Source organism: Arthrobacter sp. 05L428 (assembly GCF_056397665.1).
In genome coordinates this window covers 279,075-390,642 of sequence record NZ_JBFTNW010000002.1, presented here as the reverse complement: position 1 = coordinate 390,642, position 111,568 = coordinate 279,075, and the positions used below count along the sequence as shown (strand labels likewise).

The window sequence follows — 111,568 nt, the reverse complement described above, 5'->3', positions numbered from 1 at the left end:
GTCCAGCCGAGGTAGCGCCGGATCAGCTCGGCGCGGACTTCATCGTCACTGAGCGTGCTCGGCGGCAGCCCCCAGGGCTCGTAGGCGTAGCGCTGCTGGTCCAGCCGGCCATTGGCGGGGACCCGGCGGATCCGCCCGTCCGCTTGCAGGATGCCCAGCGCCGTGGGCAGCGTGGTGGTGACGCCCTTTTTCTTGCCCTCCTCGCCGAGGTTGCGGACCGAATCGCCGAGTTCATCCTTGAGCTGCCGCGGGTCCAGCGGCACCCCGGCCTCGGCAAGGGCGTGCAGCACTTGCTCCTCAAGCAGGGCAATTTCGCCGCGGTCCACGCCGAGCCGGCCGACGACCTTGAAGCCGGCCTCGGCGGCGTCCCGTCCCAGCCGCAGCGCCCAGGCGAAGTCTTCCGCGCCCAGCACGTAGGTGCAGCCGCGCGCCGTCGGGAGTTCCAGGATCCGGTGCGCCAGGACGTCCCGGTCCACTTGAGAGCGCCGGATGCCGGCCCGGGCGAAGAGCGTGAGGTACGGGTTGGCCCCGCCAACGGACCGTGCCCAGCCGGCCCGGGCGAACACCTGTTCCGCAGTGCACCCCGCCAGCGAGCCGTCCAGGCCCTGCCGGTGCCACGACCAGGCGCGGAGCCGCTCGGGCGTGAGGCTTTCCGCGGGCGGCAGTTGCACGGTCGTGGGCTCGGTAGTCATGGGGTCATTCTCCACCCGCTTGGCCCAACTAGCTCGCAATAGTTGTCGTTATGAGCCCTCAAAACGACAACTAGCGCGGGTTAGTTAGGTGGGCCGGCCGCGGCCAGGACGGCCAGCACGGCCCGCGCCGTGGCGTCCCAGCCGGGAAGGTGCTCCCGTGCGGCCCGGGCGGCGGCCCGCCATTCGGCGCGGAGGGCCGGTTCGGTGAGCCAGCGGCGCAGCAGGGCTGCCAGCGGTGCCGGATCTTCGCCAAGTGCGACGGCGGCGCCGGGCAGGGCCGGCGCTGCCACTGCGGGAGTGCCTGCTGCTCCGGGAGTGCCGGCCGCGAGCGCCTCCACGGCGCCGGTTCCCTCCCGGACGATCACCGGCACGCCGCGGGCCAGGGATTCGGTGACCACCAGCCCATAGGTCTCGGCCCGGGAAATGAGCAGGCTGAGGTCAGCGGCCTCCCATTCGGCGGCCAGGTCGGCTCCGCGCAGCTCGCCGGGTAGCCGGACGCGGTCCGTCAGGCCGAGGCGCTCCGATTCCTGCCGGAGCAGGGCGGCGTAGGCGGGATCCGCGGTGTCCGAACCGGCAAGGGATGCTGTCCAGGCCAGGTCCATGAGCTCCGAGAGGGCGCGCAGCAGCAGCAACTGGTCCTTGTTGGGCAGCAGCGCGGCCAGTGCGAGGAGGTGGGGCGGCTCGGAACCGGCCGCGGACGGTGCCGGCTCGGCGCCGGGGAGCGCGACGCTGATTCGGGCCAAGCCGTCCAGGCCGTGCCGTTCCTGCAGGCCCGCCGCGGCGGAGGTGCTGGTGCAGATAACGCCGGCCGCGGCCTGCAGCGCGCGGTGTTCCAGTTCCGGATGCGTCCCCAGCGGCATGTGCAGCAGGATCCAGGCCGGCGCCCCGGCAGCCGCCGCGGCTTCGAGCTCGTCCGGCGCCCCGCAGGCCACCAGACCGTCCACGAGTGTGACATGGCCGGCGTCGGACTCGGCAAGCAGGCGGCCGAACCGCTGCCGGTCCGCTGGGCTGCCGACCGGCCAGTCGCCGTCGACCTCGCAGGACACCGCCGCCACGCCGAGGTCTGCGAGGGCGCGGAGCAGTGCGGCGTTGTAGGCGTTGCCGCCGGAGTTGTGGCGCACGTTGCCGGGCACCAGGAGGCGGAGGCCGGGGGCATCCACGGGGCTGCTAGCCGGCGTCGAACTCGAGCGAGTGGCTGGCCCAGGCGTCGGGAGTTTCGCGCAGGGTGACCTCGATGCCGGCAAGGGCCTTCCCGTCCTGGCCGCCGCGGATCTGGCCGGCCACGGCGTCGGCGATGTACTGGGCCAGGGCTTCGGTGGTGCTGAGTTTGTCGGTGAAGTCCGGGTGCTCGTCGAGGTTCTTGTAGTTCAGGCCCGCCAGGACGGCGTCCAGCACGTCGCCGGCCTCGCCGATGTCCAGCACGATCGCATCGTCGTTCAGCGTCCGACGGCGGAAAGTCACTTCCGTAACAAAGGTGGCCCCGTGCAGGCCCTGGGCGGGGCCGAAGGCAGGGCGCGGCAGGCTGTGGGCGATCATGAAATTGCGACGTACGGTCAGGCTGAACACGGATTACCTCGTGGTTTCTGTTGCGGGGGCGGGGTATTCGATGACGTGGCAGAGCGCGTCCAGGCTGCCGTCGGAGACGCGCTGGACGACGTCGGGCAGCTCGCTGAAGTCGGACGTGCCGGTGAGGAAGGTGTCGAAGACTGGGTCGGCCAGAAGCGAGACGGCGAGCTGGAGCCGGTCGGCGGTGGTGCGCCGGTGGCGGCGGGCGCGGGCCACCACGCCCACCTGGCTGGCGCGGATGGAGAGCCGCCGGGCGTGGAAGTCCTCCCCCAGCGGCAGGGTGACCAGGCGGTCCGCGTACCAGGACATCTCGATGATCTCGCCCTCGTCGCCCACCAGCTGCAGGGCGCGTTGCAGTCCGGCCTGCGAGGCGGAGCAGTGGATCACGATGTCGCAGTCCGGCAGTGCGTCGTCGGGGTGGCAGAAGTCGACGCCGAGGGTGTCGGCGAAGGCGCGCTTAGCGGGGTCGACGTCGATCAACTGCAGCCGGCCCAGCGGGAAGGACCCGAGGAGCTTGGCGACCATTCCGCCGACCAGTCCGGCGCCGATCACGGCCACGCGGTCGCCGAGACGGGGACCGGCCTCCCAGAGGGCGTTGACCGCGGTTTCCACGGTGCCGGTGAGGACGGCGCGGCGGGCGGGAACGTCGTCCGGGACCTGGGTGAGCGAGTCGACCGGGACGATGTAGCGGTCCTGGTGCGGGTAGAGGCAGAAGACCGTCTTGCCCTGCCACTCGGCCGGGCCCTCCTCGACGACGCCTACGGAAAGGTAGCCGAACTTCACCGGCGACGGGAAGCTGCCTTCCTGATGCGGTGCGGCCATTTCCTCGGCGATGCATTCCGGCACGCGGGCGTTGTGCACCACCATCTCGGTGCCCTTGCTGATGCCGGAGTAGAGCGAGCGCACGAGCGCTTCGCCGGGTCCGGGTGCCGGCAATTGCTCGCGCCGGAGTTCGCCCTGCTCCGGGCCGACGGTCCAATATGCGGTTGCGGTGGTTGTTGCCTGGTTGACCTTGTTCGAGTTGCTCATCTTGCTTACGAATCTAGTGCCGAGGAGGGACAGGGGGAAGCTTCGGGGCCGCGGGCGGGGCGCGGCGGGGCGTTTTGCGAGGCCGTCTGGGCGCCGTTTTGGGGTTGGGCGCCTTGCTCCGGTAGCCTAGTCAGGTTGGTGACGTGTCCGAGCGGCCGAAGGTGCAACACTCGAAATGTTGTTTGGTGTAAAAGCCAACGTGGGTTCAAATCCCACCGTCACCGCCACGTAGCGAGGCCCCTGCTTCCCCTTACTTACAAGGGAAGCAGGGGCCTTTTGCTTTCCCGCAACTGGCTCATTGGCAATGATTAGGCCAAAACTTGATTCCGCAGGCCCGGGCCGCACGCCGACTTTGCGCTTCAGCTCCGCCTCAAAAGCCGATCTCCGGGCCGCCGTCCCTTCGTCGATACCCGGGCCGCAGGTCCTGGGAAAGGACCCTTGACCCTATTGCGGCGTCGGTGACGGGGGGACACTCAAATCCGGGAATGCTCCGATCTCTGCCGCGTGCTCATCGCAGTTCATTCCCAGTTGCGGAAAAGGGGACTGCCCAATGAAGGTTTGGCGACCGATCGTCGTAGCCCTACTGGTCATTGTCGGCTTCAGCGCTCCGGCACCGAGCTGGGCCGCGGCACAACCGGATGTGATCCAGAAAGTCATCAACCCCATGCCGCCGGCACCATTTGCATCCCAGATGTCATCTGCCGAGCGTTCCGAGATCCTGCATCTGTACTATCACGGGCCAAGAGTGCGACTTACCTTCGACGACTGCGCCACCCAGGTTCGTCTCACCGGACTCCTGAACTGGCTGCGTCACTATAACGTCCAAGCCATATTCTTCTTCACCGGCCAATGCATGCTCGCCCACCCGACCTATCGCACGCAGATATCCAGGGCCGGTCAACTGCTGGGCAATCACAGCTTTGACCACCGCGACTACTCACGCATGACCGCCAACCAGATCTATACCGAGGTCCACCGGTACGGCAGCGTCATACCCACCACGTCACCCAAGCTCTGTCGGCCACCTTATGGTGCCGGCGCGTTCAGCCTCAGGGTTTACAACGCCCTGGCCCGCGCAGGATGCCGCCCCGCCTATTGGACCGTTGACACGCGCGATTGGGACGGCTCATCAGCCGGCACCATCATCCGCCGCGTGCAATTCGGCGACCGCACCACCCCGCGGGTTCGCGCGGGCGGCGTCATCCTGATGCACGGAACCGGACCCCATACGCTCCAGGCCCTGACCGGCGTTCGCAACGCCCTCATCTACTGGAGACTCGCCACGTTCCATATCCACTAGAGGGCCGCCCGGCAGGCTCTCAATATTGCCTGCGACTTTCCGGCGAAGCTCGCGGCCGAGCAGCGCCAACACCAGGATCAGCCGCGGCGTACTTGCTCGGTGTGGCAGGTGCGTGGATCTGCCCACGGCTGAAGTAGACGTGAGGCTTGTTAAGTTTCCGGGCAGCAAGACGCCCCGGGCAGGATTGCTCGGGATCCGCCTCTACGTGCGCGACCTACCGCGGATGAAGTGGAAGATCAGGACCACGACGGCGATCACCAGAAGCAGGTGAATGAACCCGCCGCCAATGTTCCCGATCAAGCCCAGAAGCCAGAGAACAGCAATAATGATGGCTATCCAAAGCAACATCAGAATCTCCCTTGAATTGATTGCGGATGAAATGCTGATTCTGCGCTCATCTTCGTACCTCCCGCGGCCCAAGGCAAGGGATAACCTCACCCCCGCAGTAGGGCCTTTCCTCGCACCGCGAATCCGCCGCAAAGTTCGCCGTAGACGCCGGCCTAGACCATCCAGAAGCGATCATTTGGGGTGCCGCTCATGACACGAATCGTGCGGTTCGACCACGTTGGCGTCACCGTTCCGGACCTCGACAAACGTGACTGACGGAGGCACCGGCGTCGAGTTGTCCAGCCTCGTCCGGCCAGACCCGTCCCGGGGGCCGCCCCCTGCCATGGCAAACGACTGGAAGATCCTGCCACGTAGGCTTAGGAGTCACGAACACCTCCCGCCTCCCCCGCGCACATCCGCTGTGCCCCTGCTCCCGAATGAAGGAAGCCCTTGTGAAGAAGTTCCTCCCGCTTTCCGTGATGCTGGGCGCTGCCTGCCTGTCCGTCTCGGGATGTTCGACCGCCGCCCCTGCTCCGAGCCCGACCGCCCCGGCCGCGAGCGCCACCTCATCCGCCGCAGCCGCGGCTCCGACCACGGGCTGGGAGCTGAACCCCAAGGGCGGAGCCGAACGGATCAAAGCGGCAGGCCTGGCGGTCCTCAACGAGGAGGGCGCAGCCGAGCACTTCCACGCCCATCTGGACGTTTTCGTGGACGGCAAGCCTGTTCCTGTCCCGGCGGACATCGGCTTCAGCTTCACCGCGGCCGGCCAACCCAACGGCATCTCGGCGCTGCACACACATGACGAGACCGGCATCATCCACATTGAGGCGCCGGTCGCCGGGGCTACCTACACGCTTGGCCAGCTCTTGACCGAATGGGGTGTCCTGGACGGCACCGGCAAGCCCGGGACCGCGCATTCAGCCATCTCGGATTGGTCCGTCGCTGTGAACGGCGCCAAGCAGGCGGGGCCGGCCCAAGCTGTCGTCCTGAAAGCCCACGATGAAGTCGTCCTGTTCCACGGGACGGCCCCGGAGCCGATGCCCGCAACGTTTAAGTTCCCGACCGGCCTCTAAGCCGGTCCCGCTGGCAGGCATCTGGCTACTGCCAACCCGGGATCGGGCGCCAGCGAATCAGCCCCCGAGGACGGGGTGTAGATGCTCACTCTCAATGGCGACGCGGGCCTGGACGGCCGCCGCCTTGAGGGACTCAGTCACGGACGCGCCCTGCAGGCTCGCGCCCAGGAACCCGGCCATGAACGCATCGCCGGCACCGTTGGTGTCCACCACATCCGCGGGAACAGCAGCGACCTCATGCCGCGTCCCGTCCGCTTCCAGCGCTACCGCACCCGCTGCCCCGCGGGTGCACACAGCCAGACGAGGGCCCCGGGCGAGGCAGGAGCGCATCAGCTCCCAGGGATCGTCGGTCCGGTCGTCGTTCATAAAGACGGTATCGGCCGCCCGCAGGAATGGCTGATGGAACGCGGACGATCCGTCGAAGTCATGAAGGTCCACCCACAGCGGTGTTTGCCGGACCTCGTCGCGCTCGAGCAACAACAAGCCAAGTTCGCTCAGGTCAATCACGGCAACTTCGGCTGCAGCCACTATTGCCGCGGCAGCGTCGAGGTCGTCGTCCGCCGGCGGGGAGGGCACCGAAACGTAGAGCGATACCCGGCCGCCGCCGTCGGTCATGAGGTTGACGTGACGCTCGGTGCGGTCCGACGCAATCGCTTCGATGGTGACGCCGGCCGTGGCGAGGGCGTCGCGCACCCGGCCGCCGGCCTCGTCCGCGCCCAAGGGCGAACACAGGCGCACCTGGACGCCGAGATCCGCCAGGTGCAAGGCTTTGCCCGCCGAGGTGCCTCCCACCGTGTGCCAGGCGCGGCGGGCGAACTGCATGTGCGGAACAGGGTCCGGGAGGTGGTCGAGGAGGATGAGGTGGTTCCACGAGGCGGGGCCACAGACAGCGACCAGCGGAGAAGCGGGCATGTCCTCAGCCTATCCGGCCGGCCTTCACTGTCACCCAGGACCGGGACCGCGTGCGGGATCCCTGCCCAATGGCACTGCCGGCCCGGGTGCGGCGCTGTCAGGATGAGGAATCACAACACCGCCCGGCATCGGGCCTGGCATTCGGAAGGAAGGCATATGGCCGGAAACGAGAGCTACAGGATCGTGGTTGGCGTGGACGGTTCCGAGCAGTCCCGGGCGGCAATGGACTGGGCTGTTGAGGAAGCCAAGGCTCGCGGCGGTGAAGTGCTGGCCCTCACGGCCTGGCACTTCCCTTATGTCACCGACGCCCTCGGCCAGGCCTGGGACTACGAGGTGTTCCAGACCGACGCCCAGTCAATTCTCGATGAGGAACTTGCCCGGGTCCGGGACCGGGGCGTTCAGATCAACGGACGCATTGTGCAGGGCAGCGCCGCCGCGGTGCTCGTGGACGCGTCGCGGGACGCCGACGTCGTTGCCGTTGGCTCACGCGGCCACGGCGGATTCACGGGGTTGTTGCTTGGTTCCGTGTCCACCCAGGCGGTCCATCATGCCCACTGCCCCGTTCTGGTCTTCCGCGAGTCCACAACGGACCAGCCCGACCCAGGGGCGGACAACGCGCACTAGGTCACGCCAGCCGCTGCTCCTAGCCCGCGGGGCTGACAACGTCCTCCAGCACCGACCGGTCGAAGAAGCGGATCTCGCCGGTTTCCGGAAAGAACACGGGAACCACAGAAGTACTCGGGTCCTTCGAGGTCTCGTAGATTTCGGGCGCGCCCCCGTGCCTGCGCGCAATGGTGCCGACCAGGTCCGTACCGCGGACCCTGACGGTCCGGTATTTGTAGCTCATGCGGCCTCCTTTGGGGATGTGGGTCACAGCCTACTCCCCGCAGTCCGGCCGGCACCCCGGCGGCGGGCGCATGCGTCATGGAAGACCGCGCAGCCCCCGCTGGTGCACAATGCGTTCATGACCAATGACGCTCCCCGCCCGGTCTACTTCCTTTCGGACAGTACGGGCATCACCGCGGAAACGCTCGGCAACACCCTGCTGACGCAGTTCCCCGCAAACGAATATGACCGCATCACGGTCCCCTTCATCACCACCGTCGACCAGGCGCGCGCCGTCGTCAGGGTCATCGACAACCTCGCGGCCACGGGCCAGCAGCCGATCGTCTTCTCCACCGCCGTCGGCAGCGACATCCGGCAGACGCTGGGCACCTGCAAGGGGATCATCGTGGATCTGATCGGGACCCACGTCGGGCAGTTGGAGCAGGCCTTGGGGACGCAAGCCAGCGGGGAACCCGGCCGGGCCCACGGCCTGGGCAACGCAGCCCGCTACCAGTCCCGGATGGCCGCCGTCGAATACGCCATGGAGCACGACGACGGGCAGAGCCTGCGCGCGCTTGAGAAGGCGCAGGTCATCCTGGTGGCCCCGTCCCGCTGCGGTAAGACGCCCACCACCATGTACCTGGCGCTGCAGCACGGCATCTTCGCCGCGAACTTCCCGCTGGTGGACGAGGACTTTGAACGCGAGGGACTCCCCAAGCCGCTGCGGCCGTTCGTTTCCAAGTGTTTCGGCCTCACCACCAACCCCCTGCGCCTGAGCCAGGTCCGCACCGAACGCCGCCGCGGCTCGCCCTACGCGTCACTGCGGCAGTGCGGCTTCGAACTGCGCAGCGCCGAACGGCTGTACGTGTCCCACGGGATCCCTTACCTCAATTCGGCCAGCGTGTCCGTGGAGGAAATGGCGGCCACTATCCTCCAGAAGATGAACCTCAAGCACTGAGGCCACGCTTCACAACTGTTGCGTGGACCACATCGTGTGGAATCACCGGCGCCGACCTGTCACTGTGGACAGGACTTGCGCCCATCAAACGGCGGCCGCCCACGCAGGCGGCATTAAGGCATCATCTGCAAAGGAGCAGCAACCATGACGACGGACATCCTGTGGTTCTCAGAACTCGGACTCAAGGACCTGGACAGGGTAGGCGGCAAGAACGCCTCCCTCGGCGAGATGGTGCAGAACCTCACCTCTGCCGGCGTCCAGGTTCCTGACGGCTTCGCCACGACAGCGGACGCCTACCGCAGCTTCCTGGCCGACTCCGGACTGGACCAGAAGATTGCCGATCGGCTGGTGGGCCTGGATACCGACGACGTGACGGCCCTGGCCGCAGCGGGCCAGGAGATCCGCACCCTGATGCGCGAGACGCCCTTCCTGCCGCACTTCGAAGCGCAGATCCGCGATTCCTACCAGAAACTGGTGGACAAGCACGGCGGCTCCGAGGACCTCTCGTGGGCTGTCCGCTCCAGCGCGACGGCCGAGGACCTTCCTGACGCCTCCTTCGCCGGGCAGCAGGAAACCTTCCTGAACGTTCGCGGCATCGAGAACATCCTGGCCGCCATCAAGGACGTTTTCGCCTCCCTCTACAACGACCGGGCCATCGCCTACCGCGTGCACCACAAGTTCGAGCACGCCGAGGTGGCACTCTCCGCAGGCGTCCAGCGCATGGTCCGCTCCGACGTCGGCGCATCCGGCGTCATGTTCACCATGGACACCGAATCCGGCTTCAAGGACGCCGTCTTCGTCACCTCCTCCTACGGCCTCGGCGAGGCCGTAGTCCAGGGCGCCGTCAACCCGGACGAGTTCTACGTCTACAAGCCCGCCCTGGCGGCAGGCCGGCCGGCCATCCTCAAGCGCGGACTCGGCGAAAAAGCGCTCCAGATGACGTACACCAGCAACCGCGAAATCGGCCACACCATCGACTTCGTCCCGGTCGAGGCGTCCCTGCGGAACCGCTTCAGCCTGACCGACGACGACGTCGAGCAGCTCGCCCGGCACGCCGTCGCCATCGAAAACCATTACGGACGCCCGATGGACATCGAATGGGGCAAGGACGGGCTCGACGGCGGCCTGTACATCCTGCAGGCGCGCCCGGAAACCGTGCAGTCCCGCAGGGCCTCCGGCAGCCTGAGCCGCTTCCGCCTGAACGACTCCGGCCGGGTTCTGGTGGAGGGCCGCGCCATCGGCCAGCGGATCGGCGCCGGCAGCGTCCGGATCCTCACCGCGATCGACCAGATGGCCGCGTTCAAGACCGGCGACGTCCTGGTCGCGGACATGACCGACCCGGACTGGGAACCGATCATGAAGCGCGCCTCCGCGATCGTGACCAACCGTGGCGGACGCACCTGCCACGCGGCCATCATCGCCCGGGAGCTGGGGATTCCCGCCGTCGTCGGCACCGGGGACGCCACCGACGTCCTCTCCGACGGCCTCGACGTGACGGTCTCCTGCGCCGACGGCGAGACCGGCCTGATCTACGAAGGGATCCTGGACTTCAGCGTCGAGGAAACCGAAATCACCCAGCTGCCCGAGGCGCCGGTGAAGGTCATGATGAACGTCGGCACCCCCGAACAGGCCTTTACGTTCGCCCAGCTCCCCAACCACGGCGTGGGCTTGGCCCGGCTGGAATTCATCATCAACCGGCAGATCGGCATCCACCCGAAGGCGCTGCTGAACATGGACGATCAGCCCGCGGACGTGCTCGCCGAGATCCGGGAGCGCATTGCCGCCTATGACAGTCCGCGCGATTACTACATCAAGCGCCTGGCCGAGGGCGTGGCAACCATCGCCGCGGCCTTCGCGCCGGAGTCGGTGATTGTGCGGATGTCCGACTTCAAGTCCAACGAGTACGCCAACCTGCTCGGCGGGCCCGCTTACGAGCCGCACGAAGAGAACCCGATGATCGGCTTCCGTGGCGCTTCGCGGTACCTGGAACCATCCTTCCGGGACTGCTTCGACCTGGAGTGCGAGGCCCTGTCCTTCGTGCGGAACGAGATGGGCCTGACCAACGTCAAGCTGATGATCCCGTTCGTGCGCACCTTGGACGAAGCCGGCGGCGTCATCGACCTGCTCGCGGAAAACGGGCTGCGCCGCGGCGAAAACGGCCTCGAGGTCATCATGATGTGCGAACTTCCGTCCAACGCGCTGCTCGCAGACGAGTTCCTGGACTACTTCGACGGCTTCTCCATCGGCTCCAATGACATGACGCAGCTGACGCTGGGCCTGGACCGGGATTCCTCGATCGTCGCCGGCAGCTTCGACGAGCGCAACCCTGCCGTCAAGAAGCTCCTGAGCATGGCCATCAAGGCGTGCAAGGCGCGCGAAAAATACGTGGGCATCTGCGGGCAGGGCCCGAGCGACCACCCGGACTTCGCCGAATGGCTGGTCGAGGAAGGCATCGACTCCGTGTCGCTGAACCCCGACACCGTGGTGGAAACCTGGATCCGCCTCGCCGGGGCCGCAGAAGCGTCGGCAGCCGCCGTCGGCAACTGAGTCCCGCCGCACCCGCCGGAAGTCATGACAACGACACCCCGGTCCCCGGACCGGGGTGTCCGCTTCGTAGCAGACAGTCCTTTTTCGTAGCCCTGTAGAAATCGCCGCTAGAATCAAGGGACAACCCGCTGCCGACAGGACGCCCGCGGGAGCAACCATGACCGCCGCCGGTGAAGGGAGTGTTCCATGCGCACCGCCGCCAGAGCACCCTTCCACGCATTGCGCTCGGCCATCGTCGCCACGACGATCGTGACGCTCGCCGCCGCAGCGCACGTTGTCGCCGGAGGCCAGCTTCCCGCCCCCGCCATCCTGTTCGCTTTCCTGGCCCTCACCGGACTGGTTTCCACCACGGCCACCAGGCTGAAGCTCAACCTGCCCGCGATGACCGGCCTGCTCGGCGCGGGGCAGGTGGTGCTGCATGAGGCTTTCGCCGCGTTCAGCACGCCGGCCGGCTGGACAGGGTCAGGGCCAGCGTCCGGCACCGTAATCGGCGGAATTGCCGCGCCGGCGCACCACGCGGGCCTGGCCACGATTCCGGTCCCGGCGGACCACCTCCGGCTCCACGAGCTGGACTCCGCCTTGGCCCTGTCCATGCTCGCCGGCCACGCCCTGGCAACCGTTGCCTGCGCCCTGATCCTGGCCAAGGGCGAGGATGCGCTCTGGTCCCTCGCGGCGTGGCTCCGCCCGCTCGTCCAGCTCCCGGTGGCGGTCTTGCCGCAGCCGGCCCTCACGCGCGTGCTGCCGCGCCGGTCCGTCGGCGCCGTCCCGCTGCCGTGGCGCAACCTCCGGCGCGATTGCCGCCGCGGGCCGCCCGCCGTCGTCGTCTTTTCCTCCTAACTTTCCTTCCGGCTGCGGCCGTTCCTGCCCCGCAAAGTCTCCGTGCCCCCGGCACGGCGGGCAGCTGCCCCGCGCCTCCCCCGTTTCCGCGCGCCGCATTGAGTGCCGCACTGAGTGCCGCGCGCACGCCTGAAAGGCACCTGTTTTGACCACCACACAGCGACACACCGCCCTCCGCCGCACCCTCTCCGGCACCGCAACCGCCGGAGCCACCGCCGCTCTGATGCTCGCCGGCATCAGCGGCGCCTCGGCCCACGTCGGCGTCTCCCCGGACAAGACCACGGCTAACTCCTATGCCCTGCTGACCTTCGCCATCCCGCACGGCTGCGCGGAATCCGCCACCACCAAGGTGGCCATCACCCTGCCGCCGGAGCTCGACGACGCCCAGCCCACCGTGAACCCCAACTGGACGGCGGCCAAGGTCACCGAAAAGCTGGCGGCGCCGAAGAAGCTGGCCGACGGCTCCTCGATCACCAAGCGCACCAGCCAGATCGTCTACACCGCCAAGGCGCCGCTGAGCCCGGAGCTCCGCGACGCGCTGGTGCTGTCGGTGAAGCTGCCGGATGCTGCCGGAAAGACCCTCTATTTCCCGACCCTGCAGAGCTGCGAAGTCGGCCGGGTGGACTGGTCGCAGGTCCCGGCACCGGGCCAGGACGCCCATGCGCTGAAGTCCCCGGCGCCGTCGCTGACGGTGACGGCGCCGGCAGCCGTCATGGAGCCGGACGGGCATGGCGCACACGGCGCCGAGCTGGCGGGGTCCTCCCCCGCGGCCCGCACGTCCGCGACAAACGACGACGGCGGCCAGGCCAGAAGCTGGGCGGGCCTCGTCGCCGGCGTCGGTGGCCTGGTCCTGGGCGGCATCGCCCTGCTCCGCAGCCGCAAGCCAGCACCCGCGAAGTAACGCACCCCCGGTTGATGCCCGGAAATCACAATCCGGGCATCAATCCGGGCCCTTCGTCGTGGCGTCGTTGACTAAGGCAACCGTGGAACATCAAAGTTGTGCCATGAGGCCTCAGCAGATGAAGAACAAACTGGTAATTACTTCCGTGACGGCGGCCGCCGCGGTTGCGCTGCTGCTCAGCGGCTGCGGCCAAAGCCAGCCCCAAAGCCAGTCCCAGGGCGCCACGACCGCCTCGTCGCCGTCGGCCTCCGCCAGCGAGACGGCTTCCGCCAGCCCTGCCACGACGGCGTCCGGCGGAACTGCTACGGCATCGCCCGCAACTGCCACCACATCCACCGCGACCGGTCCTGCCCTCTGCAAGGCCGCCAACCTCAAGGGGTCCCTCGACGCCCGGGGCGGGGGCGCGGCCGGAAGCGTCTATATGCAGCTGATCCTGAAGAACTCCGGCGCTGAGCCGTGCCTGTTGAAGGGCTTCGCCGGAGTATCGCTCACCGCCGGCGCCAGCGGCGCCCCCATCGGTGCCGCGGCGACACGCGACGACTCGGCGCCCGTTGCCGACGTGCTGCTCGCCCCGGGCAAGTCCGGAAAAGCCACCCTGCGCTACACGCAGGCCGGCAACTACCCCAGCTGCACCCACACCCCGGCTGCCGGCTTCCGGGTGTACCCGCCGGAAGACACGGCGTCGCTGTTCATCGCCGCACCCAAGGACGCCTGCCGCGAGTCGGCGATCAAGCTCCTGACCGTCTCGGCCTTCACCGCGATGTAGCGTCCGCCCCAGGGCACCGCCGGACCCCATCAACGGACCCCACCGCCAAATCGCGCCGCAAAATAGTGTCGGTGCCTTAAGGCATGATGGAGGAATGAAGGGGCAGGAGCTCGCCGGCGGCACACTTGCGGCCGAGGCCATGGACCGGTTCAGCCGGCCGACCCGGGAGTGGTTCCTGGGCGCTTTCTCCGCGCCCACGCCGGCGCAGAACGGCGCCTGGAATGCCATTTCCTCAGGAGCGCACGCCCTGGTGGTGGCGCCGACCGGCTCCGGCAAGACCCTCGCGGCGTTCCTCTGGGCACTGGACCGGTTGCTGGTCTCCGCACCGCCGGCCCCCGAGGAACTTCCCGGACTGCCCGGGCTGGATGCCGCGGCCACCAAGGGGCGGCGGAAGGCTCCGAAGCGGAAAACCCGTGTGCTGTATATCTCCCCGCTCAAGGCGCTGGGCGTCGACGTCGAACGCAACCTGCGCGCGCCGCTGATCGGCATCACCCAGACCGCCAAGCGCCTCGGCCTGCCCGCGCCGCTGATCACGGTTGGGGTCCGCTCCGGGGACACGACGGCGGCGGACCGACGCTCGCTGCTCAGCCACCCGCCGGACATCCTGATCACCACCCCCGAGTCCCTCTTCCTGATGCTCACCTCCAAGGCGCGCGAGACCCTTGACGAGGTGGACACCATCATCGTGGATGAGGTCCACGCCGTGGCCGGCACCAAGCGCGGCGCGCACCTGGCCGTCTCGCTGGAACGCCTCGACGCGCTGCTGCCCAAACCGGCCCAGCGGATCGGGCTCTCCGCGACGGTGGAACCGAAGGAACTCGTGGCGCAGTTCCTGGCGGGCTCCGCACCGGTCGAGATCGTCGCGCCGCCGTCCAAGAAGACCTGGGACCTGACCGTCTCCGTCCCGGTCGAGGACATGTCCGATCTCCAGGGCGCCGCCGGGGCCTTCGACTCGGGGCCGGCGTCCGGGCTGCAGCCGCACGCGTCGATCTGGCCGCACGTCGAGGAGAAGATCGTGGACCTGGTGCTGGCCAACCAGTCCACCATCGTGTTCGCGAACTCCCGCCGGCTCGCGGAACGGCTCACCGCCCGGCTCAACGAGATCTACGCCGAGCGCCAGCTGATGGCCGAAGGCGGCGGCTGGGACGAGGCAGCCGGCGGTGCGGCGGGGCCGGACGGTTCGCTGCCCGCCTCGACCGCGACGCCGGCGCACATGATGGCCCAGGCCGGCAGCACCGCGGGCGCCGACCCGGTCCTGGCCCGGGCACACCACGGGTCCGTGTCGAAGGACCAGCGCGCCATGATTGAAGACGACCTGAAATCCGGCCGGCTGCGCTGCGTCGTGGCCACCTCCTCGCTGGAACTCGGCATCGACATGGGCGCGGTGGACCTCGTGGTGCAGGTCGAGTCGCCGCCCTCGGTGGCCAGCGGGCTGCAGCGGGTGGGCCGGGCCGGCCACCAGGTCGGCGAGATCTCCCAGGGAGTGCTCTTGCCCAAGCACCGGGCGGACCTTGTCCACACGGCCATCACCGTGGAACGCATGCTGGACGGCAAGATCGAACGGCTCTACGTCCCGGCCAACCCGCTGGACATTCTCGCCCAGCAGACCGTTGCCGCGACCGCGCTCGGCGCGATCGACGTCGAGGAGTGGTTCGCCACCGTCCGCCGCTCCGCACCTTTCGCCTCGCTCCCGCGCTCCGCGTTCGAGGCCACGCTGGACCTGCTGGCCGGACGCTATCCGTCCGACGAATTCGCCGAACTGCGGCCCAGGATTGTCTGGGACCGCAACGCCGGCACCATCGAAGGACGCCCCGGCTCGCAGCGGCTGGCCGTGACCTCCGGCGGCACCATCCCGGACCGCGGCATGTTCGGGGTGTACATCATCGGCACGGAGGTGGAGGGCACCGGCTCCCCCGGCGGCACCGGCGACGGCAAGGCCGCGGGCCAGGCATCCACGGCCAAGGGCGGCCGCCGGGTGGGTGAACTCGATGAAGAGATGGTCTACGAATCCCGCGTCGGCGACATCTTTGCCCTCGGCGCCACCAGTTGGAAGATCGAAGACATCACGCACGACCGCGTCCTTGTCTCCCCCGCCTTCGGCCAGCCGGGCAAGTTGCCGTTCTGGCGGGGCGACTCGCTCGGCCGGCCGGTGGACCTGGGCCGGGCCCTCGGCGCGTTCATGCGCGAACTTTCGGCGTCCGACGTCGGCCCGGCCACCGAGCGCTGCAAGGCCACCGGCCTGGACGACTTCGCCGCCAACAACCTGATCCAGTACCTCGCCGAGCAGAAGCTCGCCACCGAGGTGGTCCCCAGCGACACGACCCTCGTGGTCGAGCGCTTCCACGACGAGCTCGGCGACTGGCGGGTGGTGCTGCACAGCCCCTTCGGCATGCCGGTGCACGCGCCGTGGGCCCTCGCCGTGGGCCAGCGGCTGCAACAGCGCTACGGGATGGACGGCTCCGCGATGGCCGCCGACGACGGCATCGTGCTGCGGGTGCCGATGATGGAGGACGAACCGCCTGGCGCCGAACTGTTCCTCTTCGAGCCCGAGGAGCTGGAACAGATTGTCACCGCAGAGGTCGGCGGCAGCGCTCTGTTTGCCTCCCGTTTCCGGGAGTGCGCCGCCCGCGCCCTGTTGCTGCCCCGGCAGACCCCCGGAAAGCGGCAGCCGCTCTGGCAGCAGCGGCAACGCTCGGCCCAGCTGCTGGACGTCGCCCGGAAGTACCCGACCTTCCCGATCGTGCTCGAAACCGTGCGCGAATGCCTGCAGGACGTCTACGACCTTCCGGCCCTGAAGGACATTGCCGCCTCGATCGAGCGGCGCGAACTGCGGATCCTGCAGACCACCACGCAGCAGCCCTCGCCGTTCGCGAAGTCCCTGCTCTTTGGCTACGTGGCGCAGTTCCTCTACGAGGGCGATTCGCCGCTGGCCGAGCGCCGGGCCGCCGCCCTGGCGCTGGATTCCACCCTGCTCAACGAACTGCTGGGCCGGGTGGAGCTGCGCGAACTGCTCGACGCGAAGGTCATCGAGGCCACCGAGCTTGAACTCCAGCGCCTCGCGCCGGACCGCCGAATGCGCGGGCTGGAGGGCGTGGCCGACCTGCTCCGGCTGCTGGGCCCGCTCACCCCCGACGAAGTCGCCGCCCGGCTGGAGGCCGAGATCCAGCCCGCCGCAACCAAGGCCGCGTCCGGAACGGAGCTTGCCGACGCTGCAGCAGGAGAGGGCGCCGTCGACGGCGTGCCCGATGCGGGGCCGGAGCCCGCCAAAATCGCGGCCGGCAGCCCCGAGGCCGCGGCGCACCTGGCCGCGCTACAGCGGGCCAACCGTGCGATCAAGGTCAACATCGGCGGCGCCGAGCGGTTCGCCGCTGTCGAGGACGCCGCCAGACTACGCGATGCCCTCGGTGTTCCATTGCCGATGGGCGTGCCGCTGGCGTTCATCGAACCCGTCGCGGACCCGTTGGGCGACCTCGTTTCGCGGTACGCCCGGACTCACGGGCCCTTTACCGCCGCCGAGGCCGCCGCCCGGCTGGGACTCGGCGTCGCCGTCGTCGGCACGGCGCTCAAGCGGCTGGCCGCGGATGGGCGCGCCGTCGAGGGCGAGTTCCGGCCCCACGTCACGGCACCGGAAAGCGGGTCAGCCGGGGAGCCGGCGGACGCGCCTGCCCCGGCTGCCCCGCCGGCTCCGGCGACCGTTATGCCTTCGGCAAGCGCCAGCGAATGGTGCGACGCCGAGGTGCTCCGCAAGCTCCGCCGCCGCTCCCTGGCCGCGCTGCGCGCCGAGGTCGAGCCCGTGGATATGTCCGCCTACGGGCGGTTCCTCCCGGCCTGGCAAAACGTACGGACACCCGGCACCCGGGGGCAGTCGGCGCTGCGCGGGCTGGACGGCATCATCACCGCCATCGACCAGCTCTCCGGCGTGCCGATTCCGGCTTCCGCCTGGGAACCGCTGGTCCTGGCCAGCCGCGTCTCCAACTACCAGCCGGCCATGCTCGACGAGCTCATGGCCGCCGGCGAGGTCCTCTGGTCCGGAGCCGGCTCACTGCCCGGCAACGACGGCTGGGTAAGCCTGCACCTGGCCGATTCCGCCGAATTGACCCTGAACCCGGCCCTGGACTTCGAACCCGGCGACGCGCAGCAGCGGCTCCTGGACCACCTGCGGAACAACGGCGGCGGTTACTTCTTCCGGCAGCTAACCGACATTGCCGGCGGGATGGATTCGGTACTCAGCGACCAGGACGTCGTGTCCGCACTCTGGGATTTGGCCTGGGCGGGCCGGATCACCGGCGATACGTTCGCTCCGGTCCGGGCGCTGATCGCGGGCGGGCACACCGCGCACCGGCAGGTCGGGCGCGCCCCGCGGGCCCGTGCGCCCAGGCTCAGCCGGCTGGGACGCGCCCACGGGACCGGCCTGCTCGGATCGCCGGGCCTTACCGGCGGCCGTTACGGCTCCGTCAGCGGCGCCGCCCCGACGCCTCCCCTGGCTGCGGGGCGCTGGTCCGCGCTCCCGGCCCCCGAACTCGACGCCACCATCCACGCCCGCGCCACCGCCGAACTCCTGCTCGACCGGTACGGCGTAGTCACCCGCGGATCGGTCATGGCGGAGAACATCCTGGGCGGCTTCGGCCTGATGTACAAGGTGCTGGCCCGGCTCGAGGAAGCCGGGCGCTGCCGCCGCGGCTACTTCATTGAGCACCTCGGCGCAGCCCAGTTCGCCGTGCCGGCCACCGTGGACCGGCTGCGCTCCTACGTCGAGGACGCCCAGCTGAACAAGGCCGAGCCGGTCGCCCTGGCACTCGCCGCCACGGACCCCGCGAACCCTTACGGGGCCGCGCTGCCGTGGCCGGCCGTGAATGAGGAGGCAGGCACCGGCCACCGGCCGGGCCGGAAGGCAGGTGCCCTGGTGGTGCTGGTCGACGGAGCCCTGGTCCTCTACGTCGAACGCGGCGGGAAGACCCTGCTGGCGTTCAGCACCGACGCCGAAGTCCTGGCCGCCGCCGGCGCAGCCCTCGTGGGTGTCGTGACCCGGGGCGCCGTCGACAAGCTCATCATGGAAAAGGTCAACGGCCACGGCATCCTGGACACCCCCGTTGCCGCCGCCCTGGCCCAAGCCGGCGCCTACTCCACCCCGAAGGGACTGAGGATCCGTGCCTGAGGGCGATTCCGTTTTCCGCGCTGCGGCGCAGCTGCACGCCGCGCTGGCCGGCAAGGAGTTGTTGGCGTCCGATTTCCGGGTGCCGCGCTTCGCCACGCTGAAGCTGGGCGGCTGGACCGTCCAGGAGGTCGTCCCCCGCGGCAAGCACCTGCTGATGCGCGTGACGGGACCGGCCCCGAAGGACCGGCTCACTATCCACTCACACTTGAAGATGGAGGGGAACTGGCAGGTCTATCCCCCCGGCGGGCGCTGGCGCAAGCCCGGTTTCACCGCCCGCTGTGTGCTCCGCACGGCGTCGGCGGACGCCGTCGGATTTTCGCTCGGGCTGCTGGAGGTCATCCCGACGGCGGAGGAGGCCAGCGTCGTGGGCCACCTCGGACCGGATCTGCTCGGCCCGGACTGGGACATGGCGGAAGCCGAACGCCGCCTGCTCGCGGCACCCGAGGTGCCGATCGGCGTCGCGCTCCTGGACCAGCGCAACCTGGCCGGCATCGGCAACATCTACCGCTGCGAGGCGTGTTTCCTGTCCGGCGTCCACCCGGCGTCGCCGGTCGCGGCGGTCCCGGACCTGGCGGCGATGATCACCGACGCGAAGGTCCTGCTGACAGCCAACCTCGGCCCGGGCCGCCGCGTCACGGTGCTCAACGCTCGCGGCGTCCCGGTCGGCCGGACGGCAGGGCGGCCGGGCTACTGGGTGTACCGGCGGGAGCACCAGCCCTGCCTCAAATGCGGCACCCCCATCCGGCGCGGCGTCCTGGCCAAGGCCACCGGCACCGAGGAACGGGACATCTACTTCTGCCCCACCTGCCAGCCCCTGCTCGGAGCCTGACGCGGCCGGCCGGGTGCGCGGCCGCCAGGCTCCGTCCGTGGACCTAGGTGGCCGGTGTCGAAGCCCCGGCCACGGCCGCTTCCGCTTCCGGCTGGTCGTCCGCCGCGGGCAGGACCTCTCCGGCGGACTTCAGCTCGGCGGACTTCAGCTCCGGGACGGTGAAGCGCGGCAGCAGGAGCTGGACCAGGGGCCCGATGGCCAGCGCGTAGAGCACTGTCCCCACGCCCACCGAGCCGCCCAGCAGCCAACCGGCGCCCAGCACCACCACCTCGATACCGGTCCGCGCGCCCCGCACCGGCCAGCCGGTGCGCCGTGCAAGTCCGGTCATCAGGCCGTCCCGCGCTCCGGGCCCCAGGCGGGCACCGATGTACAGGGCGGAGGCCACGCCGTTGAGCAGCACGGCCCCGATCAGGAGCGCGACCTGGCCACCCAGGTGCGAGAACTTGGGGATCAGCGCCAGCCCGAGGTCGGCGAAGACCCCCACCAGCACGGCGTTGCTGACGGTGCCGACCCCGGGCCACTGCCGGAGCGGGATCCAGAGCAGCAGGACCAGGAAACTGACGATGATTACCACGGTGCCAAGACTCAGCCCGGTCCTGCCGGCGAGTCCCTGGTGGAAGACGTCCCACGGCGCCGTGCCCAGGCTGGCGCGGATGACCATGGCGAGCGAAACGCCGTACAGGGCTAGGCCGATCAGGAGCTGGAGGAGTCTGCGCGTCATCATGGCCACCATCCTGCCGGAAAACTGGCCTTGTAATCCATAGCCAGTTTGGAATACTGGCTTTATGTCCGGCTCCCTGAATCCGAGTTCCCTCACCCGCCTGCTGGGTAAGTGGAACGTCGGCGCCTCGCCCGCCTACCGCGAGCTGGCCGACGTGGTCCGCCTGCTCATCCTCGACGGCCGGATCCCGCTCGATGTGGCACTGCCCAGCGAGCGGTCGCTGGCAGCCATCCTCGGCATCAGCCGCACCACGGTGACTGCCGCCTACGCCCTGCTGCGCGAGCAGGGCTTCCTCAGCAGCGGCCAGGGCAGCCGGAGCCGGAGCTGCATCCCGAGCCACGGCCCGGCCCATCCCGGCGGGAACGACGGCGGCCTGCGGCTCAGCGGCGCCCCCGGGCTGGCGGTTCCCGACGGGATCCTCGACCTGGCCTACGCCTCGCTGCCAGCCAGCGGCGAAGTGGTGCACCGGGCGTTTGCCGCCGCACTGACGGAGCTGCCGGCGCTGCTGCCCGGCTTCGGGTACGACGCGCTCGGCGTGGGTCCGCTCCGGGAGGCGATTGCGGCCCGCTACACGGCGGCCGGGGTGCCCACCACCGCCGGGCAGATCCTGGTCACCTCCGGCGCGCAGCACGCCCTGAACATCGTGCTCCGGACCCTCGCCGGGCGGTCCGGGAAGGTGCTCGTGGAACATCCGAGCTACCCGAATGCCCTCGACGCGATCCGGGCCGCGGGCTGCCGCCCGGTGACGGTGGCCATGCCCGCGGCCCACGGCGGCGGCGCCCACACGGAGCACGCCCGCGCCGGGGGCCAGGCAGGCTGGGACCTGGAGGCGATGGAATCGGCGCTGCTGCAGCAGCGCCCGTCGATGGCCTACGTGGTGCCGGACTTCCACAACCCCACCGGCCGGCTCATGCCCGACGCCCAGCGGCGCCGCCTGGTAGCGGCCGCCGCGGCGTCAGGCACCGTGCTGGTGGCAGACGAGACGCTGCGGGAGCTGAACCTCGACGGCGCCAGCTCCACTCCGATGGCCGCGTTCGGGCCGGCGGTGGTGTCCCTGGGATCGCTCAGCAAGTCGCACTGGGCGGGGCTGCGCACCGGCTGGATCCGCGCCAGCGAGCCCCTGATCCAGCGCTTCGCCGCGGCGCGGACCACACTGGACCTGGGCGGTCCAGTGGTGGAGCAGCTCGCCGCGGCGCACCTGGTCAATGACCTGGCCGAGCCCCTGCCCGCCCGGCTCGCCGCGCTGCGCGGAAACCGGGATTGCCTGCTGGACCTGATCCGCGGGCATCTTCCGGACTGGGAGCCGGAGCGGCCCGTTGGCGGATTGTCGGTCTGGTGCCGTCTTCCCGCGCCCGTCAGTACCGCCCTGGCGGTGCTCGCCCCGGACTTCGGCATCCGCCTCGCGGCGGGACCCAGGTTCGGCGTCGGCGGCGCCTTCGAGTACTACCTGCGGCTGCCGTTCACCCTGCCGCCGGAGCAGCTCGAGTCAGCGGTGCTGGCCCTGCGCGCGGCCCAGGACCGGCTGGACCGCTCCCCGCAGCTGCGCCGGAACCTCCCCGCCCAGCCCGCCGCGGCCATCGCCTGACCCGGCCCCCGGCCCGTTTCGACGGTTCCCTGCCGATCCGGCGCTTGGAAACATCGAGCGGGCACGGAACCGTCGAAACGGCGAGTGGGGCTTGGTTGCGAAGACCTAGGCATAGACCTTCGCCAGGAATCCGGCCCAGGCGTCCGACGTCGCCCCGGTGTCCCCGCTGCCGCTGAAGTCGTGCACGGTCATGCCCACCGGCGCCCCGAAGTTGTTGCGGCCGAAGAAGCGGTACATCGCGTCGGCGGTCCGCAGGCCGAGGAAGTTTTCGTTGGCAAAGTCCACTTCGCCGGCCAGGTGCCCGACGCCGTCGACGTCCAGCTCCACCCCGTCGCCGGGGGCCGACCCGGCGACGCCGAGGGCCTTCTTGAGCCGGTCGAAGCCGTCCGGGACCTGGGACGCGGCCGGCGCCTGGATGTCCGTGAAGACGACGGGCCGGCCGTTGAAGTGCTGCAGGTACTGGCCCAGGGTGTGGAGGTAGAAGGCCGTGTGCTTGCTGGCGCCGTCGTACTGCTCGTCCCAGTTGTCTGCAAAAATGCCGCTGTGGACGTAGTGGAGCCGCGCCCGGCCGCTGTCTAGCGGTTCCAGCACGTGCTCCAGCTGGTTGAACCAGCCGTCCGGGCCGTCCATCCGGGTGACCAGATGCGAGGGGTACTCGTCCACGGTCCGCACCGCGGGCCACTGGTCCGTGGGAAACATCCAGGCGGGGGTGTCCTTCGTGACGGCCTCCCACACCTGTTCGGGCGTGCCGGGCAGTTCGGTGTCGTAAACGATCTCGAATTCGCGCTTGTCAGTCATTGTCCTGCTCCTTGGCTTGGCCGGTTGTGTCTTTCGGGGTTGCGTGGGTTGTTGTGCGTGCCGTCGCCTTCAGCGAGGGATGGAGTGCGACGACGAGCCGGTGCCTGCGTCCGGCCGGCCGGGCTGCCGGGGACTCTGGCGAGCCGTCCGCCGGGACGCCGCTGCCGCCGTCGTGATACTTGTCCACGAGCCGGGTCACCGCGACGCCGAGCTCTTCGGCGAAGGCCGCCCGGTCGGCCGCGGACCGGAAAGTGACCTCGCCGTCGATCGCGAAGGTGGCGAGTTTTTGCCTGGCCGCGGTGGCCCCGGCGATCAGCTGGCCCATTTCCTGGACCATGCGGGCCGCGAGCGCCAGCAGCCAGAACGCAGAGAAGCGGTCCGAGAACCGGTGCGGGTCCGGGGCCACGGAGGCAAGCGCCGCCGGCGAAATCAGGTACGACGCCGCCGTCGCCCGCAGGATGCGTTCGGTGACGTTGCCGCGCCTGCGCTCCTCGATGAGTTCGACCAGCCCATGCCGCTCGAGGGCTTTCAGGTGGTAATTCACTTTCTGCCGCGGCAGGCCCACCTTCGCGGCCAGCTGTGTTGCCGATCCTGGCTCGGCCAGCTCGCGCAGGATGCGGGTCCGGATCGGATCCAAGGATGCCTCCGCCGCGGCCGGGTCTTCGATCACTTCGATGTCCAACATGCTCCAAGTCTCGTTGCCGACAGTTTTATTTGTCAAGAACTTTTTTGTCGTCGGCCCCGTCTCGACGGTTCCCTGCCGATTCGGTGCTTGGAAACGTCGAGCGGGCACGGAACCGTCGAAAGGGCGGACGGGGCTTAGGTGGTAACGGAGCGGGGCGGCCGGGGCGGGCAAAGTAGAATGGACCGGTGATGCAATCCCCCCTGCCCGTGCGTGACGGCGTGAACGCGACCCGCCTGCGGCTGCCGGACGAGGGGCCGTGGGACACCGCCATGGATTACATGATGCACCGCTGGGGGCACATCGACCCGCAGGGCATCGAGGACCGTTTCGACGCCGGCGAGATCGTGGGCGAGGCCGGCGTACCGCTGGACCGCACCACCCCGCTGCAGCGCCACACCTTCATCTGGTACTACCGTTCGCTGCCGCCCGAGACCCGCATCCCGGTGGAACTGAACATCCTGCACCAGGACGAGCACCTCCTGGTCGTGGACAAGCCGCACTTCCTGCCCACCACCCCGGGCGGCACCTACATCCAGGAGTCGGCCCTGGTGCGCCTGCGGAACCAGCTGCGGCTGCCGGACCTGATCCCGATGCACCGACTGGACCGCATGACGGCCGGCATCCTGCTGCTCTCCACCAACCCCGAGACCCGCGGGAAATACCAGGTGCTCTTCGAGAAGCGCCAGGTTCAGAAGGAATACGAGTGCGTGTCCGCCGCGGAGCCCGCCCCGGGGCACCCCGCCGTCGACTTCCCGGTAGTCGTGCGCAACAGGATGACCAAGTCCCGCAGCTACCTGCTCGCCGAGGTCATCGAGGGCGTGCCCAACGCCGAGACCCGGATCGAGCGGTTGCGCACCTTTGACGCACCCGACGCCGCCGCCCCGCGCCGTGCGCTCTACCGGCTGGAGCCGCACTCGGGGAAGACGCACCAACTCCGCGTGCACATGGCGTCGCTGGGACTCGGGATTGTGAACGACGCGTTCTATCCCGAGCTGCTGGACAAGGCGCCGGACGACTACGCCAAACCGCTTCAGCTCCTGGCCCGCGGCATCCGCTTCGTGGACCCCATCTCGGGCAGCCCGGTGGAGTACCGCAGCCGGCTCGAACTTTCCGAAGCCCGCTAGCGCCAACCACTGATCCCCGCCGGATATGCGGTAACTTGTGCCCATGGACCTGGCCAATGCGGACACCTGGGGAGCCGCGATCTATTTCTGGATCATCCCCGTGGTCCTCGGCGACGCCATCTTCCCGCCGGTCCCCTCCGAGATGGTGGTCATCACCGCCGGAGCCCTGTCTGCCGACGGCCGGGCCAACGTTTTCCTGGTGGCAATTCTCGCCGCCCTGGCCTCCTGGCTGGGGGACATCATGGTCTTCCAGCTCTTCAAGCGCCGCCTCAGCCACGTGCTGGACCGGTGGAGCTGGGGCCGCAGGTTCCACAGCGGCGTGCACCTGGCCATCGCTCGGGCCGGACGATCGTCGACCTACGGGGCCATCATCGGCATCCGCTTCATCCCGGGCGGCCGACTTGCCACCACGGCCGCGGCGGGGATCGCCAACGTGTCCACCCGCGGTTTCAGTTTCTGCGCGGCGCTGGGCGGCAGCCTGTGGGCGGTCTGGTCGGTGGGCCTGGGGTACATCACAGGTTCGGCCACCAAGCTGCCGTTCTGGGCGAGCTCGCTGATCGGAGTGGGCCTTGGGCTGGTGATCGGCGCCGTCGTCGGGGTGGTCGTCACCCGCCGCCGCGGCAACCGCTCCCCCGTGGTGCAACCCGGCTCCCCCGAGGCGGACCCCGACGCGGAGCTGGACTTCTAGACCGGCACTTCCGCTCCCGCCACGGTCCGCGCTGCTGGGTCCGCGCTGCTGGGCCCCGCGCGGCTACACCGGCGCCCAGCGTCCCCTGTTGCGCCGCAGCACGGTCAGGTTCCCGGTCACCGCAACGCGTTCGACGGCGTCGCGCATCATGGCGGCCGACTCCAGCGCCTGGCTGTTCTCCGCGGCGTAGGCCGTGGCGTCCACCAGGAAGCGGAGGTTCAGCTGCGGGACCCCGCCGGCGAGTTCCAGCTGGTTGGCCTCCACGTGGTGCCGCGTTCCCAGCGCCTCCACGGCAGCCGCCATCACGGCTTCCGGCGGGGTGCCCGGCTTGAGTCCGGTGATCTTGAGTCTGGTCTGGAACGACGGCATGGAACAACCCTAGCCGGACGCGCCCCGGAGCCGGGGCGCGGACTACCCGGTGTTGCGCAGGCCCGCCGCGACGCCGTTGACGGTGATCAGCATGGCCCGCTGGAGGCGTTCGTCGATCTCGGCGTTGGGCATGCCCTCCCCTGCCGCGGCCTCGGCGCGGACGCGGCGCAGCAGCTCCACCTGCAGGTAACTGATCGGGTCCAGATACTGGTCCCGGATCTCGAGCGAGCGCTTGAGCGTGGGCTGCGCGTCGAGCAGCAGGTCCTCCCCCGTCAGGTTCTGGATCTCGGCCACGGTCAGCTCGTATTCGGCGCGGATGGCGTGGAACAGGTGGTGCAGCTCGGCCGGCACCAGGGTCGAAACGTAGTAGCCGGCAATGTCCATGTCCGTCTTGGCGAGCGTCATTTCGACGTTGGAGAGCACCGAGCGGAAGAAGTGCCAGCCGTCCATCATCTCCACGAGCTGGGCCGAGTTGCCTGCCTCGCGCGCAGCCTTAAGTCCGGAGCCGACGCCGAACCAGCCCGGCACGATCTGCCGCGACTGGGTCCAGCCGAATACCCACGGAATGGCCCGCAGCCCCTCGAGGCCCGCACCGGAATCGGGGCGCTTGGACGGGCGGGAGCCGATGTTCAGCGAGCCCAGCTGCTCCACCGGGGTGGAGGCCATGAAGTAGGCCGGCAGGTCCGGATCGTCGATCAGGGTCCGGTAGCGGGCGAATGCCGCATCGGAGATGGTCTCCATGACGTGGCCGTAACGCTCGCGCTGGTCCTCCGAGGTGCGCGGGGTGCGGTGCAGCGCCGATCCCTGCAGCACCGCGGCGAGGGAGAGCTCCAGGTTCTCGCGCGCGAGCTCGGGCAGCGAGTACTTGTCCGAGATGACCTCGCCCTGCTCGGTGAACTTGATCTCGCCTTCGAGCACGCCGTTGGGCTGGGCCATGATCGCGTCGTAGGTCGGGCCGCCGCCGCGGCCCACCGAGCCGCCGCGGCCATGGAAGAGCCGCACCCGGACGCCGTGCTTGGCCGCGACGTCGCGCAGCTTGCGCTGTGTCTTGTGGATTTCCCACTGGCTCGTCATCACGCCGGATTCCTTATTGGAGTCCGAGTAGCCGAGCATAATTTCCTGCACGTCGCCGCGCAGCCGGACCAGCTCGCGGTAGGACGCATCCGAGAGCAGCGCGTCCACGATCTCGGCCGAGGCGCGCAGCTCCTCGACGGTTTCCAGCAGCGGGGCGAAGCCGATCTTGGCATAGGGCGCCTCGCCGAAAAGGTTCACCAGCCCGGCCTCGCGGGCCAGCACGGCCGCGGCCAGGACGTCATCCGCGCCGCGGGTCATGGAAATGATGTACGTCTCGATCACGTCCGGGCCGTAGGTGCGCAGGGCGCGGCGGATCTCACGGAAGACGTCGTACGTGCCGTCCGCGACGCCGTCGAGCCTAATCGGGTGGCCGGAGAGCGGGCGGCGGGAGGCAAGCTCGGAGCCGAGCACTTCGAGCCGTTCGGCGCGGCTCAGTTCGGCGTAGCGCACGCCGGGGCCGCCGAGGCGGTCCATCAGCTGCCCGACGGCGTCGTGGTGGTGGTCGGCGTGTTCGCGGATGTCCAGCGTCGCGAGGTGCAGCCCGAAGGAGGCGATCGCGCGCCGGACGCGGGCCAGCGCACCGTCGGCGGCGAGGCCGGCGTGGTGGTTCCGCAGCGAGACCTCGAGCAGGCCCAGTTCGGCCAGGAGCTCGGCGGTGGCGGCGTAGTCGCGGCCGGGCTCGTGGGCCGAGCCGGCGGCGACCCGGCGGCCGGTGTTGAGCAGCTTGGCTTTGATGCAGGTGAGCTTGAGCCGGTACGGTTCCTGCGCGTTGAGCTCCAGGACGCGGCGGTCCAGTCCGGGCAGGTTCCCCAGGTCGACGTCGATCGAGTCCAGCAGCGCCTGGTCCGCCCCCGCCAGCGCGGTCGAGTTGGACAGGATGGAGATGAGCCCGTCGATCAGGCCGATGCTGATCCGGACGGCGTGCTGGTTCTGGATCTGCAGGATTTCGCGGGTGACGCCGGCGGTGACGTTGGGGTTGCCGTCCCGGTCACCGCCGATCCAGGAGCCGAAGCGGATCGGCGCCTTCGTGACGGGCAGGGTGACGCCGTGCTCGCCGAGGAGTTCGGACAGGTCCGAGAGCATCTCCGGCATGGCGTCGCCGAGGATCCCGGTGAGGTAGTAGATCGCGTTCCGGGCCTCATCCACAGGGGTGGGCCGGACCTGGCGGAGCTCGTCGGTCTGCCACATCTGGTCGATCACCTCGGCCAGCTGGCGGTCCTGGCGGCGGCGGGCCGAGGTGCCCTCCCGGGTGGATTCGGCCAGCACGTCGGAAAGCCGGCGGATCTTATCCAGCACCGAACGGCGAGAGGCTTCGGTGGGGTGCGCGGTGAAGATGGGCCGGACGTCGAGTTCATCCACGACATCCTGCAGCACGGCGGATCCGGCCTGTTCGGCGATTTCCTCGACGGCCTTGGCCAGCCAGCCGTCCTTTTCCTGCCGGCTCCGCAACCCGCGGACCCGGTGGACCTGCTCGGCGGCGTTGGCCAGGTGGAAGTAGAACGCGAAGGCCCGGACCAGGTCGGTTGCCTGCTCAAGCGGCAGCGACCCGAGCAGTTCGCGGACCTGGGCGACGACGTCGTACGAGCTCCACGGCCCGGTGGCATCGGCGCCGCCCCGGGCGGCCTCTTTCGATTCCTTGGTCAGCAGCCGCACCTGCTCGACGAGGTCGAGGAGCTCGGGGCCGTGCTGGCGGACCAGGGATTCGCCGAGGAGGGTGGACACCCGGCGGACGTCGGCGCGCAGTTCGGAGGCGAGGTCCGTACCGGAAGTCAATGCAGTGTCAGCCATGGAAACAATCTTTCGAGGGTTCGACTTGGCTCGTACACTGCGCTGGATACTGTGAGCCGGGTTACTTGTACCCATGGGATGTTACCCGGCTCACGCTCACGCGGGGAATCCGTCTCAGATAGTGTCGGGACCCTTGACGACGGCCGCTGCACCCAACTAACTCGCAGTTGTTGCCGTTTTCAGCGCTCAAAACGGCAACAACTGCGAGCCAGTTCGGCTGGACCCGGCGGGGCCCGGCGGTCTTAGCGGGCGATCTTGAAGTTGAAGTCCGCGTTTCCGAAGGCACCCCAGAGCCGCAGCCAGATCGGCAGGAGCATTTCCGTGCCGCGGGCCGTCGTGATGTCGCCCAGGTCGATGATGTCGCGGTGGCCCAGGTCCGCCAGCAGCCCCGCCACCACCGTCTTGGCGTCCGCGTCGTTGCCGGAGACGAACACCGAGTGGTCACCGCCGGCCACGCTGGCCGGGTCAACCATGATCCCGGCGTTCATCGTGTTGAGCGTCTTGACTACCCGCGCGTCCGGGAAGGCGCGCTGGATCTGCTCGCCGAGGCTGTCGGTGTTCACCGGGTTCAGCGACGGCGGGAAGCCCTGGGAGAAGTCGAGCGGGTTGGCGATGTCGACGATGACCTTGCCGGCCAGGTTGGCGGCGCCGGCGGCGGCCAGCGCATCGAGGGAACCGGTGCCGTTGGTGGCGTTGACAACGATCTCGCTGCCGGCGGCGGCCTCGGCGAAGGTGGTCAGGGAAATTTCGCCGTGCTCCGCGTACCACTGGGCAAACGGGATGCCGCCCATCGGTCCCGCCTCGGTCCGGGCCAGCGTGGCCTGCGGATCGCGGGTTCCGATGACGACGTCGTGGCCGAGCTTTGCCAGGGCGCCTGCGACGGCGGGGCCGACCGTGCCGGTGCCGAATACTGCAATTTTCATGGGGACCTCATTCGGTAGGACATTTTCGGATCATTGAGGGTAGACAAGTCCGTCTACCGCTGGGCGAGACGCTACCAGACAGAACTGTCTACGGCAAGCGTCCCGTCGGCGCACTGTGACCTGGGAGCGGCCTCGGCTGGCTCCGCCGGCCGCCCCGTCAGACGGCCCCGGACCGCGCCCGGACAGACTGGTCTGTGTACCATGAAGTTATGACGCCGACAGCAGCCACCGCACCAACCGCCGTCGGGCCGCGCAGTGTCCGGACGCCGGCAGGGCAGGCCAAGGACAAGATCCTGGCGACGGCCTTCCGGCTCTTCTACGCGCAGGGACTCCGGGCGGCCGGCATCGACACGATCATCGCCGAATCCGGCGTCGCGAAGGCCACCTTCTACAAGTACTTCCCGGCCAAGGATGACCTGATCCTGGCCTATCTGGAACAGGTTGACGGGGTCTGGACCGGGCAGCTGCACGCCGCCGCCGAAGCCGCCGGGCCGGACGCCGCGGATCAACTCGTGGGCCTGTTCGACGCGCTCTCCACCGCCTGCCGTCGGGACGGCTACCGCGGCTGCGCCTTCATCAACGCCGCGGCCGAGTCGGCCTCCGGCACCCGGGTGCATGAACGGACGGTCGCCCACAAACAGCACATCCTGGCGTGGATTCGGGACCTGGCGGAGCAGGCCGGCGCCCAGGATCCGGACGGACTGGCCCGCAGCCTGACCCTCGTCCTCGACGGCGGCCTGGCCAGCGGTGTGCTCGACGCCGACCCCGCCGCTGCCGCCGCCGCCCGCACCACCGCGGCCCAACTGGTTACGGCCGCCCTGACCAACCCGCCCACCCCCAACTGACAGACAGTTGTTGCCGTTTTGAGCCCTCAGAACGACAACAACTGCGAGCTAGTTGGGCTGATACCCGCAGAGGTGCCCTTTGACCGCCGCCCCGTCCCCCACTGACGCACAACTCGCCCGCTGGCAGCGCTTCCGCAAGAACCGCAACGAGGCCCTCGCCAGTCACTACGGCTGGCTCACCCTGACCTCCTTCCAGTGGCTGCCGGAGAGCCCGGCCGCCGTCGAACTCGTCCCCGGCCTCTGGTCCACGGACGGCACGACGGCGTTCCTTACCGCAGCCGCGGGCGACGGGCTGACCCTGGTGGAGACCGGCGAGCCCGTGGACGGGACCATCAGCGCGGCGCTTAGCAATGAAGAGTCGCTGCTGTGGGTCCAGTTCTGCGGAACGGACGGCCGGCAGGTCAGGGTGGAGCTCGCCATGCGGGCCAACAGATACGCGCTGCGCACCCGGGATTCGAAGTCGCCGGTGTTCACCGGGTTCGACGGCGTACCCACCTTTGATTACCGGCCGGACCTGGTCATCGAGGCGCGGTTTACGCCCTATCCCGAGCCGGTGGACGTGCCCATCGGGACCGCCAACCCGCTGGTGGACGGCGTGCACCGTTCCGTCGGCGAGCTCGTGTTCCGGCTCCCCGGCCAGGAGCATGAATGCCACCTGCAGGCCGAGGAGGAGAAACTCGGCGCCCTCACCGTCACGTTCCACGATGAGACCAATGGAGACACGACGGACGAATGGCGCAAGGTCTCCACGGCGCGGCCGCGGCCGGACAACACCGTGGTCCTGGACTTCAACCGGGCCATCAACTACCCCAGCGCCTTCACCCCGTACGGCACCTGCCCCATGCCGGTGAAGAACAACAGCCTGGACTACCGGATCGAAGCCGGCGAAAAGCAGCCCTTCGCCTAGCAGCAGGGCCCGGCTGGCTAGACGATCGCGGACACTCCGGTCACGGCGCGGCCCACGATCAGGGTGTTGATCTCGTACGAGCCCTCATAGGTATAGATCGCCTCGGCATCGGCGAAGATCTTCGCCATCCGGTAGTCGGTGACGATCCCGTTGCCGCCCAGCAGGGACCGGCCCATCGCCACGGTTTCCCGCATCCGGGCGCTCACATAGGACTTCGCCAGCGCCACCTGTGGCATGTCGGCCGCGCCCGCATCCTGCAGCTGGGCAATCCGGACCATCATGCCCATGCTGGCCACCGCGTTCCCGAGCATGGTCACCAGCTGCTGCTGGACCAGCTGGAACTTGGCCAGCGGCCGCCCGAACTGGCGGCGTTCGACGGCGTACTGCCGGGCGACGTCGAACGCGGCAAGCTGTTGCCCCACGCCCTGCCAGGCGACCATGATCCGCGAACCCCGCAGCAGCTCGTTGGTGTCCTCGAAACTGTTGATCCCCGCGAACCGGTCGGCCTCGGCCACCTGCACGTCGGTGAACACGATGTCGGCGTTCTGCACGGTCCGCAGCGCGATCTTGTTTTCGATCCGGCTCCGGCGCACGCCGGGCAGCGTGGCGTCGACAATGAAGCCGCGGATGCCGCCGTCGGCCTCGTCGCGGGCCCAGACCAGCATGTAGTCGCAGAACGTCCCGTTGCCGATCCAGCGCTTGGCACCGTTGAGCACCCAGTGGTCGCCGCTGTCCCCGCCGGACACGCGCCGCGCTGTGGTCTCCATCCCGCCGGCCACGTCGGAGCCGTGGTCCGGCTCGGTCAGTGCGAAGGCCCCGGTGGTGCGCAGGTCGGCCGCGTCCTTCAGCAGCCGGGCCTTCTGCTCCTCGGAACCAAAACCGTAGAGCGACTCCACGAACAGGTCATGGTGGACCAGGAAGAAGGTCGCCAGCGAGGTGTCCACCCGGGTCATCTCGGCGATGACCAGGCCGGCGAACAGGTTGCTGTAGCCGCGCTGGGCCGGTGCGCTGAGCTCCAGCGCCGCCAGCTTGGGCAGGATATGCGCCGGGAACTCGGCGTCGTTCCACCACTGGGTGGCGAACGACGCCACCTCGCGGGCCAGGAAGTCCCGGAGTTCGGCCAGTTTCGCCTGTTCGGCAGCGCTCAGCATCGACTCAAAGTCAAAGAAATCGGCAGTCGGCAGCCCGGACACTGCCGGGTCCGCGGCAGCTGAAGTGCCCACGTCGAGGGTCACTTCGGTCCCATCCGGATGGCGCCGTCGAGCCGGATGGTCTCACCGTTAAGCATGGCGTTGTCCACGATATGCGCGGCGAGGTTCGCGTATTCGGCGGGCCGGCCGAGCCGGGACGGGTGCGGCACCTGCGCACCCAGCGAGTCCTGCGCCTCCTGCGGCAGCCCGGCCATCATGGGGGTTTCGAAGATGCCGGGCGCGATCGTGACGACGCGGATCAGCGAGCGCGCCAGTTCGCGGGCGATCGGCAGCGTCATGGCGGCGACGGCGCCCTTGGAAGCCGAGTAGGCCGGCTGGCCGATCTGTCCGTCGAACGCAGCGACAGAGGCGGTGTTGATGATGACGCCGCGCTCCTCGCCGCCCAGCTCGGTTGCAACTGGCTCGGTGGCGGCCATCGCCGCGGCGGCCAGGCGGATGACGTTGAAGGTGCCGATGAGGTTGATCTGGATGACCCGGCTGAAGGTCTCCAGCGGCAGCACACCGTCCCGGCCCAGCACCTTGCCTGGAGTGGCGATGCCGGCGCAGTTCACCACGATCCGCAGCGGCCCAAGGGCGACAGCGGCGTCGACGGCGGCCTGCACCTGCTCCTCGCTGGTGACGTCCGCCGGGACAAAGACGGCACGGTTCGCCGGTACCGGCGCACCGCCGCCCGCAGCGCCGCCGTCGGCAGACGCATTGAGCTCGGCGGCTAAAGCGTCCCCGGCCGAGGCCGGCAGGTCCACCAGCACCACGGACGCGCCGGCATCGAACAGCCGCCGGGCCGTCGCGGCCCCCAGACCGGAAGCGCCGCCCGTGATCAGTGCGACAGTACCCAAGACGTCCATACATCCTCCTTGATGTGGAACCGCAACCCGGCCGTGAGCTGTGCGCAACCCACTGGCACCAGGGAACATTAGTTAGTTCAGGTTAACTGGAATGCAAACATTGCGCACCTCGGCCCTGAGATTCCGCGCCGGAGCCGCCGCCGCCACTAGGCTTGAACCATGACCGCAGCACCTGCCCATTCCCCCGCCCCGAACTGGTCTTTCCGCGCCGATGAGGCCGCGCGTTCGGTGACCCGGCTGTTCGGGCAGCGCCTCTTCTTCCTGCCCGGTACCCACATCGCCGCGATTTCCCGCCCCTCCGGCAGGCTCAAGAACCTGGCCCGGCCGTGGCACTACTGGTGGCAGGCGCACTATGTGGACTGCCTCGTGGACACCGGCCGCCGCGAACTCGGCGTCGAGGGCCACACCCCGGCCAAGTTCGACGGCGACAACCTGCCCAGCGCTGGCAAGCTGGCTTCCCGGCTGGTCACCGGCATCCGGCTGCGCAATTTCCTGACCGTCGTCAACAGCTACTACGACGACATGGCTTGGCTGGCCCTCGCCACCCTGCGGCTGGAGAAGCTCGCCGAAGACACCCGCAAGACCTCCGGCAGGCGCCGCAACGCCAAGGTCCTCAAGAGCCTCACCCTCCAGTTCGACTCGGCCTCGACCGACGACCTGGGCGGGGGCACGTTCTGGAGCAAGAAGCGCGACTTCAAAAACACCCCGGCCACGGCCCCGATCGCCTTGTACTACGCCCGGACCGGTCAGTCGGCCAAGGCACAGGCCCTGCTCGACTGGCTCGACGCCAAGCTCTACGACCCGGAACAGGGCCTGTACCGGGACGGCCTCCGGATCGCCCCCGGCGGGGAGCTGGTGCTGGAAAGCGCCATCTACACCTACAACCAGGGCCCGGTCCTGGGTGCGCTGCTGGAGCTGGGCGGTGAGGCGAACCTGGAACGGGCGGCCGCGCTGGTCGCCGCGGTGGGGCGCAGCCTCACGGTCCAGGCCCCGCTGCTGGGGCGCAAGGCCACGGTGCTCCGGTCCGAGGGAACCGGCGACGGCGGCCTCTTCACCGGTGTCCTCATCCGCTACTTGGCCCTTGCGGCCGTCGACGAACGGCTGTCCGCCGAGACCCGGGCCGAGGCGGCCCTGCTGGTGACGGATACCGCGGAGGCGTTCTGGGAGGGCCGCCGCCTGGTGGCGGCGCAGGAGCCGCTGGCACGCAACGGGGCACGGCTGGTCTTCTCGGCCCGCCCCGAGCTGCCGGCGCGCCGGAGCTACCCGGCGGGGTCCGCCGTCGAACTGTCCACACAGCTGCAGGCCTGGATGGTCATGGAAGCTGCGGCATCGATCGCCGGGAAGCTGCCCGCCGTCGGGAAGCCGTCCGCCGAGGAGTCCGGCGGAGAGTCCGCGGCCGAAAACGCTGGCGCTCCGGCCGTTGCCACCCCAGAGGCCGGCGCCACCCACGCGGGCGACGCCGCGCAGAGCGCCACAGCGGCCCAGGAAGCCTCCACAGGGAATTAGGTCACGCAATAGTTTCGTAATTGGTGTGATCCTCCTCACTTACGGCGCTCTCGGCTTGGTTGCTTAGGTTTGGCTAACCTACAGTTTTTCGTAGTGAGCATGCCCTAACTTCCCGCTCACGGAGGTTAGGCACCTACGACCTTTTCCTTGCAGAAAGTAGCCTCATGAAGATCCGCAATAATGCGCTGGCAGGCATCGCCCTCGCCGCCACCGCCGCCCTCAGCCTCGCAGCCTGTGGCTCCGGCGCATCGACCTCCGGCAGCACCACCGGAGCCGACGGCAAGCCGGCCGGCGAGATTACGGTCTACAACGCCCAGCACGAATCCCTGACCAAGGAATGGGTTGACGCCTTCACCGCGGAAACGGGCATCAAGGTCACCCTGCGCCAGGGCGACGACACCGAAATGTCCAACCAGATCATCCAGGAAGGCGCGGCCTCCCGCGCCGATGTGTTCCTCACCGAGAACTCCCCCGCCATGGCCCAGGTGGAAAACGCCGGGCTGTTCGCGGACGTGGACAAGGCCACCGTCGACCAGGTTCCGGCCGAGTTCCGGCCCTCGACGAACAAGTGGACCGGCATCGCCGCCCGCTCCACCGTGCTGGTCTATGACAAGGCCAAGCTGAGCCAGGACAAGCTGCCCAAGTCCATGCTGGACCTGGCCAAGCCCGAGTGGAAGGGCAAGTGGGCGGCATCGCCGTCCGGCGCCGACTTCCAGGCGATCGTCTCCGCCCTGCTCGAACTCAAGGGCGAGGCCGCCACTGAGGAATGGCTCAAGGGCATGAAGGAGAACTACAAGGCGTACAAGGGCAACAGCACTGCCATGAAGGCCGTCAACGCCGGCGAGGTGGACGCCGCCCTGATCTACCACTACTACTACTACGGCGACCAGGCCAAGACCGGCGAGAACTCCAAGAACGTCACGCCGCACTACTTCAAGAACCAGGACCCCGGCGCGTTCGTGTCCGTCTCCGGCGGCGGCGTGCTCAAGTCCTCGAAGAATGCGGCGGCCGCCCAGGCCTTCCTGAAGTTCATCACCGGCAAGAAGGGCCAGGAAGTGCTGCAAAAGGGCACCTCCTTTGAGTACGCCGTCGGCTCGGACGTCCCGTCCAACGACAAACTGGTTCCGCTCAAGGAACTGCAGGCACCCAAGGTCGATCCGGCCAAGCTGAACTCCGCCAAGGTCACCGACCTGATGACCAAGGCAGGACTGCTCTAAGCAGTGACAAAAACGCTAACGGCTCCCGGAACCACCGGAAGCACGACGACGGCGGGCAGGGGCAAACGCCCCCGCCCGCCTTTCGGCGTTTCCGTGGTAGCCATCCTGGCGGTCCTGATCGCCCTGTTTTCGCTGATCCCGCTCGGCTACGTGGCGGTCATGACAGTCGCCACCGGCTGGGACACCGCCGTCGGCCTGATCTTCCGCGCCCGGGTAGGCGAGCTCCTGCTCAACACCGTGCTGCTCACGCTGATCACCGTGCCGCTCTGCCTGATCCTGGGCGTGGGCGGCGCGTGGCTGGTGGAACGCACCAACCTCAAGGGACACAAGTGGTGGGCCGTGCTGCTCGCGGCGCCGCTCGCGGTTCCGGCCTTCGTCAACAGCTACGCCTGGGTCTCGGCCGTGCCATCGATGGGCGGGCTCTGGTCCGGCGTGCTGATCGCCACCCTGTCCTATTTCCCGCTGGTCTACATCCCCGCCGCCGCGACGCTCAGCCGCCTGGACCCCGCCATCGAGCAGTCCGCCGCCTCCCTGGGCCTTGGGGCGTGGCGCGCCTTCTTCCGTGTGGTGCTGCCGCAGCTGCGGATCGCGATGACCGGCGGCGCGCTGCTGGTCTCACTGCACCTGCTGGCCGAGTACGGCGCCTTCGCGATGATCCGTTTCGACACCTTCACCACCGCGATCATGGTCCAGTACCAGTCCACCTTCAACGGGACGGCCGGGAACATGCTGGCCAGCGTGCTGGTGTTCCTCTGCCTGATCCTGCTCCTCGTGGAGGTCCGCAGCCGCGGCACCGCCCGCTACGCCCGGGTGGGCTCCGGCGCCCAGGCCCGCGCACTGCGCCTGCCGCTGCACGCCTACCAGCTGCCCGCGCAGCTGTCCCTGCTGGCCCTGACCGCGCTGGCTTTCGGGCTTCCGCTGACGTTCGTGCTGCGCTGGATCTTCGCCGGCGGGCCGGACATCTGGGCCGCCGATGAGTTCCTGCCCGCGCTGCTGCAGACGCTCGGCTACGGCCTGGCCGGCGCCCTGGCCACCACCGTGGTCGCGTTCCCGATGGCGTACCTCGCCGTGCGGCATCCCGGCTGGTTCAGCAAGGCCCTGGAGCTCTCCAACTACGTCACCAGCTCCATGCCCGGGATCGTCGTCGGCCTGGCCTTCGTCACCGTGAGCATCCGGCTGGCACCGGACCTTTACCAGACCACGGCACTGCTGATCTCCGCCTACGTCCTGCTGTTCGTGCCCCGGGCGCTGGTGAACATCCGCTCCGGGCTTTCGCAGGCCCCCAAGGAGCTCGACGAAGCGGCCCAGGCCCTCGGCAAGCCTCCGCTGCTGGCCTTCCTCCGGGTTACCCTGCGGCTCACGGCTCCGGCCGCGGCCGGCGGCGCTGCCCTGGTGTTCCTTGGGATCGTGAACGAACTGACGGCCACCCTGCTGCTCTCCCCCAACGGGACGCGCACCCTGGCCACGGAGTTTTGGAGCAAGAGCAGCGAAATCGACTACGCCGGTGCCGCCCCCTACGCCCTGCTGATGATCCTGATCTCGGCGCCGATGACCTACCTTCTTTTCCAGCAGTCCAAGAAAGCAGCGGGACAGTGACCGAACAAAACCCCTCCCGACTTCCGGAACCCCGGATCGCACCCTCCGTGGCGCCCAGCACCAACAGCCACCTGGAAGTCGAGGCCGTCACCAAGAACTTCGGTTCCCAGGCCGTCCTCAAGGGCGTCAACCTTTCCGTCGCGAAGGGCGGCACGACGGCGATCGTGGGCCCCTCCGGCTCGGGCAAGACCACCTTGCTGCGGTTGATTGCCGGCTTTGAGCACCCCGACACCGGCAGCATCTCACTCGATGGCCGCAAGGTAGCCGGCGACGGCCTCTGGGTGCCCGCGCACAAGCGGCACGTCGGCTACGTGGCCCAGGACGGCGCCCTCTTCCCGCACCTGACCGTGGGCCAGAACATCTCCTTCGGACTGGACGCCGGCAAGCTCCCCGGCGGCCACCGCGGAGTCAAGGCCCGCGTCGCGGAGCTGCTCGAGATGGTCGCCCTGGACCCGGCCATGGCCAAGCGGCGGCCGCACCAGCTCTCCGGCGGTCAGCAGCAGCGCGTCGCGCTGGCCCGCGCCCTGGCCCGCGAGCCCGAACTGATGCTGCTGGACGAACCGTTCTCCGCGCTCGACGCCGGGCTGCGCGTCGCCACCCGCCGCGCCGTCGGCAAGGTGCTCCACGACGCCGGCGTGACCACCATCCTGGTCACCCACGACCAGGCCGAGGCGCTCTCCTTCGCGGACCAGGTCGCCGTGATGCGCGGCGGCAAGCTCGCCCAGATCGGCAACCCGTTTGTGGTCTACACCCGCCCGGCGGACCGGGCCACCGCGGAGTTCCTGGGCGACGCCGTGATCCTCGACGCCTGGATGGAGGGTTCCCTGGCCACCTGCTCGCTGGGCGGCATTCCGGTCCGCCGGCCGCCGGCACAGGGACGGGTGCAGCTCATGCTCCGGCCCGAGCAGATCCGGATCGCGGAGGACGGCCCCATCCGCGGCACCGTGGTGGACACGGACTACTTCGGCCCGGAGACCACGGTACGGCTCAAGCTGGCCGTTCCTCCGGTCCTGGCCGAGGGCGCCGTTGCCGACCACCGCTACCCCGGCGGCGGCGAGATCATCACCATCCGGCACTGGAACGCGTCGATCGCCCGGCCCGGCACCGAACTGTGCCTGAGGGTGGTGGGTGAGGCCGTGGCCTTCCCGATGGAGGACACCACGCAGGACTGAGCCCCGCCGGTCGGGCGACGTGCCCGCAGACGGGCGGACCTGCAGGCGGGCGGCACCGCGGGCGGGCCTAGGTCCGCCCCGGCCTTCCGGCATAGGCTGGGGCGCATGACTGTTCAGCCAGCACTCCACCGTCAGCACTGTTCCGTGGCCGCCCCCACCCAGTTGTGGCTCGACGCCGACGGCCGGCTGGCCGGCGATGTATCCGGCGAGAGCGCCGCAGGTACAGCCACCGCCACAGGCGCCGGCGACTGGTTCACCGGGCTCTTGCATGGCGACACCCGGATGCTGTGTCGGGCCGAGGTGACCGTCAACGGCTTCGCCCCGGAACCGGCCACGGTCGAGGCCTCCCCCGGCGGGGTGCTCCGGGTCCGCGGACTCGTGCGCGGCATCGAGGGCCCCACCGAGGATCCCGCCGTCGAACTTGTGCAGACCTGGACCGTCACGCCCGGCGCTGTCCGCGTCTCGCTGCGGCTGAGCACCTCGCTGGAGGCCCTGGACGCGGAGGTTGAGGTGCGGCTGGCTGCGGACTTTACCGACATGGCCGCCATCCGGCTCGGGCGCTACCGCGAACCCTTGCAGCCCGCGGCGGCGGATGATTCCTCGCTGCGCTGGAGCGAGGGCGGCAAGACCCTGACCGTTTCCGCGCCCGGCAGGGTGGCCCGCGGCGAACGGCTGATCTGGCGCGGGACCGCCGGCCGCGGCAGGCCGCTGGAAGCCGAGTGGCAGGCCGTGCTGGCCGACACCGAGGACATCGTGGTGGCCGCGCCGCCGCCCGCCCGCCGGGTCCGGACCGAGCCGGAGGGGGACCTCGGCCTGCTCCTGGACAATGCCCTCGACGAGCTCGACGGGCTCCGGCTGGCCACCCGGAAAGCCCCTGAGGCGCCGTTCCTCGCCGCCGGGGCGCCCTGGTACTTCACCCTGTTCGGCCGGGACTCGCTCTGGGCGGCCCGGCTGCTGCTGCCGTTCGACGCCGCCCTTGCCGCCGGGACCCTGCGCGCCCTTGCCGCTTACCAGGGCACCAAAACGGACCCTGCAGCGGCCGAGGAGCCGGGCAAGATCCTGCACGAACTGCGGGCCAAGGAACTGGTGCTGGAAAGCCAGGCCCTGCGGCTGCCCCCGGTGTACTTCGGCGCCGTGGACTCCACCCCGTTGTGGCTGTGCCTGCTCGGCGAGCTGGGCCGCGCCGGCACCGACGACGCCGCGGTCCGCGCCCTGCTGCCGAACGCCGCCCGCGCCGCGCAGTGGCTGCTGGCCGCCGGGATGGCCGGTGCAGACTCCGGCAACGGCGGGTTCCTCAGCTACCAGGACACCTCCGGCCACGGGCTGAGCAACCAAGGCTGGAAGGACTCCCGGGACGCCATGCAGTTCCGCGACGGCCGCCAGGCCGACGGCCCGATCGCACTCTCCGAGGTGCAGGGCTACGCCTACCAGGCAGCCGTGGGGACGGCAGAACTGTTCGACTCGTACGGCGAACCCGGGGCCCAGGAGCTGCGCGACTTCGGCGAGGCGCTGAAACACAACTTCCGCGAGCGCTTTTGGGTTCAGGACGACGGCGGCCGGTTCCCCGCCATGGCGCTCGACGGCCACGGCGAACCGCTGGACATCCCGGGCTCCAACATGGGCCACCTGCTGGGCACCGGGATCCTGGACGCCGCGGAGGCGCGGCTCGTGGCGGACCGGCTGCTCAGCCCGGAGCTGTTCTCCGGCTACGGCCTGCACACCCTGTCCCGGCGCGCGGCGGGATTCTGGCCCTTCAGCTACCACTGCGGCTCGGTCTGGAGCCACGACACCGCCATCGCGATCAGGGGCCTGCTCAGCGAGGGATTCACCGCCGAGGCACGGGTGCTGGCCGAGGGCCTGCTGAGCGCCGCGGGGTCGTTCGGGCACCGGCTCCCGGAGCTCTTCGCCGGCGTCACCGCGGCCGAGTCGGGGCGCGCGGTGCCGTATCCGGCCTCCTGCCACCCGCAGGCGTGGTCCTCAGCCTCCGCGGTGGTGCTCGCCCAGGCGCTCGGCGTAGCGTTCTAGGGCCTCTGCTCCGCCCGGGCCGGCAGACCCGGCTCGGCCTGAAGTGCCGGGTAGGCCGGAAGTGCCGGCGCGGCCGGCGCCTGGTCCGGGTCCGCCATCCGGGGGTCCGCCGTCCGGGCGCCGCGCAGGCCATCGACCAGGACCACGACGCCGGTGACGGCCACCGCCAGGCCCAGCGAGGCGACCACGTCCGTCAGCCAGTGGTAGCCGAGGTAGAGCCGGCTGAACGCGACCAGCAACGTGCCGAGGGCGGCCCCCGAGAAGGCCAGCACCGCCGTCGAACGCCGCGCCGTGCGGGCGCCGGCGCTGCCCAGCAGCAGGTACACCAGCACCAGCAGGAAGACGCCGGTACCAAAGGTGTGCCCGGAGGGGAAGGACAGGGCATCGTCGGGGCCCATCAGGAAGTCCGTAGCCGAGGGCCTGCCGCGCGCGACCTCGTGTTTGATCAGGGTGGACACGCCGAAGGCGGCCGCCATGGCTCCGAGGAGCAACGCCGGCCGCCAGATTTCGCGCTTCCAGACCGCCCAGCCGAGCGCGAGCAGGCCCCCGATGACCGTCATCCAGCTTGGCGAGGTGACCGTGCTGACGGCAGCCAGGATTCCTGTGGCGAGGGGCGACCGGTCCTCCACCAGGGCGTCATGGACTCCGCCGTCGAGCAACGCGAGCCCCGAGTCCGTCTGGACTGCGGCCAGCATGAGCCAGAACACGGCCTCGCCGGCCACCAACAGGCCTGCGGCGGCAAAGAACAGCGTGCGCTGCGAACGCTGGGTGGGGGCGGCGGCGCGCGAGGGCCCGCTTTGGGTGGTAGGCATTGGGCTATTTTCCCACCCCAGGCTGTCGGGCTCCCGGACGGTTACCGGGAAGTCGCTGAAGGTCCGGGATCCGGCCGCCGGCTTTGCGGGTACGGCGTTTCAAAGCGTGCGAGCATGTCCACGAAGCCGGCGATCTTCCGCTCCCGGGTGGCGGCCTGCTTGACCGAGTTGGTCCGGTAGATCAGCGCGAACCGGTTCACCGACGTCAGGACCTCAAACATCGCCTGCGCCCGGGGGTCCGCCGCGATCGCCGCGGCCAGGTCCTCCGGCACCTCGGCTGCGGCCTGGCCCGCATAGGCCGCCTCCCAGCGTCCGTCGGCCTTGGCGCTGTCGACGGCAGCGCGCCCGGCGGGGGCCATCCGGCCGGCCGCTTCGAGGCGCCCGACGCGCTCCACGTTCCGCGCCGACCAGACGCTTTTCGGCCCCCGCCGGGTCATCCGCTGGAAGGACGTCTCGGCATCCCGGCGCCTGCCCTGCCCGTCGATCCAGCCAAAGCACAGCGCCTCCTGCAGGGCGGCCTCGTAGTCCAGTTCGGTAACCGAGCCGCCCTTCTTGTGCAGTACCAGCCACACCCCGGGGCTCTCCGCGTGGTGCTGTTCCAGCCACGCGCGCCACTCGGCGGCGTCTTTCACCAGCAGTTCCCTTAGCTCAGCAGCCATGGCACCATTGTGCTCCCGGCCCCGAACCATCAGGGAGATACCAATGCTGCGTGTCCGCCCCATCCATTTCACCTCCCGGCTCGATCAGTGGGAGCGGCTGCTGACCGACCTGGGCATGGTAAAGACCGCCGACGAGCCCACCTGGCGGGAGTTCGACGCCGGCGCGGGACGCCTGGCACTGCACTTCGCCGAGGCGGGGTCCGCGGAGGACGGCACCACCTCCTTCGGCGTCGAGGTCGGCGACCTGGCGGAATTTGCCCGCCGGACCAACGAAGCCGGTGCCGCGACCGGTGCCGCCGGCGGCACCACGGCGGAGCTCATCGACGCCGACCACGGTTCCTCGTGCCGGGTCTCTTCGCCGGATGGGTTCAGCTTCCTGGCAGATCCCGCCGTGCGCGCGTCCGACGGCACCTGGTCCACGTCTGCGGAGGCGGAGCCGGGTCTCGCCGTCGTCGGCGTCTGGTTCGCGCAGGATCCGCGGGCGGCGACCCAGACCCTGCGCGACATCGGCGCCCGCCCCCGCCCGGTGCCGGGCGCACCCGGTGTCGGCTACGCCGACCCCGACATCGTCGAAACGGAGGCGTTCACGGCGAAAAACGGCGGCGTCCTGATGGTCGGCGCCGCTGCCGGAACCGCGGCGGGCGCCGGGAGCGCCGGGCTGGCCTTCGAATACGACGGCGACCTCGACGCTCTGCGCGAGCGGCTCGCCGAGGCGGGGCATGACGTTGCGGCGGTCGAGGAGGCCGCCCTGCCGCTGCTGCACGTGGGCAACCCCGATGCGGACGGCAGTGCCGCCCACCCCCACGCCCTGTGGATCGCCGCGGCCCCCGGGTCCGAATAGACAGGGTGACCACGCCCGGGGAACGCGGATGGGGTAGAACTTAACCATGAACGTTCGCACCCCCGACCCCAATCCCGGCTGGCTTTCCGACGAGGATCTCTTCGAGGCCCGCGGCCGGCTTCCCATGGTCTACGTCGAGGCCGTTCCGGTCCGGCTTGACCCGCTCGGGTTCGTGAACGAGGTCGGCACCCTGCTGCAGGCCGACGAGGACGGCACCATGATCCGGTCCCTGGTTTCCGGCCGGGTGCTGTACCGCGAGACCATCCGGGCGGCCCTGTTGCGCCACATGGAAAAGGACCTTGGCCCGCTCGCCTTCCCGCAACTGCCGATCAGCCCGGTCCCTTTCACGGTGGCCGAATACTTCCCGTCCCCGTCCCACACCGGCTTCACCGACGACCGGCAGCACGCCGTCGCCCTGGCCTACATCATCCCCGTCACCGGCGAATGCTCTCCGCGGCAGGACGCCCTGGAACTGACCTGGATGACCCCGGAGGAAGTGATGAGCTCGGACGTGCAGCTGGAGTTCAGCGGCGGCCGCGGCGCCCTGATCCGCCAGGCACTGGCGTTCGCGGGCGTCGGCCACTAGGGAGTCTGCCCGGAGCAGCTGGACCGCCCCCGGGACGACCGGGCCGCCCCGGCGTCCCCGACTTCGCGCGCCGGTCTTTGTAGACTGTTGAGCGGACCGAAAGAGAAGTTAAGGACTCCAGATGACCCACCCCACAGCCTCACTGAACTACAGCGAACGGCAGGCGGGATCTCTGCAGACCGGGGATCTGCTGCTCCTGCCCGACGCCACGCGCACCGCCGAAATCCAGCGTGTGGACGTCGACAACGACGATTTCGGTTCCCCCGCCATCGTCCGCGCCACCCTCACCGGGGGCGGAGTGCTGCGGATCGCCGCCGGCTCCGTGGTCCGGGTCCGGGACGCCCCGACCGAGGCCGCGGAGCTGTCCCCTGTGGACGACGCCGGCCGCCAGGACGACGATGCTCCGGAGACCGCCTCCGGCGAACCCGCCGCTCCCTCCGCGGACGACGCCGGCCCGGAACTGCAGGTGGTCCCGCCCCGTCCCGCGGAGGACGGCAGCCCGACGTCGCCGTCCGCCGTCGTCGTCCCGCCGCCGCCGGTGGTTCCGCCGGCCGTCAGTGGACCGAGCGAGGCGGACCTGGCCTTGATCCCGATCGCGGAGGGAACTCCGGAGTCCGTAGTGGAGGCCGCGGCCGAGGCGCACCCCGATGCGCTGGGCGTGTTGTTGCTTAGCGACCGGCTCACCAAGGGCATCAACACCAAGTCCGGCAGCTGCCTCAAGGACCTCAGCGATCTGGCGCATGAACTGTTCGTCGTGCTCAAGGACGCCGACAACGCCCTCGCCGTCGCGGACCTGCTCAACGTGTTGCCCTTCGACGGGAACCCGGGCCGCTGGGCGTCGGTGGAAGCGTCTCTGGCGCTGGCCAGCTACATTTGCCGCCAGCGCGGGGAAGACGAACGCGCGGCCGTCTATGAGAAGTTCCTGCGGGCGCCGGACGCCATGGAGACGGACCCGTTTAAGTCGCGGATAAACGCCAAGGTGCGCCAGCGCTCACTCAACGAGCCAAACCTGTACGACAAGGAAATCTTCCGCGCCATCGACAACGCCAACCCGGATGCGGAGCGGGAGTGGCGTTTGCTGCGGCTTGAGGCGCTCCTCTTCCTGCGCGCGCACGGCGGCTCGCAGACCATCGGAGGCCCGGAAATAGAACGCCGGATCAGCAACGAACTCGAGTCCGTCCGCGGCTGAGCGCGCCGGCGGAACGCGGCCCGCCCGGGACGCCGATCGGTGGGCGTTTGGCCCTACCCGGGCAGGGCCGGGCGGGGTAAATTCAGCCCCATGACGAACAATCTCAGCGTGGTGATCAACTCTGACGCGCCGCAGGTCTGGACGATGCTGCGCGAACCCGCGAAGGTGGCCCAGTGGCACGGCTGGGAGGCCGACGACCAGGCCGCCGAGATCAACGCGATCTACTTCAGCCCCAACGTGGTCGAGAGCGCGGACCACTCGTCGCTCGTCGTCGACGGCGGCGACATCTTCACCCTCAAACCGGTCCCCGCCGGCACGGAGGTCAGCGTGACGCGCGCGGCGATCGACCACAATTCGGAGTGGGCGGCCTGGGACGAGGACATCACCCAGGGCTGGCTGACCTTTTTGCACCAGCTCCGTTTCGCCCTCGAGCGCCACCCGCACGGCAACCGGCGGACGTTCTTCTTCTCGGTGCCCGGGACGGGTGGCTCCGCGATCGACAAGCTGGGCCTGGCCGATGTGCCCGCGCCGGGCGAGCCGTACTCGCTGACCCTGGCCACCGGGGAGGAGATTGCCGGGAAGGTCTGGTTCCGGAGCAACCACCAGGTGGGCCTGACCGTGCACGGGTACGCCGAACACGGCGACGGCCTCGTCATCGTGGCGGACCAGCCCGCCATCCCCGAGGTCCGGCCCGACGGCGGCTCCCTGGTGATCGTCTCCACCTACGAGCTCGGCGCCCACCAGATGGAGGCCATCCGCAACTACTGGGACAGCTGGCGCGCTGAGAACTACCCCACATCGGACCCGCTGCACTAAGGGTTCCGCGGTGTTAGCTGGCACACTTGAACGGTGCCAGCGAATCCTGAACCCGCCCCCTCCGCCCCGCTGCCTGCCCGGCAATCCGAGTTTTCCTTCCGGGTGGGCAAGCGCTTGAGCGAAACGTGTGCGCCGTCGGGCGCGCAGGTGGCGGCGAACGGCGGGGAATTCCTGGGCCGCACCGGCACCATCGCCACCCCGCACGGGGAGATCCAGACGCCGGCGTTCATCGCCGTCGGAACCAAGGCCACGGTGAAGTCCGTGCTGCCCGAGGCCGTCGCCGATCTCGGCGCGCAGGCCGTGCTGGCCAACGCCTACCACCTGTACCTGCAGCCCGGCGCGGACGTCCTGGACGAGGCCGGCGGGCTGGGCGCCTTCATGAACTGGCGCGGCCCCACGTTCACGGACTCGGGCGGCTTCCAGGTGATGAGCCTGGGGTCCGGGTTCAAGAAGGTCATCGACATGAAGTCGGTGGACCACTCCGGCCCGGACGACGCCGTCGCGCCCGGCAAGGAACGCCTGGCCCACGTGGACGAGGAGGGCGTCTGGTTCAAGAGCCACCTCAACGGCGACCGGCACCGGTTCAGCCCCGAGATCTCGATGAACGTCCAGCACCAGATCGGCGCGGACATCATGTTCGCCTTCGACGAGCTGACCACGCTGCAGAACTCCCGCGGCTACCAAGAGGAGTCCCTGGAGCGCACCCGCCGCTGGGCCGAACGCTGCATCACCGAGCACTTCCGGCTCACCTCCGAGCGTGCCGGGAAACCCTACCAGGCGCTGTTCGGCGTGATCCAGGGCGCCCAGTACGAGGACCTGCGCCGCAAGGCCTGCCGGGACCTCGGCGCCATGAACTTCGACGGCTTCGGCATCGGCGGGGCGCTGGAGAAGGAAAACCTGGGCACGATCGTGCGCTGGTGCAACGAGGAACTGCCGGAGAACAAGCCGCGGCACCTGCTGGGCATCTCCGAGCCCGACGACATTTTCACCGCGATCGAAAACGGCGCGGACACCTTCGACTGCGTCTCCCCCACCCGGGTGGCCCGCAACTCGGCGTTCTACCACCCCACCGGCCGGTACAACCTCTCCGGCGCCATGTACAAACGCGATTTTGGTCCGCTGCAGGAAGGCTGCGACTGCTACGCCTGCCTGAACTACTCGCGGGCCTATATCCATCACCTGTTCAAGGCCAAGGAGATGGTCTCGGCCACCCTGATCTCGATCCACAACGAGCGCTTCGTGGTGAAAATGGTCGACGACGCCCGCCTCGCCATCGAGGCCGGCACCTTCTTCGAATTCAAGGCCGAGACCCTGGGCCGGTATTACTCCTAGGCTCCCGCTCCGGCCGCGCCCCCGTCCCTCCTTCGGCCGTTTCGACGGTTCCCCGCGCGTTCGACGCGGGTAAACGTCGAACGCGCAGGGAACCGTCTAAATGGCGTCGGATAGGCTGGCCGGATGTTTATCGAGATTCCCGCCGCAGACGGTACAGCCGAGGCCCTGGTGGCCCGCCCCTCCACCGGTGAGGGCCCGTTCCCGGGCGTCATCCTGTACATGGACGCCTTCGGCCTGCGCCCCCGCATCCAGGACATGGCGCAGCGCATCGCCGACTGGGGCTACGTTGTCCTGGCCCCGAACGTCTTCTACCGCGAAGGAACGGTTGCCGAACTGGCCCCGGACCTGGACATGACCACGCCGGAGGGACGCGAGGCGGCAGGCGCAGCCGCCTTCCCGCGGGTCGGCCGCCTCACCACGGACAAAGCCCTGCCGGACATCGACGCGTGGCTGGCGGCCTTGGGCGGTCTGGATGGCGTCGCCCCCGGCCCGGTCGGCGTCACCGGCTACTGCATGGGCGCCCGGCTTGCTGTCCGCACCGCCACCGCACACCCGGACGCTGTGGCTGCCTGCGGCGGCTTCCACGGCGGCGGCCTGGCGACCGACGAGCCCGACAGCCCCCACCTGGGACTCGGCAACGCCCGTGCCCGGTTCGTCTTCGGCCACGCCGATCATGATCGGAGCATGGATACCGACGCCGTTGCCCGTCTCGGTGCGGCCTTGGACGCGGCGGGCCTGAAGGCTGCCAACGAGGTCTACGCGGGGGCACCCCACGGCTATTCGATGGCGGACACCTCTGCGTTCCACCCGGAGGCCACGGAACGGCATTTCCGCGAGCTTCGCGAGCTCCTCGACGGGACGCTCAAGGCCTGACGGACCGCCCGGCCTTCGCCGTTTCGATGGTCCTGGCCGTTTCGACGATCCGGGCCGATTCGATGGTTCCCTGCGTGCTCGATGTAACCAAGCAGCCTTAGCGCAGGGAACCGTCGAAACGGCGTTGTCCACATAACCCCACGGCGCTCTGGAGCGAGCCGGCCGGTTGGCCAAAGCTGGTCCCATGCCCACCAAACTTCCCGACGACGGGACCCTCTGGCGCACGGACCAGCTTTTGGCATCCGGACGAAATTCCCGGGCCATTGCCAGGCACGTCCGGGACGGAACCCTCGTCCGGCTGCGCCGTGGCTGCTACGCCCGCGGCGAGTGGTGGCGGGGCCTTGATGCCCCGGCCCGACGTCGGCAGCTGATTTCGGCGCATGCGCTCGGAACGCTGACGACGTCGGCGGGAGGCTTCGTGTACAGCCACATCTCAGGTGCCAGCCTCCATGAACTCCAGCTGTGGAGGGTCGATGACCGCGTGCACCTGACGCAGAACGGCTGCCCCTCGCGGATTTCGCACGGGCGCGACGTCGTCGCCCACACCAGGCGGGTGACAAGCCGCGAGATGTGCTTCGTGGACGGATTGCCGTGCACGTCCCTGGAACGCACGGTCGTGGATTGCTGCCTGATGTTCACCGTGCCGCAGGCTGTGATCCTGATTGATCATGCGGCCCGCCTGGGGGCGGATCTCGGCATGATCCGCGCCCAGTGTGGTGCCCTAGCCGGGCGTAACGGAGTGTTGGCGCTGCGCCGGGCCCTCGAGTTGGCCGATCCTCGCTCCGAATCAGCCGGAGAGAGCCTGACGAGGGAACTGCTGCACCGGATCGGGATTGCGCCGCCCGAGCTGCAGTACAGCGTTCTGACGCCGCTCGGGGAATACCGGCTGGACCTAGCCTGGCCCGAGCGCAAGGTTGCCCTCGAGTTCGACGGCAAGAGCAAGTACTTCGACTACCGGCCCACCGGAGAGGTCCTATTCGCGGAGCGGCAGCGCGAGAAGGCGCTGACGGAGCAGGGCTGGACGTTCCTCCGAATCGAGTGGAAGCACCTGTTCAACGAGGTGGAGTTCAAATACCGGGTCCTGCGGGCGCTGAACCGCGGCGCCGGGGCTGATTCCGCGCCGTTTAGACGGTCCGCTCCCGGCTAGACGCTTCTCAGCGTCGAGTGGGCTCGCGACCGTCGACACGGGGGATGTTGCGGGCGGAGCTAGACAGTCCCGTAGCTGGGTTCGCGCTTCTTCACCCAGCCAATGGCGAGCGTGGTCAGCGGCACGAAGGCGAACTCCACGAGCGTCTTGTAGAGGAATCCAACGAGGACGTAGTTCACGAACATCGCTGCGTCGGTAATTCCAATCACGGAGGCAGCGATGCTGCAGAAGATCAGCGTGTCCACGAACTCGCCGGCCACGGAGGACCCCATGATGCGGGCCCACAGGGACTTCTCCCCCGTCCGGGCCTTCATCCTTACCAGGATCCAGGAATTGATCGTCTGGCCGGCGAAAAAGGCCAGCAGGGAGGCGAGCACGATCTGCGGGACCGGGCCCAGGGCGCCTTCCAGCGCGGACTGCTTGGCGGCCCCATACTCGTCATCGAAGCCGGGCAGCGCGATGATGACCCAGTAGCAGAGGGACGCGAAAGCTGACAGTGCGAAGCTGGTGATGATCGCCTTGCGCGCCACCTTGAAGCCGTAGACCTCGCTGATGACATCGCCCAGGATGTAGGCCAGCGGGAAGAGGAAGAACCCGCCGTCGGTGATGATCGGGCCGATCGCCACGCCCTTGGAGGCGCCGATGTTGGACAGGATCAGCACCACGGCCATGACGGCCAGCATGATGCCGAAGTATGGGGAACCGATCGAGGCGAACTTCGGCGGGGCGGCAGCCGGAAAGGTCTTGGCGGAAGTCATGGGTGTTCCATTCGTAGTGGTTCGCTCGGCGGCCCGGTTCGCGTGAACGGGCGGGTCGGCCGGCTGTATTAGCACTGGAGGGCCCCGGCTGCACTCGCCCGGACCCGCCTCCATTCTCGCACCTGCCCGCCGCACCCCCGGCGGCCGCCCCCGCAGTCGCAGCGCCGACGTTAACGACGACGGCGGGCCGCCGGGTCCGGACCGAAGTCCAGAAGCCGGCAGCCCGCCGTCGTCCGCGGTGCGCCGTTTCGACGGTCCCTGCGGACAAGACGCTGCGTAGCGTCGAATCGGCAGGGAACCGTCGAAACGGCGCCAGGGTAGCGTTCGGAACCCTAGCGGCGCGAGGCGTCCACGAGATCCTTGCCGTCGTCCTCACGGGCAGCCGCGGGCTCCCAGGCGTGGCCCTGTTCGTGGTCCAGGTGCGTGGACTTCTTGTTCTTCAGCGCGAAGATGTAGACCAGCAGCGAGATGGCGATGGCCACTGTGACGTAGGTGAAGAACAGTTCTTCCTGGCCGGCCTTCTGCAGCGCCGCGCCGATCAGCGGGACGGTGCCGCCGAAGAGCGAGTTGGCGATCGCGTAGCCCAGCCCGACGCCGAGGGCGCGGATGGACGCGGGGAACAGCTCGGCCTTCACCAGGGCGTTGATGGACGTGTACCCGCCCACGATCAGCAGGCCGCCCATCATCAGCAGGAACGCCGTGAGCGGATCCTTGGTGCCGGCCAGGGCGGAAAGCAGCGGCCACGTGAAGAGGACGCCGGTGATGCCGAACCAGAGCAGGAGCGGCTTGCGGCCCACCTTGTCCGAGATGATGCCGTAGACCGGCTGGAGCAGCATGAAGATGAACAGCGCCCAGAAGTTGATCACCGAGGTGTCGGTCTTGGCGATGCCCGAGGTGTCATTCATGAACTTCAGGATGAAGTTCGTGTACGTGTAGAACGCCACCGTGCCGCCGAGCGTGATGCCGATGCAGATCATCAGCGGCTTCCAGTAGCTGGTGAACAGCAGCTTCATGGTGCCCGGCTGCGCCTGACCGGCCACCGCGGGGGCCTTTGCGGCCTCGATCTGTTCGGCCGAGACGGTCTCCTCCATGGAACGCCGGAGCCAGAGCACCACGAGGGCCGCGACGCCGCCGATCGCGAACGGGATCCGCCAGCCCCACTCGCCCAAGTCGCCCTTGGGCATAACGTTCTGCAGGATGACCAGGACCAGCAGGGCCAGCATCTGGCCGCCGATCAGCGTGACGTACTGGAAGCTGGAGAAGAAGCCGCGGCGCTTGGTGGTGGCGGCCTCGGACATGTAGGTGGCGCTGGTGCCGTACTCGCCGCCCACCGAGAAACCCTGGATCACGCGGATGAGGACCAGCAGGATCATTGCCCACAGGCCGATTTGCTGCTGGGTGGGGAGCACCGCAATAGCGAAGGAACCGGCGGACATCATCGTCACGCTCAGCGTCAGCGCGGCCTTGCGGCCCTTGCGGTCCGCGTAGCGGCCGAAGAACCAGGCGCCGATCGGGCGCATCAGGAACGACGTCGAGAAGACCGCCATCGCCTCGAGGCCGGCCTGGAGCTCGTCCTTGGAGTTGAAGAAGTGCGACTGGAAGTAAGCCGCGAAGACTGTGTAGACGTAGAGGTCGTACCACTCGACGAGGTTGCCGGCCGAGCCTTTGAGGATGTTGCCGACGGCTTTTCGGGTCTGGGCCGCTTCGGACAGTTGGGTGCTCATCAATGAACCTTCCTGGATCCGGCGTCGCAAGAGAGCAACACCGTCCGCCACCTTAGTTCCCGTGATCCAGAACACTCGGGTTTTGGTCATATTGGTCATACGCACAATGCGGCCCGTTTTCCCCGAGTGGCAGGATGGGTCCATGACTTCTTACGCCGTGGACAACGTGACCTCCGACGCCAGCGCCTACCCCGCCGTCGCCCTGACCATCGCCGGCTCCGAGGCCACCGGCGGCGCCGGCGCGCAGGCGGACCTGAAGACCTTCCAGGAACTCGGCGTCTTCGGCATCGCGAACCTGACCTGCATCGTGTCCTTCGACCCGAAAGACAACTGGAACCACCGCTTCGTCGCGGTGGACCAGCAGGTCATCGCCGACCAGCTGGAGGCGACGACGGCGGCGTACGGCGCCGCGTCCGGCGCGCCGTCCGTGCTGGACACGGTGAAGATCGGCATGCTGGGCAGCCCGGCGACGATTTCCACGGTGGCGTCGGCGCTGGCCGACTCTGCGTTCCGGAACGTGGTGCTGGACCCGGTGCTGATCTGCAAGGGCCAGGAGCCGGGCCACGCCCTGGACACCGACCAGGCGCTCAAGGCACAGATCCTGCCGCTGGCCACCTTCGTCACACCGAACCACTTTGAGGCCGAGTCGCTCTCCGGGCTGGAGATCACCGACGTCGACTCGCTCAAGGCCGCGGCCGTCCGCATCCACGAACTCAGCGGCGCCGCGGTGCTCGCCAAGGGCGGCGTGCGCCTGGCCGGGCCCGACGCCGTCGACGTCTACTACGACGGCGAGACGCTGGAGGTCCTCTCCGCCCCGAAGGTGGGCGAGGTCGCCGTTTCCGGCGCCGGCTGTTCGCTGGCCGCCGCCGTGACCGCGGAGCTTGCCAAGGGCGCGACGCCGCTGGAGGCCGCCCGCACGGCGAAAGACTTTGTCACTGCGGGGATCCGGAACCGGGTGGCCTCGGGCGCGCCGTTCGACGCACTCTGGCAGGGCGGCCCGCGCTAGCCGACGACGCTCCCTCAGGTCCGGCGGCTACCGAACAGCCGCTCCCTCACTGATTGAGGAGTCGGTCGATATTGACCGGCAGAATCTGAGCGAGCGCCTCATGATTGGCTGGGGTCGGACACCCGGCCCATGAACAGCGGCAGCCCGGTCTCGACGTGGACGATTTCGTAGACGAACGGCCGGTCAAAACGGATCGTGTGCGTGAAAGCGGCGCCGCTCACCGCCTCCGCGTTGACCTGGGACACGGCGGCGGCAATCGTGCCCTTTTCCGCCACGGTGATGTTGGCGGACTGGCCGGCCTGCGTGATCTTGAGGCCACGCTGGATTGAGTTGAAGTCCGTCTCGGTTTGGAGCGTCTCCCGCAGGCCGAGGCTGGCGAAGACCTCGCGCAACTCGAAAATGCTCTTCTGGTTCCACTGCGGGAGGGAAAGCTGGGTGGGCGACGGGGCGGCCGCGTCAAGGGCCCGCGCAGCCTCGGCAAGGTATGGCACCCCGGTGCCGGGAGCTCCGGAATCCGGCAGTACCAGGCGCATCACGAAGCCCTCGGCATAGGGAAGATCGACGGCCTGCCAGCCGTTTCCCTGGGCAAAGGGGAGATCCTGGACGCCGGACATGGTGGGTACCGATACCTGCCGGCCGGCCGCCGTCGTGAAGGGACGGTCTGCGGTGTCCGCCGGGTCGAAGGGCACCTTCCAGGCAGACGCGAAGTACACCGAGTTGAGCACGCTGAAGGTGTTGTATTTGCTGTACTCCGCAGGCGCTTTCTTGATCCGGCCTCCGGTGTTCTTGTTCACCCAGGCGTCGATTGCCGGCTTAGTGGTGTCCTCATCCTGAAAGTCCACCGGGTACACGCCGGTGCCGTAGTACCGGGCCAGGGAACGCAGGTACCCCTCTCCGGTGGGCACACCTTTGTCCACGAACAGGCCGTTGGCGGTGTGCAGGACCGGCCGGCGGGGCGGATTCTTCTCGTCCACCGAGCCGGGGTCGCCGTCGAAGGCTTCCAGGGAAGAGAGCAGCGAATCCAGGGCTTCGTCGCGGTGCTGGGCGGGGAGGCCCAGGACATTGTCCATCTCGGCGGCCGTTGCCCCGGTCGCACCTGTCCGCAGCATGGCCAGGGCAATCAGCAGGCTGCCCGGGGACGAGACCACGTTGCCGTTTCCGGCCTCCCCGCCGTCCGCGAGGAGTGCTGCGCCCAGTTTCCGCGCCGACGCCCGGAGCTGAGCCAACTCGGCCGGGTAGGCGGCGCGGTCCACCGAAACGCGTTCGACGCCGTCGGCCTTCAACAGCGCCGGCGGCGAGGCCGCACAGGCCGAGAGGACCAGCGCCATGACCGCCGCGGAAGCAATAATGCGTGCCGGAATCTTCTTTTTCATCGCGCCCCCAAGGCCTGTACCACCGCGTAAAACGGCGAGGATCCGCCTACGGCCAGTCAACCAGCGGGGGGCCGCCCCGCGCTAGCCCTTGGCCATTTCGACGGTTCCCCGCCCACTCGATGCGTCCCAGCGTCGAACCTGCACGGAACCGTCGAAACGGAGGCGGGCCACGGGTCCGCGAGGGCCCGTCAGCGCCGAGGGATGTTGCGCAGGTTGCTTCGGGCCATGCTCACGGCCTCGCCGGCTCCCCGGTTCAGCACCACCTTGGACATCGCCGTGGCGAAGCCCAGGATCTGCGCGCCCTTGATCTTCGGCGGGATCGAGAGTGCCTTGGGATCGGTGATCAGCTCCACGAGCGAGGGTCCGGGGTGCGCGAACGCCTCCCGGTAGGCGGCCTCGATCCGGGACGGATCCGTGACGCGGACGGCGTGGAACCCCAGGGCGCGGGCGACCTCCGCATAGTTGGCGTCCGGGACGTCGACGCCGAAATCGGGCAGCCCGTCCACCAGCATCTCCAGCTTGACCATGCCCAGGGTGGAATTGTTGAAGACCACCACGTTGACCGGAAGCCGGTGCGCCGCGACGGTGATCAGCTCCCCCAGCAACATCGAGAGCCCGCCGTCGCCGGAGACCGAAACCACCTGGCGTCCCGGGTATGCGAGCTGGGCCCCGATGGCGTGCGGCAGCGCGTTGGCCATGGAGCCGTGCAGGTACGAGCCGATCAGCCGCCGGGTGCCCAGAGGGTTGATGTACCGCGCGGTCCAGACATTGCACATGCCCGTGTCCGCCGTGAAGACCGCGTCCTCGGCCGCCACCTGGTCCAGCAGCGAGGCCGCGTACTCCGGGTGGATCGGCTCGGTCTTCTCGACCCTGCGGGTGTACGCCCCGACGGCCTTGTTCATCAGCCGGTCGTGCTTCTTGAGAATCGCGTCAAGGAAGCGGCGGCTCTTCTTCGGCTTCAGCAACGGCATCAGCGCAGTCAGGGTCGGAAGTACGTCGCCGTGCACGGCGACGTCGACGTCGGTCCGCCGGCCCAGGTTCTGCGCGGCCCGGTCCACCTGCGCCGTCCGGGTCCCGGGCAGGAACTGGTCGTAGGGGAAGTCGGTGCCGAGCAGGATCAGCAGGTCCGCGTCCTCGATCCCCTCGGCCGCGGCGCCGTAGCCGAGCAGCCCGGTCATGCCGATGTCGTAGGGGTTGTCGTACTGCATGAAGTCCTTGCCGCGCAGCGAGTGACCGATCGGCGCGGCGAGGAGTTCGGCGAGCGCGATCACCTCGTCGTGCGCGCCGTCGACGCCGGCCCCGGCGAAGATGGCGACCTTCCCGGCGTCGTTGATGGCATCCGCCAGTTCCCGCACGCTGGCGGGGTCCGGCACCATGGCGGCCGGCCGGAAGGCTGCTGGCGCCGGGGTTTCGGCGGTCGCCTCCAGCCCGGCAATGTCGCCAGGCAGGGTCACGACGGCGACGCCGCGGAGCGCGACGGCGTGCTGGATGGCGCTGTGCATCACCCGCGGCGCCTGCTCGGCCGTGCTGACGAGCTCGGAGTAGACCGAGCACTCGTTGAAGAGCCGGTCCGGGTGGGTTTCCTGAAAGAAGCTGCTGCCGATCTGTTTGCTCGGGATGTGCGAGGCGATGGCGAGCACCGGGGCGCCGGAGCGGTTGGCGTCGTACAGGCCGTTGATCAGGTGCAGGTTGCCCGGGCCGCAGGACCCCGCGCAGACCGCGAGCTTGCCGGTCAGCTGGGCTTCCGCCGCGGCGGCGAACGCCGCGGCTTCCTCGTGCCGGACGTGGATCCAGTCGATCCCGCCCTTCGCCGCTCCGCCGGTCTTCCGGACGGCGTCGACGATCGGATTGAGGCTGTCGCCAACAATCCCGTAAATCCGCTGCACGCCGGCAGCCTGGAGTTGTTCGACAAGCTGGGTGGCAAGTTCCTTGGCCATGGGTGCACGCTCCCGCGAGGTGGATCGATGAGCTGACACTGGCCAATATAGTCTGCGCGCCTGTCAGCCACGCCCAGAAAACGCTCCCACAGGTTCGGCAACCAAACCACCGAACGCTCCCCGAGCCCGACGGACCTGAGGGAGCGTGCCGGGTCCCGTCGAACTCAGTTCCCGGAGTGCGCCTGCAGGAAGGAGTAGACCTCGGTCTCGTCCACGCCCGGGAAGGCGCCGGGCGGCATCGCGGCAAGCAGGTGCGAGTGGGCGCGGGCCGAGGGCCAGGCGTTGCCGGCCCACTCGGAGGCGAGGGCGGCCGGCGGACGCTTGCAGCAGCTCTCGTCCGGGCAAGTCGACTTGGAGCGCTCCGTGGTGTCGCGGCCGCGGAACCACTTGACCTGCGCGTAGGGCACCCCCACCGAGAGCGAGAACTCCCCGTTGGCGGAACGCTCCGTCCGGGCCGTGCACCAGTAGGTCCCGGCCGGGGTGTCGGTGTACTGGTTGTAGGCGCTGAACTTGTCCGGCACGTCGAACACCACCCGGGAGGTCCAGTTCTTGCACGAGGGCTGGCCCTCGATGGCGCCGGTGTGGTCCTGCGGGAACGTCACGCCGTCGTTCTCGTATGCCTTGTAGATGATGCCGCTCTTGTGCGTCTTCTGGAAGTGCGTGCGCAGGTCCAGGTGCTGCGTGGCGAGGTTGGTGAAGCGGTGCGCCGCGGTCTCGTAGGACACGGCGAACGCGTCCCTAATGTCCTCCACCGCGATTTCCTTGGCCGCCTTGGCCTTCTGCAGGAACTCCACGGTGGCCTGCTCCGGCAGCAGCAGCGCGGCGGCGAAGTAGTTGGTGGCGACGCGCTGCATCAGGAAGTCGCCGTAGTTGGTGGGCGTCTGGTGGCCCAGCACGTAGTGGCCCAGGGCCTGCAGCAGCACCGAACGGGGGTCGTGGTCGCTCCGGGCGTTCTGCGTGAGGTAAATTCGGCGGTTCTTGAGGTCCGTCACCGAGCGGGTGGAATGCGGCAGGTCGCCCACATGGTGCAGGCTGAAGCCAAGGTGCCCCGCGATGTCGGCGATGACATGGTGGGACAGCGGGCCGGACGTGTGGCCCACCGACGCCAGCACCTTCTGCGCCTCCGCCTCGTATTCCGGGAAGTAATTGTTCCGCTCCCGCATCATGGCCCGCAGTTCACCGTTGGCGCGCCGGGCCTCTTCCGGCGTCGCGACCTGCTCGTTGAGGCGGCGTTCCAGCTCATGCTGCAGCCCCACCATGGACTCCAGCACGTCCATCGGCAGCCGTGAACTGATGCGGATCTTGGGCAGCTTCAGGGACTCGTAGATTGGGCTGCGCTGGTAACGCTCCAGCTCAATCTCCAGGGCCGCACGCCGGTTCGGCGGTTCCGCGCCGAGCAGCTCGTCGATGCTGACGCCAAGCGCAGCAGCAAGCTGCTGGAGCAGGCCGAGTTTGGGCTCACGCTTGCCGTTCTCGATCAGGCTCAGCTGGCTGGGGGCCGTTCCGACCGTGGCGCTGAGGTCATCGAGCGTGAGCCCGGCCGCCTTGCGCAGGTGCCGGACCCTTCGGCCCATGCTGATGACATCCACCTCTGGTTCGGCGGGGTGGGACGGCGGTACTGCCTGACGGTTCCAGCTGCTTGGATGCATTTCTTGAGAATACGGGAAGAAGTGCATTTCTTTCCATAGATTTCCCCTAGAAACCCCCTTGAAAGTAAAGAAAAGTAGATCTCACAGAAAGATTCACTACCTCGGAACAACCCGCCAGGACTTGCAGAGACGCAGACTGGCGGGCCGGGACCCATCAAGGAGACAAAGATGACTGCAGCATTTGAGCCCACCCAGCAGCCGGCCGGCCAGGACACAACAGAGCAGGCCGCCGCCCTGGAGCTCGAGTGGGCTGCCAACCCGCGCTGGGAAGGTGTCACTCGGGATTACTCGGCGTCCGACGTCGTCCGCCTCCGCGGCCGCGTCTCCGAAGAACACACGCTGGCCCGCCGCGGCTCCGAGAAGCTGTGGAAGCAGCTCACGGAGGAGCACAAGGAGGGCAAGTACACCAACGCCCTCGGCGCCCTGACCGGCAACCAGGCCGTGCAGCAGGTCAAGGCCGGCCTCCGCGCCATCTACCTCTCCGGCTGGCAGGTTGCCGCCGACGCCAACAATTCCGGCCACACCTACCCGGACCAGTCCCTGTACCCGGCCAACTCCGTTCCCACGGTGGTCCGCCGCATCAACAACGCCCTGCTCCGCGCTGACCAGATCGAGTTCTCCGAAGGCATCCAGACCGTCGAGGACTGGATGGTGCCGATCGTGGCCGACGCCGAAGCCGGCTTCGGCGGACCGCTGAACGCGTACGAACTGATGAAGTCGATGATCCAGGCCGGCGCTTCGGGCGTGCACTGGGAAGACCAGCTCGCCTCGGAGAAGAAGTGCGGCCACCTTGGCGGCAAGGTCCTGATCCCCACCCAGCAGCACGTCCGGACGCTGAACGCCGCCCGTCTCGCCGCCGACGTCGCCGGCACACCGTCGGTCGTCATCGCCCGCACCGACGCCGAGGCAGCCACCCTGATCACCTCCGACGTCGACGAGCGCGACCAGGAATTCATCACGGGCGAACGGACCGCCGAGGGCTTCTACAAGGTCCGCAACGGTATCGAACCCTGCATCGCCCGGGCCAAGGCCTACGCCCCGTACTCCGACCTCATCTGGATGGAAACCGGCACCCCGGACCTGGAGCTGGCCCGCAAGTTCGCTGAATCGGTCAAGGCCGATTTCCCGGACCAGATGCTTTCGTACAACTGCTCGCCGTCGTTCAACTGGCGCAAGCACCTCGACGACGCCACGATTGCGAAGTTCCAGCGTGAACTCGGCGCCATGGGCTTCACCTTCCAGTTCATCACCCTGGCCGGCTTCCACGCCCTGAACTACTCGATGTTCGACCTCGCCCACGGTTACGCCCGGGAAGGCATGAGCGCCTACGTCGAGCTGCAGGAAAAGGAATTCGCCTCCGAAGCCCGCGGCTACACCGCCACTAAGCACCAGCGCGAAGTCGGCACCGGCTACTTCGACGACATCGCCACCGCGCTCAACCCGAACGCATCCACTTTGGCCCTCGTGGGATCCACAGAAGAAGGCCAGTTCCACTAACTCACGACGGCGGCCTTGCATCCGGCCTTCGGTCCGGCATTGCTCTGCCTGCTATTCCCCGCGTCCGGGTCCGACCTCGCTGAGCGAGGACGGGCCCGGACACAGGGCCCCTTTTACGCAGGCTGCCGCAATCCCGGCACCTTTGGCCTCGCGCTTGAGTCACCATTCGCCGTCGACCTTGCTTCTTCTCTAAGGAGAGATTGAAATGAACAGCTTCACTGACAACTTCACTATCAACGGGGTTACGTTGACCGCACAGCCGATTTGCCGGCAGGGCGAGGTTCTGACTCCGGACGCGCTGGCTTTTGTTGCCAAGCTGCACCGGGCGACGGCGGAGCGCCGGCAGGAGCTGTTGCGGGCCCGGCAGGAACGCCGCCAGCAGATCAGCAAGGGGGAGGACCCGCGTTTCCTCCCCGAGACCGAGTCCATCCGCAACGACCCGGAATGGCGCGTCGCTCCCCCGGCACCGGGACTGACCGACCGCCGGGTCGAGATCACCGGCCCGGTGGACAAGAAGATGACCATCAACGCGCTGAACTCCGGCGCCAAGGTGTGGCTCGCTGACATGGAGGACTCCTCCACCCCGACGTGGCGCAACGTCATCCAGGGCCAGCTGAACCTCACCGACGCGCTGGAGCACCGGATCGACTTCACCTCCCCGGAAGGCAAGGAGTACAAGCTCCGCGCTGCCGAGGAACTGCCCACGATCGTGGTCCGGCCCCGCGGCTGGCACCTGCCGGAGAAGCACATGCTCATCGACGGCGCCCCGGTGGCCGGCGGCATTGTGGACTTCGGCCTGTACTTCTTCCACAACGCCCGCCGCCTGATCGCCCAGGGCAAGGGGCCGTACTTCTACCTGCCGAAGATCGAGAACCACCTCGAGGCGCGGCTGTGGAACGACATCTTCGTCCTGGCCCAGGACCTGCTGGGGATCCCGCAGGGCACCATCCGCGCCACGGTGCTGATCGAGACCATCACGGCCGCGTTCGAGATGGAGGAGATCCTCTACGAACTGCGCGAGCACGCCGCGGGCCTGAACGCCGGCCGCTGGGACTACATCTTCTCGCTGATCAAGAACTTCCGCACCCGCGGACCGCGCTTTGTCCTGCCGGACCGCGGCCAGGTCACCATGACGCAGCCGTTCATGCGGGCCTACACCGAACAACTGGTGCGGGCCTGCCACAAGCGCGGCGCCATGGCGATTGGCGGCATGGCCGCGGCCGTCCCCAACCGCAAGGACGAGGAAGCCAACGCCATCGCGTTCGAGAAGGTGCGCGCCGACAAGACCCGCGAGGCGGCCGACGGCTTCGACGGCTCCTGGGTGGCGCACCCGGACCTGGTGCCGGTGTGCCGCGAGGTGTTCGACGGCGTCCTCGGCGACCGTCCGAACCAGCTGGACCGCCTCCGCGAGGATGTCACGCCGGATGACCGCGCACTGATCGACATCTCCTCCACCACGGGGACGATCACCGAGCAGGGCGTGCGGAACAACATCGAGGTGGGCATCCGCTACATCGAGTCCTGGCTGCGCGGCAACGGCGCGGTGGCCATCCACAACCTGATGGAGGACGCCGCCACCGCGGAAATCTCCCGCTCGCAGCTGTGGCAGTGGATCTTCTCCCGCGCCATCACGGACGCGGGCGACGTTATCACCCGCGAGTGGGTGGAGGACATGCTGGATGAGGAGTTCGCCAAGCTGGAACGCTTCGAGGGCGACCGCTTCGCCGATGCCAGGGACATCTTCGAGGAGGTCACGCTCGGCAACGAGTTCCCCGCCTTCCTGACGTTGCCGGCCTACGACCGCTTCCTGCACGAAGCCCGCGACGGCGCCGACACCGCAGCCAACTGCGAGGACCTCGTGGCCGTCTAGCCGCCCGGCCCGGCGCGGGCGCCGCCTACGGCGTCCGCACCCGGGCCCCGCAAGAATTCCGTCCGCCGGGCTGCCACGCCCTTCGCAACAGGCACCCCGAAATCCGGGGCGGCAGCCCGGCAACGGAAGACCCTCCCCGTCCCCGACAACGGCGTCGAACGGACACTTGAGGCCCATGTTTTCCACAAAACATGGGCCTCACGTGTCCGTTCACGAGGGGGGCCCGCCGGGCTCAGTGAGGTCAGTGCGCCTTCGGGATGTGGCGCAGGGACAGCGCGCAGCCCAGGATGAACAGGGCCACCGAGCCCAGGATCATCAGCAGGGGCCCGGTCCACGAGCCCGAGATGCCGTGCACGAAGCCCAGCAGGGTGGGAGCCGCGGCGCCGAAACAGTAGCCGGAGCCCTGGACGACGGCGGACATCCGGCCCGCCGAGGCCTGGTCGCGGGCCAGCCGGATGATGGCGATGAAGATCAGGGTGATGCCGCCGCCCTGGGCCACGCCGCCGAAGGAGGACCAGAGCCACCACAGCTCGGGCGCCAGCAGGAGCCCCAGCGGCACCGTCAGCCACAGCGCCCCCAGGGTAAGTCCGACCGTCGTCGTGCTGGCAAAACGCGCCACGAACGGGACGCCTAGGCCGCCCGCGATCGCCAGGATTTGGAAGAGCGAGGATCCGGCGCCGGCCGCCGACGGCGCCAGCCCCAGTTCGTCGGCAAGGAGGCTGGGCAGCCAGGCGGTGACCCCATAGTAGGAAAACGCCTGGCCGGCGAATCCCGCGGTCAGCGCCACGGTGATCCAGCGCGACGCGGGCCGCCCCGCCGTTCGGGTCGGGTCCGCCCCCGGGATCGCTTCGGGCCGGAGCGAACTGCTGCCGGCGGCCAGCACCCACACCGCGCCGGCCGCAACCGCGAAGAGGGCGCACGCCGCGATGGCCGGACGCCAGCCGAGCAGTTCCGCCAACGGCGCCGTAATCATGGACGTGACGAAGGAGCCGATATTCAGCGCGGCGGTGTAGGTGCCCATGGCCGCTGCCTGCTTGGCCGGGCTGAAGTCGCGCCGGATGATCAGCGGGACCACAATGTTGCCGATCGTGATGGCGATGCCAAGAATCACGGTCCCCAGCATCACGAGGGCGCCCCCGCCCGCGGAGCGGACCACGACGCCGAGCAGCACGCCCAGCAGGGTCAGCGTGATCGCGAACTCCGGCCCCAGCTTCCGGCCCGTCAGCGATGCCAGCGGCGCGGCCAGCGCGAAGCAGAGCACCGGGATGCCCGTCAGGAAGCCGATTTCGACCGGCGAAAAGCCCAGATCGCGCTGCATGTTCCCCACCACCGGCGCGACCGCCACGAACGGCCCGCGCATGTTGAGGGCGATGAGTCCGATCGCGATCATCAGGAGCCCGCCGCGCGGGATCTTCGCCAGGGCACTCACCCGGCGGTCCGCGGACTGGCATCCGGGCAGAAATATGTTTTCATCAGTCCCATTGCTATCACGCGCGGCTGCGGCCCGCCCGGCACCCGCCGGAACATGACGGAGTCAGCTTCACGAAGGTCAAGCAGCGCGGTCCGCGGACTAGGGTTTTTCGCATGACGCACCTCATCCGGAAGGCAACGGCCGACGACGCCGGCCCGCTGGCCGAACTCGCCGCCATCACCTTTCCGCTCGCCTGCCCGCCGGAATCCCGGCCCGAGGACATCGCCGCGCACCTGGCCAACACGCTCAGCGAAGCCAATTTCCGCGACTACCTGGCCGATCCGGACGTCACCGTGCTCGTGCTCGACGCGGACGGGGCGCTCCGCGGCTACAGCCTGCTCCTGGACCGCGCCACGCAGGATCCGGACGTGGCTGCCGTCCTCGGGGCCGGGCCGAGCACGGAACTGAGCAAGTGCTACGTCCACCCGGAGCACCACGGCCTCGGCGCGGCGGCCGAACTGATGCAGGCCAGCATCGTCGCGGCGTCGGCCTCGGGCGCCCGCGGCCTCTGGCTCGGCGTGAACAGCCAGAACGCCCGTGCCATCAGGTTCTACGAGAAGTCCGGCTTCCGGAAGGTCGGCACCAAGTCGTTCAGGCTGGGGAGCACGGTGGAGCACGACTTCGTCATGGAACGCCCGCTCGCGCCCTGACGACGCCCCTCCGCCCCCCTCCGCGTCCCCTGACCGCGGGAACGGACTTTGGAAGCTGGCGGGCCGACGGGAATGAGCGCGGGCCCGGCGGGGTTGTCGCCAGCATGAAGATTGAGATCTGGTCCGACGTGGCCTGCCCCTGGTGCTATATCGGCAAGCGCCGTTTTGAGACCGCGCTCGCGGCGTTCCCGCACCGCGATGGCGTGGAGGTGCAATGGCGCAGCTTCCAGCTGGACCCGTCCCTGCCGGAGCACTACGACGGCACCGAACTGGACTACCTGAGCACCCGCAAAGGCATGGCCCCGGACCAGGTCGCCGGCATGTTCGAGCACGTGGCATCCCTGGCCAGCGCCGAGGGACTCGACTACCGCTTTGACGCCGTCGTGGTGGCCAACAGCTTCACGGCCCACCGGCTGATCCACCTCGCCGCCGCGCACGGTCAGCAGGATGCCGCCAAGGAACGGCTACTCAGCGACCACTTCGAGCACGGCCGCGACATCGGCAGCCGTGAATACCTCACCTCCTTGGGCCTCGACCTCGGGATCGACGCCGGCGAACTGGACGAGCTGTTCAGTTCGGACAAGTACGCCGACGACGTCCGGCAGGACTTCGCCGAGGCCCGGGCCCTGGGCATCAGCGGTGTGCCGTTCTTCGTCATCGACCGCAAATACGGCATCTCCGGGGCCCAGCCGGCGGAAACCTTCACCGCAGCCCTGGAGCAGGCGTGGCAGGAAAGCCACCCGCTCGTTATGGTCGACGCCGGCACGTCTGGTTCGGACGGCGTCGCATGCGGCCCGGACGGGTGCCCTGTCTGAGTCCCCGTCCGAGGCCTAGGCGGGCTGAGCCAGGCCTGCGGTGACCCCGAGCCGCGAGGCCGGGGCACAGCGGACGATCTCCAGCGCCTCGACGTCGAGCAGTTTCCGGGCGCCGGTCCGGGCGTCCAGGATCCAGAACAGCTCCATCAGCGGGATTGTCTGGGTGACCCGCCCCCGGTGGAACAACTTGCCGTTGTGCCACGCCTCGATCTCGTCCCCGGCGGCCAGTTCCCCGCACGTCCGGATCGCACCTTCCCTACCCATAGCCAGCTCCTCCCCAGCGGAGCCCCTCCGTCGGGGCTCCATTGGCACCAGCATGCACGGGTGAGGTTTCGGCGGCGTTTCCGGTGCATGTTTTTCTCGCGTCACGGACCGGTTTGGCTCCGGCTGCCGCCGAACGCCGCCGACGGGTGCGGGGCAGCTTCGGGGCGGCTTCGGTGGCCCCGAGCGCACGCACGCCGAAGCTTCGCCCCTTTTTACTGACAGATCGCGCTAAAGTGTCCGTATGCCCAGGATTTCGGCCGCGAGCAACGCCGCCCAACGAGCCGAGACCCAGCGCCGGATCCTGACCGCGTTCGGCGAACTGCTGTTCACGCACGGGCTGCCCGGCCTGACCATGACCGACGTCGCCCGGCACGCCCGGATCGGCCGCACCGCCGTGTACAACTACTACGCGGACATCGAAGAGCTGCTCATTGCCTACGCACTGGACGAGACGGAACGGTTCCTCGTCGAGCTGCGTGATTCCCTGGCCTCGCTGGAGAACCCCGTGGAGCGGCTGGCGCTCTACGTGCGGGCCCAGGTGGCGGACCTGAGCCGCCGCCACCTGCCGCCGGGCCCCGCCATGGGGGCTGTCCTGTCCCCTGCCTCCTTCGCCAAGCTGGCGGACCACGTCGGTGAACTCAGCCTCCTGCTGCAGGACATCCTGCGCGACGGCATGGCCCAGGGCTATCTCCCCGAAGCGGACATCACCCAGCTTGCCCAGCTCATCCACGGCACCCTCTCCTCCAGTGCGGCCCGCGGGGACGGGGCCGGCGCGGACCCGGAGGCGGAGGCGCGGATCGCCCGGACGGTGCGCTTCATCCAGCTGGGTGCCGGGGCCAGGTTCGACGACGCCGGCCGCCCCCTGCGCGTGAGCGCGTAGCCGAGCCCGCCCGCTTCCTCCTGGACGCCTTCCTCCCGGAGACTCAGGGCTTGGGGCTGGCCGGGACGATGGTCGGCACCACGGGCAGGCTGGGATCTTCGACTACCCGGCGGGTCTCCCGGGGGCAGCTGAGCTTGCCCGGCGTCTGGTCCACGAGCCCCGGCTTGGCCAGTTGTTTGAAGTCCCCGGTCAGGATGACGTCCACGCTGGCGTCGCTGCGGCCGTCCTGGACGTAGTCCGAGCCGGGCAGGTTGCGCTGGACGCTGAAGGCCGCGGACTGGCCGGCAGCCCCGGACACCACCAGTGCCACACCGCGGTAGCCGGACTCGGTGTTGCCGACCGCCCCCACCACGAACTTGCGCGCCGCAAACTCGTTGGCCACCGTCCGGGCCAAACCCGGGCGGCTGGTGGAGTTGTAGACGTTCAGTTTGATCTTCCCGGGCGGCGTGTAGTCGTACGTCGCGTCCGGGCACAGCGGCGCAGCAGCCTGGCTGCGCTCCGCCGTCGGGAGCTTGATCTGGCCGTTCATGATGGCCAAGGCCACCACAATGGCTGCGGCAAGCAGCCCGAGCAGGAGCAACAGGACCGCGCCGTGCAGGATGCGCCGCCGCTTCCGGACCCGGTTGTACAGCTCGTCCTGCTCCGCGAACGTGGCCCGCAGATCGGCGCCGGTGATGACGTGGTGCCCGTGCAGGACCGAGAGATCCTTCGGCTTCCTAGCCATTTATCACCAGCACGCGGGCGTGGATCGCGGTGCGCTGGTGCAGGGCGGTGCGGACGGCCCGGTGCAGGCCGTCCTCGAGATAGAGCACGCCGCGGAATTCCACCACATGCGGGAAGAGGTCCCCGAAGAAGGTTGAGTCCTCGGCCAGCAGCGCTTCCAGGTCCAGGGTGCGCTTGGTGGTCACGAGCTCGTCCAGCCGGACCGGGCGCGGCGGCAACGCCGCCCAGTCCTTGGGCGTATTGAAACCATGGTCAGGGTACGGGCGTCCCTCGCCCACAGCTTTGAAGATCACCATGCAAGCCTAAGGAAGATCACCGGTCAGGGGAATCAAAGTCGCCACGGCGCCGGAGGTTGTGGCCAAACAGTGACCATTTGTCATCGATACGTCCGGTGCTGTCACTGCCGGGCACAGAAAGGTCATTCCGGCTTTAGCCCGTCCGGAGCCCCGGCGTCACGAGTCCGCCGGCGGAGGCGAAGTTCCGGCCCGGCTGAGAGAATGGAGGCATGACTGTAACCGAGACCTCCGCCCTGGTGCCTTCGGCCCCGCCGCTGGCCCTGCTGCTCGACGTCGACGGTCCCGTGGCCAGTCCGCTCACCCGCACCGTCCAGCCGGGAATCATCGCGGACCTGCTGGCCCTCGCGGCCGCCGGGATTCCGGTCATTTTCAACACCGGCCGTTCGGATGCCTTCATCCGTGAGCAGGTTATGGGGCCGATGATCGCTGCCGGAATGCCGGAGGGGCTCACCATCCACGCCATTTGCGAGAAGGGCGCCGTCTGGTTCAGCTACACCGCCGCCGGGGCCGGCGCCGTGCACGTGGACCGGGAACTCGCCATCCCGCAGGCGTTCGGGGACGATGTGCGGCGGCTTGTCGCGGAGGATTACTCCGCCCACATGTTCTACGACGAGACCAAACGGGCCATGGTCTCCGTGGAACAGCACGTCGCCGTCGCCAACTCCGACTACCGCGAGGAACAGGCGCTGTTCGACGCCGACGCCATGGCCCTGATGGGCCGCCACGGCCTGGGGGTGGTGCGGCTGGACCACCACGCCCCGAACAGCGATGACCAGATCGACTACCGGGTCGACCCCACCATCATCTCCACCGACATCGAATCCGTCCGGCTGGGCAAGGACCTCGGCGCCAGCCGGGCTGTGGAGCTGCTGGCCGCCCAGGGCATCACCCCGCAGGCCTGGCGGACGGTGGGCGACTCGCGCACCGACTACGCCATGGCCGACTGGCTGCACCACAACGACCACCCGGTGAAGCACGTGGACGTCCGTCCCGCCGACGGCGTGCCGGTCAAGCCGTACGGAATCCTGACCGCGGCCGACTTGGGGCTCGGCGACGAGGTCATCCACGACGACGCCGGCGCGGCCTTCCTGCGTCACTGGCGCGCCGCCCTGGCCGGCTGAGCGCCCCGCACCGGGCCGTTTTTGCGCCCCGGGTTATTATGCAAGTAGAGATCCACGCACCTTCAACCACTCGGAGAATCGACATTACAGACGCATTGATCCAGGACGAGATTTACTACGGCAGCCAGGCGAGCGAAGACAACCACGCCCACGCGGAGATCACCTCGCCGGCCGCCGTCGCCAGACTCCGGACGCGCTCCGACGTGGTGCGCCGGCACGGCAGGTATGCGCTGATCAATGAAAACCGCACGCCGTACCAGGCCATGGTGGAAGACCTGCTGTTCGTGCGCTCCGTGCTTGCCGGGGCAAAGCTGGACTACCTGCTGGTCCGCGGCAACAACGACCGCCCCGTGATCGCCGTGGACTGGAAGAACCGTCGGGAACTCCGCGCCGCCCTCGTGGAGGCCTGCCGGGACGAACCGTTCTACTCGATGACCGTGGACGCCAAGAAGAAGTCCTCCGTGCTGGTGGCCGACGGTGAGCTTGCACTCAACCGCCAGGCCCGGATCTTCCGGCTGTACCGGCCCCGGGTGGAACCGGACGGCGGCCTCGAGTTCGGCGCCTCGGCCGGCGTCCAGCTGGAGCTCTGGAGCTTTGAGGGCGACCAGCTGATCCTGCCGATCGAAAACTCACTGACCCGGCGGACCCTGCTGGCCCAGGACGCCGTCCGCGGCACCGTCGAACGCTACGGCCACACCTGGCCCACCATCGAGAACATGTTCGCCGACCACGCCAGCGACATCAGCTTCGACGTCGATCTGGTGTTCTCCTGGGTGGACGGCAGCTCGCCCGAGTACATCGCCGCGCGCCGGGCGAGGATGGCCGGCGTCGTTGTGGGCGAGGGAGACGACCACGAGGCCCGCTTCCGCCAGATCAATGAGCTGAAGTATGCCCTGCGCTCGGTCTACATGTTCGCGCCGTGGATCCGGCGGATCTTCATCGCGACGGACTCCCCCGCCCCGGAGTGGCTCGCGGACCACCCGAGCGTGACGATCGTCCGCAGCGAGGAGTTCTTCGCCGACCCCTCCGTGCTGCCGACGCACAACTCGCAGGCGGTCGAGAGCCAGCTCCACCACATCGAGGGCCTCTCCGAGCACTTCCTGTATTCCAATGACGACATGTTCTTCGGCCGGGCAGTGCGGCCGGACATGTTCTTCACCCCGGGCGGGATCACCAAGTTCATTGAGGCGGAGACACGGATCGGGCTGGGAGACAACGACGCCGAGCGCAGCGGTTTCGAGAACGCGGCGCGGGTGAACCGCAAGCTGCTCTGGGACCGGTTCGGGCGGATCACCACCCGCCACCTGGAACACACCGCCGCGCCGCTCCGGCGCAGCGTCGTGGCGCAGATGGAACAGGAGTTCCCGGCCGAATTCGCGAAGACGGCGGCCAGCCGGTTCCGGGCCGCGGACAACATCTCCGTGACGAATTCGTTCTACCACTACTACGCGCTGCTGACCGGCCGGGCCGTGACCCAGACCGCGGCCAAGGTGCGGTACGTGGACACGACGGCCCGCGCCGGCCTGAACTACCTGCCGAAGCTGCTCTCGAAGCGCAACATGGATTTCTTCTGCCTCAACGACGGAAGTTTCCCGGAGGTGGCTGCCGAGGAGCGCGCCGAACTCGTGACGGACTTCCTGGAGAAGTACTTCCCGATCAAGGCGCCCTGGGAGAAGTAAAAGCGGGAACTAGCCGCGGGGAAGCTGCCGGCGAAAGCAGCTGCCGGCTAGTTCCGGGTGGTGATCCGGCGGTGGCCCGGGGTTTGTGCCGGATCCTCAAGCCTGGCCTGGCGCGGAATCCGGATCCCCGCGGCGGCAATGCGCCGCTGGGCCTCTTCGGCCGTGACGAATTCGCCCACCGCAGGCATCGTGTCGCCCACTTGCACCACCGAATGCACGATCGTGTGCTCGTAGACGTGGACCAGGTTGAACGACTGCCCGCTATCCCGGCCCCGGCTTCCGCCCACCGGGACGTTCAGGTCCTGGGTGTAACAGGTGGCGGACGCGACCGAGACGGGGATGCCGGCAAACGTGGCGGTCGTTGAATAGTGCAGGTGGCCGCCCAGGATGGTTCGCACGTCGGAGTTCCGCAGCACCCCGGCAAGCGCTGCCTGGCCGCGCAGTTCAACCAGTACGGCAAGATCCAGCACGGAGGGCACCGGCGGGTGGTGCAAGGCCAGGATGGTGCCGTCGGGTGCCGGGGTGGCAAGCTCGGCGGCGAGCCACTCCAGCTGCGCAGCGCTCAGTTCGCCGTGGTGGAACCCGGGGACGGAGGTGTCCAGCGTGATGACCCGGAGGCCGTTGATGAAGTAGCTGTGGTCCACAGGTGCGTCGTCGGCCGGCTGGTCCAGCAGCCTGGTCCGGAAGTTGGTCCGGTCGTCGTGATTGCCCATCGCCCAGATGACTTTGGCGCCCATGGCGCGGCAGGCAGGTTCCACGATGCCGCGCAGCTTGGAGTAGGCCTCCGCCTCGCCGCGGTCGGCCAGATCGCCGGTGAAGATCACGGCTTCGGGGCGCGCGCCGGAGGCACGGACTTGCTCGAAGAGTTGTCTGAGCCGGGAGTCTGCGTCCACCGCGCCGTGCAGGGGATCCGTACCGCCCAGCAAATGCGGATCGCTCAGGTGGAGTAGGAAATGACGTGGCCGGGGGTGCTCGGCCTCGATGAGCTCCATTGCAACCTTCCTGGTTGGGTGGCGGCAGATGCCTCCAGCGTCCCTCTCAGTTAGATCTATCCAACCAGACATTCGGCCGGCAATGTGCAAACTCCAGTAGGCATGTTTGAAAAAGGGTGTAAATCGAGTATTCCGGCGGACACATACCTGCTTACGTATATGCAGGCTGTGTCCGCCGGAAAGTGGATTACTCGGTTGCTTCGCGGCTAGCTCAGGTAGCCGTTCGGGTTGAGTACGTACTTCGTGGCGGCACCGGCGTCGAACTCGGCGTAGCCCTTCGGTGCGTCCTCGAGCGAAATCGCCTTGGCGTTGACGTTCTTCGCGATGTGGACCTTGTCGTGCAGGATCGCCATCATGAGCCCGCGGTTGTACTTCATCACGGGGCACTGCCCGGTGGTGAAGCTCAGCGACTTGGCCCAGCCGGTGCCCAGGCTCAGGGAAAGCGCACCCTTCTTGGCTGCCTCGTCAATGCCGCCCGGATCCCCCGTGACGTAGAGTCCGGGGATGCCGAGGGCCCCGCCGGCCGCCGTAAGTTCCATCAGCGAATTGAGCACCGTCGCCGGGGCCTCCTTGGCGTCGTGGCCGTGCCCCTTGGCTTCGAAGCCGACGGCGTCGACGCCGCAGTCGACCTCAGGGACTCCCAGGATCTGCTCGATCTGTTCGGCAGGTCCGCCTTGGGACAGGTCGACGGTCTCACAGCCGAAGCTGCGCGCCTGCTTGAGCCGGTCCTCGTTCATGTCACCGACAATCACGACGGCGGCGCCCAGCAGCTGCGCGCTCGTGGCCGCCGCGAGGCCCACGGGCCCGGCCCCGGCGATGTAGACGGTGGAGCCCACACCGACGCCTGCAGTGACGGCGCCGTGGAAGCCGGTCGGGAAGATGTCCGAGAGCATGGTCAGGTCCATGATCTTCTCCAGCGCCTGGTCCCGGTCGGGGAACTTCAGCAAGTTCCAGTCCGCGTACGGGACCAGTACGTAGTTGGCCTGGCCGCCGACCCAGCCGCCCATGTCCACGTATCCGTACGCGGCGCCCGGACGGGCGGGGTTGACGTTCAGGCAGATGCCGGTCTTGCGCTCCTTGCAGTTCCGGCAGCGGCCACAGGCGATGTTGAAGGGGACGGAACAGATGTCCCCCACCTTGATGAACTCGACGTCAGGGCCGACTTCCACGACTTCGCCAGTGATTTCGTGGCCCAGCACCAGGTCTGCCGGGGCGGTGGTGCGCCCGCGGACCATGTGCTGGTCCGAGCCGCAGATGTTCGTGGCAACGGTTTTAAGGATTACGCCATGGCGCACCGGGCGGCCCACGTTGGCGGGGTTGACCCCCGGGCCGTCTTTGAGTTCGAAGGTGGGGTAGTCAATGTCGATCAGTTCGACTTTTCCTGGCCCTTTGTAGGCAACGGCTTTGTTTCCTGTCATCACTTTCCTCCTGGTTTCACGGACCCCCAATGTTGAGTGCCCAGTTGTGATTCACGAAGCATTCTGATGCGCCCTCCACGGGGCTACGTCGGCTGCACGGCCGACGGGCAGACGTGTCTGCGCCGCAGGTATGCCCGGAATGTCGGAGGGTTTCGCCAGTCTAGGCCTGAAGCATGCTGAGGGATAGGGCCCCTTGTGCCCTTGCATTCCCCCGCCGCCCAAAGCTGGCTGGCAGGGACCAGCGGTGGTCCGACGGCGGCTCAGCCGAGCGCCTGCCGCACTGCCTCGATGACCTCGGCTGAGTCGGGCTCCACGGTGGGCGCAAAGCGGGCCACGATCTCGCCGTCGCGATTTACCAGGAACTTCTCGAAGTTCCACTTCACCAGGCCCGGCAGCAGGCCGTTCTTGAACTTGGTCAGCTGCGCATAGAGCGGATGCTGGTTCTTGCCGCGGACGTTGGCCTTGGTCGTCAGCGGGAACGTCACACCGAAATTGCGTTCGCAGAACTCGGCGATTTCCGCGTCGGCGCCCGGCTCCTGCCCGGCGAACTGGTTGCACGGGACGCCGAGGACGCTGAAGCCCTCTTCGCGGAACTTGTTGTGGAGCGCCTCCAAGCCTGCGTACTGGGGGGTGAAACCACACTGGGATGCCACGTTCACCACCAGCACCACCTGGCCGCGGAACCGGCCAAAGTCCGTTTCGGTGCCGTCGTTGAGGGTCAGCGGGATGGAGTGCAGGGATGTCATGGCTTGGTTTCCTCGCGGGCTTGGGGGCAGGAACAGTTCACGACGGTAATTCGCTGCCACGGCGCGTGGGTATGGGTACGGGCCGCGCCGGACTGCCGTGGCTACGGAGTTGGGGAGATCGCGGTTTCCAGGGCGCCCGTCGGCTCGGTGGAGACGGTCTCCGCTGGAACCGCCGGAGCGGTGGGGGCCGGAGCGGGCGGGGTCGGAGCGGGCGGGGTCGGGTCCGACGCCGGATCAGTCACCGCGGGTGTGGGGGTGGGGGTGGGGGCCGGGGGCTCGGCCGGTGCCGGCGCGGTCGTCGGCGGCGCGGTCGGCACCGCCGTCGGCGTGGTCGTCGCCGGAGCGGTCGGCGTCGGCGTGGTCGTCGGCGGAGCGGGCGGCGCCGGCGCGGCGGGCGGCGTCGATGTCGCTAGCGGCGAGCCGGTGGGGGTCGGTGACGGCTTCGCCGCGGCAGTGGCCGGAACCTCGGGTACGTGTGTCTCCTGAACCCCGCCGGTTACCGCATGGGTGTGATCTTCGGACACCGGAATGGCCCAGTCCGCGCCGGCGCTCCCCGCGCTGCCGGCACCCTGCTTGCCGGCAGCAGGCGCATAGCTGACCATCTGGATGTTGTCGAGACGGTCCACCTGCCGCGTGGGGAGGAACTTCCAGTCCAAGGGGTTGGTGTGCGAGCCGTTGAGGATCGTCTCGAAGTGCAGGTGGCAGCCCGTGGACGAGCCCGTCGTGCCCACCTTGGCGATGACTTCGTCCACTCCCACCGATTCGCCCTTCTTCACGGCGATGCCCTGAAGGTGGTTGTACGTGGTGATCAGGCCGTTGCCGTGGTCAATTTCCACCCGGTTGCCGCCGCCCCAGGGGTGCCATCCGACGGCCCGCACCACACCGGCGTCGGCCGAATACACCCGGGTGCCGCACGGGGCGGCAAAATCCTGGCCCCAGTGGAACTCGCCGGCGGTTCCGGTCAGCGGGCTGGTGCGCAGCCCGAACGGGGATGACTCCAGCAGTGTTTCGAGGGGCGCCATCAGGAAGCCCTTCGGCGGGCGCGAGAGGCCTGCCGACGCGACCCGGAGCTCGACCTTGCCGTCTTTGGACGTGGTCTGGACCGTGGTCCGGGCGAAGGAAATGAGGGCATGCCGGTCTGCGGTCAGCCTTGAGGTCTCCCGTGCCGCACCCCCGGGGTCAGCGGCGATCCCGGGAGCCAGCAAACCCGGGCCGGCGGAGCCGGTGGCCAGCGGCACCGCCGCATCCCGGGCTGACGGTCCCGCCGGTGCGGACGGCCCGAAAACCAGCACCGCAAGAGCCAGACCCGTGGCTGCCGCCAGAGAGCGCGCGACGACCTCCGAAGTTTTGGACTGCGCACTCGTTGAGTTTCCCCAGTGTTTTCCCACGATGTGACTCCCGCGATTTTTCCGCCAGGCCCCCATCCCAACGGGCCCACCCCCTTATGTGAACACACTCGACCGGGTCTGTGAACCTCCGCAATGTCTGGCTCCGCGCGAGGTTCGGGGCGGTTTCGGGCCACCGCGCGGCGGATTGGGTGGCGCCCCAGTAGCCCCGCAGGGAAAACAGGTACCGGCCCAGCACCGACCGGGTAAGAATAGGAGTATGCGCAATGTCCTCAGGGAGTGGCAGTCCGAGCTCAAACAGACGTTCACCGGAACCCGGGATGCGGTCCCGGAGTGGGTGGGGCGCCTGGCTGAGGGCGACGACGCCGGCTTCCACCTTCCGGGCTCCGCCGTCTGGGCGGTGCACGGGGGCATGCCGACGATTGTTGCCGGCATCCGCGCCCTCCTGATGCAGGCCTTGCACCCGGGGGCTTTGGCCGGGGTGCACGACCATTCCCGCTTCCGCGAAGACCCCCTGGGCCGGCTCGCCGGGACCATCCGCTGGATCTTCACCGTCTCCTACGGGTCCACGGGGGCCGCCCGCGCCGCGTCCGGCTGGGTGCTGCGGTTGCACGAGTCGGTGCACGGAGAATTCACCGACGGCCACGGCGTCGTGCGGCCCTACGCGGCGAACGATCCGGAGCTGCTCCGCTGGGTGCACATCGCTTTCACGGATGCCTTTCTGTCCGCGCACAATATCTGGGGCGGGCCGATTCCGGGCGGCCCGGACGCCTACGTCCGCGAGTGGGCGCAGGCGGGGACGCTGATGGGCGTGGAGGCGCCGCCGCTGAGCGAGGCTGATATGCGCCGGCAGCTTGACCGCTGGTACGACGACGGCGAACTGGCCTCGGGCGCCAAGGTTGCCGAAACCGTGGCCTTCATCCGCGATCCCCCGCTCCACCCCGCACTCAGGCCCGGGTACCGGGTGCTCTTTGCGGCAGCGGTGTCCAGCCTGGAGCCAAAATACCGGAAGATGCTGGGGCTTCGGACCGCAAGGATGGGCCCGATCCCGCTGCCGGTGAAACTGGCGACGAAAGTCACCCTAAGCGTCGTCCATCTCGCCCTGGGGCGGGTTGGCCCGAGCGAGCAGGCAGCACGCGAAAGGCTCCGCCGGCTGGGGTTCGCGGAGTAAGTGTGACTGGGCGGCGGACCCTCACTGCGGCGGGGCCCGCGTCTGCGGCGCGCTGGCTCAGGACGCAAAAAGGCCCCGGTCCGATGGACCGGGGCCAAACGCGGAGAATGGGGGATTTGAACCCCCGAGGGCGTTAACCCAACACGCGTTCCAGGCGTGCGCCATAGGCCGCTAGGCGAATTCTCCAGTAGCTTCTGAATCAAAAGCAGATACTAGACTACCTGAACTTCCCGGCTTCGCCCAATTGAGCCCTCCGCCCTGCGGCCACGGGACATGCCCCACGCTCCCATCGGACGTTGGACATAGTCGCCATATGCCCACGCCGCGGCCCGAAGAATGGGCATGTCCCGCCGCGAAACAGCAGGCCAACACCCGGATTCGGGGCACGCCCGATCGTCGGGTAAACTAATCGACGGCCCCTCATGTGGCGTCATCCTGTTGAACTCCCCCAGGACCGGAAGGTAGCAAGGGTAAATGGGCTCTGGCGGGTGCATGGGGGGTCTTTTATGTCTGTGCCGATTGGTAGGGTTTAGCTGTGACTGTTACTACCGCTCTTTACCGCAGATACCGCCCCGATTCGTTCGCGGACGTTATCGGGCAGGAACACGTCACCGACCCGCTGATGACGGCCCTGCGGAAGAACCGCGTCAACCACGCCTACCTCTTTTCCGGCCCACGCGGCTGCGGTAAAACCACCTCCGCCCGCATCCTTGCGCGTTGCCTGAACTGTGCCGAAGGCCCCACCGACACCCCCTGCGGCGTGTGCCCCAGCTGCATCGAACTGGCCCGCGGCGGCGCCGGTTCGCTCGACGTGATCGAGATCGACGCCGCGAGCCACGGCGGCGTCGACGACGCCCGTGACCTGCGCGAACGCGCCACCTACGCCCCGGTCCGCGACCGCTACAAGATCTTCATCATTGACGAAGCCCACATGGTCACCTCGGCCGGCTTCAACGCGCTGCTCAAGATCGTCGAAGAGCCGCCGGAACACATCAAGTTCATCTTCGCCACCACGGAGCCGGACAAGGTGATCGGCACCATCCGGTCCCGCACCCACCACTACCCCTTCCGGTTGGTCCCGCCGGAGCCGCTCATGGCATACCTGGAACTGCTGTGCCGGCAGGAGAACGTACCTGTGGCCCCGGGCGTACTCTCGCTCGTCATCCGCGCCGGCGGCGGCTCCGTGCGGGACTCGCTTTCCGTGCTGGACCAGCTCATGGCCGGCGCCGGCCCGAACGGCCTGGACTACGAACTGGCTGTGGCCCTGCTGGGCTACACGCATGCCTCCCTGCTGGACGACGTCGTCGAGGCTGTCGCCGCGTCCGACGCCGCTACCGTGTTCCGCGCCGTGGACCGCGTCATCCAGACCGGCCACGACCCCCGCCGCTTCGTCGAGGACCTGCTCGAGCGTTTCCGTGACCTGATCATCGTGCAGGCCATGCCGGAGAGCGCCCAATCGATCCTGCGGGGCATGCCCGCGGACCAGATCGCGCGGATGCAAAACCAGGCACACAACCTCGGCGCGGCCGAACTGTCCCGCGCTGCAGACGTGACCAACACGGCGCTCACCGAGATGACCGGTGCCACGTCCCCCCGGCTGCACCTCGAGCTGCTGTGCGCCCGCATCCTGCTGCCCAGCTCCGAGCAGACTGAACGCGGCATCGCCGCCCGGATCGACCGGGTGGAGCGGCGCCTGAATTACGCCGGGAACGACGTCGGGACGCCCGCCCCGGTATCGTCGCCGGCTGCCGCTCAGGCACCGGCACCGGCACCGGCCGCCGCCGCCCCGGCAGCGCCGCAGGCACCTCGGGCAACTCCGCCCGCCCCGCTCTCCAACCGGCCTGCCGAAACCTCGGGCCGGACCCCGGCTGCCGCCACCAGCGCGCCCTCGGCCAGCCCGGCCCCGGAGGCGCTGCCGCAGGAAGCGCAGCCGGAACGGCCAGCGCTCACGGCGCCGCGGGTCAGCACCAGCGACTGGCCGGTGGAGGAATCCGCGTCTCAGAACGGCGCCTCCCGCCCGGAGCAAGAACCGCCGGCACCGACCGAATCGGCCCAGACCGCCCCGTCCCCACCGGCGGCTCCGGCCCAACCGGCTCGGAATGAACCGGCCGAGCGCCCCGCGGCCGGCGCCGCTGCAGCGACGCCTGCCCCAGCCCTTGCACCCGCCCCCGCGGCGGTCTCCGGGTCCGGAGCCGACGTCGAGGTCTTGCGCCGTGCGTGGCCCGAGATCCTGCAGACCCTGACCAAGATCAAGCGCAGCACCTGGGCGCTCGTCGAACCCAATGCGCAGGTGGGGCACTTCGAGGATCAGGTCCTGACCCTTTCCTTCACGACATCCGGGCTCGCCGGCGCTTTCGGCCGGGCGGACCACGCCGAGAACCTGCGTCAGGCGATCCACAAGACAATCGGCATCGACTGCCAGATCACGGCCGTCGCCGGCGGCACCAACAGCTCAGCGAGCTCTGAGCCAAACCCAAAAGCGCCCGCTAGCCGGGAGGCTCCGGCCACGTCGGCGGATGTGGCATGGGGCCTTGCCCCCGCCGCGACCGGGGCTGCCCCGGAATCCCCGTCGACGGCCGGCAATGGGGTCGAAACCGGACCTGCCGCCGCCGCGGAAACGCCCGCGCCGCAGTCCGCACCTGCGACCTCACCGGAGCCTGCCCGACCGGCCCCGGTCGAGCAGGCGCCGGCAGCGACCGCCGCGCCCACAGGCCCGGCCCCTGCGCCGACCGACGGCCCCGCCTCCGAGCCCGGTGGTTCGTACTCGTACCCGGACGACGACTGGGGTCCCCCGCGGGACGAGGACGCCCCGCCACTGGATGAAGAGCCGCCGCTGGACTGGGATCCCTCAGCCCCGGAAGCCGCCCGGCCCGCGTCCCCAGCGGCGCCCGCACCGGCGCGCACCCCGGCCCGAGCCCGGTCCAGCAAGGAAGCCCCCGCTACGACCCGGTCATCTGCCCCGGCCGCCAAGGATGCCGCCGAGGACCCGTGGGCACGCGCCGTCGAGCAGTCCCCCGGGGTCTGGACCGTCGGCACGGAATTGAACGTGGGGCGGCACACCTCCACGGAGGCCGTGGCGGAGTCCGCGCAACGCACCCCCGAGCCGGAGCCGCCGCACTACGAGCCCGCGGCTGCCCAGATCCCGGAGCCGGTAGGCGCCTTTTCCGCCGGATCCGGATCCGGATTTGACGGCGCCACTGCCACCCGGGCACCTGCGGCCGGGCCCGCCCCTGCCGCCGCCGGGCCCACGGTCATCACCGCCGCGGCCTCCCCGGTCGCGGCCACGGCTCCGGTCGGCGCCCCTGCAGCCTCCGGACGGCAGAGCCTCTACCAGCGCCTGTCCAACAGCCCCGAGGCGGAAGCCGGTCGGGCCAAGGCACCGGCGCGCGCCGCCGTCGCCGCCACCAGCTACGTCCAGGACGTCCCAAGCGCCGACGACGAAACCATCGAGGAGTCGGGCGTCTTCGGCCGCGCCGCCGTCGAGCGTATTCTGGGCGGGAAGCTGCTGGAAGAGCGTTCCCTGGACGGAAGCCCGCTGGCGCCGCGCTTCTAGCCCTCCCGGCGGCCGCACCGGCCGCCACTCCCCCAAACGAACGAGGAAATTGTGTACGAAGGTGCAGTTCAGGAGCTGATCGACGAGCTCGGCCGCCTTCCCGGCGTCGGGCCCAAGTCCGCCCAGCGGCTTGCCTTCCACATCCTCGAAGCCGATCCGCAGGACATGAAGCGCCTGGTCGAGGCCATCACGTCGGTGAAGGAGCGGGTGAAGTTCTGCACGGTCTGCGGCAACGTCACCGAGCAGGAGCTGTGCAACATCTGCCGGGATCCGCGCCGCGACCCCTCCGTGATCTGCGTTGTGGAGGAGTCCAAGGACGTGCTGGCGGTGGAGCGCACCCGTTCCTTCCGCGGCCGCTATCACGTACTGGGCGGCGCCATTAACCCGATTGCCGGGATCGGCCCGGAACAGCTTCGGATCCGCGAGCTGCTCACCCGGCTCAACGACGGCGCCATCCAGGAAATCATCATCGCGACGGATCCCAACCTCGAGGGCGAAGCAACGGCCACCTACCTGGCCCGGATGCTCAAGTCGATCGGCATCGCCGTCACGCGGCTCGCGTCCGGCCTCCCGGTCGGCGGCGACCTCGAATATGCCGACGAAGTCACGCTGGGCCGCGCCTTCGAAGGCCGCCGCAACGCGCTGAGCTGACGGGCCCAGTGGCCCCCGACGGCGGCGCTCCCGCCCCAATCGGCACCGAGCGCCTGATCCTGCGTCCGTTGACCGCCGACGACGACGGCGCCGTCCTGCGGTTCCGCGGCAACCCGGATGCCGTGCGGTATCTCTCCCACGAAGCCCTCAGCCCGGACGCGAACAGCGCCCGGTCGCGGAAAGTGCAGGCCGCTGCGGCGGCTTCCACCGCAGAGTGGTTCAGTTTCGCCTGGGCCATCCAGCTCCGGGCCAGCGGGGAGGTCATTGGAGACGGCCGGACCTGGAACTCAGAGGCTCCCCCGCTGCCCGGCAGGATCCCTGCCCATGCCGCGAGCCTGGGGTACATCCTGCACCCGGATCACCACGGGCTGGGCCTCGGCAGGGAAGCCGCCGGCGCCCTCGTGGAATGGTTGTTCACCGCCCGTGGAAGCCGGACTGTCTTCGCCGGCGTCTACGAACCCAACCTCCCCTCGCGCAGACTGCTGGAAAGCCTGGGCTTCCGGCAGGACCGCTATTTCACCGCGGCCGAGGACACTGCGGGCAAGAAGCTTCCGTCCTGGCGCTACCGGCTCGACCGGCTCGACCGGCTCGACTGAACCAGTTACCGCGCGCAGGGGGGCCGGGGCAAACACGGCGGGCACGGCCGATGGACATGCCCAACGGCCCCTGCCGCGAATGGACATAGTGCCCATATGCCCATCCCCCGAACACAGGAGTGGACATGTCCAACGCCGCAAACGCACATGTCCATCCTCCGCGCACGGGAGTGGACATGTCCAAGGCCGCCGACGAACATGTCCACCCTCCGTGCCCACGAACGGGCATGTCCACGGCCGCAGCGGGACATGTCCTCTCCCCGGGACGGACGACGGGCATGTCCACCAAGAGCGGGCACCGGCAGCGGCCCGGTCCGTCTGGCGTTCGGTCACAATTCAACTCCGGGCCGCCGACGGCGATAAACTTGGTTCAGAAGTAGCTGTCGCGCCGTTCGGCTGCGCCGTTTAGTAGCTTCGCCCAGAACCCCGATGATCCAGTGAGGGTGCGCGCATGAGTTTGCCCACTACCGAAGTCCACCCCGGACCGCAGCCGCAGGAGCTGCCCGCGATTCCTGCCGCCACCAAACACCTCGTCGTGAAGAAGTTCGGCGGTTCCTCGGTGGCGGACGCGGAAGGTATCAAACGGGTCGCCCGGCGCGTGGTGGACGCCCACAACGCCGGCGATGAAGTCGTCGTCGTTGTTTCCGCCATGGGCGACACCACCGACGAACTCCTCGACCTGGCCGCCCAGGTGACCGACTCCGCCCCGGCCCGGGAAATGGACATGCTCCTCTCCGCCGGTGAGCGCATCTCCATGGCCCTGCTCGCGATGGCCATCAACAAATACGGCGCCTCCGCCCAGTCCTTCACGGGTTCCCAGGCCGGCATGATCACCGACGGCATCCACGGCAAGGCCCGGATCATTGACGTTGACCCGCACCGGATCCGCACGGCCCTGGACAAGGGGCACATCGCGATTGTCGCCGGCTTCCAAGGCATGAGCCGCACCACGAACGAGATCACCACGCTCGGCCGGGGCGGCTCGGACACCACGGCGGTGGCGCTGGCCGCGGCCCTCGACGCCGATGTCTGCGAGATCTTTACCGATGTCGACGGCATCTATACCGCGGACCCGCGCGTAGTCCCGTCCGCCAGGAAGATCGACCGAATCTCCAGCGAGGAAATGCTGGAACTCGCGGCCTCCGGCGCCAAGATCCTGCACCTGCGCTGCGTGGAATACGCGCGCCGCTTCGGGGTGCCGCTGCACGTCCGCTCCTCATTCAGCCAGAACGAAGGCACCTGGGTCCTGCCCAGCGCCGATGACAAGATCACGATTCAAGAGGGAGTTGCCTTGGAGCAGCCAATCATCTCCGGCGTTGCACACGACCGTTCCGAAGCCAAGGTCACGGTGGTCGGCGTTCCGGACATCCCCGGCAAGGCTGCGGCCATCTTCCAGGTCATCGCCGACGCGCACTCCAACATCGACATGATCGTCCAGAACGTCTCCACCCACGGCACCGGCCGGACGGACATCTCGTTCACGCTGCCGATCGTCGAAGGCGCCGACGCCCTCGCCGCCCTCCGCGCCGCACAGGCCGAGATCGGCTTCGAGAACATCGAATACAACGAGAAGATCGGCAAGCTGTCCCTGATCGGCGCCGGAATGCGCTCGCACCCTGGCGTCTCAGCACGGTTCTTCGCAGCACTCTCCGAGGCCGGGATCAACATCAACATGATCTCAACCTCGGAAATCCGCATCTCCGTGGTGACCCACGCCGACCTGCTGGACGACGCCGTCCGCGCCATCCACAAGGCCTTCGACCTGGACAGCGAGGACGAGGCCACGGTTTACGGCGGCACGGGCCGCTAGGACTTCTGGAGGCCACGGACCGCTTCGCGGCCGATAAGAAAGGGAGCGGCACCTGCCGCTCCCTTCTTCGTTTCCGTCCTGCCCCCGCGCGGGTCAGACTTGTTCCTTCGGGAGGTCTTCCCGGCGGACGGCGTAATGATGTCCCTGCGAGTCCGTTTCCACTTCGAAGCCGGCGAGATCGGTCTCCGACGCTAGCTCGTAATCATCGTGCCTGTGCACGACCGGAGCGGTGGTATCCCCCCGCGAGGCGGGTCCAAACAGGAATCGCACCCAGGACGATGGGTGCAGGTGCCGGCTCAGTGCAGCCTTCCTCAGCGCATGTGCCATATTTCCCACCCCCTCTCCTACTGAAAGGCCATTTCCTGCTAATGGGCCATTCGGAACAGCGGTGGCGCGGGCGGCGCCAGTGTGCCCATTTTACGCCCGACGGCGGCAAAATGCGCGGTGGGAACCCTCGCCGGTGCGAAGGTCGGATCCCGCCGCTTAGGCAGCGGCGCGGGCCGGGCCGGCCTAGCGCAGGGACTTGTCCTCGGGGTTGCGGGGCACCACGTAAGTGCTGCCGTCTGGCCGGTGCAGGGTCTCCCACTGCTGGGTCTCGGCCTGCCGCTGGGCCAGCAGCTGGCGGTTCTGCTCCGTCATCTCATGGCCGAGCGAGGTTCGGCTGGCCGGGCCAAAGACGGCCCGCAGCTTTCCGGTCGCCCGCATGAACCGCTGGGCGGTGTTGTCCTTAGCCATCGCTACCCACTCCTTCGTACCTGATGTTCCACCAGTGTACGCTAATCATTAGCACACTAACTATTTGAAGGAGGCCGGATGACCGATGTCATCGGAACCCCCGGAAGTCCCGCAGCCGCCGTCGTGGACGAGGACCTCCTGCTGGAACACCAGCTCTGCTTCGCATTGACCGTCGCGTCCCGCAGCGTGGTCGGCGCCTACAAACCGGTGCTCGACAAGCTGGGACTCACCCACCCGCAGTACCTCGTGATGCTCTGTCTGTGGGAATCCAGCCCCCGGACCGTCCGCGACATCAGCGATGCCCTCGCCCAGGAACCGGCCACGATTTCGCCGCTGCTGCGGCGGCTTGAAGCGGCGGGCTACATCACCAGGCAACGGGCCGAGGGCAACGAGCGCAGCCTCGCCGTGCGGCTGACGCCCCGCGGCGCGGCGCTGAGGGAACAAGCAACGGCGGTCCCCGGCACCATGATGGCCCGGCTGGGCCTGGACCGGGAGCAGGTCGGCGAACTGCATGCCGCCATGATGCGGCTCATCGACGCCACCCGGGCGGCGGACGGCACTACCCGCAGCTAGGGTACTTCCGCCCCGCGCCCGGGACCGGCCGCGGCGCTAGAATGGGGCTGAGACCGAGGAGAAGAGCCCATGCGCAAGAACCTGATTCCCACAGCGCTCATCTTGATGACGGCCGTCGGACTGGCTGCCTGCTCACCGGGCGGCGGACCTGCGCCGAGCGCCTCGTCCACCGGCCCTGCCTCCGCCTCGACGCCGACCGGCACCCCCTCCGCCGACACCGAAACCACCGCGCCGGCTCCCTCGCCGTCGGCCGAGGCCCCTACCGCCGGACCCGGCCAGGGCAACGCCGAGTTGGCCATCATGATCAAGCCCTCCGAAAGCGCGAAGGCCGTCAACTACACCTTGGTCTGCCAGAACGGCGTTCCGGCGGCGGAAAGCAAGCACCCCAGCGCCGCTGCGGCCTGCGCCGCCCTGAAGAAGAATGCGGCGCTCCTCAGCCCCGCACCCCGGGCCACCGACCAGGCGTGCACCCAGCAGTACGGCGGCCCGGACCAGGCGACCGTCACCGGTTCCGTCGACGGTAAGGCAGTCGAGTCGAAGTTCGGCCTGCGGGACGGTTGCGAGATCGCCCAGTGGAAGGCCGCTAAGGACATCCTTGGCTCAACCGGAGGGGCTGTCTAAACTGCAGCACCTTCCGCAGGACGCCTGGCTGGCGCGCGAAGCCGCCCACCAGCAGCGCGTCCGCACCTATTCCGATCCCTACCTTGCCCGGAGGTCGGCCGGCCAAAAGCACCCGGTGGAAGACTTCCTCTTCACGTACTACACCCAAAAACCTGGCCAGCTGCTGCGCTGGCACCCGGGCGCAGGCGTCGTGCTGTCCGGGCCGGCGGCAGCGGAGCGTTCCGGCTGGAAGTACTACCGCGTGCCCGACGCCGGCGAACTCGCCGCCGCGGGTCTGGCGCCCGGCACGGATGCGGTGACGGTGGACGTCGAACGGTTCCTCGGCGAGCGGCGCGACGCCGTGCAGTTTGCCGGCATCATCCTGGCGGGGACGGCCGCCCGGCCGGCGCAGTTCGGCTGCTTCGGACTGCACGAGTGGGCCATGGTCTACCGTCAGGACAAATTCGAACTGCGGCACGAGTACCTGAAGCTGCGGCTCGGTTCCGAGCAGACGGACCGGGTGGTCGAGGACAACCGGATCAGGTGCTCGCATTTCGACGCGTTCCGCTTCTACACCCCGGACGCGGTGCCGCTGAACACCCTGAAGCCGAGCCGCGAGAACCAACGGACCATGGAACAGCCCGGCTGCCTGCACGCCAACATGGACCTGTACAAGTGGGCCTACAAACTGGCGCCCGCGCTGCCCAGCGAGCTGGTCATGGACTGCTTCGAACTCTCCTGGCGGATCCGCGCAATGGACATGCAGGCCTCCCCCTACGAACTGAGCGAATGGGGTTACCCGCCGATCCGGATCGAGACCCCGGATGGCAAAGCCGAATACGTGGAGCACCAGCGGGCCTTCGCCGACGCCTCGCAGGAACTGCGCCGACGGCTGTTGCAGGAACTCACGCCGCTGCTGGAGGCCGCCGCCGTCGCGGCTCCCCCGCTTCCCGCGGCCCAGGAAGGACGCCCATGACGGCCACCCACGGAGCGGACAGCCCGCACGACGTCGACCTCACCATCACGCTGACGGAGGCGCCCGGGGCGCCGGAGGTCAGTTTCCGCCTGGTCGCCGACGACGGCGGGGCCTCCGCCGCATCCACCCTGCCGGATCCTGCCGCGGCACTCGAGGCACTCCGCCAGCACGGCGAGGAAATCTTCTTCCCCCTCCCCGGCCCGCCCCGGCTGTGCACCCAGCAGTACGGCGGCCCGCAGGTGGCCGTGGTCACCGGACGCTACCTGGGCCGCGACGTTCGTAGCGAATTCAGCCGTACCGACGGCTGCGAAATTGCCCGCTGGCGTGCCATGGCGCCACTGCTGGGCGGCACAGCGGGATCAACCGGGGCCATCTGAGGCGGGCATTAAGCAGCGATGGCCGGCGGTGAAAACCGCCGGCCATCGCTGTTGTTAGTTCAACTGCCTAGATGGCGTTGTTCCGGACCTGCGCCGGGTTCTGGTTCACTACGGTGGCCGGAGCCCCCGAGGCGGGAGCAACCGAGGTGGTGCCGGCCGGCGTCACGACCACGCTGACGAACGTCGGTTCGCTGGCGCCCTCGAAGGTCACCCGGCCGATGTACGAGCCAACGGCGAGCCCGGTCCAGTTAAGCGTGAGCTTGCCTGCCTTGCCGTTGGTCAGCTTCAGCGGGTTCGGCGAGAGGGTTGCGTTGCCCACATTGGCGCCGAGCACTGCTGCATCCACAGAGGCCTTGCGGGCCTTGCCGTCCGGGCTGGAGTACAGGTTCGCGTAGATCGTGTACTTGCCGCCGGCCGGGTTGGCGATCGACAGGGTCTCGCTGGAGGAGGACGTCGCGACCTGCTCGACGCCGCGCGGAGTCACAACCCACATGTCGAAGTCGGAGTTCGGGTCCGAAGAGAGGACCGAGAACTTCGCCAGCGGCACCCCGGCCGGAACCGTGACGGTCTTGACGAACGTCGAGGCGTCGGCTCGGCCGGTGAACGGACCCGGGACCAGTTCCACGGCGGAGGAATCCGCCTTGGACAGGCCGTCCAGGGTCATGCTGGTCGCGCCGTTCGTACCGGAGACCACGTTGATGTCACCGGAACCGGTGGCGGACTGGGTGGTGAAGGAAACGTCCTTCGGGGCCACCACGGACTGCGGGCGGACCGAGATCGGCGAGGAGACGGTCTTGCCCGCGCCGCGCCACGTCAGCGAGCCCATGGCGAACTTGCCGAGCGCCGCACCCTGGTTTTCGAAGGTGACCTTGAAGGTACGCTTCTCACCGGCTGCCTTGAAGTTCAGGGCGGCCGGAGCGACGCTGACCTTGATGCCGGGGACATTGGCCGAGACCTGGTAGACGCCCGGGGTGAGTGCGGTGACCGTACGGGTGACCTCAATCTTGCCCGTGAGGTTGCCCAGCGCGAAGGACGGCACGTTCATGTCCCGCGGCTTGGTGCTGGTCGGCAGCTTCAGGTCAACACCGGTGCCCTGGATGAACTTCAGGTAGTCCTCGATGTCGGCGTCGTAGACCAGGCCCGGATCAACCATGCGGGCGGGATCGACTTCGCCCGCGCCGGTGGCGTGCACGTCGGTGTCCTTGGACCCGTCGGCGAGCTTGACGTCGGAGGCAGTGGTCATCATGGCGGACTTCACCGCGGCCGGCGACCAGGTCGGGTTCTTGCCCAGGAGCAGGGCGCCGAAGCCGGCAACATGCGGGGAAGCCATCGACGTGCCGGACATGAAGCCGAACTTGGCACCGCCCTCACCGATGGGTGACACGCCTGCGAGCACCGCGACGCCCGGAGCGGCGACGTCGGGCTTGAGCAGGTCCGAGTCGGTGGCCAGCAGCGGGCCGCGGGAGGAGAAGCCGGCAATCTGCGGCTGGGCCTCCAGCGGCAGGCCGGTGGTGTCCTTGTTGACCAGCGAAACCTTGATGTCCGGGGTGGCCGTGACCTTGGCCTTGATGGCCGCGGTGGCCGGCGGGTTCACGTGCACGGTCGGGACCGAGTGCTGGTCAGCGTCCAGCGAGGAGCTGCTCAGGTTCACCAGGATCATGCCGACGCCGCCGCCGCGCTTGACCTCGGCGCTCTTGGCGACGCGGTCGAAGACACCGCGGTCGCAGACCACGACCTTGCCGGCAACCTTGGCGGGGTCCAGGGTGTCAGGTCCACACAGCGCCGCGTTGGCGTTTCCGGCGGTGGCGGCCGCGTTGGCAGCCAGCACGACGCCGGCGTCCTTGACCTCGCGGTTCATGATGCTGGCGCCGCGGAACTTGGTGCCGTCAGCGAATTCCACCGTGCCCTGGAGCTCCTGGGAGAAGCTGCTGGCGGCGACGGTGGTGACCCACGGTGCGCCGTGGTTGACGGTGCTGGCGGTGGGACCGGAGTTGCCGGCGGACGCCGCAACGAAGATGCCCGTGGCCGCTGCGTTCAGGAAGGCCACCGAAACCGGGTCAATGACGGAAGTCGCGGAGCCGGAGATGGAGTAGTTCAGGACGTCGACGCCGTCCTCGATGGCCTGCTCGACGGCGGCCACCGACGAGGAGCTGTAGCAGCCGCCCGTGTCGGGATCGGTGTCTTCCCAGCAGACTTTGTAGACGGAAAGCTTCGCCGCCGGCGCGATGCCGCTGGTCAGGCCGAAGCTGCGGCCGTCAACGAAGGTCTCAACGTTCTTGTTGCCGGCAGCCGTGCTGGCCGTGTGGGTACCGTGGCTGGCAACGTCCACCGGGGACAACTGCTCCTCCGGGGCGCGGTCGCCGGCCGGAACGTAGCGCAGGAAGTCATCGGCGAAGTAGTGCGCGCTCAGGACCTTGGAGTTGCAGGCGGAGCCGTCGAAGGAGGCGCCGGTTCCGGTGCCCTTCTGGCACTCGCCGGTAAAGGTCTCGCCGTCGGCCTTGAGCATGGCGATCTTGCCGTCAGCGGTGCGGTAGGGGACGCCGACGACAGGTGAGCCCACGAGGGGCTTGACCTCTTCGCCGGCAAAGAAGGCGCTGTCCGGGGTGTAGCCGGTGTCGATCACGCCGACGACGACGCCCTTGCCGGCGGCATCCTGGCCGCCGAACTTGGTGTTCCACGTGCCGTTGGGGCCGCTGAGCTTGAGGAAGTCGGTGCTGGAGTAATCCGGGGCGTTTTCCGTATCCGGGGCCACTGTCAGGACGTTGGGGTCCTTGGCGAGCTTGACGGCCTGGTCCGTGGTGAGCGTGGCGCTGAAGCCGTTCACCGCAGCGGAGAACTGGCGCTGGATCTTGACATTCTGCTTAGCCGCGACGTCCGCCTGCTTCTTCTCCAGGTGGGCGCGGTACTTCTTGACCTCGGCCTTGTTGGCGTCGAGTTTCTTGCCCTTGGCGGGCTTCGTGGCCGGCATCCCGTTCGTGCTGCCGTCGTAGGTGGCCGCCGGCTTTTCAGCCAGCAGGACGATGTAGCGGCCGTCCGGGTAGTTGGCGGGGTCCAGACTCTTCTGCGCGATTCCGGCGACGGTGGATCCCTGGGCCGGCGCCGCGGTGGCGGGCGCGATGGCAACTGTTGAAAGGAGAACCGGCAAGCCCAGGGTCAGTGCCGCGGCCCTCCGGAGTCCCCCGCTTCGAAGGAAGCTCTTTCCTGGTGATTTCACGAGTGATTTGAACCTTTCAGAAGGAACGGTCCCGGCGCCTTTGCCGGGGACGACGGTCTGGTACGGGTTCGGGAACAGTAGTTGACTCCCGTCCCCGGCGGATACCAGCCGATTCATACAGTACAGACTGAGAGCCGGATATGACATAGGCCACAGGTGACCAATCAAAATTAGTCATATCCCTCTACAAGTAGCGTGGCCCCGCTGGGCATGGCAAAGCCGGGACGGCAGCGCCGTCCCGGCTGGCATGGGTTGTTTTTGCGGCCGCTACGCGCTGTCAGGCGGCCGCTGGCTACTGGCGGGGCGTTCGGACAACCTCGCTGATCCAGGCCCTCGTCTTGTCATCAAGGGGGCCGGCCACGTTGCTGGACCTGGCTGCCCGGTCCGCCTTGATCTTCTGCAGCACCATCCTGCCGAGGCCCGCGAAGACGGCGGCGGCCATCACAGGAAGCAACACGGATTTCGATTTCTCAGCCATGGGGCTCATCCTACTGAGCGCACCCTGCAGAGACCATAGCCGCCCCAGACCCGGGCCGCCGGGAGCACCGCCCGGTCACGAATGCGCCGTGATGCACGCCGCCCGGTAGAATGGGCGTGCAAGCTCGCGGAGCGCCCGTTCCATGTTGTTGTTAAACACCGTTGTCCTCACCACACAGCGGATCGGCGTGAGACGGCACTACTCCGCTGCGCCCTTACCCAATGCTCACGCACAGGAGTTGCCGGATGCCCCGGATCGTTGTCGACGTCATGCCCAAGCCCGAGATTCTCGACCCGCAGGGGAAGGCCATCGTGGGTGCACTGCCCCGCCTGGGCTTCACCGCTTTCAGCTCTGTCCGCCAGGGCAAGCGCTTCGAACTGACCGTCGACGGCGAGGTGACCGAGGAGATCCTGGCCCAGGCCCGGAACGCCGCGGAAACCCTGCTCTCCAACCCGGTCATTGAGGACGTAGTCAACGTCGAGGTCGTCGAGGCCTGAGATGACTGAACTTCCCCTGATCGGTGAGGCCGTGGCCGTCGCCGCTCACCCCCAGCTCGCCGGTGCCAAGATCGGCGTCGTCACCTTCCCGGGCACGCTCGATGACCGCGACGCCGCCCGCGCGGTGCGCCTGGCCGGCGCCACCCCGGTGGCCCTCTGGCACGCGGACACCAGCCTGGGCGACGTCGACGCCGTCGTCATCCCCGGCGGTTTCTCCTACGGCGACTACCTCCGCGCCGGTGCTATCTCCCGCTTCGCGCCGCTGATGGCCAAGGTCATCGATGCCGCCAACTCGGACGCCAGGCTGCCGGTCCTCGGCATCTGCAACGGCTTCCAGATCCTCACCGAGTCGCACCTTTTGCCCGGCTCGATGATCAAGAACGACCACCTGAAGTTCCTCTGCCGCGACCAGGTCCTGCGGGTCGAGAACAACACCACCGACTGGACCCGCGACTACGCCCTAGACCAGGAAATCACGGTGCCGCTGAAGAACCAGGACGGGCAGTACATCGCGGACGAGAAGACGCTCGACGCGCTTGAGGCGGAGGGCCGCGTGGTGTTCCGTTACGTCGGCTGGAACCCGAACGGCTCCCGCCGCGACATCGCCGGCATCTCCAACGCCGCCGGGAACGTCGTGGGCCTGATGCCGCACCCCGAGCACGCCGTCGAAGCCGGCTTCGGCCCGGAAGAAGGCTCCGGTACCGAGGGCCTCGGCTTCTTCACCTCTGTCCTGAACAAGATCGTGGGAGACAACAAATGACGGAGACACCCGCAGTGGCGACGCCCGCGGAGACCGCCAAGAAGTTCAACATCGACACCGTGGAGAACGCGGCCCGGACCCCGGACACCGAGCTCCCCTGGGCCGAGCTGGGCCTGAAGCAAAACGAGTTCGACGAGGTCGTCAAGGTCCTCGGACGGCGCCCGACCGGCGCCGAGCTGGCCATGTACTCCGTGATGTGGAGCGAGCACTGCTCCTACAAGTCTTCCAAGAACCACCTGCGCCAGTTCGGCGAAAAGGTGACGGAGGAGATGAAGAAGGACATGCTCGTGGGCATCGGCGAGAACGCCGGTGTCACCAACCTGGGCGACGGCTGGGCCGTGACGTTCAAGATCGAGTCGCACAACTCGCCGTCGTTCGTGGAGCCCTACCAGGGTGCCGCGACCGGCATCGGCGGAATTGTCCGCGACATCATCTCGATGGGCGCCCGCCCGGTGGCCGTGATGGACCCGCTGCGCTTCGGCGCCATCGACCACCCGGACACCGCCCGCGTCATGCACGGCGCCGTGGCCGGCATCGGCGGCTACGGCAACTCCCTGGGCCTGCCGAACATCGGCGGCGAAATGGTCTTCGACTCCGTTTACCAGGGCAACCCGCTGGTCAACGCCCTCGCCGTCGGCGTCATGCGGCACGAGGACATCCGCCTCGCCAACGCCTCCGGCAAGGGCAACAAGGTGGTGCTGTTCGGTGCCCGCACCGGCGGCGACGGGATCGGCGGCGCTTCGGTGCTGGCCTCGGAGTCCTTCGATGACACCAAGCCCTCCAAACGCCCCGCCGTGCAGGTGGGCGACCCCTTCGCCGAGAAGGTCCTGATCGAATGCTGCCTGGAACTCTTCAAGGGATCCCTGGTTGAGGGCATCCAGGACCTGGGTGCGGCCGGCATTTCCTGCGCCACGTCCGAGCTCGCCTCCAACGGCGACGGCGGCATGGAGGTCGAGCTGACCTCCGTGCTGCTGCGCGACCCCACGCTGACGCCGGGCGAGATCCTGATGTCCGAGTCGCAGGAACGCATGATGGCCGTGGTCACCCCGGAGAACATCGCCGCGTTCGAAGCGGTCATGGACAAGTGGGCCGTGGAGTACTCATGGCTGGGCGAGGTAACCGACACCGGCCGCCTGATCATTACCTGGGACGGCGAAGTGATTGTCGACGTCGACCCGCGCACCGTGGCCCACGACGGTCCGGTCTACGACCGCCCGTACGCCCGCCCGGAGTGGCAGGACGCCGTCCAGGCCGACGCCTTCACCGGCTCCGTGCAGGACACCGGCCGCCCCGCCGCCCCGGCGGAACTGGCCGCCGCGGTCACCGAGCTCGTCGCCTCGCCGAACATGTGCTCCAAGTCCTGGATCACCGACCAGTACGACCGCTACGTCGGCGGCAACACCGCCATGGCGTTCCCGGACGACGCCGGCGTGGTGCGGGTGGACGAGGAAACCGGCCTGGGCGTGGCCCTGGCCACCGACGCCAACGGCCGCTACACCTACCTCGATCCGTACCACGGCGCGCAGCTGGCCCTCGCCGAGGCGTACCGCAACGTGGCCACCTCCGGCGCCGTGCCGATGGCCGTCAGCGACTGCCTGAACTTCGGCTCCCCCGAGGATCCCGACGTCATGTGGCAGCTCGCCGAGGCCATCCGCGGCCTGTCCGACGCCTGCATGGTGCTCGGCATCCCGGTCACCGGCGGCAACGTCTCGCTCTACAACCAGACCGGAAGCGTGCCGATCCACCCCTCCCCGGTGGTCGCCGTGCTCGGCAAGCTGGACGACGTCGCCCGCCGCACGCCCTCGGGCTGGCGCGAGGACGGCCAGGCCATCTACCTGCTGGGCACGACGGCGGCGGAACTGGACGGCTCGGAATGGTCCAACCTGCGCGGACACCTGGGCGGCCTGCCGCCCAAGGTGGACCTCGCCGCGGAACGCGAGCTCGGTGAAATCCTGATCAACGCCTCACGCGACGGCATGGTCGACTCCGCGCACGACCTCTCCGAAGGCGGCCTCGCGGCGGCCCTCGTCGAGTCCGCGCTGCGCTACGGCGTCGGTGCCCGCATTTCGCTGCAGGACGTGATGGACCGCGACGGCGTGGACCTGTTCACCGCGCTCTTCTCCGAGTCCCAGGCCCGCGCCATTGTGGCAGTGCCCCGCTCGGAGGAAATCCGGTTCAAAGACATGTGCACCGCCCGCGGCTTCGAGCACGTCCGGATCGGCGTCGTGGACGCGGAGAGCGGCAAGCTGGAGATCAACGGCGTCGACACCCTGGGCCTGGACGCACTCCGCGAAGCCCACGAGGCGACCCTGCCGAAGTACTTCGGCTAGCACTTCCGGCTCCAAGCAACGCGGGGTCACTTACCGCCCATAAATCCCCTCGGGATGGGCGGTAAGTGACCCCGCGTTGCTTCTTAATCGTCGCTGCGCAGTTCGCGCTGGCGGGCGCTGAGCAGCTCGAGTTCCGGTCTTGCGGCCATGAAGCGTTCGACGGCGGCCAGCACCTCGATCAGGTGCGCCCGGTCCGCCGCGACCAGGCCGACGCCGATTTCGGCACGCCGGTACTGGTCATGCAATCCGGCCTCGGTCACGGAGACGTCGAAGCGGCGCTTGAGCTCGGCTAAGACGGGCCGCACGACTGAGCGCTTCTCCTTCAGGCTGTGAACGTCGCCGAGCAGGACGTCGAATTCAATCCAACCGATCCACATGACCCCAGCCTATCGACTGCTCCCCACCGGCTCCCTAGCCTTACAAGCTCGGAGCAATCGACACCGGTCAGATGGTGAGCTCGCCCATCCGGTCCCAGCCCTCTCCGTCGAACTGGCGGCTGATGATCCGGGGGGTCTCCTGCAGTGCCTGCGGCATGTCGGCCATGGCCTGCTTGAAGTGGCTGCTGTTGACGTGGTCGCCGGCGGCGTCGTCCTTGAAGGCCTCGACCAGGACGAATTCGTTGGGGTCCTCCACGCTGCGGGACCAGTCGAACCACAGGTTGCCGGGCTCCTGCCGGGTGGCCTGGGTGAAGTCCTCCACGAGGCCGAGCCAGCGCTCGGACCAGTCGGGCTTGACCTTGAATTTAACGACGATGAAGATCACGAGTTGTTGCCTTTCATTGGGAATTCCGGAGCTTCAATTCTGGCAGAGCGTCAGCAGGCATCGATGGCCGCCCGGGCGCGTTCCTGCTGCTGCGGCGTGCCCACCCTTTCCGCCCACTGCTCGGCGAGCTGGAACTCGACCATGGCCTCGGCGCAGCGTCCCGCCTCGTGCAGCGTCCAGCCGAGGTTGTTGTGCAGCGCCACCATCCAGCGCCGGGTCCGGGCGTCATGCGCCGTGGACGCGTACTCCAGGGCGCTGCGGGTCCACGTCTCGGCGTGCGCGGTGTCCGCGATCGCCAGCATGTGCAGGGCGTCGACGGCCAGGAAATCCTCGCCCAGGTGGTCGGCGAGTTCGGCGGCCTGCTCAAACAGCGGGACCGCCATCTCGGCGTGGCCGCTGCTGTTCAGCACTCGGCCGCGTTCCAGCAGCACCCGGACGGCCACCGTGGGTTCGTCGCCGTCGATGGAGTCCAGCAGCGCGTCGGCTTCCTCATACCTGCCCTGCAGGCCGATCGCACGGCCCAGCTGGGTGGCGAGCTCGGCACGTTCGTCGTCGTCGTAAGCCGAATCCGCGATCGCCGCGCGAAAGCGGGCCTCCGAAAGGCCGGGGTCGTCAAAGTTCCAGAAGCGGTCAAGGGTCTGTTGATTCAGCATTTTCTGCACCTCTCAGTTCACACCTGCGGCCAGTTCTTGCGCACTCCTAAGGTATCGGGAAGTGACGATCCGGCGCGCCCCGGCGGTGACGGCGCCCCCGGCCGCGTAGAACCAGTTGGCCGGAACCCCGAAAGCGGTGACTTTGATCAGCACGAGACCCTGTTCGTCGAGCGAAATTTCGAACGATTCCTCGCCGCGGACCGGATGCCCGGGCAGGGTCCCGTAGCCGAATCCCGCGGACTGCGGCCCGCCGCCGGCTACGGGTCGGCGCACCCACACCACCTCGCAGGGCGCGTTGATCCGGAACGGGCCGACGCCGAACCCGCTCACCACGCGCGTCCCCGGGCGCACGACGTCGGACTCCGCCCGGACGCGCAACCCGGCGCGCTTGTGCAGCTGCCAGGTCAGCAGGCCCTGCACCGCCCGGCGGTAGGCGGCTTCACCGTCGCCGACGTAGGCCTGGGTGACGAGGCACTCGATCCCGTCCGGCAGCCCGCCGGTCTCGGTGGCGCCGATCCCCGCATAGTTCAGCTCGCCGCCGGCAATCCGCGGCCCGGTCACGGCTGCGCCTCCCCGCGGGCCAGCCGGGCCCAGCCGAGCTGCTCCTGCTGGCGGCGGCTCAGGCCGGCGACCACAAGGTCGTAGGAGTCCTCCACCATGTCGCGGACCATGGAATCCGGCAACGAACCGTCCAGCCGCACCCCGTTCCAGTGCCGCTTGTTCAGGTGCCAGGCGCCGGTAATTTCCGGATGCGCAGCCCGCAACTGTTCGGCGAGCGCGGGTTCGCACTTCAAGCTCACGACCAAGTCCGCGGGGTCCAGTGCGGACAGGGCGAACATCTTGGCCTCGTGCCGGGCCCCGCCGGGCACCGCGGCGCGGACCTTGAAGACCGCGGTATCGGGGCCGAACGGATAGTCCTCGAAGGCGCCCGGGAAGCCCAGGCAAATCCTGCGGAGTGCTGCTGCGTCCATGCTCCCAGCCTAGCCCGGCCGTCAGCGCAGCTACCGGCAGTGGTCGCCGTCGGCGACGGCGGCCGTCAGAGCCCCAAGCGCGGCGCCTCCTGGGCCGGGCACGCGTTCATGACCACGTCCAGGCCGGCCGCCTTGGCACGTGCGGCGGCGGCTTCGTCGATGACGCCCAGCTGCAGCCAGAGAGCCTTCGCTCCGACGGCGATCGCCTGGTCCACCACGTCGCCCACCCTGTGCGAATTCACGAAGCAGTCCACGACGTCGGGCGGTTGCTTGGCCGCCGGAATGTCGGACAGCCTGGCGTAGCCCGTCTCGCCGTGTACCGGGTCGGCCGGAAGATTGACCGGGATGATTTCCATGCCGAGCCGGTCGCGGATATACAGCGACGTGTCATAGGCGGCGCGCCACTCGTTGGTGGTCAGGCCCACGATCGCCCACCTGCCCTTGGTGCGCAGGAGCCGTTCGATAACCGCGGGGTCGTTCACATGGGTCATGTGCACAGCCTAAGGCCGACCAGTGACTGGGCCGTGCCGCGCCGGACGGCCCGGGCCGCATTTCGAACAATCGACCGGCAGCCCAGGGGAAGCGGGCAGGTGTCCGAATATTACGCGCCGGATTTGGGGGAAATCGGTGATTCCGTTTTAGTGGGTAGTGACCATCCCGAGCGGCCGAGAGACCTGGATCGATGAAGCCGCAGCAACCCTGGTCGTCGGAGTTCCTCCCCGGAACCCGCCGATAGCAAGGTAGCGAGCCACGGGAACGGCCGGACTGACCACCCGTGCCGGAGGCTCGTTCCGTAGGGTGCTACTGCCAGGATCGATGGAGTACTCCTATGACTGCTGTCCTGTCCCCCTCCGCAACTGTCGCGTCCGCGGACGCCTCCGCCGGGGAAACCACCCGCACGCCCGCGCTGCCGGTGTCCTTCCGCGGCCTGCGCCGAGCGTTCGGTTCCGGCAGCGAAGCCCACACCGTGCTCCGCGACGTGGACTTCGATGTCCTGGCCGGTGAAGTCCTCGCCATCCTGGGCACGTCCGGCTGCGGCAAGTCCACCCTGCTGCGCGCCACCGCCGGCCTCGATGCCCCCAGTGCCGGCGCCGTCGAGATCGACGGCGTCCAGGTACAGGGTGTGGATGCGCGCTGCGCCTTCGCCTTCCAGGAGCCGCGCCTGCTGCCCTGGCACACCCTGCAGGCCAACATCGCCATCGGCCTGCCCACCGGTGTCAGCGCCAGGGACGGCAAGGCCAAGGTCGCCCGGCTCCTTGAACTCGTGGGCCTGCAGGATTTCGCCAAGCACCGGCCGCGCGAGGTCTCCGGCGGCATGGCCCAGCGTGCCTCCCTGGCCCGCGCCCTGGCCCGCAACCCGGGCGTCCTGCTGCTCGACGAACCCTTCGGCGCCCTCGACGCCCTGACCCGGATCAAGATGCAGGACCTGCTGCTGCAGGTCCACCGGGCGGAGCCCACCACCGTGCTGCTGGTAACCCACGACGTCGACGAAGCCCTCCAGCTGGCCGACCGCATCATCGTCCTCGGCAAGGAACCAGCCCGCGGAACCGAATCCGGCACCCCGGCGCCGGGCGCGACGATTGTCCGCACCGTCGTCGTCCCCGGCGAACGTCCCCGGGACCGGGCTTCCGCGGAGCTGGCCCGAATGCGGGCCTCGCTCCTGGCCAGCCTCGGCGTCGACGGCCACTAACCACCCACCGCTCCCCGGACAACCGGCCGCGGGCCGCGCCACAGCCAGAGCCTGCCGCGCCGGCCCGCCCCACCGTCCTTCCCCTCCTCCGCATCCGCATCCACCGTTCTCAAAGGAACCTCCATGCCCTTCGCCCGCAAGACCACCCGCCGCTCGGTCCTCACGGCCGCGGCCGTCTCCGCCGCCCTGGCCCTCACCGGCTGCGTCGCCGGCGAGGGTTCCGGCAAGCCCGCAGCAAGCGGCGCCGCCGGGACCGCCGCACTGAACATCGATTTCGCGACCTACAACCCGTTGAGCCTCGTGATCAAGAAGAAAGGCTGGCTCGAGACAGCGTTGAAGGACCAGGGCGTCACCGTCAACTGGGTCCAGTCCGCCGGCTCGAACAAGGCCAACGAGGCGCTGCGGTCCGGCGCGATCGACGTCGGCTCCACCGCCGGCTCGGCTGCCCTCCTGGCCAAGGCCAACGGATCGCCGATCAAGGCGATTGACATCTTCTCGCAGCCAGAGTGGGCGGCGCTCGTAACCAAGCCGGGCTCCGGCATCAGCACGGTGGCCGACCTCAAGGGCAAGTCGGTGGCGGCCACCAAGGGCACCGACCCGTACTTCTTCCTGCTCCAGTCGCTCTCCGAAGCCGGCCTGTCCGCCAAGGACGTGACCGTGCAGAACCTGCAGCACGCCGACGGCCGTGCGGCGCTGGAAAACGGCTCGGTGGATGCGTGGTCCGGGCTCGACCCGATCATGGCCGGGGCCGAGCAGAAGGGCGCCAAGCTCTTCTACCGGAACCTCTCCTTCAACACCTACGGCTTCCTGAACGCCACCGAATCCTTCCTGAAGGAGAAGCCCAGGCAGGCGCAGGCCGTCGTCAACGCCTACGAGAAGGCGCGTGCCTGGGCGGCGGCCAACCCGGAGGAAACCGCGCAGATCCTCGCCGACGCGGCGGGACTGGACCTCGCCGTCGCGAAGACCGTGGTGCTGCAGCGCAGCAACCTCGACGTCGACCCGGCGCCGGGCGAGGCCCAGCGCAAGGTCCTCGCGAAGATCGGCCCGACCTTCGTGGAAACCGGGGACGTTGCAAGCCAGAAGCAGATCGACGACGCCGTCGCCTCGCTTCTCGATGACTCGCTGGTGAAGAAGGCGGACGCGTCCGCCATCAAGGATTCCTGATGACCCACCTCGGAAATCCCTACCTCACCGGCAACAACGTTGCGGACGGGCGCGCTGCAGCCGTCCCCGCAACTCCGGCAGACGCCGCCCAGCCGGACTCCCCCGTCACGGGTGGAGGCGGCTCCCCGGCGAACGGATGGTCCCCCGCCGGGATCCTGGCCAACGGCTGGGCGCGTCTGCTCCTTGGACTGATCATTCCCGCTGCGGTGCTGGCCGCCTGGCAACTCTCCACGGCCGCCGGGGTGTTCAGCGTGGTCCAGCTTCCGCCGCCGGCCATGGTGCTGGAGGCCGGCCTAGACCTGCTCCAGCGCGGCCAGCTCGGCCAGCACATCGCGATCTCCACCCAGCGCGTGCTGATCGGCTTCGCGGCCGGCGCGGCGCTGGGACTGGTGTTTGGGTCCCTGGTGGGCCTGTCCCGGTTCGCGGATGCCCTGCTCGCGCCCACCATCGGCGCGCTCCGGGCCGTCCCGTCGCTGGCCTGGGTGCCGTTGCTGATCCTCTGGATGAAGATCGGCGAGGACTCCAAGATCACCCTGATCCTGATCGGCGCGTTCTTCCCGGTCTTCACCACGGTCTCACTCGCGCTGCGTCACGTGGACCGGAACCTGGTCGAAGCGGCGCGGGCCTTCGGGCTCAAGGGCGTGAAGCTGCTGACCACGGTCCAGCTCCCGGCGGTGGTGCCGGCCGTGTTCTCCGGGCTCCGGCTCGCGCTGGCCCAGGCCTGGCTGTTCCTGGTCGCCGCCGAACTCATCGCCTCCTCAATGGGGCTCGGTTTCCTGCTGACGGATTCGCAGAACAACGGCCGCACGGACCGGCTCCTGCTGGCGATCGTGCTGCTGGCCGTGATCGGCAAGGTCACCGACGCCCTGCTGGGCCTCGCCGAGAAATGGGCGGTGAAACGATGGGCGTAGCTACCGAGACAGCACCGGCCAGTCTCCCGGCCACCGGGGAAGAGCGCGTCGCGTTTTGGGAGGCGGCCGCCCTCCGGCTCGACTGGGCGGACGTGCCGGGCCAGGACAAGCCCTGGCACACCGCGCACCGCTGCGTCCCGGCCGACGCCGCGGCCGGCATGGGCCCGCAGATCAGCTGGTTCGACGGCGGGAAGCTCAATGTCGCCTACAACTGCGTCGACCGTCATGTAGCGGCGGGACGCGGCGACAAGGTGGCACTGCATTTCGAGGGCGAGCCCGGCGACCGCCGCACCATCACTTACGCCGAACTGCAGCGCGACGTGGCCAAGGCCGCCAACGCCCTGCTGGAGCTCGGCATCGCCAAGGGCGACCGGGTGGTCATTTACCTTCCGGTGATCCCCGAAACGGTGATCATCACCCTGGCCGTGGCCCGGATCGGCGCCATCCACTCGCTCGTGTTCGGCGGTTTCTCGGCCGAGGCGCTCAAGTTCCGGGTGGAAGACACGGGCGCCAAGCTGCTGGTCACCACCGACGGGCAGTTCCGCCGCGGCGTCGCCGTGCCGGTGAAGGCGAACGCGGACGCGGCCGTCGCCGGGGACAACGCGATCGAACACGTCCTGGTGGTCAACCGCACCACCGCGCCGGAACACCTGGCCGCCGTCCCGATGACCGCAGGCCGTGACGTGTGGTGGCACGACGCCGTCGGGGCCGCCTCCGACGTCCACAAACCCGAGGCGTTCGACGCCGAGACACCCCTGTTCATCATGTACACCTCCGGAACCACCGGAAAGCCCAAGGGCCTGGTCCACACCTCCGGCGGCTACCTCACGCAGGCGTCCTGGAGCTTCGAGCATCTCTTCAGCAACCCGGACCCGGCCCTCCGCGACCGGGACGTGCACTGGTGCACGGCGGACCTGGCCTGGGTCACCGCCCACACCTACGAGCTCTACGGCCCGCTCTCCAACGGCGCCACGCAGGTGATCTTCGAGGGCACGCCCAACACCCCGCACCCGGGCCGGCACTTCGAAATCATCGAACGCTACGGCGTCACGCAGTACTACACCGCCCCCACCCTGGTCCGGTCGCTGATGGGCTGGTTCCCGGACGGCGTCCCGGCCGGCTACGACCTCTCCTCCATCCGCCTGCTGGGCACCGTCGGCGAAGCCGTCAACCCCGAGGCATGGCGCTGGTTCCGGGAGAACGTGGGCGCCGGCACGGCGCCGGTGGTGGACACCTGGTGGCAGTCCGAAACCGGCGCCACCATCCTCTCCCCCGCCCCGACGGACACCGACTTCAAACCCGGCTGCGCGGCCCGGCCGCTGCCCGGCGTCGGCACCCGGATCGTGGACGAGGCGGGCAACACCGTCCCGCCCGGAGTCCAGGGCTTCATCGTGGTGGACGCCCCCGGCCCTGCCATCGCCCGGACCGTGTGGGGGAACCCGCAACGCTACTTCGATTCCTACTGGCGCCAGTACGCCGAGCAAGGCTGGTTCCTCGCCGGCGACGGCGCCAAGTACGACGACGACGGCGACATCTGGATACTCGGGCGGGTGGACGACACCCTCAACGTCTCCGGGCACCTGCTCTCCACGATCGAGATCGAATCTGCCCTCGTCTCGCACCCGGACGTCGTGGAGGCCGGCGTCTGCCCGGTCGCCGACCCGAAGACCGGGCACGCGATTGTGGCGTTCGTTGTGCTTCGGGAATCGGCGATGATCCCCTCCCGCCGCTTAGCGTTCCCGGACTCCCCCGAGCTCGCAAGCTCGCCCGGGGACCCCGGTCCGATCACTTCACTCGCTCGTTTCTCGCTCGCGCGATGCGCGGCTACGGAGGAAATCACCGCGGATTTGAAGGCTTGGGTCGGAGAAAGGATCGGGCCGATCGCGAAGCCGCGCGACGTCGTCGTCGTTCCCGATGTGCCGAAGACCCGCAGCGGCAAGATCATGCGCCGGTTGCTGACGCAGCTGTTCGAAGGAACCACGCTCGGCGACACGACCTCCCTGCAGAATGAACCGTCGATCGCCGGCATCCAGACCGTCCTGCGCGACCGCAATAACACCGGAAATACCCCAGAAGTAAGGAACACCAATGACTGACACCAGCAGCGTCGCCCGTCTTTCCGAACCCCTGAAGTTCGCCTACTGGGTCCCCAACGTCTCCGGCGGCCTGGTGGTGTCCACCATCGAACAGCGCACCGGCTGGGACTTCGAGTACAACAAGAAGCTGGCCCGGATCGCCGAGAACTCCGGCTTTGAATACGCGCTGACCCAGACCCGCTACGCCGCCTCCTACGGCGCGGACAAGCAGCACGAGGCCACCTCTTTCAGCCTCGCCCTGCTGGCCGCCACCGAGCGGCTCAAGGTGATCTCCGCCGTCCACCCGGGCATGTGGCACCCCGGCGTGCTGGCTAAATTCATCATCACCGCGGACCACATCTCCAACGGCCGCGCCGCCGTGAACATCGTTTCCGGCTGGCTCAAGGCCGAATTCGAGAACTTCGGCCTCGAATGGCTCGAACACGACGAGCGCTACGTCCGGACCGAGGAGTTCATCCGCGTGCTCCGCGGGCTGTGGACCGAGCAGGAGTACAGCCAGTCCGGCAAGTACTACAACATCACCGACTTCACCCTGCAGCCGGCACCCGTGGATGTGCCCGGGCGGGCGCACCCGGAGATCTTCTTCGGCGGCAACTCCACCGCGGCCCAGGCCACGGCAGGCCGGGTCGCGGACTGGTACTTCTCCAACGGCAAGGACCTGGAAGGCTTCAAGGAGAACATCGCCGGCGTGGTTGCCGCTGCCGGCGAGACAAAGCGCGGCGCTGAGGGGGCTCTCCCCTCCCCCAGGTTCGGCCTGAACGGCTTCGTCATCGCCCGCGACTCCGAGAAGGAAGCCCGCGACACCCTGCGCGAGATCGTCGCGAAGGCGCACAAGCCCGCCGTCGAGGGCTTCCGCGCCGCCGTCCAGGAGGCCGGCGCGTCCACCAAGGACGGCAAGGGCATGTGGGCCGACTCCAGCTTCGAGGACCTGGTCCAGTACAACGACGGTTTCAAGACCCAGCTGATCGGTACCCCGGAGCAGATCGCCGAGCGGATTGTGGAGTACAAGAAGATCGGCGTGAACCTCTTCCTCACCGGCTACCTGCACTTCCAGGAGGAGGTCGCCGCGTTCGGTGCGGACATCCTGCCGATCGTGCGCGAACTCGAGGCGGACCTCGCCCGCAAGCACGGCTTCGAGCTCGACCTGTCCGGCACCCCGGCCGCCACCGGCACTGCCAGCAAGCTGGTGAACGCGTAATGGCTGACCGCAAGTTCGGTTTCCGCACCCGCGCCCTGCACGCCGGCGGCACGCCCGACGCCGAACACGGCGCCCGGGCCGTGCCGATCTACCAGACGACGTCGTTCGTGTTCAAGGACACCCAGGACGCCGCCAACCTGTTCGCGCTGCAGAAATACGGCAACATCTACTCCCGGATCGGCAACCCCACGGTGGCCGCGTTTGAAGAGCGCATCGCCTCGCTGGAGGGCGGCATCGGCGCGGTGGCCACATCCTCTGGCATGGCCGCGGAGTTCATTACCTTTGCCGCGCTCACCCAGTCCGGCGACCACATTGTGGCGGCATCCCAGCTTTACGGCGGCACAGTGACTCAGCTGGACGTCACGCTGCGCCGCTTCGGGGTGGACACCACGTTCGTGGCCGGCACCGACCCGGCGGACTACGCCGCCGCAGTCCGGGACAACACCAAGGCGATCTTCGTCGAGGTGGTGGCCAACCCCTCGTCGGAGGTCCAGGACCTTGAGGGGCTGGCCAAGGTTGCACACGACGCCGGCATCCCGCTCGTCGTCGACGCCACCTTGAGCACCCCGTACCTGGTTCGGCCGATCGAGCACGGCGCGGACATTGTGATCCACTCCGCCACGAAGTTCCTCGGCGGCCACGGCACCACCCTCGGCGGCGTCATCGTCGAAAGCGGCCGCTTCAACTGGGGCAACGGCAAGTTCCCCACCATGACCGAACCGGTGGCCTCCTACGGCAACGTCTCCTGGTGGGGGAACTTCGGCGAGTACGGCTTCCTCACCAAGCTGCGCTGCGAGCAGCTGCGCGACATCGGACCCGCACTGCCCCCCCAGTCGGCGTTCCAGCTGCTGCAGGGCGTGGAGACGCTCCCGCAACGCCTGGACGAGCACCTCAGGAACGCCCAGGCGGTGGCCGAATGGCTTGAAGCCGACGAGCGGGTGGCCTACGTGAACTATTCCGGCCTGCCCTCGCACCCGCACTTCGACCGGGCCCGGAAGTACCTGCCGCTGGGCCCCGGCTCGGTGTTCTCCTTCGGCGTCAAGGGCGGCCGAGCCGCGGGCCAGAAGTTCATCGAGTCCCTGCAACTGGCCTCGCACTTGGCCAACGTGGGCGACTCGCGGACCCTGGTGATCCACCCCGGCTCCACGACCCACCAGCAGCTCAGCCCGGCGCAGCTCGAATCCGCCGGCATCCCGGAGGACCTCGTCAGGATTTCGATCGGCCTCGAGGACATCGAGGACATCCTCTGGGACCTCGACCAGGCCCTGGACGCGGCAACCGAAGAGCCAGCCCCGGACACATCGGCCGGGGAAGTCCTTCCCGCGGATACCTGCACGATCGGAGCAAACGCATGAGCACCGAAGAAACCCGTACCTGGACCGGCCCGTCGGCGCCCGAGCGGTTGGCCCTGCTGCGCCAGGCCAAGTCGATCGCGATTGTTGGCGCCTCGGACAAGCCGTCGCGGGCGAGCTACTTCGTCGCGACCTACCTGCAGTCCTCGACCCGCTACAAGGTCTACTTCGTGAACCCGGTGGTGAAGGAGATCCTGGGCGAGCCGACGTACGCTTCGCTCGCTGACCTGCCGGAAAGCCCGGACATCGTCGACGTGTTCCGCAAGCATGATGACCTGCCCGGCGTGCTGGACGAGGCCATCGCCGCGGGCGCCAAGACGCTCTGGCTGCAGCTGGGCTCGTGGCACGAGGACGTCGCGAAGGAAGCCGAAGCGGCCGGACTCGACGTCGTGATGGACCGCTGTGTGAAGATCGAGCACGCCCGCTTCCACGGCGGCCTGCACCTGGCGGGCTTCGACACCGGTGTCATCTCCTCCAAGCGGCAGGTCCTCGCCTAACGAGGCCCCTTAACCCAACTAGCTCGCAGTTGTTGTCGTATTGAGCACTCAAAACGACAACAACTGCGAGCTACTTGGGTTAACCGGGATGCCCAGGCGGCGCGACCGCTACGGCTTGGCGGTGGGGAAAGCCGTCGGAAGCCCGGGAAGTGCGGGGGACGTCGGCAGCGGGCCGGGTACGAGGCCCCGGCCGTTCTGGCCCTGGGAGCCGGGCTTTGCGGGCCGGTGTCCCGGCGTCGGAAGGACTCCGCCGCGGCCGACGGCGGGAGGAGTAGCGAGGGGGCCGGCATGCCTCGGGACCTGCACTGTTGCCGGCGCCGAGGGCGCTGCCGGACCAGCCAGGGACGGAGACGTGCCAGCCGGCACCGGAACCGGGGCCGCCGGCAGATCCGAGGGCGTGCCGCCGGAAGGGGCAGGGGTCCGGCTGGGGGCGGCGGGGTGGAAGATAACGCCGAGGGTGTGGCCCACATTCTCACGGAAGTCGTGGCTGGAGGCCGCCACGGCGCCGGCGCCGAGGCTCATTGCACCGATTACGGCGCCACCAATCAGGGCCATCCGGCGTTTGTGGCCGCGCCGCCGGTCCGCCAGGCTGCTCACACCGGCCGGAAGGTCGTCGGCGGAGCGGGCCACCGCATCAGCTGAACCGGCGGAGAGCAGCGCGGCAAGGTCTGCGCGGGGCGCCGGTGCCTGCTCCGGCACCAGGGCCTGCAACTGCTCGAGGGTGCTGCGGAGTTCGGCGGCAGCTTCGAGGCCGGAGTCACGGAGCATCGCCTGGATGCTGCCATCCTGCTGGGGGTCGCGCGTGCCGGTCATGATGCTGCGTGGTCCTTTTCGGTTACAAGTTCGCGCAGGGCACTGAGCCCGCGCCGCTGAAGCTGTTTGATGGCACCCGGGGTCTTACCCATGATGCCGGCCACCTGATCGATGGAGAGGTCTGCGACGATCCGCAGGACCAGGACTTCCCGCTGCTCTTCGTTGAGCCGGGCAAGTGTGTGGGACAGGCCGCCCAGGGAACCAAGCGCCTCGTCCTCCGCGGAAGCGGAACACCGCGCGTCGTTCAGCGGGTCATATTCGGCCAGGTACGGCGTGCGTTCGGCGCGCCGGTGGTGGTCGACCAGCCGGGCATGGGCGACGGAGAAGATGAAGGTCCGCAACCCGGTGTGGCCGCCGGTGACGTTGGCCAGTCTCGGCAGAACGTCCACGAAGACGTCCTGGGTGAGGGCCTCGGCGTCGTCGACGCCCTTGGCCCGGAAGTAGCCGAGCACCGCCGGGGAGATCACGGTGTAGACGGCGCTGAATCCTGACGGGTCGCCAGCCAGAGCTGCTGACAGTTCATCGTCGCTCAGCTGGTCTGCCAAGAGGCTTTCCTTCCGTTACTGCAGGGGGTGCGGCCCCCGATAGTCTAGCGGCCGCACCCCGTCGCCTCCGAAGAGAGGCGCTTGGTGCTTACTTGTCGAGCTTGGGCTGCTCAACCGACGGAACAGCCGGCACGGCCTTGACAGCCGGGGCGCCCTTGGCGGCGGGAACGGCCGGGGTGGCGACGGTTACGCCGGCGTGGGCCTTGGCCTCGGCAGCGCCCTTGGCATTGGCGGCACCGTCGACGGCAACGCCGTCCTTATCGGCGGACACGGAGCCCTCAGCGGCACCCTCGGTACCCTCGACGTCGGCGTCGCCCTTGGCGGACCCGTCAGCGTTCGGGGTAGCCGGAACGGCCGGAACGGCCGGGGTGGCGGGTGCGTCGGGCAGTTCCGTGGTAGCCGGAACGGCCGGAACAGCGGGGGTGGCGGGCGTAGCGTGGTTCACTTCAGCCTGCTGGGTGCTGGACGTCTGGGCCGCGTTGGCCAGGCCGATTCCGGAGAAACCTCCGACCGCGAGAATCGCGGCGCCGACAGCAATCTTGGTGGTCTTGCTAACACTCTTCATGTAAAACGTACATCCTTTGGTTGGTTGAAGGCTGGCCGGCGCCTGATGGGGGCAGGCGCCAGCCGGCACTTACGGTCGAAGTCCTGTCGGCACCTGATGGGGCAGGTGCCCGTCGGATCTCTCTCGAAGTCCCCGGCGCCTGATGGGGGCAGGCGCCGGTCGGATCTTCAGCTACAAGGCCGGCCGGACCTGGTGGGGGGACCAGGGCTCCGGGCGGCGCTTACAAAGGAGTAATCGCTGGGGCACACCGAAAGGTTACGCATCGATGAGAATTTCTTTTTTGTTTTTTGGGCGGCCCCCGCGACGGTCCCGAACTGCGGCTTTAACGACGACGGCGGCGGGCCACCATTGCAGGTGACCCGCCGCCGCCGTCGTGCGCCGGTTGCTGAAGCGTCAGTCGTTGATGAGGTCGTTGACCACGATCGTCTGGTCGCGGTCCGGGCCGACGCCGATCGCGGAGAACCGGGTGCCGGAGAGTTTTTCCAGGGCCAGCACGTAGTTCCGGGCGTTCTCCGGCAGGTCGTCCAGGGTGCGGGCGCCGGTGATGTCCTCGGTCCAGCCCTCGAAGTACTCGAAAATCGGCTTGGCGTGGTGGAACTCGGTCTGGGTCATCGGCATTTCGTCGTGGCGGACGCCGTCGACGTCGTAGGCCACGCAAACGGGGATCTGCTCGATGCCGGTGAGCACGTCCAGTTTGGTCACGAAGTAGTCCGTGAAGCCGTTCACTCGGGAGGCGTGGCGCGCCAGGACGGCGTCGTACCAGCCGCAACGGCGCGGACGGCCGGTGTTAACGCCGAACTCGCCGCCGGTCTTCTGCAGGTACAGGCCCATCTCATCGAACAGCTCCGTGGGGAACGGTCCGGCGCCGACACGGGTGGTGTAGGCCTTGATGATGCCGATGGAGCGCGAGATCCGGGTGGGGCCGATGCCCGAGCCCACGGAGGCTCCGCCCGCGGTGGGGTTCGAGGAGGTCACGAACGGGTAGGTGCCGTGGTCGACGTCCAGGAACGTGGCCTGGCCGCCCTCCATGAGGACCACCTTGCCCTCGTCCAGCGCCTTGTTCAGCACGAAGGTGCTGTCGATGACCAGCGGGCGCAGGCGTTCGGCGAAGGACAGGAAGTAGTCCACGATCTCGTCCACCTCGATGTCCCGGCGGTTGTAGACCTTGACCAGCAGTTCGTTCTTCTGCCGCAGCGAGCCTTCGACCTTCTGCCGCAGGATGGAGGCGTCGAACACATCCTGGACGCGGATGCCGAGGCGGGCCACCTTGTCCATGTAGGCGGGGCCGATGCCGCGGCCGGTGGTGCCGATGGCGCGGCTGCCGAGGAACCGTTCGGTGACCTTGTCCAGCACCTGGTGGTACGGCGCCACGAGGTGGGCGTTGGCGGAGACGCGCAGCTTGGAGGTGTCCGCGCCGCGGGCTTCGAGGCCATCGATCTCCTGGAACAGGGCTTCAAGGTTCACCACGCAACCGTTGCCGATCACCGGGACTGCGTTCGGGCTCAGGATGCCGGCAGGAAGGAGCTTCAGCTCATACTTCTCACCGCCCACGACGACGGTGTGCCCGGCGTTGTTGCCGCCGTTGGGCTTCACGACGTAGTCGACACGGCCGCCGAGCAGGTCGGTGGCCTTACCTTTGCCTTCGTCGCCCCATTGGGCTCCGACGATCACGATTGCTGGCATGGGATCCTCCCCCATTCGTTCGGGCCGGACTGTGTGTGATCCACCAGGTGGTCACCGCAGCTCAGCACCGTTCATGAGAATGCCCCGGATCTACCGCTGTGCTCTTACCATCAACGCCAGAGTCCGGGGCTCTTACCACCCAAGTTTAGCCGAAATCGGTGGCCGGCACCGTTTTTGCTCCCCGCGTGGACACTGCGACACATAGCGGGCACGACTTGCGGCAAAGGCGTGGGTGGAATTAAGTGAGAGTGACCATCCCGAGCGGCCGAGGGACCTGGACCGTTGACGCCGCAGCAACCCTGCCGGACTCAGCCTGCCTGCGTGGCCGGCCTGCCAGCGAGGGTGCTACCGCCAGGACCGATGGAAGGAAACCGCGCCATGTCCCAGAACACCGACCACATCCGCGTCACCCACGCCGGCTCATTGCCCCGGACGCCGGAGCTCATCGCCGCGAACGAGGCCAAGGAAGCCGACGGCGTCACCCCCGAGTTCCTGGATCTGCTGGAGACCTCGGTGGTGGACGTCGTGCAGCGCCAGAAGGATCTGGGCGTCGACATCCCCAACGACGGCGAGTACGGCCACACCATGTCCAGCACGGTGGACTACGGCGCCTGGTGGAACTACTCCTTCTCCCGGCTCGGCGGACTGGAACCCACCGAGGTGGACCGCTGGGCCGACGCCAAGGTCCACCGTTCCTCGCCGGGCCACATCGTCCTCACCTCGTTCCCGGACCGCCGTGACCGGCAAAAGTTCAACGACGCGTACAACGACCCCTCCTCCGGGATCCTGGCCCACCGCAAAGCCGTCACGCAGCCAAAAATCGCCGGGCCGCTGACGTACACCGGCCAGGCGCTCGTGGCCTCGGACATCACCAACCTCAAGACCGGCCTGGCCGCGGCCGGCCTCACCGAGGGGTTCGTCGCCTCCCTCTCCCCCGGCTCCTGCGCCCGCGTCGCCAACGAGTACTACCAGAGCGATGAGGAACTCCTCTACGCCTGCGCCGATGCCATGCGCGAGGAATACAAGGCCATCATCGACGCCGGCCTGACCGTCCAGCTCGACGACCCCTCCCTGGCCGAGAGCTGGGACCAGATCAACCCCGAGCCGAGCCTCGAGGACTACCTGAAGTTCATCCAGCTCCGGGTCGAAGCCACCAACTGGGCGCTGCGCGACCTCCCGCAGGACCAGATCCGGCTGCACGTGTGCTGGGGATCCTGGCACGGACCGCACACGACGGACATCCCCTTCGCGGACATCGTCGGCTCCGTCCTGCAGATCAACGCCGGCGCCTACTCCTTCGAGGCGGCCAACGTGCGGCACGAGCATGAATGGCGGGTCTGGGAGGACACCAAGCTTCCCGAGGGAAAGTCGATCATCCCCGGCGTCGTCTCCCACGCCACCAACGTCGTCGAGCACCCGGACCTGGTGGCGGACCGGATCGTGCGCTTCGCGGACCTGGTGGGCCGCGAAAACGTGATTGCGTCCACGGACTGCGGCCTCGGCGGCCGCGTCCATCCACAGATCGCCTATGCCAAGCTCGAAGCGCTCGGGGAAGGCGCACGGCGGGCCAGCAAGCGGCTCTGGTAGCCGGACCGGGCCGGCCGGCCGCTGCCGGCCCGGGCAACTCGCCGGACATTTCGCGGGGCTTGATAGACTGGTAGAGACCGAACAGGAATCGGTCCACACCACATTTTCAAACCACTCCGGCCTCCGCGCGCCCTGTCTTTGGCGTGCCCGCAGCCGGTCTGGCAGCTTTACCAATCCGCAGGAGACCCAGCAATACATGACAGCACTGGCCACTGAAAATTTCCGCGAACAGCTCCTGAGCCGCCGTTACGAAGCTAACGTCGCGCCGGTCAACGAACTGTGCGACGCACTGCAGACCGCCAAAGCTGGCACCACGGTCCCCTACGTGGATCCCGCCCACGACATCGACGAGTGCCGCATCATCAGCCTGTACTCCAACGTCGGCACGGCGGATCCGTCCGGCTTCATCACGGCCGGGGACGAGGAAGCTGCCACCCGCATGCTCGGCATCCAGTGGAAGCTGGGCCTGCGCCCGGAGTTCGTCATGCCGTGGAACGTCCACCCGTGGCACGTGGGCGAGGAGCCGAACGGCAAGTTCACCCCGGACCAGATCTCGGCCGGCCTCAAGCCGTTGCTGAAGTTCCTCGCCCTGGTGCCGCGCGCGTCCGTCATTGTGGCGCACGGAACCGAAGCCAACCGCCTGGCCAACCTGCTGCTCAAGACCGAGGTGCCGATGATCTGGCGCCGCGGCCTGAAGACGTACAAGGTCCGCTCGCTTAGCGGCCGCGCGTTCGCCGGCACCCCGGCCCGCCAGGAGCAGTACCTCGAGGACATGCGCGTCGCCTACGCCGACGCCATGGCCCGCACCGGACTGGCCAAGGCCAGCTGACCCGCCCGCGTTAACGACGGCGGGCGCCCACCGAAAGGTGAGCGCCCGCCGTCGTCGTTTAAACCCCAACGCGGGGTCACTTACAGCCCATCCGCGCTGGCGGAATGGGCCGTAAGTGACCCCGCGTTGCGTTAAGTCGCGGTGCCTGTCAGCCCTCGGCTTCGATGGCTGCCTTGGCGGTGGGGTCGGAGTCCTTGAGGAACTTCTCGATCCGCTCGGGCTCCTCGGACTCGCCAATCGCCGCGGACGCGCGGCCCAGCGAGTACAGGGCGCGCAGGAAGCCGCGGTTCGGTTCGTGCTCCCACGGGATCGGGCCCACGCCGCGCCAGCCGTTGCGGCGCAGCGAGTCCAGGCCGCGGTGGTAGCCGACCCGGGCGTAGGCGTAGGAATCGATGGTCCGGCCTTCCTTCCACGCTTCCTCGGCCAGCACGGCCCAGAGCAGCGAGGACGTCGGGTGCTTCTCCACCAGATCCAGCGCCTCCTGGCCCGCATCCAGCCCCGCGTTGACCTCAGTCTCGGCAGGCAGCAGCGTGGGCTCGGGGCCCATCAGGTTCTTGCGGAACTCGTCCGACATGACTAGAACGTCTTGCCGGTGGAGCCGAGCTGCTGGGCAGCCTCGACCACGCGGGCGGCCAGGCCGGCTTCGGCGGACGCGCCCCAGACACGGGGGTCGTACAGCTTCTTGTTGCCGACCTCGCCGTCGACCTTCAGGACGCCGTCGTAGTTGCGGAACATGTGGTCCACCACCGGGCGGGTGTAGGCGTACTGGGTGTCGGTGTCGATGTTCATCTTGATCACGCCGTAGGAGACGGCGTCCGCGATCTCCTGCTCGGAGGAGCCGGAGCCGCCGTGGAAGACGAGGTCGAACGGGTTGGCCTTGCCGATCTTCGCGCCGACCTGCTCCTGGATGTCCTTGAGGATTTCCGGACGCAGCTTGACGCCGCCCGGCTTGTACACACCGTGCACGTTGCCGAAGGTCAGGGCCGTGATGTAGCGGCCGTTCTCGCCGGAGCCGAGGGCGTCGATGGTCGCGAGGGCGTCCTCGACCGTGGTGTAGAGCTTGTCGTTGATGGCGTTCTCGACGCCGTCTTCCTCGCCGCCGACGGTGCCGATCTCGACCTCGAGGATCATCTTGGCCGCGGCGGTGCGAGCGAGCAGTTCACGCGCGATCCGGAGGTTCTCCTGCAGGGTTTCGGCCGAGCCGTCCCACATGTGCGAGTTGAAGAGCGGGTTGCGGCCGGCCTTGACCTCGGCCTCGGAGGCGGCGAGCAGCGGCAGGACGAAGCCGTCCAGCTTGTCCTTGGGGCAGTGGTCCGTGTGCAGGGCGATGTTGACGCCGTAGTTCTTGGCCACTTCGCGGGCGAACGCGGCGAAGCCCAGGGAACCGGCCACCATGTCCTTGGTGGAGGCGCCGGACCAGTAGGCGGCGCCGCCGGTGGAGACCTGGACGATGCCGTCGGACTCGGCCTCGGCGAAGCCGCGCAGGGCGGCGTTCAGGGTCTGGGAGGAAGTGACGTTGACGGCCGGGAACGCGAAGCCGCCCGTCTTTGCGCGGTCGATCATCTCGGAGTAGATCTCTGGGGTTGCAATGGGCATGCTGACTCCTAAAGTGAATTTCGTCTGCGGGCTGGGTTGACCCTGGAGTGAACCTCGTCGGCTACGAACCATCCTAGCCATTCCTGCGCACGGCAGTGTCTCCGGTCACGCGGGGGCTGTAACACTCGCTCCCGCGCCTCCCCCCGACTCCCGCCGAGATGGCACCACGCGGCAGTGTGGCCGCCCAACATTGCCGCGAACTGTCATTTCGCGGGCCAGCCCCGGCTCTCCAGCGCCGCCCGGACCTTGCGGACGACGGCGGGGCGGTCACCGGCGAGATCGAAACGGGAAACCCGGAGCTCCAGCCAGCCGGACCTCGCGGTGGTGTCGGCCCGGCGGATGTCCTTCAGGTACTGTTCCTCCGCGTTGTGGTGCGCCCCGTCGTACTGCAGCGCGAGCCGCCACTGCGGGTACGCCGCGTCGGGCCAGAGCACGGGGGCCGTGTCCCCACCCCACATCGGCTCGCCCCACACCACGTGATTCAACACCGGCTCGGGCAGGCCCGCGCACCAGGGCGAGGCGCATGTGCGTTTCCGGCGCCGAGTCGGCGCCCACCCGGATGAGTTCGGCGGCGGGCCTGGCCTTGCGCACGCCGCGGACTCCCGGGTGCCGGGCCGCCATCTCGCTCAGGTCCGCGACGCTGCACAATGCCCGGCGGGGAAACGGATGTCCCTGACCGTGTTCGCAGACGAGGGAATCGCCCACGGCAACAAGTTCCTCGGGCCCCAGAACCGCGGCCAGGTCCAGCCACGTCCGGGCCGGCGAGGTGAGCCGGACGCCGTCGAGCTCCACCACTTCGTCCGGCAGCAGCGTCAGAAGATGCCCGACGACGTTTGCCCGACGCGGCATGCTGGAGCCCCTGCGGCGGGCAAGGTGGATGCGCCAGTCTTCGCCCAGCCAGGGCGGTAGCGGTGCTTCCCAGAGGCGGGCCGCCGAGCCGAGCGCGAGGATGGAATCGTCATCAAGGTCGGTATAGGCGCGCAGGGCGGCCGCTCCGGCGGCCGCCGAGTCCGTCGGGACCCGAATGCCGCGGGACACGGTCACCAGATCCCGCGCCGCGGTCCGCGTG

The 111,568-nt window shown here is 68.6% G+C and carries 104 protein-coding genes, 2 tRNA genes and 1 other RNA gene (1 of these 107 running past the window's edge); 59 read left to right on the top strand and 48 right to left on the bottom strand.

Features of this window, described 5'->3' with window-relative positions; all coding sequences use genetic code 11:
* From AC1DH3_RS08205 to AC1DH3_RS08190, 4 genes are all read right to left on the bottom strand, one after another.
* Positions 1-692 carry the 5' portion of a DNA glycosylase AlkZ-like family protein gene (locus AC1DH3_RS08205; protein WP_476909020.1) on the bottom strand. The gene continues 550 nt to the left of window position 1, outside the view, so only the first 692 of its 1,242 coding nucleotides appear in the window; its start codon is at positions 690-692; the stop codon falls past the left edge of the window.
* 80 nt (positions 693-772) lie between these two features.
* On the bottom strand, positions 773-1,852 hold the full coding sequence (locus AC1DH3_RS08200) for a glycosyltransferase (RefSeq protein WP_476909019.1): 1,080 nt from the start codon (positions 1,850-1,852) through the stop codon (positions 773-775).
* A gap of 7 nt (positions 1,853-1,859) precedes the next feature.
* Positions 1,860-2,258: a 6-pyruvoyl trahydropterin synthase family protein gene (locus tag AC1DH3_RS08195; protein WP_476909018.1), complete on the bottom strand. Its 399-nt coding sequence runs from the start codon at positions 2,256-2,258 to the stop codon at positions 1,860-1,862.
* Between the two features lie 3 nt (positions 2,259-2,261).
* Positions 2,262-3,287 carry a zinc-dependent alcohol dehydrogenase gene (locus AC1DH3_RS08190; RefSeq protein ID WP_476909017.1) on the bottom strand — a complete coding sequence of 342 codons (1,026 nt, stop codon included), beginning with the start codon at positions 3,285-3,287 and terminating at the stop codon, positions 2,262-2,264.
* Between the two features lie 137 nt (positions 3,288-3,424).
* Between AC1DH3_RS08190 and AC1DH3_RS08185 the strand changes: the two genes are divergently transcribed.
* A tRNA-Ser gene (locus tag AC1DH3_RS08185) sits at positions 3,425-3,514 on the top strand.
* Positions 3,515-3,837: 323 nt separating this feature from the next.
* Positions 3,838-4,587, top strand: coding sequence for a polysaccharide deacetylase family protein (locus AC1DH3_RS08180; protein ID WP_476909016.1), 750 nt, complete (start codon positions 3,838-3,840; stop codon positions 4,585-4,587).
* 201 nt (positions 4,588-4,788) lie between these two features.
* Here the strand turns inward: AC1DH3_RS08180 and AC1DH3_RS08175 are convergent, their stop codons facing one another.
* Positions 4,789-4,935: a lmo0937 family membrane protein gene (locus AC1DH3_RS08175; RefSeq protein ID WP_441418987.1), complete on the bottom strand. Its 147-nt coding sequence runs from the start codon at positions 4,933-4,935 to the stop codon at positions 4,789-4,791.
* A 431-nt stretch (positions 4,936-5,366) separates the two neighbouring features.
* Between AC1DH3_RS08175 and AC1DH3_RS08170 the strand changes: the two genes are divergently transcribed.
* A complete protein-coding gene (locus AC1DH3_RS08170; protein ID WP_476909015.1) occupies positions 5,367-5,987 on the top strand; it encodes a hypothetical protein in 621 nt (206 codons plus the stop codon).
* A gap of 57 nt (positions 5,988-6,044) precedes the next feature.
* On the opposite strand, the gene AC1DH3_RS08165 is transcribed toward AC1DH3_RS08170, so the two are convergent.
* Positions 6,045-6,899: a carbohydrate kinase family protein gene (locus AC1DH3_RS08165; protein WP_476909014.1), complete on the bottom strand. Its 855-nt coding sequence runs from the start codon at positions 6,897-6,899 to the stop codon at positions 6,045-6,047.
* A gap of 156 nt (positions 6,900-7,055) precedes the next feature.
* Between AC1DH3_RS08165 and AC1DH3_RS08160 the strand changes: the two genes are divergently transcribed.
* On the top strand, positions 7,056-7,523 hold the full coding sequence (locus AC1DH3_RS08160; protein WP_476909013.1) for a universal stress protein: 468 nt from the start codon (positions 7,056-7,058) through the stop codon (positions 7,521-7,523).
* Between the two features lie 19 nt (positions 7,524-7,542).
* Here AC1DH3_RS08160 and AC1DH3_RS08155 read toward each other — a convergent pair whose 3' ends face one another.
* A complete protein-coding gene (locus AC1DH3_RS08155) occupies positions 7,543-7,746 on the bottom strand; it encodes a hypothetical protein (protein WP_069950597.1) in 204 nt (67 codons plus the stop codon).
* Positions 7,747-7,863: 117 nt separating this feature from the next.
* On the opposite strand from AC1DH3_RS08155, the gene AC1DH3_RS08150 reads away from it, so the two are divergent.
* From AC1DH3_RS08150 to AC1DH3_RS08120, 7 genes are all read left to right on the top strand, one after another.
* Positions 7,864-8,682 carry a pyruvate, water dikinase regulatory protein gene (locus AC1DH3_RS08150; RefSeq protein WP_441418983.1) on the top strand — a complete coding sequence of 273 codons (819 nt, stop codon included), beginning with the start codon at positions 7,864-7,866 and terminating at the stop codon, positions 8,680-8,682.
* A gap of 144 nt (positions 8,683-8,826) precedes the next feature.
* A complete protein-coding gene (gene ppsA, locus AC1DH3_RS08145; protein WP_476909012.1) occupies positions 8,827-11,229 on the top strand; it encodes a phosphoenolpyruvate synthase in 2,403 nt (800 codons plus the stop codon).
* 186 nt (positions 11,230-11,415) lie between these two features.
* Entirely contained in the window at positions 11,416-12,066 is a 651-nt protein-coding gene (locus tag AC1DH3_RS08140) for a hypothetical protein (protein ID WP_476909011.1), read from the top strand.
* A gap of 223 nt (positions 12,067-12,289) precedes the next feature.
* The gene (locus tag AC1DH3_RS08135) at positions 12,290-12,967 is read left to right on the top strand and encodes a YcnI family copper-binding membrane protein (RefSeq protein WP_476909060.1); all 678 of its coding nucleotides are present in this window, start codon (positions 12,290-12,292) and stop codon (positions 12,965-12,967) included.
* 103 nt (positions 12,968-13,070) lie between these two features.
* A complete protein-coding gene (locus AC1DH3_RS08130) occupies positions 13,071-13,733 on the top strand; it encodes a DUF4232 domain-containing protein (protein WP_476909010.1) in 663 nt (220 codons plus the stop codon).
* Between the two features lie 94 nt (positions 13,734-13,827).
* Positions 13,828-18,888, top strand: a complete 5,061-nt coding sequence (locus AC1DH3_RS08125; protein WP_476909009.1) for an Lhr family helicase — start codon at positions 13,828-13,830, stop codon at positions 18,886-18,888.
* The gene (locus AC1DH3_RS08120) at positions 18,881-19,717 is read left to right on the top strand and encodes a DNA-formamidopyrimidine glycosylase family protein (RefSeq protein WP_476909008.1); all 837 of its coding nucleotides are present in this window, start codon (positions 18,881-18,883) and stop codon (positions 19,715-19,717) included. The genes AC1DH3_RS08125 and AC1DH3_RS08120 overlap by 8 nt, the downstream gene beginning before the upstream one ends.
* A 43-nt stretch (positions 19,718-19,760) precedes the next feature.
* On the opposite strand, the gene yczE is transcribed toward AC1DH3_RS08120, so the two are convergent.
* The gene (gene yczE, locus AC1DH3_RS08115) at positions 19,761-20,441 is read right to left on the bottom strand and encodes a membrane protein YczE (protein WP_476909007.1); all 681 of its coding nucleotides are present in this window, start codon (positions 20,439-20,441) and stop codon (positions 19,761-19,763) included.
* A 61-nt stretch (positions 20,442-20,502) separates the two neighbouring features.
* On the opposite strand from yczE, the gene yczR reads away from it, so the two are divergent.
* Positions 20,503-22,023, top strand: a complete 1,521-nt coding sequence (gene yczR, locus AC1DH3_RS08110) for a MocR-like transcription factor YczR (RefSeq protein WP_476909006.1) — start codon at positions 20,503-20,505, stop codon at positions 22,021-22,023.
* A 105-nt stretch (positions 22,024-22,128) separates the two neighbouring features.
* On the opposite strand, the gene AC1DH3_RS08105 is transcribed toward yczR, so the two are convergent.
* Together AC1DH3_RS08105 and AC1DH3_RS08100 are read right to left on the bottom strand one after the other, a co-directional pair.
* Positions 22,129-22,821, bottom strand: a complete 693-nt coding sequence (locus AC1DH3_RS08105) for an SRPBCC family protein (RefSeq protein ID WP_476909005.1) — start codon at positions 22,819-22,821, stop codon at positions 22,129-22,131.
* Positions 22,814-23,506 carry a helix-turn-helix domain-containing protein gene (locus AC1DH3_RS08100; RefSeq protein WP_476892844.1) on the bottom strand — a complete coding sequence of 231 codons (693 nt, stop codon included), beginning with the start codon at positions 23,504-23,506 and terminating at the stop codon, positions 22,814-22,816. Before AC1DH3_RS08100 ends, AC1DH3_RS08105 begins: the two co-directional genes overlap by 8 nt.
* Before the next feature lie 188 nt (positions 23,507-23,694).
* On the opposite strand from AC1DH3_RS08100, the gene AC1DH3_RS08095 reads away from it, so the two are divergent.
* A complete protein-coding gene (locus AC1DH3_RS08095) occupies positions 23,695-24,630 on the top strand; it encodes an RluA family pseudouridine synthase (protein WP_476909059.1) in 936 nt (311 codons plus the stop codon).
* 43 nt (positions 24,631-24,673) lie between these two features.
* A complete protein-coding gene (locus AC1DH3_RS08090) occupies positions 24,674-25,318 on the top strand; it encodes a DedA family protein (protein WP_441418973.1) in 645 nt (214 codons plus the stop codon).
* 63 nt (positions 25,319-25,381) lie between these two features.
* Here the strand turns inward: AC1DH3_RS08090 and AC1DH3_RS08085 are convergent, their stop codons facing one another.
* From AC1DH3_RS08085 to AC1DH3_RS08075, 3 genes are all read right to left on the bottom strand, one after another.
* On the bottom strand, positions 25,382-25,687 hold the full coding sequence (locus tag AC1DH3_RS08085; protein WP_441418972.1) for a hypothetical protein: 306 nt from the start codon (positions 25,685-25,687) through the stop codon (positions 25,382-25,384).
* 42 nt (positions 25,688-25,729) lie between these two features.
* Positions 25,730-28,549, bottom strand: coding sequence for a phosphoenolpyruvate carboxylase (gene ppc / locus AC1DH3_RS08080; RefSeq protein WP_476909004.1), 2,820 nt, complete (start codon positions 28,547-28,549; stop codon positions 25,730-25,732).
* Positions 28,550-28,791: 242 nt separating this feature from the next.
* Positions 28,792-29,472, bottom strand: a complete 681-nt coding sequence (locus tag AC1DH3_RS08075) for an NADPH-dependent F420 reductase (RefSeq protein WP_476909003.1) — start codon at positions 29,470-29,472, stop codon at positions 28,792-28,794.
* Between the two features lie 209 nt (positions 29,473-29,681).
* On the opposite strand from AC1DH3_RS08075, the gene AC1DH3_RS08070 reads away from it, so the two are divergent.
* Together AC1DH3_RS08070 and AC1DH3_RS08065 are read left to right on the top strand one after the other, a co-directional pair.
* Positions 29,682-30,317 carry a TetR/AcrR family transcriptional regulator gene (locus tag AC1DH3_RS08070; RefSeq protein ID WP_476909002.1) on the top strand — a complete coding sequence of 212 codons (636 nt, stop codon included), beginning with the start codon at positions 29,682-29,684 and terminating at the stop codon, positions 30,315-30,317.
* 79 nt (positions 30,318-30,396) lie between these two features.
* Entirely contained in the window at positions 30,397-31,224 is an 828-nt protein-coding gene (locus tag AC1DH3_RS08065) for a DUF1684 domain-containing protein (protein ID WP_476909001.1), read from the top strand.
* Between the two features lie 17 nt (positions 31,225-31,241).
* Here the strand turns inward: AC1DH3_RS08065 and AC1DH3_RS08060 are convergent, their stop codons facing one another.
* Together AC1DH3_RS08060 and AC1DH3_RS08055 are read right to left on the bottom strand one after the other, a co-directional pair.
* A complete protein-coding gene (locus AC1DH3_RS08060; RefSeq protein WP_476909058.1) occupies positions 31,242-32,375 on the bottom strand; it encodes an acyl-CoA dehydrogenase family protein in 1,134 nt (377 codons plus the stop codon).
* Positions 32,376-32,455: 80 nt separating this feature from the next.
* Entirely contained in the window at positions 32,456-33,280 is an 825-nt protein-coding gene (locus tag AC1DH3_RS08055; RefSeq protein ID WP_441418968.1) for an SDR family NAD(P)-dependent oxidoreductase, read from the bottom strand.
* Positions 33,281-33,439: 159 nt separating this feature from the next.
* Between AC1DH3_RS08055 and AC1DH3_RS08050 the strand changes: the two genes are divergently transcribed.
* The 5 genes from AC1DH3_RS08050 to AC1DH3_RS08030 all read left to right on the top strand — a co-directional run bounded on the left by AC1DH3_RS08050 (position 33,440) and on the right by AC1DH3_RS08030 (position 40,796).
* Entirely contained in the window at positions 33,440-34,786 is a 1,347-nt protein-coding gene (locus AC1DH3_RS08050) for a glycoside hydrolase family 76 protein (protein ID WP_476909000.1), read from the top strand.
* Between the two features lie 164 nt (positions 34,787-34,950).
* The gene (locus AC1DH3_RS08045; RefSeq protein ID WP_441418966.1) at positions 34,951-36,003 is read left to right on the top strand and encodes an iron ABC transporter substrate-binding protein; all 1,053 of its coding nucleotides are present in this window, start codon (positions 34,951-34,953) and stop codon (positions 36,001-36,003) included.
* A gap of 3 nt (positions 36,004-36,006) precedes the next feature.
* Entirely contained in the window at positions 36,007-37,599 is a 1,593-nt protein-coding gene (locus AC1DH3_RS08040) for an ABC transporter permease (protein ID WP_441418965.1), read from the top strand.
* Complete coding sequence (locus tag AC1DH3_RS08035) at positions 37,596-38,771, top strand: ABC transporter ATP-binding protein (RefSeq protein ID WP_441418964.1); 1,176 nt, start codon at positions 37,596-37,598, stop codon at positions 38,769-38,771. Before AC1DH3_RS08040 ends, AC1DH3_RS08035 begins: the two co-directional genes overlap by 4 nt.
* Positions 38,772-38,876: 105 nt before the next feature.
* Positions 38,877-40,796, top strand: a complete 1,920-nt coding sequence (locus tag AC1DH3_RS08030; protein ID WP_476892850.1) for a glycogen debranching N-terminal domain-containing protein — start codon at positions 38,877-38,879, stop codon at positions 40,794-40,796.
* Here AC1DH3_RS08030 and AC1DH3_RS08025 read toward each other — a convergent pair.
* On the bottom strand, positions 40,793-41,608 hold the full coding sequence (locus tag AC1DH3_RS08025) for a phosphatase PAP2 family protein (RefSeq protein ID WP_476892851.1): 816 nt from the start codon (positions 41,606-41,608) through the stop codon (positions 40,793-40,795). The genes AC1DH3_RS08030 and AC1DH3_RS08025 overlap by 4 nt on opposite strands.
* 41 nt (positions 41,609-41,649) lie before the next feature.
* Positions 41,650-42,267 (bottom strand): YdeI/OmpD-associated family protein, encoded by a 618-nt coding sequence (locus tag AC1DH3_RS08020; RefSeq protein WP_476908999.1) that lies wholly within the window; start codon positions 42,265-42,267, stop codon positions 41,650-41,652.
* 43 nt (positions 42,268-42,310) lie between these two features.
* On the opposite strand from AC1DH3_RS08020, the gene AC1DH3_RS08015 reads away from it, so the two are divergent.
* The 7 genes from AC1DH3_RS08015 to AC1DH3_RS07985 all read left to right on the top strand — a co-directional run bounded on the left by AC1DH3_RS08015 (position 42,311) and on the right by AC1DH3_RS07985 (position 49,051).
* Entirely contained in the window at positions 42,311-43,108 is a 798-nt protein-coding gene (locus AC1DH3_RS08015) for a VOC family protein (RefSeq protein WP_476892853.1), read from the top strand.
* Between the two features lie 46 nt (positions 43,109-43,154).
* Positions 43,155-43,694: an NUDIX hydrolase family protein gene (locus AC1DH3_RS08010; protein ID WP_175322253.1), complete on the top strand. Its 540-nt coding sequence runs from the start codon at positions 43,155-43,157 to the stop codon at positions 43,692-43,694.
* 121 nt (positions 43,695-43,815) lie between these two features.
* Entirely contained in the window at positions 43,816-44,883 is a 1,068-nt protein-coding gene (locus tag AC1DH3_RS08005; RefSeq protein WP_476892854.1) for a DUF6707 family protein, read from the top strand.
* 90 nt (positions 44,884-44,973) lie between these two features.
* On the top strand, positions 44,974-45,699 hold the full coding sequence (locus AC1DH3_RS08000; RefSeq protein ID WP_476892855.1) for an SRPBCC family protein: 726 nt from the start codon (positions 44,974-44,976) through the stop codon (positions 45,697-45,699).
* Between the two features lie 33 nt (positions 45,700-45,732).
* Complete coding sequence (gene tgt, locus AC1DH3_RS07995) at positions 45,733-47,031, top strand: tRNA guanosine(34) transglycosylase Tgt (protein ID WP_476892856.1); 1,299 nt, start codon at positions 45,733-45,735, stop codon at positions 47,029-47,031.
* A 123-nt stretch (positions 47,032-47,154) separates the two neighbouring features.
* On the top strand, positions 47,155-47,904 hold the full coding sequence (locus tag AC1DH3_RS07990; RefSeq protein WP_441418956.1) for a dienelactone hydrolase family protein: 750 nt from the start codon (positions 47,155-47,157) through the stop codon (positions 47,902-47,904).
* 184 nt (positions 47,905-48,088) lie between these two features.
* A complete protein-coding gene (locus AC1DH3_RS07985) occupies positions 48,089-49,051 on the top strand; it encodes a type IV toxin-antitoxin system AbiEi family antitoxin domain-containing protein (protein ID WP_476892857.1) in 963 nt (320 codons plus the stop codon).
* Positions 49,052-49,110: 59 nt separating this feature from the next.
* Here the strand turns inward: AC1DH3_RS07985 and AC1DH3_RS07980 are convergent, their stop codons facing one another.
* The gene (locus AC1DH3_RS07980) at positions 49,111-49,809 is read right to left on the bottom strand and encodes a queuosine precursor transporter (RefSeq protein ID WP_476892858.1); all 699 of its coding nucleotides are present in this window, start codon (positions 49,807-49,809) and stop codon (positions 49,111-49,113) included.
* Between the two features lie 332 nt (positions 49,810-50,141).
* Positions 50,142-51,533 (bottom strand): MFS transporter, encoded by a 1,392-nt coding sequence (locus AC1DH3_RS07975; RefSeq protein ID WP_476892859.1) that lies wholly within the window; start codon positions 51,531-51,533, stop codon positions 50,142-50,144.
* Positions 51,534-51,675: 142 nt separating this feature from the next.
* Between AC1DH3_RS07975 and AC1DH3_RS07970 the strand changes: the two genes are divergently transcribed.
* On the top strand, positions 51,676-52,539 hold the full coding sequence (locus AC1DH3_RS07970) for a hydroxymethylpyrimidine/phosphomethylpyrimidine kinase (protein WP_476892860.1): 864 nt from the start codon (positions 51,676-51,678) through the stop codon (positions 52,537-52,539).
* A 98-nt stretch (positions 52,540-52,637) separates the two neighbouring features.
* On the opposite strand, the gene AC1DH3_RS07965 is transcribed toward AC1DH3_RS07970, so the two are convergent.
* The 3 genes from AC1DH3_RS07965 to AC1DH3_RS07955 all read right to left on the bottom strand — a co-directional run bounded on the left by AC1DH3_RS07965 (position 52,638) and on the right by AC1DH3_RS07955 (position 57,525).
* Positions 52,638-53,912, bottom strand: a complete 1,275-nt coding sequence (locus AC1DH3_RS07965; protein ID WP_476892861.1) for a serpin family protein — start codon at positions 53,910-53,912, stop codon at positions 52,638-52,640.
* Positions 53,913-54,100: 188 nt separating this feature from the next.
* A complete protein-coding gene (locus tag AC1DH3_RS07960) occupies positions 54,101-55,849 on the bottom strand; it encodes a pyruvate dehydrogenase (RefSeq protein ID WP_476908998.1) in 1,749 nt (582 codons plus the stop codon).
* A gap of 164 nt (positions 55,850-56,013) precedes the next feature.
* Positions 56,014-57,525 (bottom strand): helix-turn-helix domain-containing protein, encoded by a 1,512-nt coding sequence (locus AC1DH3_RS07955; RefSeq protein WP_441418949.1) that lies wholly within the window; start codon positions 57,523-57,525, stop codon positions 56,014-56,016.
* Positions 57,526-57,666: 141 nt separating this feature from the next.
* On the opposite strand from AC1DH3_RS07955, the gene aceA reads away from it, so the two are divergent.
* Together aceA and aceB are read left to right on the top strand one after the other, a co-directional pair.
* Positions 57,667-58,995 (top strand): isocitrate lyase, encoded by a 1,329-nt coding sequence (aceA, locus tag AC1DH3_RS07950; RefSeq protein WP_441418948.1) that lies wholly within the window; start codon positions 57,667-57,669, stop codon positions 58,993-58,995.
* A gap of 205 nt (positions 58,996-59,200) precedes the next feature.
* The gene (gene aceB / locus AC1DH3_RS07945) at positions 59,201-60,865 is read left to right on the top strand and encodes a malate synthase A (protein WP_476908997.1); all 1,665 of its coding nucleotides are present in this window, start codon (positions 59,201-59,203) and stop codon (positions 60,863-60,865) included.
* Positions 60,866-61,106: 241 nt separating this feature from the next.
* Here the strand turns inward: aceB and AC1DH3_RS07940 are convergent, their stop codons facing one another.
* Positions 61,107-62,255 carry an MFS transporter gene (locus AC1DH3_RS07940; protein ID WP_476893033.1) on the bottom strand — a complete coding sequence of 383 codons (1,149 nt, stop codon included), beginning with the start codon at positions 62,253-62,255 and terminating at the stop codon, positions 61,107-61,109.
* Positions 62,256-62,449: 194 nt separating this feature from the next.
* Here AC1DH3_RS07940 and AC1DH3_RS07935 point away from each other — a divergent pair, with 194 nt between their 5' ends.
* Both AC1DH3_RS07935 and AC1DH3_RS07930 read left to right on the top strand, forming a co-directional pair.
* A complete protein-coding gene (locus AC1DH3_RS07935; RefSeq protein ID WP_476908996.1) occupies positions 62,450-62,986 on the top strand; it encodes an N-acetyltransferase family protein in 537 nt (178 codons plus the stop codon).
* A gap of 104 nt (positions 62,987-63,090) precedes the next feature.
* On the top strand, positions 63,091-63,801 hold the full coding sequence (locus AC1DH3_RS07930; protein ID WP_441418945.1) for a DsbA family oxidoreductase: 711 nt from the start codon (positions 63,091-63,093) through the stop codon (positions 63,799-63,801).
* Between the two features lie 15 nt (positions 63,802-63,816).
* On the opposite strand, the gene AC1DH3_RS07925 is transcribed toward AC1DH3_RS07930, so the two are convergent.
* A complete protein-coding gene (locus AC1DH3_RS07925) occupies positions 63,817-64,065 on the bottom strand; it encodes a hypothetical protein (protein ID WP_476892866.1) in 249 nt (82 codons plus the stop codon).
* 241 nt (positions 64,066-64,306) lie between these two features.
* On the opposite strand from AC1DH3_RS07925, the gene AC1DH3_RS07920 reads away from it, so the two are divergent.
* Positions 64,307-64,945 carry a TetR/AcrR family transcriptional regulator gene (locus AC1DH3_RS07920; RefSeq protein WP_441418943.1) on the top strand — a complete coding sequence of 213 codons (639 nt, stop codon included), beginning with the start codon at positions 64,307-64,309 and terminating at the stop codon, positions 64,943-64,945.
* Between the two features lie 43 nt (positions 64,946-64,988).
* Here AC1DH3_RS07920 and AC1DH3_RS07915 read toward each other — a convergent pair whose 3' ends face one another.
* Positions 64,989-65,669, bottom strand: coding sequence for a LytR C-terminal domain-containing protein (locus AC1DH3_RS07915; protein ID WP_476908995.1), 681 nt, complete (start codon positions 65,667-65,669; stop codon positions 64,989-64,991).
* Complete coding sequence (locus AC1DH3_RS07910; RefSeq protein ID WP_175322235.1) at positions 65,662-65,961, bottom strand: type II toxin-antitoxin system VapB family antitoxin; 300 nt, start codon at positions 65,959-65,961, stop codon at positions 65,662-65,664. Before AC1DH3_RS07910 ends, AC1DH3_RS07915 begins: the two co-directional genes overlap by 8 nt.
* A gap of 212 nt (positions 65,962-66,173) precedes the next feature.
* Between AC1DH3_RS07910 and AC1DH3_RS07905 the strand changes: the two genes are divergently transcribed.
* Complete coding sequence (locus AC1DH3_RS07905; RefSeq protein WP_476892867.1) at positions 66,174-67,085, top strand: hypothetical protein; 912 nt, start codon at positions 66,174-66,176, stop codon at positions 67,083-67,085.
* A gap of 38 nt (positions 67,086-67,123) precedes the next feature.
* Positions 67,124-68,764 carry a stealth family protein gene (locus tag AC1DH3_RS07900; RefSeq protein ID WP_175322233.1) on the top strand — a complete coding sequence of 547 codons (1,641 nt, stop codon included), beginning with the start codon at positions 67,124-67,126 and terminating at the stop codon, positions 68,762-68,764.
* 47 nt (positions 68,765-68,811) lie between these two features.
* On the opposite strand, the gene AC1DH3_RS07895 is transcribed toward AC1DH3_RS07900, so the two are convergent.
* The 4 genes from AC1DH3_RS07895 to AC1DH3_RS07880 all read right to left on the bottom strand — a co-directional run bounded on the left by AC1DH3_RS07895 (position 68,812) and on the right by AC1DH3_RS07880 (position 73,212).
* A complete protein-coding gene (locus AC1DH3_RS07895) occupies positions 68,812-69,756 on the bottom strand; it encodes a phosphodiesterase (RefSeq protein ID WP_441418940.1) in 945 nt (314 codons plus the stop codon).
* Between the two features lie 206 nt (positions 69,757-69,962).
* Entirely contained in the window at positions 69,963-71,174 is a 1,212-nt protein-coding gene (gene fdhA / locus AC1DH3_RS07890) for a formaldehyde dehydrogenase, glutathione-independent (RefSeq protein WP_441418939.1), read from the bottom strand.
* Positions 71,175-71,434: 260 nt separating this feature from the next.
* Positions 71,435-71,920, bottom strand: coding sequence for a glutathione peroxidase (locus tag AC1DH3_RS07885; RefSeq protein WP_476892868.1), 486 nt, complete (start codon positions 71,918-71,920; stop codon positions 71,435-71,437).
* Positions 71,921-72,021: 101 nt separating this feature from the next.
* Positions 72,022-73,212, bottom strand: coding sequence for a M23 family metallopeptidase (locus AC1DH3_RS07880; RefSeq protein ID WP_476908994.1), 1,191 nt, complete (start codon positions 73,210-73,212; stop codon positions 72,022-72,024).
* A 313-nt stretch (positions 73,213-73,525) separates the two neighbouring features.
* On the opposite strand from AC1DH3_RS07880, the gene AC1DH3_RS07875 reads away from it, so the two are divergent.
* The gene (locus AC1DH3_RS07875) at positions 73,526-74,437 is read left to right on the top strand and encodes an oxygenase MpaB family protein (RefSeq protein WP_476908993.1); all 912 of its coding nucleotides are present in this window, start codon (positions 73,526-73,528) and stop codon (positions 74,435-74,437) included.
* A 101-nt stretch (positions 74,438-74,538) separates the two neighbouring features.
* Here AC1DH3_RS07875 and AC1DH3_RS07870 read toward each other — a convergent pair.
* A tRNA-Ser gene (locus tag AC1DH3_RS07870) sits at positions 74,539-74,623 on the bottom strand.
* Positions 74,624-74,848: 225 nt separating this feature from the next.
* Between AC1DH3_RS07870 and ffs the strand changes: the two genes are divergently transcribed.
* The 5 genes from ffs (at position 74,849) to AC1DH3_RS07845 (ending at position 81,047) form a co-directional block, all read left to right on the top strand.
* An RNA gene (gene ffs, locus AC1DH3_RS07865) (signal recognition particle sRNA small type) lies at positions 74,849-74,945 on the top strand.
* Between the two features lie 27 nt (positions 74,946-74,972).
* Entirely contained in the window at positions 74,973-77,990 is a 3,018-nt protein-coding gene (locus AC1DH3_RS07860; protein ID WP_476908992.1) for a DNA polymerase III subunit gamma and tau, read from the top strand.
* Between the two features lie 51 nt (positions 77,991-78,041).
* A complete protein-coding gene (gene recR / locus AC1DH3_RS07855) occupies positions 78,042-78,641 on the top strand; it encodes a recombination mediator RecR (protein ID WP_441417894.1) in 600 nt (199 codons plus the stop codon).
* Positions 78,642-78,649: 8 nt separating this feature from the next.
* On the top strand, positions 78,650-79,237 hold the full coding sequence (locus AC1DH3_RS07850; protein ID WP_476908991.1) for a GNAT family N-acetyltransferase: 588 nt from the start codon (positions 78,650-78,652) through the stop codon (positions 79,235-79,237).
* A 451-nt stretch (positions 79,238-79,688) separates the two neighbouring features.
* Positions 79,689-81,047, top strand: a complete 1,359-nt coding sequence (locus tag AC1DH3_RS07845) for an aspartate kinase (protein WP_175322225.1) — start codon at positions 79,689-79,691, stop codon at positions 81,045-81,047.
* 93 nt (positions 81,048-81,140) lie between these two features.
* On the opposite strand, the gene AC1DH3_RS07840 is transcribed toward AC1DH3_RS07845, so the two are convergent.
* Positions 81,141-81,374 carry a hypothetical protein gene (locus tag AC1DH3_RS07840; RefSeq protein WP_441418171.1) on the bottom strand — a complete coding sequence of 78 codons (234 nt, stop codon included), beginning with the start codon at positions 81,372-81,374 and terminating at the stop codon, positions 81,141-81,143.
* 183 nt (positions 81,375-81,557) lie between these two features.
* The gene (locus AC1DH3_RS07835; protein WP_175322223.1) at positions 81,558-81,782 is read right to left on the bottom strand and encodes a hypothetical protein; all 225 of its coding nucleotides are present in this window, start codon (positions 81,780-81,782) and stop codon (positions 81,558-81,560) included.
* A 78-nt stretch (positions 81,783-81,860) separates the two neighbouring features.
* Here AC1DH3_RS07835 and AC1DH3_RS07830 point away from each other — a divergent pair, with 78 nt between their 5' ends.
* The 4 genes from AC1DH3_RS07830 to AC1DH3_RS07815 all read left to right on the top strand — a co-directional run bounded on the left by AC1DH3_RS07830 (position 81,861) and on the right by AC1DH3_RS07815 (position 84,308).
* Entirely contained in the window at positions 81,861-82,355 is a 495-nt protein-coding gene (locus tag AC1DH3_RS07830) for a MarR family winged helix-turn-helix transcriptional regulator (protein WP_441417896.1), read from the top strand.
* A 69-nt stretch (positions 82,356-82,424) separates the two neighbouring features.
* Entirely contained in the window at positions 82,425-82,976 is a 552-nt protein-coding gene (locus AC1DH3_RS07825) for an SSI family serine proteinase inhibitor (RefSeq protein ID WP_441417897.1), read from the top strand.
* Positions 82,951-83,931: a 3-methyladenine DNA glycosylase gene (locus AC1DH3_RS07820; protein ID WP_441417898.1), complete on the top strand. Its 981-nt coding sequence runs from the start codon at positions 82,951-82,953 to the stop codon at positions 83,929-83,931. The genes AC1DH3_RS07825 and AC1DH3_RS07820 overlap by 26 nt, the downstream gene beginning before the upstream one ends.
* Positions 83,928-84,308 carry a serine protease inhibitor gene (locus AC1DH3_RS07815; protein WP_441417899.1) on the top strand — a complete coding sequence of 127 codons (381 nt, stop codon included), beginning with the start codon at positions 83,928-83,930 and terminating at the stop codon, positions 84,306-84,308. The genes AC1DH3_RS07820 and AC1DH3_RS07815 overlap by 4 nt, the downstream gene beginning before the upstream one ends.
* A gap of 67 nt (positions 84,309-84,375) precedes the next feature.
* Here the strand turns inward: AC1DH3_RS07815 and AC1DH3_RS07810 are convergent, their stop codons facing one another.
* A complete protein-coding gene (locus AC1DH3_RS07810) occupies positions 84,376-87,522 on the bottom strand; it encodes a S8 family serine peptidase (RefSeq protein WP_441417900.1) in 3,147 nt (1,048 codons plus the stop codon).
* A 292-nt stretch (positions 87,523-87,814) separates the two neighbouring features.
* Positions 87,815-88,000, bottom strand: a complete 186-nt coding sequence (locus AC1DH3_RS07805; RefSeq protein ID WP_441417901.1) for a hypothetical protein — start codon at positions 87,998-88,000, stop codon at positions 87,815-87,817.
* 245 nt (positions 88,001-88,245) lie between these two features.
* Here AC1DH3_RS07805 and purS point away from each other — a divergent pair, with 245 nt between their 5' ends.
* The 3 genes from purS to purL are packed head-to-tail and all read left to right on the top strand — an operon-like array spanning position 88,246 to position 91,587.
* Complete coding sequence (purS, locus tag AC1DH3_RS07800; RefSeq protein ID WP_011690410.1) at positions 88,246-88,497, top strand: phosphoribosylformylglycinamidine synthase subunit PurS; 252 nt, start codon at positions 88,246-88,248, stop codon at positions 88,495-88,497.
* A gap of 1 nt (position 88,498) precedes the next feature.
* Positions 88,499-89,257, top strand: a complete 759-nt coding sequence (gene purQ / locus AC1DH3_RS07795; RefSeq protein WP_476908990.1) for a phosphoribosylformylglycinamidine synthase subunit PurQ — start codon at positions 88,499-88,501, stop codon at positions 89,255-89,257.
* Positions 89,254-91,587 carry a phosphoribosylformylglycinamidine synthase subunit PurL gene (purL, locus tag AC1DH3_RS07790; protein ID WP_476908989.1) on the top strand — a complete coding sequence of 778 codons (2,334 nt, stop codon included), beginning with the start codon at positions 89,254-89,256 and terminating at the stop codon, positions 91,585-91,587. The genes purQ and purL overlap by 4 nt, the downstream gene beginning before the upstream one ends.
* An 83-nt stretch (positions 91,588-91,670) precedes the next feature.
* Here the strand turns inward: purL and AC1DH3_RS07785 are convergent, their stop codons facing one another.
* The 6 genes from AC1DH3_RS07785 to AC1DH3_RS07760 form a co-directional block, all read right to left on the bottom strand.
* Entirely contained in the window at positions 91,671-91,964 is a 294-nt protein-coding gene (locus tag AC1DH3_RS07785; protein ID WP_441417904.1) for a DUF503 domain-containing protein, read from the bottom strand.
* A gap of 67 nt (positions 91,965-92,031) precedes the next feature.
* Positions 92,032-92,349 carry a putative quinol monooxygenase gene (locus AC1DH3_RS07780; RefSeq protein ID WP_441417905.1) on the bottom strand — a complete coding sequence of 106 codons (318 nt, stop codon included), beginning with the start codon at positions 92,347-92,349 and terminating at the stop codon, positions 92,032-92,034.
* A 50-nt stretch (positions 92,350-92,399) separates the two neighbouring features.
* A complete protein-coding gene (locus tag AC1DH3_RS07775) occupies positions 92,400-93,002 on the bottom strand; it encodes a tetratricopeptide repeat protein (RefSeq protein ID WP_441417906.1) in 603 nt (200 codons plus the stop codon).
* Between the two features lie 12 nt (positions 93,003-93,014).
* The gene (locus tag AC1DH3_RS07770) at positions 93,015-93,563 is read right to left on the bottom strand and encodes a DUF1990 family protein (protein ID WP_476908988.1); all 549 of its coding nucleotides are present in this window, start codon (positions 93,561-93,563) and stop codon (positions 93,015-93,017) included.
* Positions 93,560-93,973 (bottom strand): MmcQ/YjbR family DNA-binding protein, encoded by a 414-nt coding sequence (locus AC1DH3_RS07765; protein ID WP_441417908.1) that lies wholly within the window; start codon positions 93,971-93,973, stop codon positions 93,560-93,562. The genes AC1DH3_RS07770 and AC1DH3_RS07765 overlap by 4 nt, the downstream gene beginning before the upstream one ends.
* Positions 93,974-94,038: 65 nt before the next feature.
* Positions 94,039-94,464, bottom strand: a complete 426-nt coding sequence (locus AC1DH3_RS07760; RefSeq protein ID WP_476892880.1) for a CoA-binding protein — start codon at positions 94,462-94,464, stop codon at positions 94,039-94,041.
* Between the two features lie 338 nt (positions 94,465-94,802).
* On the opposite strand from AC1DH3_RS07760, the gene AC1DH3_RS07755 reads away from it, so the two are divergent.
* The 7 genes from AC1DH3_RS07755 to AC1DH3_RS07725 all read left to right on the top strand — a co-directional run bounded on the left by AC1DH3_RS07755 (position 94,803) and on the right by AC1DH3_RS07725 (position 102,881).
* The gene (locus tag AC1DH3_RS07755; RefSeq protein WP_476908987.1) at positions 94,803-95,663 is read left to right on the top strand and encodes an ABC transporter ATP-binding protein; all 861 of its coding nucleotides are present in this window, start codon (positions 94,803-94,805) and stop codon (positions 95,661-95,663) included.
* Between the two features lie 123 nt (positions 95,664-95,786).
* Complete coding sequence (locus tag AC1DH3_RS07750; protein WP_476892882.1) at positions 95,787-96,827, top strand: aliphatic sulfonate ABC transporter substrate-binding protein; 1,041 nt, start codon at positions 95,787-95,789, stop codon at positions 96,825-96,827.
* Positions 96,827-97,738, top strand: coding sequence for an ABC transporter permease (locus AC1DH3_RS07745; RefSeq protein WP_441417912.1), 912 nt, complete (start codon positions 96,827-96,829; stop codon positions 97,736-97,738). Before AC1DH3_RS07750 ends, AC1DH3_RS07745 begins: the two co-directional genes overlap by 1 nt.
* Positions 97,729-99,834, top strand: coding sequence for an acetate--CoA ligase (locus AC1DH3_RS07740; RefSeq protein WP_476908986.1), 2,106 nt, complete (start codon positions 97,729-97,731; stop codon positions 99,832-99,834). Before AC1DH3_RS07745 ends, AC1DH3_RS07740 begins: the two co-directional genes overlap by 10 nt.
* Entirely contained in the window at positions 99,827-101,032 is a 1,206-nt protein-coding gene (sfnG, locus tag AC1DH3_RS07735; RefSeq protein WP_476908985.1) for a dimethylsulfone monooxygenase SfnG, read from the top strand. The genes AC1DH3_RS07740 and sfnG overlap by 8 nt, the downstream gene beginning before the upstream one ends.
* The gene (locus tag AC1DH3_RS07730; RefSeq protein WP_476908984.1) at positions 101,032-102,387 is read left to right on the top strand and encodes an O-acetylhomoserine aminocarboxypropyltransferase/cysteine synthase family protein; all 1,356 of its coding nucleotides are present in this window, start codon (positions 101,032-101,034) and stop codon (positions 102,385-102,387) included. The genes sfnG and AC1DH3_RS07730 overlap by 1 nt, the downstream gene beginning before the upstream one ends.
* Positions 102,384-102,881 carry a CoA-binding protein gene (locus tag AC1DH3_RS07725; RefSeq protein WP_441417916.1) on the top strand — a complete coding sequence of 166 codons (498 nt, stop codon included), beginning with the start codon at positions 102,384-102,386 and terminating at the stop codon, positions 102,879-102,881. The genes AC1DH3_RS07730 and AC1DH3_RS07725 overlap by 4 nt, the downstream gene beginning before the upstream one ends.
* A gap of 108 nt (positions 102,882-102,989) precedes the next feature.
* On the opposite strand, the gene AC1DH3_RS07720 is transcribed toward AC1DH3_RS07725, so the two are convergent.
* From AC1DH3_RS07720 to AC1DH3_RS07705, 4 genes are all read right to left on the bottom strand, one after another.
* Positions 102,990-103,694, bottom strand: coding sequence for a hypothetical protein (locus AC1DH3_RS07720; RefSeq protein WP_476908983.1), 705 nt, complete (start codon positions 103,692-103,694; stop codon positions 102,990-102,992).
* Positions 103,691-104,239 (bottom strand): RNA polymerase sigma factor, encoded by a 549-nt coding sequence (locus AC1DH3_RS07715; protein ID WP_441417918.1) that lies wholly within the window; start codon positions 104,237-104,239, stop codon positions 103,691-103,693. The genes AC1DH3_RS07720 and AC1DH3_RS07715 overlap by 4 nt, the downstream gene beginning before the upstream one ends.
* Before the next feature lie 88 nt (positions 104,240-104,327).
* Positions 104,328-104,804 (bottom strand): hypothetical protein, encoded by a 477-nt coding sequence (locus tag AC1DH3_RS07710; RefSeq protein ID WP_441417919.1) that lies wholly within the window; start codon positions 104,802-104,804, stop codon positions 104,328-104,330.
* 393 nt (positions 104,805-105,197) lie between these two features.
* Positions 105,198-106,487 carry an adenylosuccinate synthase gene (locus AC1DH3_RS07705; protein ID WP_441417920.1) on the bottom strand — a complete coding sequence of 430 codons (1,290 nt, stop codon included), beginning with the start codon at positions 106,485-106,487 and terminating at the stop codon, positions 105,198-105,200.
* Between the two features lie 378 nt (positions 106,488-106,865).
* On the opposite strand from AC1DH3_RS07705, the gene AC1DH3_RS07700 reads away from it, so the two are divergent.
* Positions 106,866-108,074, top strand: coding sequence for a cobalamin-independent methionine synthase II family protein (locus AC1DH3_RS07700; RefSeq protein WP_476908982.1), 1,209 nt, complete (start codon positions 106,866-106,868; stop codon positions 108,072-108,074).
* Positions 108,075-108,270: 196 nt separating this feature from the next.
* Positions 108,271-108,903, top strand: coding sequence for a uracil-DNA glycosylase family protein (locus tag AC1DH3_RS07695; protein WP_476908981.1), 633 nt, complete (start codon positions 108,271-108,273; stop codon positions 108,901-108,903).
* Between the two features lie 148 nt (positions 108,904-109,051).
* Here the strand turns inward: AC1DH3_RS07695 and AC1DH3_RS07690 are convergent, their stop codons facing one another.
* The 3 genes from AC1DH3_RS07690 to AC1DH3_RS07680 form a co-directional block, all read right to left on the bottom strand.
* Positions 109,052-109,477, bottom strand: a complete 426-nt coding sequence (locus AC1DH3_RS07690) for a DUF3151 domain-containing protein (protein ID WP_476908980.1) — start codon at positions 109,475-109,477, stop codon at positions 109,052-109,054.
* 2 nt (positions 109,478-109,479) lie between these two features.
* Positions 109,480-110,499, bottom strand: a complete 1,020-nt coding sequence (fbaA, locus tag AC1DH3_RS07685; RefSeq protein ID WP_175322196.1) for a class II fructose-bisphosphate aldolase — start codon at positions 110,497-110,499, stop codon at positions 109,480-109,482.
* 203 nt (positions 110,500-110,702) lie between these two features.
* Entirely contained in the window at positions 110,703-110,972 is a 270-nt protein-coding gene (locus tag AC1DH3_RS07680) for a hypothetical protein (protein ID WP_476908979.1), read from the bottom strand.
* Between the two features lie 193 nt (positions 110,973-111,165).
* Between AC1DH3_RS07680 and AC1DH3_RS07675 the strand changes: the two genes are divergently transcribed.
* A complete protein-coding gene (locus AC1DH3_RS07675; RefSeq protein ID WP_476908978.1) occupies positions 111,166-111,408 on the top strand; it encodes a hypothetical protein in 243 nt (80 codons plus the stop codon).
* Positions 111,409-111,568: the final 160 nt, after the last annotated feature.

Coding starts and splice junctions, on each gene's coding strand:
- AC1DH3_RS08190 (WP_476909017.1), bottom strand. CDS start 3,287: ATGAGCAACTCGAACAAGGTCAACCAGGCAACAACCACCGCAACCGCA.
- AC1DH3_RS08180 (WP_476909016.1), top strand. CDS start 3,838: ATGAAGGTTTGGCGACCGATCGTCGTAGCCCTACTGGTCATTGTCGGC.
- AC1DH3_RS08175 (WP_441418987.1), bottom strand. CDS start 4,935: ATGTTGCTTTGGATAGCCATCATTATTGCTGTTCTCTGGCTTCTGGGC.
- AC1DH3_RS08165 (WP_476909014.1), bottom strand. CDS start 6,899: ATGCCCGCTTCTCCGCTGGTCGCTGTCTGTGGCCCCGCCTCGTGGAAC.
- AC1DH3_RS08160 (WP_476909013.1), top strand. CDS start 7,056: ATGGCCGGAAACGAGAGCTACAGGATCGTGGTTGGCGTGGACGGTTCC.
- AC1DH3_RS08155 (WP_069950597.1), bottom strand. CDS start 7,746: ATGAGCTACAAATACCGGACCGTCAGGGTCCGCGGTACGGACCTGGTC.
- AC1DH3_RS08150 (WP_441418983.1), top strand. CDS start 7,864: ATGACCAATGACGCTCCCCGCCCGGTCTACTTCCTTTCGGACAGTACG.
- ppsA (WP_476909012.1), top strand. CDS start 8,827: ATGACGACGGACATCCTGTGGTTCTCAGAACTCGGACTCAAGGACCTG.
- AC1DH3_RS08140 (WP_476909011.1), top strand. CDS start 11,416: ATGCGCACCGCCGCCAGAGCACCCTTCCACGCATTGCGCTCGGCCATC.
- AC1DH3_RS08135 (WP_476909060.1), top strand. CDS start 12,290: ATGCTCGCCGGCATCAGCGGCGCCTCGGCCCACGTCGGCGTCTCCCCG.
- AC1DH3_RS08130 (WP_476909010.1), top strand. CDS start 13,071: ATGAGGCCTCAGCAGATGAAGAACAAACTGGTAATTACTTCCGTGACG.
- AC1DH3_RS08125 (WP_476909009.1), top strand. CDS start 13,828: ATGAAGGGGCAGGAGCTCGCCGGCGGCACACTTGCGGCCGAGGCCATG.
- yczE (WP_476909007.1), bottom strand. CDS start 20,441: ATGATGACGCGCAGACTCCTCCAGCTCCTGATCGGCCTAGCCCTGTAC.
- yczR (WP_476909006.1), top strand. CDS start 20,503: ATGTCCGGCTCCCTGAATCCGAGTTCCCTCACCCGCCTGCTGGGTAAG.
- AC1DH3_RS08105 (WP_476909005.1), bottom strand. CDS start 22,821: ATGACTGACAAGCGCGAATTCGAGATCGTTTACGACACCGAACTGCCC.
- AC1DH3_RS08100 (WP_476892844.1), bottom strand. CDS start 23,506: ATGTTGGACATCGAAGTGATCGAAGACCCGGCCGCGGCGGAGGCATCC.
- AC1DH3_RS08095 (WP_476909059.1), top strand. CDS start 23,695: ATGCAATCCCCCCTGCCCGTGCGTGACGGCGTGAACGCGACCCGCCTG.
- AC1DH3_RS08090 (WP_441418973.1), top strand. CDS start 24,674: ATGGACCTGGCCAATGCGGACACCTGGGGAGCCGCGATCTATTTCTGG.
- AC1DH3_RS08085 (WP_441418972.1), bottom strand. CDS start 25,687: ATGCCGTCGTTCCAGACCAGACTCAAGATCACCGGACTCAAGCCGGGC.
- ppc (WP_476909004.1), bottom strand. CDS start 28,549: ATGGCTGACACTGCATTGACTTCCGGTACGGACCTCGCCTCCGAACTG.
- AC1DH3_RS08075 (WP_476909003.1), bottom strand. CDS start 29,472: ATGAAAATTGCAGTATTCGGCACCGGCACGGTCGGCCCCGCCGTCGCA.
- AC1DH3_RS08070 (WP_476909002.1), top strand. CDS start 29,682: ATGACGCCGACAGCAGCCACCGCACCAACCGCCGTCGGGCCGCGCAGT.
- AC1DH3_RS08060 (WP_476909058.1), bottom strand. CDS start 32,375: ATGCTGAGCGCTGCCGAACAGGCGAAACTGGCCGAACTCCGGGACTTC.
- AC1DH3_RS08055 (WP_441418968.1), bottom strand. CDS start 33,280: ATGGACGTCTTGGGTACTGTCGCACTGATCACGGGCGGCGCTTCCGGT.
- AC1DH3_RS08050 (WP_476909000.1), top strand. CDS start 33,440: ATGACCGCAGCACCTGCCCATTCCCCCGCCCCGAACTGGTCTTTCCGC.
- AC1DH3_RS08045 (WP_441418966.1), top strand. CDS start 34,951: ATGAAGATCCGCAATAATGCGCTGGCAGGCATCGCCCTCGCCGCCACC.
- AC1DH3_RS08030 (WP_476892850.1), top strand. CDS start 38,877: ATGACTGTTCAGCCAGCACTCCACCGTCAGCACTGTTCCGTGGCCGCC.
- AC1DH3_RS08025 (WP_476892851.1), bottom strand. CDS start 41,608: ATGCCTACCACCCAAAGCGGGCCCTCGCGCGCCGCCGCCCCCACCCAG.
- AC1DH3_RS08020 (WP_476908999.1), bottom strand. CDS start 42,267: ATGGCTGCTGAGCTAAGGGAACTGCTGGTGAAAGACGCCGCCGAGTGG.
- AC1DH3_RS08015 (WP_476892853.1), top strand. CDS start 42,311: ATGCTGCGTGTCCGCCCCATCCATTTCACCTCCCGGCTCGATCAGTGG.
- AC1DH3_RS08010 (WP_175322253.1), top strand. CDS start 43,155: ATGAACGTTCGCACCCCCGACCCCAATCCCGGCTGGCTTTCCGACGAG.
- AC1DH3_RS08005 (WP_476892854.1), top strand. CDS start 43,816: ATGACCCACCCCACAGCCTCACTGAACTACAGCGAACGGCAGGCGGGA.
- AC1DH3_RS08000 (WP_476892855.1), top strand. CDS start 44,974: ATGACGAACAATCTCAGCGTGGTGATCAACTCTGACGCGCCGCAGGTC.
- AC1DH3_RS07990 (WP_441418956.1), top strand. CDS start 47,155: ATGTTTATCGAGATTCCCGCCGCAGACGGTACAGCCGAGGCCCTGGTG.
- AC1DH3_RS07985 (WP_476892857.1), top strand. CDS start 48,089: ATGCCCACCAAACTTCCCGACGACGGGACCCTCTGGCGCACGGACCAG.
- AC1DH3_RS07980 (WP_476892858.1), bottom strand. CDS start 49,809: ATGACTTCCGCCAAGACCTTTCCGGCTGCCGCCCCGCCGAAGTTCGCC.
- AC1DH3_RS07975 (WP_476892859.1), bottom strand. CDS start 51,533: ATGAGCACCCAACTGTCCGAAGCGGCCCAGACCCGAAAAGCCGTCGGC.
- AC1DH3_RS07970 (WP_476892860.1), top strand. CDS start 51,676: ATGACTTCTTACGCCGTGGACAACGTGACCTCCGACGCCAGCGCCTAC.
- AC1DH3_RS07965 (WP_476892861.1), bottom strand. CDS start 53,912: ATGAAAAAGAAGATTCCGGCACGCATTATTGCTTCCGCGGCGGTCATG.
- AC1DH3_RS07960 (WP_476908998.1), bottom strand. CDS start 55,849: ATGGCCAAGGAACTTGCCACCCAGCTTGTCGAACAACTCCAGGCTGCC.
- AC1DH3_RS07955 (WP_441418949.1), bottom strand. CDS start 57,525: ATGCACTTCTTCCCGTATTCTCAAGAAATGCATCCAAGCAGCTGGAAC.
- aceA (WP_441418948.1), top strand. CDS start 57,667: ATGACTGCAGCATTTGAGCCCACCCAGCAGCCGGCCGGCCAGGACACA.
- aceB (WP_476908997.1), top strand. CDS start 59,201: ATGAACAGCTTCACTGACAACTTCACTATCAACGGGGTTACGTTGACC.
- AC1DH3_RS07940 (WP_476893033.1), bottom strand. CDS start 62,255: ATGATCGCGATCGGACTCATCGCCCTCAACATGCGCGGGCCGTTCGTG.
- AC1DH3_RS07935 (WP_476908996.1), top strand. CDS start 62,450: ATGACGCACCTCATCCGGAAGGCAACGGCCGACGACGCCGGCCCGCTG.
- AC1DH3_RS07930 (WP_441418945.1), top strand. CDS start 63,091: ATGAAGATTGAGATCTGGTCCGACGTGGCCTGCCCCTGGTGCTATATC.
- AC1DH3_RS07925 (WP_476892866.1), bottom strand. CDS start 64,065: ATGGGTAGGGAAGGTGCGATCCGGACGTGCGGGGAACTGGCCGCCGGG.
- AC1DH3_RS07920 (WP_441418943.1), top strand. CDS start 64,307: ATGCCCAGGATTTCGGCCGCGAGCAACGCCGCCCAACGAGCCGAGACC.
- AC1DH3_RS07915 (WP_476908995.1), bottom strand. CDS start 65,669: ATGGCTAGGAAGCCGAAGGATCTCTCGGTCCTGCACGGGCACCACGTC.
- AC1DH3_RS07905 (WP_476892867.1), top strand. CDS start 66,174: ATGACTGTAACCGAGACCTCCGCCCTGGTGCCTTCGGCCCCGCCGCTG.
- AC1DH3_RS07900 (WP_175322233.1), top strand. CDS start 67,124: ATGCAAGTAGAGATCCACGCACCTTCAACCACTCGGAGAATCGACATT.
- AC1DH3_RS07895 (WP_441418940.1), bottom strand. CDS start 69,756: ATGGAGCTCATCGAGGCCGAGCACCCCCGGCCACGTCATTTCCTACTC.
- fdhA (WP_441418939.1), bottom strand. CDS start 71,174: ATGACAGGAAACAAAGCCGTTGCCTACAAAGGGCCAGGAAAAGTCGAA.
- AC1DH3_RS07885 (WP_476892868.1), bottom strand. CDS start 71,920: ATGACATCCCTGCACTCCATCCCGCTGACCCTCAACGACGGCACCGAA.
- AC1DH3_RS07875 (WP_476908993.1), top strand. CDS start 73,526: ATGCGCAATGTCCTCAGGGAGTGGCAGTCCGAGCTCAAACAGACGTTC.
- AC1DH3_RS07845 (WP_175322225.1), top strand. CDS start 79,689: ATGAGTTTGCCCACTACCGAAGTCCACCCCGGACCGCAGCCGCAGGAG.
- AC1DH3_RS07840 (WP_441418171.1), bottom strand. CDS start 81,374: ATGGCACATGCGCTGAGGAAGGCTGCACTGAGCCGGCACCTGCACCCA.
- AC1DH3_RS07835 (WP_175322223.1), bottom strand. CDS start 81,782: ATGGCTAAGGACAACACCGCCCAGCGGTTCATGCGGGCGACCGGAAAG.
- AC1DH3_RS07830 (WP_441417896.1), top strand. CDS start 81,861: ATGACCGATGTCATCGGAACCCCCGGAAGTCCCGCAGCCGCCGTCGTG.
- AC1DH3_RS07825 (WP_441417897.1), top strand. CDS start 82,425: ATGCGCAAGAACCTGATTCCCACAGCGCTCATCTTGATGACGGCCGTC.
- AC1DH3_RS07815 (WP_441417899.1), top strand. CDS start 83,928: ATGACGGCCACCCACGGAGCGGACAGCCCGCACGACGTCGACCTCACC.
- AC1DH3_RS07805 (WP_441417901.1), bottom strand. CDS start 88,000: ATGGCTGAGAAATCGAAATCCGTGTTGCTTCCTGTGATGGCCGCCGCC.
- purS (WP_011690410.1), top strand. CDS start 88,246: ATGCCCCGGATCGTTGTCGACGTCATGCCCAAGCCCGAGATTCTCGAC.
- purQ (WP_476908990.1), top strand. CDS start 88,499: ATGACTGAACTTCCCCTGATCGGTGAGGCCGTGGCCGTCGCCGCTCAC.
- purL (WP_476908989.1), top strand. CDS start 89,254: ATGACGGAGACACCCGCAGTGGCGACGCCCGCGGAGACCGCCAAGAAG.
- AC1DH3_RS07785 (WP_441417904.1), bottom strand. CDS start 91,964: ATGTGGATCGGTTGGATTGAATTCGACGTCCTGCTCGGCGACGTTCAC.
- AC1DH3_RS07775 (WP_441417906.1), bottom strand. CDS start 93,002: ATGCTGAATCAACAGACCCTTGACCGCTTCTGGAACTTTGACGACCCC.
- AC1DH3_RS07765 (WP_441417908.1), bottom strand. CDS start 93,973: ATGGACGCAGCAGCACTCCGCAGGATTTGCCTGGGCTTCCCGGGCGCC.
- AC1DH3_RS07760 (WP_476892880.1), bottom strand. CDS start 94,464: ATGACCCATGTGAACGACCCCGCGGTTATCGAACGGCTCCTGCGCACC.
- AC1DH3_RS07755 (WP_476908987.1), top strand. CDS start 94,803: ATGACTGCTGTCCTGTCCCCCTCCGCAACTGTCGCGTCCGCGGACGCC.
- AC1DH3_RS07750 (WP_476892882.1), top strand. CDS start 95,787: ATGCCCTTCGCCCGCAAGACCACCCGCCGCTCGGTCCTCACGGCCGCG.
- AC1DH3_RS07745 (WP_441417912.1), top strand. CDS start 96,827: ATGACCCACCTCGGAAATCCCTACCTCACCGGCAACAACGTTGCGGAC.
- AC1DH3_RS07740 (WP_476908986.1), top strand. CDS start 97,729: ATGGGCGTAGCTACCGAGACAGCACCGGCCAGTCTCCCGGCCACCGGG.
- sfnG (WP_476908985.1), top strand. CDS start 99,827: ATGACTGACACCAGCAGCGTCGCCCGTCTTTCCGAACCCCTGAAGTTC.
- AC1DH3_RS07730 (WP_476908984.1), top strand. CDS start 101,032: ATGGCTGACCGCAAGTTCGGTTTCCGCACCCGCGCCCTGCACGCCGGC.
- AC1DH3_RS07725 (WP_441417916.1), top strand. CDS start 102,384: ATGAGCACCGAAGAAACCCGTACCTGGACCGGCCCGTCGGCGCCCGAG.
- AC1DH3_RS07720 (WP_476908983.1), bottom strand. CDS start 103,694: ATGACCGGCACGCGCGACCCCCAGCAGGATGGCAGCATCCAGGCGATG.
- AC1DH3_RS07710 (WP_441417919.1), bottom strand. CDS start 104,804: ATGAAGAGTGTTAGCAAGACCACCAAGATTGCTGTCGGCGCCGCGATT.
- AC1DH3_RS07705 (WP_441417920.1), bottom strand. CDS start 106,487: ATGCCAGCAATCGTGATCGTCGGAGCCCAATGGGGCGACGAAGGCAAA.
- AC1DH3_RS07700 (WP_476908982.1), top strand. CDS start 106,866: ATGTCCCAGAACACCGACCACATCCGCGTCACCCACGCCGGCTCATTG.
- AC1DH3_RS07695 (WP_476908981.1), top strand. CDS start 108,271: ATGACAGCACTGGCCACTGAAAATTTCCGCGAACAGCTCCTGAGCCGC.
- AC1DH3_RS07690 (WP_476908980.1), bottom strand. CDS start 109,477: ATGTCGGACGAGTTCCGCAAGAACCTGATGGGCCCCGAGCCCACGCTG.
- fbaA (WP_175322196.1), bottom strand. CDS start 110,499: ATGCCCATTGCAACCCCAGAGATCTACTCCGAGATGATCGACCGCGCA.
- AC1DH3_RS07675 (WP_476908978.1), top strand. CDS start 111,166: ATGTCCCTGACCGTGTTCGCAGACGAGGGAATCGCCCACGGCAACAAG.